Consider the following 115343-nt stretch of genomic DNA (forward strand, 5'->3'; position numbering starts at 1 on the left):
TGGGGTTGAAAAAGGCTTCTGCGTATCGGCTGGACGTATTTCCAATATCACCACGTTTGGCATCTGCAATACGGAATGTATTTTGGGGTAAAATTTCGCAAGTTTTGCGAAGCGATTCCCAACCTTTGGCACCATAACATTCAAAAAAAGCAATGTTCGGTTTGTAAGCAACGCATAAATCTTCAGTAGCAGCGATAATCTCTTTATTAAAGGCAAATATTGGATCTTCTTCTTCCAATAAATGTGTTGGAATCTTGTCAAGATCGGTATCTAGCCCAACACATAAAAAGCTTTTTTTCGCTTTAATCTCTTGCAATAACGTTGCTTTGTTCATACGTATTATTCTGCTGCTAATTTTTGTAGGTACTTCATAAATTCCGGATCGCTATAATCCGCCATGCCTTTGTGCGTAAATACGCGTCGCCCGTCTTTATCCAACACCACCGTCGCAGGAATGGCACCACTCATCCAAGTTTCTGGAATATTTCCTTCGGGGACATAGACAGGCAATTTCAATTTTTGCTTCTGCAAAAACTCCTGCGCAACGGTCATATCGCCTTCTACTTCTACAAGCAAAAACTCAACATCTTGCTGATCGCCCATTTTTTCGATCAACCTTTGAATAGATGGCATCTCAGCCACACAGGGACCGCACCATGTTGCCCAAAAGTTCAAAAACACGACTTTACCTTTCAGATCAGCAGTATTCACCGTATTTCCTTCCGCGTCAACTAACGTCATACTTTCGCCAGCGACGGCTTCCGAGTTATCTTCGTCCGCTTTGACGTCTTTTTGTTCAACCTTCGGTTTGAACAAACCAATTTTCATTAACCCTTGCTGCAAAACCGTTCGGCTTGCCGGCCAAAACATCAAAAGAATAAATATCACCAAGATGGCATAAAGCACCTTGCTACCTAAAGAAAATCGTGGTTTATTGTCCATGGAATCTGGATTTTTAAAGATCAAACTTCTCCAATTGCTTTAGCAAAGTAGCAAAATCTTTCGGATAATCAGCTTCAAACGCGTAGTCTTTGCCCTCTATAGAGAAGGAAACGGCTTTAGAATGCAGTGCAAATCGCTTCATAATGGGTTGCTCTTCCTGACTTTTGGACATGCTGAAACCGCGCTTCTTGATCTGCGATAAATATACAGGCTTCCCTTTGTACATGGCATCACCAACGATCGATGCACGTTGTGTAGCTAAGTGAATACGAATTTGGTGCATACGCCCCGTAATCGGGCGACATTCTACCAATGTATAATGACGAAAATACTTTAAGCTCTTGAAAATCGTTTCAGCGCGTTTACCGTTTGCCCGATCAATGGAAACATTCTTATTACCTTGGTTTAGAATCGGTAAATCAACCAATAAATCATCAAAGGTGTGTGTTCCTTCAATAATGGCATGATATGTTTTCTTTACACGACGACGCTCAAACTCGATGGATACCGCACGATAAGTTTCTGGATTTTTGGCAATCAACAATACGCCGGAGGTATCTTTATCCAACCGATGACATACTTGCGCATCTTCATGGTAACGCTTCGCCAAACGCAAAATATTAATCTCATCCCCTTCCCTTTGATCTAATGAAGAAACAAAAGGTGGTTTGTTGATCACAATAAGGTTATCATCCTCATGTATGATCAAATCTTCAAACTTGGGAAATTTAAAAAGACGTGCGTCGGTTTGTATCATTCGGCAAAAATACAAATAAGCCAAGACTTTTAGATTATCTTGCCAAAATAGCTACTTTTGCTTTAAACAATCAATACATGTCTATCCACAAAGAGATCAAGAAAGTTACGACGGCTACGGTACAAGCAATGAAACAACGGGGCGAGAAAATCAGCATGCTGACGGCATACGATTACTCTATGGCGCGCGTGTTAGACGAAGCCGGTCTGGATATTTTGTTAATCGGAGATTCGGCTGCAAATGTGTTTGCCGGCTATGAAACAACCTTGCCGATTACGTTGGATCAGATGATTTATCATGCAGCATCGGTAGCACGTGGTACGAATCGCGCAATGGTGCTGGCGGATTTGCCATTCGGAACCTATCAAGGTTCCGTGAATGATGCGTATCAAGCAGCAGTTCGCATGATGAAAGAATCCGGTGCGCATGCGTTGAAATTGGAAGGCGGTGTGGAAGTGATCGACAACATTCGTAAAATTGTGCAATCGGGAATTCCTGTTTGTGGTCACTTAGGTTTGACACCTCAATCCATTTATCAATTCGGTGGTTTTGGCTTACGCGCGAAGGAAGAAACGGAGGCAGAAAAATTGAAGTCCGATGCCTTACTATTGCAGGAAGCGGGATGTTTCGCTGTGGTGTTAGAAAAAATTCCGGCGCAATTAGCGAAAGAGGTTTCCGAATCATTGACCATCCCGACAATTGGGATTGGAGCTGGAAATGGCTGCGATGGCCAAGTTTTGGTCGTTAATGATGTTTTGGGATTGACGAAAGGTTTCAAACCAAAATTCCTTCGTCGCTATTTGGATTTATATAGCGAAATCTCGAAAGCAGCATCGGAATATGTAGCTGACGTGAAGTCAGGCGATTACCCGAATGAAAATGAGCAATATTAAACGAATAACGAAATGTTGAAAATCCTGATTATCGGAGCAGTACTTGGCGCACTATTATTCTATAGCTTCCGCCGTTTGAAACAAAGTTTCAGCGTAGATAGCTCGCCTAAACTGAAATCGGGATTTATACAACTTGACGCGGATTCTGGCGATACCAATCGTGCTATTCGATCGACGATGATGACGGTGGCAACTGGACTTATTTTACTCGTCATTACCCTATTATTAGGCATGAAGATTAAGATTCTCTTTATCTTACTTCCCATTGCTTGTTACCTGATCGGTCAGGTTTTTTTACTGGCCAATCACCTCAACGCGCTACGCAAGAATCACGTTTGGTTCAATCCGGAGACATCCACCTTGTGGATGGAACCAATTGGCGAACCAGCTTTCACATTAAACATCTATCAGGATGTAAAAAAAGTGGATTTGGTTATTGCTGTGCAACAAAATCGCAGCGTTTTGTTTGGCTACTACAATCTGCATACGAAGAACGGAAGCATCAAGCTACCATCTTTACTCGCTGAAAACGCGGGGAACAACTTTTTTTTCAATACGTTGCGGGAAGGCTTTGAAATCAAATCTACTCGCTCTCTGTTTCCTTTACTATAGTTGAAATATGATGAACCCTGTGAATACCGCTACTAAACCGATCCCGACATTTCACGCGCTGGGCGAAAAAGCGGTAATCATAGCATTTGGTGAAACCATTGACCCGGCGATCGCGAAACTCATCCGACAACTAAACGATGTTATTCTAGAAAACCCGTTTCCGGGTTTTATCACCGCTGTTCCATCCTACACTAGTTTGTGTATTCATTATGACCCGATCCTTGTCGTTCCAAAAAATGTTCGGTTATCGAAAAGCATTCAACAGCTTGTTGTTGATCAACTTCTCGAAAGATTTAAAAATCTACACAACGATTCGGAAAAAGAACTAGAGCGCGTTCAAATTCCGGTTTGTTACGGCGGAATATTTGGCCCGGACCTAGATTTTGTAGCGAAACATCATGAAATCACGGCAAAAGAAGTGATTGAAGTGCATTGCGCTGCAACATATTTAGTTTACATGATGGGATTTATGCCCGGATTCGCTTATTTGGGCGGAATGGATAAACAATTAACCACGTCACGTAAAGAAACTCCACGTGCAAAAGTTCCAGCTGGCGCCGTGGGAATTGCTGGGGAGCAAACCGGTATTTATCCATTAGAAAGTCCGGGAGGATGGCAACTGATCGGACAAACTCCGCAACGACTTTTTGACCCGAATCAGCCGAATCCAATTTTATTAAAAAGCGGTATGGAAATTCAGTTCGTTGCTATCTCGGAAGAAGAATTTCACGCTTACCAAAACAACGAATATGGCAATTCGCATTCATAAGTCGGGAATGTTTACCACCGCGCAGGATCTCGGTCGCACGCAATTCCTTTCGTCGGGCGTTCCGCAATCTGGCGCAATGGATAGCTATTCGGCACGAATGGCCAATTTAGCATTAAACAATGATGCGGATGCAGCGACGCTGGAGTTTACGTATGGCGGTGCAGAAATTGAAATAACGGAAGACCTATTAATCGCTTACTCAGGCGACGGCGCAAAGTGGAAGTTGGGAAAAGAATCACTTCCAACGAATCGTCCAATCGCTTTAAAAAAAGGAGATCATATAAAGCTCGCTCCGACCAGCTCGGGATCGCGAACCTATTTAGCCACGGCTAGTGGATGGGATGTTCCCGAAGTTATGGGGAGCCGAAGCACGTACCTGTCCGCCAAATTTGGCGGATTGGACGGAAGATTGATCGCGTCCGAAGATCAGTTAAAAGCAAAACAACCAAGCGACTTCCAAAAAAATATGCTCAAGTATTTGCTATCGCAAAAGCGAATCTATACAAATTGGTGTGTGACATCTGGTGCACATTCCGCATCCAACCCACAAACTATTCGCGTGACACGAGGTCCGGAAGCCGGTTGGTTCTGCGATGATGAATGGAGGAAATGGTTAGCCAATCCATTTACCGTGGATCGTCAAAGTAATCGTATGGGTTACACTTTGAAAGGTTCAACGATCAAAAAAAATGACACAAATCAAGAACTGCTATCCTCAGCGGTAAGTTTCGGAACAATACAAATCACCGGAAGCGGTCTGCCGATTTTGTTGATGGCTGATTGCCAAACAACGGGCGGTTATCCGCGTATTGCACAAGTTGCTACAGTAGATTTACCGATTTGTGGTCAAATGAAACCCGGCGATCAATTGATTTTTAAAGAAATCACACTCATCGAAGCGGAAAAACTATATCTTGCTCAGGAATCCGATTTCGTAGCTGTTAAGCGCGCGGTGAACTTAAAATACGAATGGATTTGATACACAATATTGACCTTAATTGCGATTTGGGTGAATCTCCCGGTAATCAATCGAACCCGATTGACGAAGCTTTATTGCATTTAATATCGTCTGCAAATATTGCTTGTGGTTTTCACGCTGGCGACGCTTTACGCATGGAAATAACGGTTGCTGCTGCAAAACAACGTGGCGTAGCTATCGGTGCGCATCCAGGTTTTGAAGATAAAGAAAACTTTGGACGCATTCCTATGCCAATTTCGCCACGCGAAGCCTATCAGCTTGTGCTGTATCAGGTTGGAGCGCTATCTGCTTTTGTAAAAGCAGCTGACGCCAGTTTACATCACGTTAAACTGCACGGCGCTTTGTACAATATGGTGGCACAAGATCGTGCATTATCGGAATCCATTGTTCAAGCAATTTTGGACTTTGATCCAAAGCTAAAACTGTATGCTTTGGCTGGCAGCGTAACTGTTGAAATAGCACAGAAAAATAATTTGTCGGTGGTGCAGGAAGGTTTTGCCGACCGCAGATACAATAGCGATGGCACCTTGGTTTCCAGACAACATCCTGATGCATTGATTACGAACACGGAGGAAGCTGTCCAGCAATCCATCGACATGATCAAACGAAAAACCATTCGAACGATCGACGGAAGTTTTAATTATTGTCAAATCGACACCATTTGTCTGCATGGCGACGGCGCCCATGCACTGGAATTTGCCCAACAACTCCGACAACAATTACTAACAGAAAATATTAACATCTGCGCACCAGAATAATGCAAAAATCGAATTGGGGAGCACTACTTAGTGCCGCATTTTTAATGGCTATATCGGCCATCGGACCAGGTTTCCTGACGCAAACTGCGCTTTTCACTTCGCAGCTTGGCGCTAGCTTTGGTTTTATAATTCTTGCTTCTATTATCGTGGATATCGTTGCGCAGTTAAACATTTGGCGCATCGTGGCCGTTAGCGGTATTCCGGCGCAAGATATTGCCAACAAGGTTATTCCCGGGCTCGGCTATGCGCTCGCGATCATGGTTGCATTTGGCGGAATGGCATTTAATATCGGGAATCTTGCGGGTGCTGGCTTGGGTTTACAGGTATTATTTGATCTAGATGTTTCTTACGGTGCAGCGCTGAGCGCTTTGATTGCCATCGGTATTTTCTTGTATAAAGAAGCTTCCAAAGCGATGGATTTCTTTGTGAAAATCCTCGGTGTGATTATGATCTTTCTGATGTTGTATATCGCTGTACAAAGCAATCCACCATTGGTGGAGGCAGCGCAGCGCACGTTCATGCCGGAGCAATTTAGCTTTACCGCTTTGGTAACGATCATTGGAGGAACCGTTGGTGGATACATCACATTTGCCGGAGCGCACCGATTATTGGATCGCGGAATTAAGGGCGCAGAAAACATTCCGACGATTGATCGTGGAGCGATTAGTGCGATTGGTATTGCTTCGCTCATGCGTATTTTACTATTCGTAGCGGCCTTGGGCGTCGTTAGCGCGGGTTTCGCTATCGATCCTAACAATCCACCAGCTTCCGTATTTCAATGGGCAGGCGGAACGATCGGATACAAGATTTTTGGTTTGGTGATGTGGGCTGCCGCTATCACTTCAGTCATTGGTTCCGCATATACTTCAATCACCTTTATAAAAAGCTTTCATGCGCGTTTTAATCAACATGCCAGCTTATTGACCGTCGGATTTATTTTGCTTTCTTGTCTGCTATATGCGGCGATTGGAAATCCTGTTCAAACATTAGTGATTGCCGGAGCATTAAATGGATTTATTCTGCCGATTGCTTTGTGTATGATGTTGATTGCAGCGCACAAATCGGAGGTTGTCGGAGCTTATCGCCAACCGTACTGGTTGACCGCTTCGGGAACATTAATCGCTTTAGTAATGGCTTATATGGCGATGCAAACGATTCTGGAATTGGCGCAAAAGCTACCTGAATAAAAAAGAAACGCCCTCGATAAAAATTCATCGAGGACGTTAACAATATAGGGTTTAGAATTTTACTTCTTGTACAATACGCTATGCATTTTCTTCAGCGTATTTTCCGGGATTTTGATCACCTTACGATCGTACGTCATCAATCCATTCGTTTCCACTTCAACATCCGTCGTTTGCGTGTAAACAGCTGCAGACAATCCGCGAGGAATCAATTTCGACAAATCCGTCACCGCTTTTTGATAACGATCTGCTAACTCCTCTTTGTTCTTGAAAGAAACATATCCCCAGTTATCTTTTTCTTGCCAAGTATGACCATCTAACGGCAAACCGAAACCGCCAAATTCACCTAACGCTAAAATAAATTTATCGCCAAATAAACGCGGATCAGGCATTGCTGCATCCGGATAATTGTGGATATCAAGAATATGTCCGACGTAGGCAAAGTTTCCGCCGCTGGCACTATTCACCAAACGTGATGGATCATATTTCATCGTCCATTCTGTAATTTCCTTCGTTTTAAATTGTCCCCAAGCTTCATTAAACGGAACCCAGATCACGATACTCGGGAAGTTGTGCAGCTTATCCATAATCGTTTTCCATTCTTTCTTGTGGATCGCTTCTGATTCCGGCGTACGATCTTTATCGTGCTGACCATTCGAAACTTTTCCAGGCTGCATATCCCACGTATTGCCGCCCAAATCTCCGCTCGGCATATCTTGCCAAACCAAAATACCTATGCTATCGCAGTGTCTGTACCAACGTGCTGGCTCTACTTTAATGTGCTTACGAATCATGTTGAAGCCCATTTCTTTGGTTTTAACAACATCGAATTTCAAAGCTTCGTCGGAAGGCGGCGTATGTAATCCATCTGGCCACCAACCTTGATCCAACGGACCATAGTGAAACACAAACTCATCGTTTAAATACATCCGTTGGATGCCTTGTTCGTCGGCTTTCATCGTGATTTTGCGCATCGCGAAATAGCTCTTTGCTTCATCGACCACTTTGCCACCACGAACCACTTTCAACTTCAAATCATACAATTTCGGACTATCCGGATTCCACAAAGAAACATTACTCAATGGTAAGTTGATTGTTCCATCCGCCGATGCTTTTGCTTCTGCGATTTTCTGCTTACCATCAAAAGCTTCTACCAAAAGTTCATCGCCCGATTTCGCTCCCGCGATATTTGCAGACACGGTTAAACTCGATTTATCTACATCCGGCGTTTGTTTTGAATCTACAATGTAGGTCGTCGGAACAGACTCTGCCCAAACGGTTTGCCAGATTCCAGAAACTGGTGTGTACCAAATGCCGTGCGGATTGTTAATTTGCTTTCCTCTCGGTTGCGGCCCATCGCTTGTTGGATCCCAAACACGAATAACCACTTCTTGCTTCTCTCCTTTTTTCAGCGCTGCGCTGATGTCGAAAGAAAATGGATCGAAACCGCCTTCGTGCTGCCCAACATGCTGGCCATTCACGTAGACATCGCATCGCCAATCCACCGCACCGAAGTGCAATAACGTTTTACCTTTCTGCCAACGCGATGGTAAAGAAATTTCATTCTTGTACCATAACGCCTGATCTTTGCTTAAGGATTTGCCTACTCCCGACAAAGCGGATTCCACGGCAAAAGGCACCAAAATATCGCCATCCCAATTGCTTGGAGCTGCTGATGCAGCTTGATCGACGATCGCGTATTTCCAAAGACCATTTAAGTTTTTCCAATTGCCCGTTCGCTCGAGTTGAGGACGTGGATATTCGGGATGCGGATTTTTATAGTCGAGATTCTCTCCCCACGTGGTCATAATCTTGTCGCCGGCAGGCTTCCATTCCTGCGCAGATGCGGAGGAAAGGCCAAGCGCTGCCAAACAAGCTACTATCCGAAGTTTGTTCATTGTACGTTCCAATTTTTAGTTATAGATAGATGATGTTAAACTTTATAAAACTGTTCCCAGCCTTTTGCTGGCGGCGGCCCCGCTAATAACGCGTTCGCAAACTTGTCGTTTGTCACTTCCTTGCGAATCGGATCGAAATCCATCGAATTATTCAAACGCTGCGCAATCACACCCAAACAGAAAACCTGACTCAACGGTCCGGCAATTTCGAATGGAGAACGTGTTTTCTCTTCGCCTTTACAAGCTTTCAAGAAGTTCGCGAAATGATTGGATGGTGATTTTGGAACTTCCGGTAAGCGGCGCTCCATTTCCTGCGCTTTACCTTCCGGAATAATGGATAATGTACTACCATGTGATCCGCCTTTGAAGGTTAATCCTTTTCCGTAGATAACCTTTCCAGGATTTAATTTTGCCGGTTCCAAATCGCCCGTGCTTGGTGGCGGGATATTTGGATCGAGTCCTGATACGCCGTAGCCTTCCGGAATTGGCGGTAAATTATCGATTCCATCGTACCAGTTAATGTCCAGCTTTGGCATATTCTTGCGTTTTGGGAAACTGAATTTCAGCGTAGATGACATCGGGAAAAAGAATGAATTATGACCATCCAGTTTTACAGCCGAAACCTGCGTTGGCAATCCTAGATGCAAGAATTCATGCGCGGTATCTAAAATGTGCGCGCCCCAATCTCCCAAAGCGCCCATTCCGAAATCGAACCAACAACGCCATTGACCATTCACGAAATCTTTATTGTAATCGTGCCCTAAGGTTTGCATTTGCCAAATTTCCCAATCCAACGTGCTTGGAATGGTTTCCGCTTTCGGAAAGCTTTTGATTTTGGTGTCCCAACCGTGCCAGCGGCGCGCTAAGTTCATGTGCGCATCAATGCGGGTGACATCTTTGATAATTCCAGCTTCTTGCCACGCTTTAAATTGAAAGTAGTTGGCTTCGGAATGCCCTTGATTACCCATCTGCGTTACCACATTGCTATGCTTTTTCGCTTTCAAGATCATCAACTCCACTTCATTGAAGGTTTGTGCCATTGGTTTCTCGACGTACACGTGCTTCCCTTGATCGATCGCCAACATGGTGATCGCAAAGTGCGCAAAATCTGGCGTTCCGATTGATACCGCATCAAATTGATCGCCGTATTCATCGAAAAGACGACGAAAATCCGTAAAGCGTTTCGCATTCGGAAACATCTTCAAGATTTCCAGCGTTTGTTTCGCTTCCATATCCACATCGCAAAGCGCGACGACGTTACACAGTCCGGTTTTGTATAATTCTTTAATGATATCCGCTGCGCGGTTGCCAATTCCAACACATGCAAGGTTCACGCGCTCATTCGCCGAAGCCAATTTCACATTCCCCAATACGCTATTCGACAACATAAAAGCACCTCCCGCCATGGCAGTACGCGTTATAAAACTTCGGCGCGATAAATAATGATTCATAGTTTCTTTGTTTTTGGATTGGATGACTACTTAACTTTTTTCACTTTGATGTTTCGGAAAGAAACCTCATCACCATGATCTTGCAATAAGATGTGTCCTTCCGGTGCTTCACCAAAATTCTCCCAACCTTTGTATTTACTGATCGCTACTAAATCTCTAAATTCTTGAGAACCGCGTTTATAGCTAACCATTTTAACGCCATTTAAATAATGAGTAACATTGTTATCAGCATCAACTACCACACGACCGCGATTCCACTCACCAATAGGACGACGTGGACGTTCGTCTTGATTAGAAGTGATTAGATCATATAGCGAAGCTAATTTGCGGTTTCCATCGCGCCCCATTTTTGCATCAGGATGCAGTTTATCATCTAAAACCTGGAATTCCAATCCGATCGCAGAACCGACTGTTTGCTCCTTTAGCGTTACAAAATATTTCACACCGCTATTTGCGCCTGGAGTTAGTTTAAACTCGAATGACAAATCAAATACAGCATATTTATCGCGTGTAATGATATCTCCCCCATTTGTAGATTCACCCCCATCCGACTTTTGCACTTTAATAATACCATCACCTACTTTCCATCCGTGGGATGGGAAGTTTTGATCGCGCACACTACGCCATTGATCTGCAGAATTGCCATCAAACAACAATTTCCAACCCGCTTTCTGTTCAGCAACGCTTAAGTTGTTTGGCTTTAAATTCACCACACTCACATTTTTAGAAAACTTCGTTGGTTTCAGATTTTCTGTTTTGATGCGGACATTCTTAAAATACACTTTCTTTCCGTCCTGATCATCTTCGATACTGTGTACTTGCAATCCAATAAATCCTTTTTGATCCAATGTATCAACAACGTGAGCCACTTCAACACCGTTTACCCAAGTACGCGTTTCATCACCAATTGCTTCAATGCGCAAATGATTGTAAGCATCCTTTTTGTAAGCGGTTTTCGCTTTTTCATTTAAATCAAGCGGATAAAGCCAACCTCTGCGTGCCTCATCATAAATACCTCCAGTCCAAGCACGACCACTCGGATCAACTTCTACCTGACGACCGTAAACACGTCCGCGACCACCGTCTGCACTGGCATCAAGATGACTTCTGGTTTGTACGCCAGAATTCGTTTTTTCGCCTTCTAACTTGATGTCCAATTCCAAGATAAAATCACCATATTCTTGTTCGGTAATTAGGAAAGAATTAGGCGTTCCTTTAGTCATCGTTCCGACAATTTCACCGTCAACTACGTTGTAAGGCGCTTTTCCTCCAACAGCTTTCCAACCTTGAAGCGTTTTGCCGTCGAAAAGATTTTTCCAACCGCCTTTTTGAGCTTGTGCCTGCGGTGCGCTGATTAACAAAACTGCGCCTGCGAGCGTCATTACTTTATACCAGGAATTCACTTGTTTTCCGAATGTTATCGATTTAATCATCTTTAGTATTTACTTTGGTTATTTTTTAATGCTATAATTCTTGTTTATCATACTTTCGGAATGGTATATCCGTTGTGGTATGATGCTGATAAATATTTATTCGCTGATCGGTTTTTAAAACGATGGTTGTCTTTATCCCAATACAATTTTTGTCCGGTACGATAGGCGATATTTCCTAATTGTGCTAAAATGGCAATATGCGCGCCTGCCTGTGCAGGAGCATTTAGAATCGATGGATTATTCTGTGTGATGGCGTCGACAAAGTTGACCATGTGTTTTTCCAGTCCATTATCTACCGATTTCTGTAGGGAAACGGATTGCATGCGATCTCCTTCCGGAATGACTTCCCAGCCACCGCGGTTAAGCACTAATGTGCCGTTATTTCCAATAAATGCCACGCCGTGATCGCGTCCATAAGGACCGCCAGCAATGCCAATAGCATGTTCCCATTGGATATTGAAATCGTCGAATTCGTAAACTGCCGTTAGCGTATCAGGTGTTTCAGATGCACCATCCGGCGCTGCAAACTTTCCTCCTGCAGCCATGACGGAAACCGGATCAGAAACTTGCATTCCGAGCAAAGCGTAATCAAGCATGTGCACGCCCCAGTCTGTCATCAAACCTCCCGCATAATCCCAAAACCAACGAAATTCGAAGTGAAATCGGTTTGGATTGAATGGACGTTTTTTTGCAGGCCCAAGCCATTTCTCGTAATCCACGCCCGCGGGAACAGCTTCGTCAGCTTTCTTCAAAATCGGTGTTTTCCAACCTACATAAGACCAAGCTTTCACTTGTCTGACTTTACCAAGTTTACCGGAATGCACGAATGCAATCGCGTCTTTAAAATGCTGTTGGCTACGTTGCCATTGTCCAACCTGAACAACCTTCTTACTTGTCGTAGCCGCGTCTACCATGATCTCGCATTCGCGAATAGAATTCCCTATCGGTTTTTCTACGTAAACATGCTTCCCTGCTTCCACCGCCTCCACCATTTGCAGACAATGCCAATGATCCGGCGTTCCGATAATTACAGCATCTACATTTTCATCAAGTAACAAATCCTCGTGATTATTATAGGTTTTCACTGAAATGCCTTTCGCTTTCAGTTCTTCAACCCTTTTGTTGAGCACATTTTCATCCACATCGCAGAGAGCTGTACAGGTGACGCGTTTATCTTTTAAGATAGCTTGCAGATTCGCCCATCCCATGCCGTTTATGCCAATAGCGCCCACGCGAACAGCTTGCGAAGAAAAACTTTTGGCAAAAGCTCCCCAGCTTAAACTTGACGCAGCAAACACCGCGGATTGAGCAATAAATTTCTTCCTATTCATTCAATTGATTATTCTTCATAAGCGAAGAACTTATTTTTAAGTTCATGCAGCACGAAAGCTGCAGTTTATAACGGTAGCACTTATAAAATAGCCTTTCTTCCAAGAAAAAAATAGCCTTTCATAGGTACATATAACCAAAACTAAGCTTTTCCGTTAGAAAAAGCTTAGCATATCGAATCAAATTACCCTCAAATTGTATCAGGTAACAAGACGTTTACAAAACGACGTAAATTTTATTCCGAAGCGTGTAAAAATTGGATTTCACTACCTTTAAATTCAGGCTTCTTAATCCCTAAACTATCCGACTGATCCCAATTGAAGGGGACAATCGCCGTTCTTCTCGGACCAACGGCATTGTCGGAGAAGTGCGTATGACAAACGTAATACCATGTATTATTCGCACGAAAAACATCACCATGACCGGTTCCCGCCCAATTGGTTTGTACTCTGCTTAATAAAGCTTCGTTGCCAACCTTCGTCCAAGGCCCGGCAGCTTGATCAGCGACCGCAACACCGACCGCATAATCAGGATTCCGGAAATCATTAGCCGAGTAAAACATATAATATTTTCCGTCTCTTTTAATTACGGTCGGACCTTCCGCTACCGGCCAAGATGCATTATTCGTATTTTCCCAAGGCAAGGTCGCGCTCAAGCACTCTTGCAATGTGTTCGATTTAATAGAACCGTATCCGTCATTTAATTCCGCCACGAAAATGCGATTACCTTCTTGCAGCTTGACATGATAAAGATATTTCTTGCCGTCTTCATCTTGATAGATAAACGGATCAATCTGTTTTCCTTCTTGGATGATTGGCACTTTTTGCTCTTGTGTAAATGGGCCTAATGGAGAATTACTGGTTGCGATCGCAATGTTCTCGTTCGCGGTGTACGCCATATAATACGTAGTTCCTTCTTTCCAAATTTGAGGTGCCCAAAAACCTTTATCGCCAAACACATCATCTTTCACCAAAGCAAAGCCTTCTTTCGCGCCCACCGGGCCTTGCCAGGTTTCTAAATCGGTCGATGCATACACACGAAAGCCATGATCTGGGCGATCGCCGTCCGTTCCGTAAACGTAGTAGGTGCCATTATCCTCGAAAATAGTTGGGTCGGCGAGCAAAATATCTACCGAATCGGCAACTTCGGCAGATTGTGCGGCACTTTTCATTTCCGATTGATCGCTTGCACCGCATGAAATGAGTGCTGGCGAAGATGAAACCATTCCGATTATTGCAAAATAGGTCAACCATTTACGCGGTATTCTTAATTTCTTTATCATAGTTGCGTTTTATATTTCTCCCCCGATAATGTGATTCAAAAAATCAATCCTTCAATTCCACCGTCGGCCCTTCAACCCTTAAGTTTCCAGATTCGTCCAAGGTTATCCGATCGATAAAAGCCAAACGTTGATCGCCTGTTTTGTTGGTTCTGCCGTGATAAACGCACCACGTAGCGCCGTTCCGATCTTTTACCAAACTGTTATGACCAGTACCGGTGACAATTCCGCCATCTTGTGTATTCTTTTGCAGAATTGGATTGTTGGCTGATTTTTCAAATGGTCCTAGCGGATGCGTTGCCGTTGCGTAACCTACTGCGTAATTCTCGCCTCCAAAGTAATTGGCAGAATACATCATGTAATAGGTATCGCCTTCTTTAAATAAATACGAACCTTCGCTCCAGCGGCGATTTACCTCGCCACTCGTTACCGAACGGCTTTCCCATTCTGACTGTTTATCGTCCAAGGAAACAGGAGGTCGCAACAACAACACCGGCTCACCAACAACACGAGAAAAATCTGAAGCTAACTCCACCCCGTAAATCCAGCTCTCCTCAATTTCATCGTACATGCCTTTTTCTTTCGCCCATGTGGAAATTTCGGAATCCACCGCATGTTTATAGCAACACCTCGAATAATACAAATAAATTTTTCCGTTGTCTGCAAAGTAAAGGTTCGCGTCAATAATCGGATATCCCGGATCGAAAATGGGCCCAGACGATCGGTCGATAAATGGTCCTAATGGGCTGTCCGCTTCGGCAACACCAATTCGGTAATTTTCTAACTCATTATTCGGATTATCCTTCCAATGTGAGCTGTAAAACATATAGTATTTGCCTTTGTGCGCATAAACTTCTGGTGCCCAAAAATCCTTAGTTCCCCAAGCGTTTTCCTGATCGTTCGAATACGCCGTCCCTTCCTTCTTCCAATCTTTTAAATCGTTAGAGGAATACACCATAAAGCCATTATCCACACCGCCGGTTCCGTACATATAGTATTTGTCGGAAGCTTTGTCATATAGAACATACGGATCGCCAAATGGGACGTCCAACGGATTTTTAGGTTGATCATTTTCAGCCTCAGCGCGATAGCAGGATACCGATGCAAATGATAGGACAAGCAGAATAAATAAATAGCGAATCATGTATTTATATTGGAGTTAAAATCTAGATTTTGTTTATAATTGCGTAGTTCATTTCGTGTAAACCACGCTACTACCTATTGCAAAATTGTGAAATAATCATGTCAAGAATTTGCCGTTTTAGCTCAAAAAGGTGTAAAATCGTCTCAACGGTTTCGGTAAGATGGCGTGCGCAATATGGTCTTTATTGGATGCTTTTAATCTCCCTACTAAGCTTCCGATCCGTACATGCTCAAATATACTTCAACAATTTTCAGGTTGCTAATGGCTTGTCCAACAACGCGGTGCTTTGTAGCGCGCAGGATCAGGACGGCTTTCTATGGCTTGGAACGCGACATGGCCTTAATCGCTTCGATGGTTATAATTTCAAAACCTATTACGCTAATCCGAACAGCGATTTAGGATTAGGCAGTAACTTCATTCATAGCTTATGCATCGGGGAAAATAAAGAAGTTTGGGTAGGTACAGACCAAGGTTTGTATTGCTTCGATCCATATCGACAAACTTTTTCGATTTTACCGGAAACGAAAAGGAAAGAAATTTTACAAATTCAAAAAGATCGTACCGGTGATATTTGGTTTATTGCCAACAGCGAGTTGTATTGCTTCCGTGTGAAAACAAAAACACTTACTCGTAAGGTAAAATCTGACCACGGAACAATTAACCGATTATGCATTGACAGGCACAATAAGGTTTGGTACGGAATCGGTTCATCTTTGATTTCGCTTCGCGATGGAAAAAAATACAGTTTAGAAGCTGGTGAGGTTTGGAACAATCGTATTGAAAAGCTGTATGTAGACGATCAAAACGATATTTGGATTGGTACTTCGCGTCGGGGATTATTTCGTTATTCATCACAGAATGATCGCATTGAACACTTAGTTGCCAACGAAAACACGAATGCGCCGCTATTCATCCGCGATATTGCCGAAGTAGATCAGCAACAGCTTTGGATGGCTACGGAGCTGGGCTTATTAATTTATGATCGGGCTACCGGGCAGCATCACATCCACGTGCATGAAAAAGACAATCCTTGGAGTCTTTCCGATAATGCATTATACACAATTACGAAAGATCATCAACAAGGTGTTTGGGTAGGTACGTTTTTCGGAGGACTTAATTACTTTCACCAACAGCATAATTTTTTTGAGAAGATATTTCCAAGAAATTCTGTCAACTCCATCAATGGCCATGCGACAAGGGAAATTGTGGAAGACCACTACGGGCAAATTTGGATCGGAACCGAAGATCAGGGCTTAACATCTTGGTCGACCGAAACAAACAAATTCACGAATCTGGGTCTTGCTGACGGGCTATCTCATACAAACATCCACGGGCTCTGTATCGTAGGTGACAGCTTGCTCGTCGGAACCTTTTATAAAGGCATGGATTTGATTGACGTGCGTACGAAACGCGTCGTAAAATCCTATAACCACGCCAATACAGATGGCGCTTTGGGTGATGACTTTGTGTTTTCAATCTGCCGAACTAAATCCGGCGAAATCCTCTTGGCTACACTCCGCGGACTTTATCAATTTTTCCCGGGATCAGATCAATTTCGTCGTATCACCGATGTTCCGAAGCACCATTTTTACACGAATGTATTTGAAGATAAAGAAGGTCAGATTTGGCTGACAACCTGGAGAAATGGCATCATTAGGTACGATAGAAAAAAAGGCAGTTTTGAACAGTACATCCATAACCCGAAAGATAAAAATTCCTTGAATAGCAATCGCGCAAATCGGATTTTTCAAGATGCACAAGGGCAAATTTGGATTGGAACAGAGAGTGGAATAGCGCTTTGGCGAGCATCTTCTAATGATTTTTCGCGAATCACAACGCGCGATGGATTGCCCAGCAATTTGGTTTTGGGATTTGAAGAAGATGCGACCAACAATATATGGATCAGTACTTCGCGCGGGCTAGTTAGAATGAATAGGCAACGCCGAACGGTCGAAACTTTCGATACTGAGGTCGGTATTTTGGATCTGCAATTCAATTACAATTCTTCTTTTAAAGATTCTAAAGGCTTTTTGTATTTCGGCTCGACGAAAGGATTGACACGCTTTAATCCGGAAGTTTGGAGCTCCTTGTATCGAACGAATTTGGTAACGCCAATTTACATCACAGGAATTCAGTCGCATCAGCGAGAATTGCTTATTGGAGGTACGCCAGGAAATCTTACAAGATCGGTCACTTACACTGATCAAATCACATTAGATCACGATGAATCTACCATAAGTATTGATTTTGCGGCGTTGAATTACGTTTCGGCACAGGCAACATCTTATCGCTATCGTCTACTTGGTTTAGATTCTGCTTGGACTTTCCTGCGCAAGAATGGTAAAGCCAACTTCACCAAGATTCCCCCCGGTCGCTATACTTTTCAGGTATTGGCTTGCGACGCAAGTGGAGAGCCGATATCGCAAGAAAAACAACTACAAATCCTTATCCGGCCTCCATTTTACGCAAGCATTCCTGCCTTTTTGATCTATGGATTATTCGCTTTAGGCTTAATTGGTTTGTTCTTCTATTTCTACGATCGGAACGTCAAAGAAAAGAACCGCCGTCGATTACAAACCATCAAATCCCATAAAGAAAGGCAGCTTTACGAAGCGAAAATGGACTTTTTTATGCGCGTCACGCACGAAATAAAAACGCCTTTAACGCTCATCAAAGCTCCGCTTGAAAAGATCAATAACCTGGCACACGAGGAAAAAACGCAACGCTGGCTAAATACGATCCAATTGAACACGGAGAGATTGATCATGCTTACGGAGCAATTGCTAGATTTCAGGAAAGTGGAAAGTGAGGAGGTTTCGCTCCGCTTCAATGCCCAGCAAGTTTCACAATTGATTCGTCTTTGTGTGGAAGAATTCGAACCGATTATCGAGAACAAATCTATTGATTTGCAAATGGATTTGGATGATGCTTTAGAAGCTAAAATTGATGTAGAAGTTATCTATAAAATCGTCAATAACCTGCTCTCCAATGCCTTTAAATATGCGGACAAAGATGTCCGAATAAGGTTGGTAAGAAACGAAACGACGAAGCGATTTGATTTAATGATTAAAAACGATGGAGTAACCGTTTCGGACGACGATGTTGCTAACATTTTTAAGCCTTTCCATCGTTCGAGCGCGCATTATCAAGTAAGCGGAACCGGACTCGGGCTAGCTTTAGCACATTCATTTGCCACCTTGCATAGCGGAAAATTGAAATACAAAACGGACGAGCAAGGCATGAATGTTTTTGTGTTGAGCATACCGCTGTCGACTGAAGAGTAAGCTGAATATCACTATCCATTTACAACAAAAAAAACCTCGCAACCAAATGGTTACGAGGTCTAAACAACACGTAAAATAAACTATATCTTCTTCCGGTTGTCGTCGGAATTGGCATCAATTAATTTGTTATTTGGATCTACCCCAACTTCTATTGGCTTGCTGTCCACCACGATTCGCATATTGTTCAGCGTTTTGTCAATCTTGATGCGTTTTTCGTAAATTGGGTTATCTACATTGTATTTTCCTGATTTCTTGGGCTCTCCGAAAATGGCAATATCTACATAATCTTGCAGCGGTAACGAAGCGGAAGAATCTTGCTTGGCTGGTGTTTTCGAAGCCTTTCCGGTTTTATCATCAAAAATCATTTTCCCTTTAGCATCCGTTCTGTACTTGCGAACTTCGAACGCTAAATCCACTTCATATTTTCCGTCCGCTAACGGTTTCGACTTTGCAGAAATCACACTATTATCATACAACGTGATGGTTTCCATCATGTCGTGAATAGCGTATTGCAAGGAATCAGGCATACGCGCTTTAAGCAAATCCACCAATTCGATCGAATTGGTATACGGCGGATATTGAAACGCAACCTGATCGACGTAGTCGCTCAACACGGCATTGAAGTTTTTCTCACCAAATAAATCACTCAGTGCATACATCACCAATGAACCTTTATTGTAATGGATGTAAGCTTGGTTTTCATTCAACATCAATGGATTTTCTCCAATACGCTCATTCGACCGTCCTTGCAAATATTTGTCTAAAGCTTCTTTTAAGAATTTACGCATTTGGTTACGACCATACGTATGCTCAAGCACTTTTAGCGAACTATACTCGGAAAGTGATTCCGACAGCATCGTAGCACCTTTTACGTTGCCGCCAATCACCTGATGCGCCCACCATTGATGCGCAAACTCATGCGACGCTACACTATATGGGAAATCGATGCCGTTTGGATTATCCTCATCCACTTTAGCTATAAATCCGATTGCTTCCGAAAATGGAACCGTATTGGCAAATGCTTGCGCGAAGGTTCCGTGCGTTTTTGGAAACTCGATAATCCGCATTTGCGTGAATTGGTATGGACTGTAGTTTTCCTGATAATAAGTTAACGATTTCTTCATGGAAGCCATCATGCGATCCAAATTATAAGGATGATCTTTATGATAATAAATTTCCAATTTTACATCATCCAACGAATCGCGCATCACCTCATATCGTGCGGAAATAACCGAATAGAAATTTAGCATTTTGTTGTCCATTTTGTAATGGAAATGACGACGGCCATCTTCACTTGTCCATTCTTTCTGCAGATAACCTGGCGCGATAGCAATTTGGTCAGCAGATGTACTGATCGTGGCCTCAAAATCTATCCAATCCGCGTCATGCGATATATAATTATTCGCTAAACCCGCAGAATCGGTGGGATTCAACATACGATCCTTTGGTTGCAATCCATATTTTTTCCGGATGTTATTATCTGATATTTCCGCATTTGGATCATAAGCAAAACTCGGGAACATTGCACTATTCAAGAATGTGCCGTTCTGCAAAATCGGTGATTTGTCGACCAAAAATGTGTTTGCCTTATTAGCAAATTCGAATTTTACAGCGAGCGTATCTTCCGGTTGCAGTGGATTTTCTAGTGCATAAATCTTCACATTTCCAACGGTATCATTCACCACCAATCGAATAGGTAAAGAGAAGTCTTCCGATACAATATTGTCGTTGTGCGACATAAACAAGGTATCAACCAGCTTGTTCGTACGATTGACATATTTCATATCCAATGAAGCTTTGTAACCACGTTCCTTAGGATAGATATCCATATTAAGTTTTACATCAATTAAGCGTGGCGTCGGCATGTCCGCATAATGCTTGTATTTCTTTTCATGCTCTACGGCAAGTCGCTCTTGATCGTTCGAAGAGTAGTAAGGTTGGGCAATATTATTGTGGTAATAAATAGCGTATCCTAAGCATAAGAAGGCTATTAAGAATACCGTCGTAGGAATAAGTAATGATGCTCGCGCTCGTAAATTGATAGTTTTGAACCGATCTTTGAGGCTCCCCATCAGACCACGACGCCACAGCAGTAACGTTAATCCAGACAAAACAAAACCGAACAGCAACCAATACAAACGATAATAATGGTGATTTCTCAACGAACCATACCCATTCATATCCGAGTAACTGTAACCACCTCCGCTATTAAAAATATAGATCGATTGCTCCACACCAATTTTAGATAAGTACGGAATCCCAACATACAGAAAGATACAAACGATAAAACCGACAAAGTAGTTTTTGAAAAACGAATGGATGAATAACGCAAAGAAGATAAAAACCACATATTTTGGCAAATCTAGAACGAACAGCTCCAGCAAATAATGGCCGATTTCGAACTTGTAATACTGCTGAAAGATCTGGTAGCCAACGCCAGTCAACATACTGATCAGCAAGATTAAGCCAACCATTTGGATCATTGCGAAAACTCGAGACAGATACAATGTCCAATTTGGAACTGCGGTAGCATCGACCATAAAGTCCATTTTAGCCATTCGTGCTCGTTGCGTAAGAATACCAGCAAAAAGAAAAATGAGAATAACAATTAGGAAGCCATAAATAGCACCAATAGTTTCCAGCAGTTGCCATGTAACCGGATAGGTTTCTGTTCCCATAATCTCGCTCATTATTGAAGTTACGCTGAGCACCAATAATGCTGCAATGATCATAATAATAGCGAACGTCCAATTCCGCACAATTGCCTTAAACTCATAAAACGATAAGCGCCAAGCTACTGCCAACCGACTTAAGAAGCCGTAAGCCAATGTAACTTTAGGTAAATTGATCTGCATAACTACGCCGAAATTCTCCTTAACTAAGCGCTTACCATCTTTGCGTTTTCCTAATTGATGACCAAGATGTGAGAAGCTAAATGTGTAATAAACGATGCTTCCAATCAATAAGCTAACGCCTAACCAAATCAAACGGTTATATAAAAACACATCATTCAAAGGCATCATTCTTGTATTTTGTTCATCCACGCTCCAATATTTCGTGTAATACGATATGGGCTCGAAACCGAATGGATCAAGCATAGCCATTAAGTATTCGTTTTCGATGTCATTGGACATGGTATTGAATGCCGCCTGAAAAATAAATAGCATCAAGACAAACACGAAGCCAGCATAAATATTCCGTGAATAATTGACGACCGCAAAAACCATTAATCCGAACAACAACATATTCGGAACGATAATGATAAAAAACGCCTGCAGATAAGCAAACGCATTATTCGGGCCTATCAATTCTGGATTTACGTTTGGCATCCATTGCGCAACAATAAATGCTAACATACAGCAAAGCGGAATCAGCATTGTGATGGCAAAACTTCCAAAAAACTTTCCGAACAGATAGCTAGGTTTAGTCAATGGATACGAAAACAATACCTGATGAAATTGATATTGATAGTCTCGATACACCGCAGCTCCTACAATGGTCGGCAGTAAAAAATAGATTAGTGTCGAAAAGCTATTCAAATATCCGGCTATATTGGTTGGCGAGTTTACGAAAGTCGGACGTGATGTAGTACTTGTCGCTGCATCGAATGCTCCCATTGCGGATAGCGAAAGAAACAAAGCAAGTCCGAAAAACACTGCGCAATACACATAAAACACCGGATTCTTAAGCCAGCGCTTTATTTCAAATAAAAATATCGTGCTAAACATGCTAAGCGTCTTTTTTCAATGAAACAAAATATACATCTTCCAAAATCGGTTCCACAGAAGCGAATTCTACGCCCGGAAATTCTTCTTTATAAACGCGAATATTTAAGGAGTTATCACGGTTGTAGTTGGATGAAATAACGTTGAATTTCTTATTGTAATCATCGAATGTATCACGCGAGATCGTTGCCTTCCATACTTTTCCGCGCAACATCTCTTCTCCACCTTGTGAAGTACCTCGATAAAGCACTTTTCCGCCATTCACAATCGCTAACTCATGGCACAACTCGCGCACGTCGTCCACGATGTGAGTAGAAAAAATAACGGTATGGTTAGTACCAATCTCCCGGAGCACATTTAAAAAACGACTACGCTCTGCCGGATCAAGACCAGCCGTTGGCTCGTCGACAATAATCAATTTTGGATCGTTTAATAATAATTGAGCGATTCCAAATCGCTGTTTCATACCACCAGAATACCCGCTGACGTTTTTATTCTTTACTTGATATAAGTTAGTAATTTCTAAAACACGACCTACAATGTCCTTTCTTTCCTTGCTACTACTCACTCCTTTTAATTGTGCGAAATAATCGAGCAAATCCTCGGCCGACATGCCAGGATAAACTCCAAATTCCTGCGGTAGATATCCCAGTTGACGACGTAAATCCATCGGATTTTTTAGCACATCAATATCTCCGAAAGTAATTGTACCGGAATCCGGCTGTTGTAGCGTAGCGATGGTTCGCATTAACGTTGATTTTCCTGCGCCATTTGGTCCCAGCAGTCCAAACATCCCCGGTTTAATCGTTAAGTCGATCCCGTCCAGCGCCTTCACGCCATTTCCATATGTTTTAGTAAGATTATGTAATAATAGGTCCATGATATCAATTTTATGTTATTAGTATGTGGGAAGGTAATTTTGTTACAAAAAAGGGAAGAACTTTTGAAAGTTCTTCCCTTTTATACTAGACATGATGATGTAATATTATTTTTTGTAGTATTTCATCGCTTCTGGAACTAAGGATTCCAATTGGCTGATCCGTCGAGCATCGCTCGGGTGTGTACTTAGGAATTCAGGTTGAGACTGACCAGATTTTGCGTTTGCCATTCTGCTCCAAAAATTCACAGCTTCATTCGGATCGTATCCCGCTAAAGCCATGATAATGATCCCTGCTTTATCGGCAGCCAACTCATCATTACGTGAGAACTTCAGCATTCCTAAGTTACCGCCAATACCGTACAAGCTATTGAACACGCCAATACTTTTATTTCTACTAATTTGCGCTGCTCCACCAACTACAGCTCCGCCTAATTGCAAAGCCATCTGGTTGGAAGCTTGTGCTACCGAGTGTTCCTCAATCGCATGCGCAATTTCGTGTCCCATGACCGTTGCCAAACCAGCTTCATTTGCAGTAATCGGCAAAATACCGGTGTACACAGCTACTTTTCCTCCTGGCATACACCATGCGTTTACATCAGGACTTTCAACCAAATTAAATTCCCAGTTGAAGTTATATTTATCAGCAATACCACGCTCTGTTAAAAACTTTTGCGTTGCAAGAGCAATTTTGTTACCTACATTTTTAACCATTGTCGCTTGTGAGGTACCAGTTACCACCTTCGAACTATTGGTTCCTAAAAATTCTTTATAAGCAACTGCCGCTTGTTGATTAATCGTTTCAGAATCAACCAACCGTAGATATCTACGCCCTGTAATGGCTGAAGTAGCACATCCGACTAAAACCGCCGACGCTAATACGATAGGTACGTATTTAAATAATTTTTTCATGAGATAATACTGTGTTTAGCGAAATAAACACAAATGCTATGCCTAAAATCAGCTAGACTTCTTCTTGAATAGATAAATTTTCGATTCGTGCCCCTTCAACAACCGCTCGATATTCTTCTGATGCGTAACCAGGATTAGCGCGCAAATAGCGATTCCATATAGCAGAATAGACGGAACAGAAGTTTTGAAAATAAAAGCAATACTAAACGGAAAAGTAAATCCGGCCAAAATGGAACTTAGTGAAACGTAATGCGTAATCAAAAGCACCGTGATAAATACGGAAACGCACATCAGCGCCGCGGGGAGATGAATCGCTAATACCATTCCGAACAGCGTTGCAACACCTTTACCGCCACGGAATCCCGCAAAAACCGGAAATAAATGGCCAATAACAGCAATAACCCCTAATGCCAACTGAAAATTCACGAATGTAGTTGCATTGGCTGTCCCGATAACGGATGTGTCTAACAAATAAGGCAAGTTTGTTGCTGTCCAACCCTTCAAAATGTCCACGAACATGACGATTGATCCTGCCTTAGCACCCAAGACACGAAATGTATTTGTTGCTCCAGCATTTCCGCTCCCGAATTCCCGAACGTCCACTTTATAAAATGCCTGACCAAACCAAACGGCTGTCGGCACCGAACCAAATAGATAAGCTAAAATAACAATGCCAGACAGATAGACTGAAACCATGCGTAAAATTTACTAAATTAATTTGGCTTTAAGACTTAAATCCAAACTTTTCACGGAGTGTGTTAAGGCACCCACTGAAATATAATTGACACCAGTTAGTGCATAACTGCGTATTGTATCCATCGTTATTCCTCCGGAAGATTCCGTAATCAATTGCCTGTTGATTCGATGAACTGCCTGTTTGGTAAGTTCTGGCGTAAAATTATCCAACATTACGCGATCTACCTTTGATGAAAATTGAAGAACTTCTTCCAGTTCATCTAAAGAACGAACTTCCACCTCGATTTGAATATCAAGACCTTGTTTTTCACGGTAATCAAAGGCATTCTGCAAAGCAGCTTCAATACCGCCCGCGTAATCCACATGATTATCTTTAATCAAAATCATGTCGTACAAGCCAAAACGATGATTCACACCACCACCTATACGAACAGCCTCTTTTTCCAAAAAGCGAATGCCCGGCGTGGTTTTTCGCGTATCTAAAACTTTCGTTTCTGTACCTTCCAGCAATTTTACGTACGCACTCGTACGCGTTGCTATTCCTGACATACGTTGCATCACGTTCAACAATAACCGTTCGACCTTAAGAATGCTGTGTATGGATCCGCGCATATAAAGTACGATATCTCCGACTTTCACTGCATCGCCATCAGTCAAGAACGTTTCGACTTCCACGCTATTGTCGACCATCTCTATAATAGCCGAACCAATTTCTACTCCCGCCAAAATGCCGTCTTCTTTAACGAGCAATTTAGCTTCTCCGGGTCTCGATATTGGCAACGTAGATAAAGTAGTATGATCTCCGGACCCCACATCCTCCGACATCGCCAACTCCACAAACTGATGCAGTTGTTCCCGAAAATTCCTATCCATATGATCGTGATAATTTAAGCGAAGATGAAAAAAAAATGGCTGATTTGGAAGCTCTCAACGTAAAAATGTTGCGTTATTCTATCCGTAATTCGGAAATTACCATGCTATTGTTGACTTCGGCAAAACGTACGAAAACCCGAAACGATCGCGAGTTTGTATTGAATTCGTAAATGATATAGTTTTGGCTACCATCTTTATTTACGCCTTGCACCTGCTTAACGTCAACGGCTTTATAAGTTCGAAAGAAATCCTGCAAAACCATTTCGGCTTGAAATTTTGAATAGTACGCCACATTGTCTTTCAACGTAATAGACACATTTTCCCCGAAATATGCAGCAATCTTTTTCGCTTGTCCGTCCTTAATCGCTTGCAAAATATCTTTCTGAATATCCAAACTTACTTCGAGCTGACCGAAAAATAGCAGGGGTAAAATAAAGCAAGAATGGATAAACGCGGTAATCATGTCGTAAGTAAATAATGCTTCCACTTTTAACAAGAATAATGCCAAGCAGAATAATGCACTAATTACGTTAGCTTGGCACAATTTAGTTCAATATCGAGTATATTTGTGGTAATGAGCATGAACACAAAAAAGGTAGCACTTTTAATCTTAGATGGATTAGGCTACGGTAAAAATGATGAATCAAATGCTGTTTTGGCTTCAAAAACACCATTCTTAGATCAGCTTTTTGCAACATACCCGCACTCCAAATTAGAGGCATCTGGTGAAGCCGTGGGTCTTCCTGCCGGACAAATGGGAAACTCAGAGGTTGGCCATATGAACTTAGGTGCAGGACGCGTTGTATATCAAGAGCTAGGACGTATCAATAATGCTGTAAAGGCGGGAGATTTCAACACCGATCCGATTATCCAAAACGCTTTCGAAACCGCAAAAGTGAATGGTAAAAAGGTTCATTTTATCGGCTTACTTTCAGACGGCGGTGTACACGCACACATTAACCATCTGCAAGGCCTTTGCGATGCGGCTAAATATGCAGGTTTAACAAATGAACAAGTTTTCATCCACGCATTTACAGATGGTAGAGATACGGATCCAAATGGTGGTGTAGCATATATAGAACAATTGCAAAACCATTTGACACATTCTGTCGGAACGATAGCTTCCGCAATCGGACGCTATTATGCCATGGATCGCGATAATCGTTGGGAACGTGTGAAGAAAGCGTATGATGTACTCGTACACGGAACAGGAACCGCTACGAAAAACTTGGTAGCATCTATTCAGGAATCTTATGCCAATGGAATTACAGATGAATTTATCGAGCCATTGGTTGTAACAAACGAAGCCGGTTTGCCGGTAGCTACTATGCAGGCTGGAGATATTGTGATTTGTTTTAACTTTCGCACAGATCGTGGTCGCGAAATTACTATTGCTCTAACACAAGAAGAGTTCCCAGAATACGACATGAAGCCATTGCCGTTGCATTATGTTACGTTGACATCCTATGACGATACGTTCAAAGGAATTAACGTCGTGTTCAAAAAGGATAATTTAACAAACACCTTGGGACAGATTCTTTCTGCAGAAGGAAAGACGCAAGTGCGCATTGCAGAAACAGAAAAGTACCCTCACGTCACTTTTTTCTTTTCAGGCGGACAAGAGGAGGCTTTCGCCAACGAAAGTCGTTTATTGGTTCCATCTCCAAAAGTTGCTACCTACGACCTACAGCCGGAAATGAGTGCCTATGGAATTGTGGATGCTATTACAAAAGATATTGAAGTAAATCAGCCGGATTTCATTTGTTTGAATTTTGCCAATCCGGATATGGTTGGACACACTGGCGTTTTTGATGCCGTGGTAAAGGCTGTCGAAACCGTAGATACTTGCACGCAGAAAGTGGTCGAAAAAGGTTTGGCTAATGGATACTCATTTATCATTTTAGCGGATCATGGTAATTCCGAATTTATGCTAAATGAAGATGGATCGGTAAACACCGCACATACTACAAACTTGGTTCCTTGTATATTGATTGATAGCGATTACAAAACCGTTCACGAGGGTAAACTTGGTGATGTAGCCCCAACAGTTTTGCGCTTGTTGAATTTGCCTATTCCTGCAGAAATGACGGGAAATGTGTTGGTATAATATGTATAGAATGTTTTCTGAACGAATCGTTTTGTTCCTTAGTGTAATTGTTTCGCTGCTTTCTGTCAGTTGCGAAAATCACACAGCTGAAGAATCCACCCAAGTGGAAACGGGCTATTTCCCAATCCATACCTTTTTTCAGCGAGAAGTGGACAGCTTGCAGCGAAGCGCTACTAAAGTAGAAAAAACAGTGGGTGAGCGTGATGAAAGCGAAACAAAGACGGTTACTGTTGGCGATTGGAACACGGAGATGGGTGCATTTCTCGCAGTTGATTTGTCAAAGCCGGCATATATAAATATGTTCGATGTGGATAGCGCAGCGAATAAAATTACCTATAATGCCAAATCAAAAGATTTAGACATCCAATCGCTTTCTATTTCATTTAATGAACATGGAGAAATCGAACAAGTGGAGATCACGAAACAGGAAGACAATATGCTTTATCAGAACGAAGAGAAGTTGCTTTACATTCGCGGAAAGGAATATTCCATGAACAAACAACAGCAGATTCTCCTTTTAGGCAGCAGCCAATACCAAATCGTTGGACGGTTGGTCGCAAACTAAAGAAATCGACAATTCATTGATATGGAAAAGGACTTCTGCGAGATGCAGAAGTCCTTTTCCGATTATTAGGCATACGTTAATAACGAAATGACATTTGTACTAAAACGATCTAATCGGCCGCTAGCCTGCAAAAACTCCAGGTTGATCAAGAAACAAAATCCAGCTACCTCTCCCCCAACCTTTTCGATGAGTTTTGAAGCTGCCACGACGGTACCCCCAGTTGCTAAAAGGTCATCGTGAATAAGCACGCGCGCGCCACTTGGAATGGCATCTTCGTGTATTTCTATGGTTGCTTGTCCGTATTCCAACTTGTAAGATTCGGAAACCGTTTTATGGGGCAATTTACCTTGTTTACGGATCGGAATAAACGGCTTATTCATATAATTGGCCAACATTAAGCCAAATAAAAAGCCTCGGCTTTCTATTCCGGCAATTACATCAAATTCTACATTTGCTAATCGCTTCGCAAACTCTTCGACCACTTGCTGGCAAATCTCTGGATGTTGCAAAATCGGTGTGATATCTTTAAATACGATTCCGGGCTGCGGAAAATCGGGCACGTCGCGCACTAGCGTTTTTAATTCTTGTTCGAGCATGTATTATTGAAAATCTAAATAGGGTTCAATTTTACTAAAAAAATCGCTATTCAACGTAACAATCTTCCGCATATCGTTGATAGTTCGGAAATCACCATGCTGATTTCGGTAATTGACAATATGTTGTGCTTGCTTTTTACCAATGTACGGATGTTTTTGTAGCTCCTTCGTGTACAACTTGTTTACACTTAACTTCTTTATTCTCGTAATATCCCAGTTAAGCTGATTCTCCCAGGAATTGACTAACATAGGATCTAAACCATAAACTTCCTGAAGTTGTTGAACGTCGTGAAACCCACCCAACGCGTCGCGAAAGCGAACAATCCGTGTAGCCAATACAGAACCTATTCCTTTCAACCTTTTCCATTCGGTGGTATCGGCACTGTTGACATCAATTCGAATGGATTGGCTTTTCCCGGTAATCAAAGATTTTGATTGGCGATCTCTCCTGTCGTAATTGTAATTATTCGATTGGTATTCAGGTTGCGATTTGATTGAGAAACTACGATCCGATGATCCAGTATTTGAGATTTCAATAAATGGTTCCATCCGTGCATAAAGCGCATCATCAATAACATACATTTTCCGAACATCATCTTTTCTTTTGAACGTTCCGCCGTTCTTCTGATATCGCCGTAGCACCGCAATCTGCTTCTCCGAAAGTCCCCAAGCTGCCCATCCATCATCCGATAAAGTATTTGGATCAAAATTAGACGCTGGATCGGCTTTTACTTTTCGAACAGACCTTTCGGAATTTCCCTGTACGGTTTTCTCCGCCGTTGGAAAAGTGACTAATTCATACGATTCAGGTTCGGTCCTTCGCAAAGAAAAATATAACGCAGGCGCAATAGCGAACAAAAACAAGATAATTGTTAACGTCAGGAAACCGTCACGTTCTCTTCGGCTCATTTTGAAAAATTGCTGGAATTGATCCATATACGTAAGTTTGGTTTACGCCTGACGATGTAGGACGAATAATTAGTTCCCTAAATTTGCGATAATTTTTTAAATTAGACAACACATGCATATAGTAAAAGCTCCACTTCTACTTCGAACATTTTACCCGGAAGCAACTTGGCACCGATCCAGAAAAGAAAAGAACATTTACCTTACTTTTGACGACGGACCAATTCCGGAGGTAACTCCATGGATATTGGATGTTTTGAAAGAACTTGATGTGAAAGCTACATTTTTTTGCGTTGGTGAAAACGTAGTGAGAAATCCGGAAATCTATGCGCGAATAATTACCGATGGGCATGCTGTTGGCAATCATACCATGCAACATCTGAAGGGTTGGGATACTCCCCAAGACCATTACCTTAAAAATGTCGCGCAATGCCAAGAGTTGGTACAAGCTAAGTTATTCCGCCCACCCTATGGGCGAGCAACCAAGGCGCAGTTGAAAGCTTTGAAGTCAGATTATGAGATCGTGATGTGGGATGTGCTTACTGGAGACTATGATCCAAAGATCAGTGAGCAGCAATGTTTGAAGAATGCTATCAAGTACACGAAAAATGGGAGCATCATCGTTTTCCACGATAACATCAAATCTTTCAAGAATGTGCAGTATGCATTGCCAAAAATGATTGAGCAACTTACTAAAAAAGGTTACGAATTTGCTCTGCTGTAAAAATGGTTTGATAGCGATTACAGGCTAATCATAATCAGAAAAGTCGAATCTAAACTCATCCACAGTACTTAAACTAAAATATCCCAATGCGTTATTAGATATATTGGAAGTTGGATTCGCAGGAGCTGCCGAACCAGGATTCGTTGTTTGAATATCATTCCAATACTTGAACACCGAAGCGGTAATCGAATGCCTTCTAACAACCATGGTTGATGTATTTGTTACGTCATCATCAGCACTTCCAATCTGATGAACCACGTTTAATCCGTCGTTGAATTTATCACTATAAGCTTGCGAAAACTTCATGGGTTTTCCATCAATAGCGATGTTGTATTTGTAATAGTTGGCTACATTGGCCGGATCCTTAAAACGTAGCGTAGCGAAGTAGAACGTTTCATTAAAGATATTTTCGCGCAAGACTCCAACAGAATCTACGGGCACGCGACGGGGCATTGTTTCTGTAGACTCATAAATCTGATCGCCAACCGCGACGCGTAAGCTGTATCTGGAGCCCTCGCGCAATCGCAAAGTACGATTCACGTAAGCATTCGCCGATGCGCTGTATTCGAAGCTATGTATCGCCCCATTAGCAGCGACTAAACGCACTTCAGCATCGTCAACAGGGTCATTGGGGCGGCTATCATTAAATGGAATGGTTCGCGTTACCATAATTCGATGTTCGGTGGATCGATCTTGCAAATCCGCTTCTATCACGATCCGGGGATCGGAATCATTTAGGTTAATATCAATAAGATCTTCGCACGAACTCAGCAAAGCTGCAAAAATGATAAACAGATTGATAATATAAAATCGCTTCATGACATTAAAACTTAAAATTCCATGTTACGGATGGGATAGCGCCGAATAAGGCAATTCTGTAAGCTTCTGTAACGTTTGGATTTACTTCGCTTTCGCGAAAATCAATGATGTAGGCGTTTTTTCGGTTGTACGCATTATACACTCCAAATGCCCAACTTGAACTAAAACGTCTTTTCTCTGGAGTAGGTTCGTACACCAACGATAAATCCAAACGGTGATAATCTGGCATTCGGTAACCATTTCTTTCGGTATAATAGAACATCGTTGACCCGTCGAGCTGGTACTTTCCGGAGGGAAAGGTAATGGCATTTCCAGTGTTGTAAACGAAAGTAGCTCCAGCTGTCCAACGTTTTGAAAGTTCATACATCGCAACAACCGAAACATCGTGTGTACGATCTTGCCGTGCATTAAACCAGTCGCCATCGTTTATCTGATCAAATCGGCGCTCACTTTTCGCCAGCGTATAACTGATCCAGCCATTCAAACGCCCTCTCGTTTTTCGCAAAAGCCATTCAACACCGTAAGATCGGCCAACCCCAAACAATAACTCACCCTCTAATTGATTATTCGCTTGCAAATCCGCTCCATTTCGAAAATCAATTTGGTTTTGCATGTCCTTATAATAGATTTCCGTGGAGAATTCGTACGCGCTATTTGCAAAGTTTCGAAAATACCCAAGCGAAACTTGATCGGCTATTTGTGGTTTGATGTTCGCACTACTTACTACGAATTGATCTGTTGGCAAACTCGATGTCGTATTCGTCAATTGATGAAGATGCTGCACGATGCGATTATAGCTAGCTTTAACACTACTGTTATTGTTCAGCAAATAATTCATGGACAATCTTGGCTCCAAATTCAAATAATTTTTCACCAATTCATTGCCATATTGTGTTTCATTAGTCACTTCGCCGTCGCGATCAAAATCATAGAATGTTCCTGGACCAAGCACTGCGAAATTGGTTAGACGAAGTCCGTAAATCATTGAAAAGCGATCGGAAACTTTCCATTCATCCGATGCGTAAACAGCAGCCTCCAACCCTTGGCGCGTATCGACAGCAATAGAATTTATGGATGTGCCTGGTGCCGCATCCAACGACGCTGGACTGATTCTTTGATTCAATACATTCAAGCCGAAACGAATAGAATGGTTATTTAACCCATAATAGGTAAAATCTTGTTTTAGATTCCAGTTTTTAATTTGGGAAGCAATGCCAAAATCATTTTCGTTGGAATTTACCCTCACGTTATACGTAAAGTCACTATAAATCAGGGAAGTGTTACTAAACAACTTTTCGTTGAGAATGCTATTCCAACGTAAGGTCGCTGTAGCATTTCCCCAATCAAAACTAAACAAATCCGAATAGCCGAGATTATCTTTCCCGAAATAACCCGAAAGATAAATCGTATTTTTATCGTTGATCTTGTAGTTCATTTTCGCGTTTAGGTCGTAGAAATACAGCTTACTTTTACGTGCATTTTCATCGTTTGAAAGCTTTAGGAACATATCTGCGTACGTTCTTCTGCCACTGATCATAAACGAGCTTTTATCCTTCACAATCGGACCATCTATTTTAATGCGCGAAGCGATCAATCCCAATCCACCTTCAACACCAAATTCCTTTTGGTTCCCATCCAACATATTGATGTCCAAAACAGATGATATTCTTCCTCCGTATTGCGCTGGAATTCCGCCCTTAAATAAGTTTACATCTTTTATAGCGTCGGAATTGAACGTGGAGAAAAACCCCAATAAATGAGAAGCGTTGTAAACCGTCGCTTCGTCCAACAAAATGAGGTTTTGATCGCCACCTCCTCCGCGCACATAGAAGTTGGATGACCCTTCATTTCCAGTGGATACGCCAGGCAGTAATTGCAATGTTTTTAACACATCGGGCTCTCCAAAAATCACAGGTACTTTCTTAATTTCTTCTGGAGTGAATTTCACTGCGCCCATTTGTGGGCTCCGTACTTGATTCGGACGAGAAGAGGCGGAGACGACGATTTCTTCGATCTCTTTGTCATTTCGCGACAATTCAAATGTACGCTGTACGCTAGCAGATAATTCTACGGTAGTGGATGTCTTCTCGTAGCCAACGAAAGAAACTTCAACCTGATGCGTTCCGGCAGGAAGTTGTACCGAGAAAAATCCGTAGCTGTTCGTACTAGCGGAAACGCGCGCTTCCGGCACATTTACCAAGGCGCCGATCATGGTTTCGCCTGAGCGAGCATCTTTGACAAACCCGCTTAATGTGACGCGATTTTGTGCAACCGCTATATTCCAGTAGCATGAGGACATGCACAAGAAAATAAATATCCGAAATATCATTTAAAAAAAATTATTCGTGGTTTTCTACCCCACGAAACGCCTCTTCGAAGAAAGCGAATTGATAGTTTAGTGATTTGCTTGCGTATTCCCAGTTGTGTTGTCCTGGCATCAAATGATAATGGTGTGCAATGTTCAGATAAGTCAACTTTTCATGCAACTTATTATTCACATCGTAGAAAAAGTCATTACGGCCGCAATCGATGAATATCTTCAATGATTTTGAATCGATTAAATGCAAAAGATTTATCACCGTGTGCTTTTCCCATTTATCGTGGTTCTCAGCAATTTTACCTAACCTCTTCGCCATCCCCCAGTTGTCGGGAAAAGGACGAATATCTACTCCACCAGCCGTGCTTCCTACCACGCCAAAAATATCCTGATGACGAATTGCTAAGTAAAGCGCGCCGTGCCCTCCCATACTAAATCCAGAAATTGCGCGATAATGTGGAGCATCATAAACAGGGTAATTTGCGTTAATATGATCTACCAATTCTTTTGAAACAAATGTTTCGTACTGAAATTTCGAATCACTTTCCGTATCCCAATACCAAGAATCAAATCCACCGTCAGGGCAAACTACTAAAAATTGATATCGATCTACTAATCGTTCAAGATCATTTACTTGTTTCAAATAGCTGGCATGATTTCCTCCATGTCCATGCAGCAGGTAAAGTGTTGGAAATTTAGCTTTCGAAGCGTTTGATGGACTTACAATAACTGTTTTAATGTCTTTTTGCATCTTTTCACTAAACACGGTGATGGTGTCGACTTGCGCAGCGAAAAGATTACCGTAGCCTAAGAGGATTACAAAAAGGAAGTATCGCAGTTTCATTTATTAAGAAATTGATAGCGATAAAGATACGACTCCAAACCCAATGGACGCTCACTAATTGTATAAAAAGTTTCGCCATCTACGGAAAAGGTTATTGCTTCCCCTTGTGGTTCGGGTTTGTACGGAATCTCTTCATACGCTTTCTTTAGCGATGCGACAAGAGAGTTGGTTGCGCGCTTCCAATAATAGATATTCGTTAAGTTCTTTACCAAAATATGATGACCATCGGCCGAAATATCCGCTGCCGTAATGAATGTTAACGGCAGTTTCGTTTCAAACTTCAACATCAAGGGTTTATCTGTATTATTCGATGCAAAATTTGCGTTTGCCAAAATATTCGTGGTGTAAACCTGCGCTTGGAAATCTCTTTTTGAAACCAAGATCAATTGCTTGGTCAACGGATCAACAAAAAATGCTTCCGCGTCACGCGCGCCATCTGGGTAAATAGCAGAAATGGAAACTATATCAACGATATCGCGTTCGGATTTTCCAGCTTTCCATGTTGGTTCCGGAAAAATGTGAAATTTGATGTGCTTTCGCTTCGCGCGATTATCGCCGATATCGCCAACGATGAGATAATGTTTGCCATCTTTTTCGAACCACGCAATTTCTTCAAAATCCACCGCTGAAACACCTTGAAGATTGTAGGTACAAAGTAATTTAGCTGTAGAATCTATCAAGTAAATTTTTGCGTCATCGCCGCTATCGTTGTGTACCCAAAAGCAGTTCTTATTTACTCTCGAAGCGACCATTCCGGACAATTCCTGCAAGGCAGGACTTTTGATTTTTCCAGTCGCCACTCGCTCGAACTGCTCCAATGAACCTTGAGCGAATGCCGATTGTGGGCAAATAGCAAAAACAAAGTAAACGCAATGAAGCGCTATCCAAAATAATCTCATGCGATAGATAAGCAATATTATAAAAACAGAAAAAAATGACTAGTTGGCGGCGAAAGCTGCAATCAGTTGTGCGCGAAAGGAACTATCCTTTTCTGTAATTTCGAATGATTTACGATACGTATCCAACACCGCAAAAACTTCCGCTTCAGCTCCAGTTTCGTTTTCTAAAAACAATTTAAAGCTAAAGGTGGATTGCTTTTTCGTCGATAGATCGATTGCCTCGTTGTTGGATGAGAATACCAAAGGCGCGACTACCTCATTCGTCATTTTCCCGGTATCTTTCAAATCAAATAATGTTTGCAACGCTTGTACAAAATTATCGGAAGCAGGACCGATTGAGGAGAAACGTATAGCGCCCGGAACAAAACCATTTTCTTGGTCAGGCTCTCCAGTGGAAGTTACCCCAGCCGGAATTTTTTTAAGCACTTCAATTTTCAATCCAACTGTATCATTATCAAACAAGGATTTTGCGATGTAGACCACGGTTGAATCGGTATTTTCTTCACTCAAAATATTCAAGAAAAATTTGAATTTTGTCGCTTTTGGATCATTGACGAATGGCCGACTGTCTAATACTTCCAAATTTGGAGAATCAGCGGTAGAGGCATCTTTTTGTTGCGGAGATTGGCAACTCGTCCAAAGTCCCAGCATAGCAAGCATTCCTAAAAGAGCATATTTATTTTTCATGGTCTGTAGTTTTTATAATAGTACAACAAATCTGCAAAAATTTAGTTTTTAACGGAACATTCGAGCATTACTTGTTTTTAAATTAACAATAGAAAATTTTGCTTACAGCAACGCTTCGTATAAAACTTCTACTGGATGATAAGCTCTCCTTGCTGCACCATCCTTGATCTGATGACGGCAAGAAGTTCCGGCAGCAACAATGCAGGTTTCGCTATCTGATTGCCGCACCGCAGGTAACAACACCAATTCGGCGATCCGCATAGAAACATCGAAATGCTCCTTTTCGTACCCAAAGGATCCGGCCATTCCACAGCATCCCGAAGGAATGAGTTCGGTTTTATAATTTTGCGGAAGCGAGAGTACATTGATAGTATGTTGCATCAGCTGAAAAGCTTTTTGATAACAATGGCCATGTATTTTTAAATGCTTCGCTTCTGATGTGAATGCCGTTTTGCTGACCCGACCCGCTCGCACTTCCCGATCTAAAAACTCTTCGAAAGTGAGCGATGCACTCGCCAAATGTTCGGCAGCGGATTTCCAATCCTCATCCGTCAAATCCAAATATTCATCGCGCAACGTTAATATAGCAGAAGGTTCGATGCCTACAATTGGCACTTCTGAGCTAACCAAAGCCGACAATTTTTCTACGTTATATTTTGCCAAAGCTTTTGCTTTTTTTACAAATCCTTTCGACAAATAGGTTCTTCCGCTTTCCGCGTGATCAGGAATAATGACCTCATATCCCAATCTTTCTAATAGCAAAACCGCTTTGATACCGATTTCGGCATCATTATAATTGGTAAATTCATCGCAAAAAAGATAAACGCGGCGCGCGGTGCTTGGTTTTGCATTTCTTTTTTCAGTACGCGATTTATACCAACTTCGCCACGTTTTATTCGCAACCGTTGGCAAAGATCGATCCGCAGCAAAACCTAACAATTGCTTGATGGGTTTTGCGGTCCATTCGGTTTGTACAACGAAATTGTAAATGGACGAAGCTAGTGAAGCAAGTTGTTGCGATTTGGTGAAATTTGCTATGATTTTAGATCGATTAGGCGCGCCAAATTGATCGTAGTATTGTTGCGTGAATTCGGCCTTCATCTTCGCCATATCCACTTGCGACGGACATTCTGACTTACAGGCTTTGCAGCTCAAACATAAATCCATCACCTCCTTAATCTCTTGGTGCGCAAATCGATTCTTTTGTGTAGATGATGTTAAGAATTGGCGCAAAATATTCGCGCGAGCGCGCGTTGTATCCTTTTCGTCGCGCGTAGCCATAAACGACGGGCACATCGTTCCGCCGGTTAATTCTGTTTTTCTACAATCCCCCGATCCCGAACATTTTTCGGTCAGCCGAAGAATACTTTCTTGCTTAGTGAAATCGAAGTACGTTTGCACCGGATTATTCGCTTCGCTTATTTCGTACCGCAGCGAACTGTCCATTGGCGGTGTATCTACTATTTTTCCGCGATTGAAGATGCTGGAAGGATCAAAAATCTGCTTCACTTGTACCAACAGATTGTACACGTCCTGCCCCAAAACTTTTCCAATAAATTCTCCCCGGAGACGGCCATCGCCGTGTTCTCCACTCAACGAACCATTGTATTTCAACAACAAATCGCTGGTTTTCTCTAATATGCGACGAAATTGCTTTCTACCGTTATCGGACTTTAGATTAATGAACGGTTCGATATGCAATTCACCAGCGCCAGCATGCGCATAATAGGACGCGCGAACGTCTTCTTCGGCCAGCAACTGTTGAATATCGCTTACGTACGCTGGCAAATCTTCTGGCGCTACGGCGCAATCTTCGATTAAGTTCACCGGCTGCGCATCCCCCGGCAAATTTCGTATCAAACCCAGACCAGCTTTGCGTACATCCCATACCAAATTACTTTCCGCTCCCATCACCAAAGGAAAAGCATAACCCAAACCGCGCGCTTGCAAATCCAATTTTAGTGCATCCGCCTTCGCGATAACCGCATCGACATGATCAGCACGAAATTCTACTATTAGCAATGCTTCCGGATCGCCGGAAATAAAAAATCGATTACGCTGATAGGTTGGATGGCCAACCGTAAAATCCAAAATATATTTATCAATCAGTTCCGACGCGTCAGGCTGATGCTGCAAAGCAATAACGTTACCGTGCATGCAAGAAATCATGTCTGAAAAGTGAACGCATAGCACGCCAACTTCTTTAGCCGGCAGTGGCATTAGTTTCAGCTTCGCTTCTAACATAATTCCCAGCGTACCCTCCGATCCCGCAAGCAGTTCGCATAGATTGAATGGCTTATTGTTGTCCGCCAAAATATCTAATGCATAGCCCGTATTCCTTCTCGTGATAGAACGCTTCGGATATCCGACTTCAATGGCGGTGCGGTTTTCCTTATTGGTTAGCAGATCGTTCAATTGTCTGTAAATGGCTCCTTCTCTTCCCGTATCTCGAAACTTTCGTAGAAGACCCTCATTAGATAATGCTTTAAAGTTCGCCGTTTTTCCGTCGTCCAAAATCACCGAAGCCTCCAATAAATTCTGCCGTGTATCGCCCCAAACAATGGAATGCAATCCAGAAGAATTATTCCCAATCATGCCGCCGATCATCGCACGACTGGCCGTTGAGGTTTCAGGACCAAACATCCAACCAAACGATTTCAAATAAGCATTTAAGTCATCACGAATAACACCCGGCTCAACGCGTACCCAACCTTCTTCGGCGTTTAGTTCTAAAATTCGATTAAATGATAGCGACATATCCAACACGATGCCCGCTCCTACCACCTGTCCTGCCAAAGATGTTCCAGCGGTTCGTGGAATCAACGTTGTGTTATGCTGTTTCGCGAAAGCAATTAGATTTTGAATATCTTCTAAACAATTGGGCATCGCAACCGCCAAAGGCAATTCTTGATAAACGGACGCATCGGTTGCATACGCCATGCGCATCGTTTGATGCGATACGCTGCTATCATCGTAATAGAATTCGCCGTTCAAACGACTTGCTAGCTGGGTTAAATATTGCTTCAAAATGTAATTATAACGCTTATTTGATACATAATCTCCATCACAAATGTACCAAAATCAGCAACATATACTCGATCTGTATATTATTCGGTAATTACACTTAATTCTAATCTAAAATTCATACCGAAGTAATTATTATGAATTTAATTCATTTTTAATAACAAAACTTAGAATATAATTCTTTTAAATACTACCTTTGCCGCACCATGGATAAAGTAGAGTACAATTTGGATCAGGTGGATTTGCAAATTTTGCGGATAATGCAACAAAATGCGCGAACCAACAACGCTGATGTAGCACGCGAATTGGGCATGGCACCCTCTGCAATTTTGGAGCGTGTAAAGAAATTGGAACAGAAAAATGTTTTGCTGGAATACAACGCACGCGTTAATCCAGAAGCATTGGACCAGAAGATGTTATCGTTCATTTTCATCAAATCGCATGATAACATTGGCGACCAGCGCATCGGACTTTTGCTTGCCGAAATTCCTGAAGTACTTGAAGTGCACGACATTGCTGGCGACGATGGTTATCTGATCAAAGTAAGAACCAGCGATTCTGGCGGGTTAGTTGATCTGATGCGAAATACTTTGAGTCAGATCGATGGCATCGTTTCCACGCGCACCACCATTGTTTTAGAAACCGTAAAGGAAGATCATAAGTTGGTCATCCCATAATTCATTTTTTAGTCGTATTTATTATGGTTAAACAAGTTAAATCACCGGTAGCATTTATTGTATTTGCATACCTCGTTGTATATATCGTTTGGGGATCTACGTTCTTTTTTATTGAAAAAGCGCTCCATGCCTTCCCGCCGTTCGTTATCGGATCCATTCGCTTTCTTGTTGCGGGTTCGCTGCTCATGGGATATTGCTGGTTAAAAGGTTATCGTTTATTCGAAAAAAATGCTGTCAAGCAAGCAGCATTTGTTGGATTTCTACTGCTATTTCTCGATATGGCAGCCATTATATGGTCCGAGCAATTTGTCTCCAGCGGAATTGTATCGATCATCGCGGCGGCAACAGTAATTTGGTTTATTGTCCTAGATAAACCTCGATGGAAAGAGAATTTTTCCAGACCAACCACCGTTATCGGTTTAATAATGGGCTTCTGTGGTGTGTTTATGCTATTTGCCGAACAAATTTTTGCTGATAACGGTGATGAGCACGACCAATCTATGATCTTAATTGCAATGATCGTAATGACGTTAGGAACAATCGCATGGACAATAGGTTCGTTGTACACGAAATACGGACGGAAGTCGGTTGCAGAAAATGCGGAAGCAGAAGAAACACCAAAAGATCTAAATGTAATGGTGAAAACAGCATGGCAGATGTTGACTGCTGGCGTCGCCTTTACTATAGTTGGTGCCACGAATGGTGATTATGCCGGATTCGATTTCACATCGGTATCATTAGAGTATTGGGGAGCTATTTTGTATTTGATCACGATGGGATCAATCTTAGCGTTCAGCTGCTATATTTGGCTGTTGCAAGTTCGCCCGGCCACCGAAGTAAGTACGCACGCGTATGTCAATCCAATTGTTGCGTTATTGCTCGCTCATTTTTTTACGGATCACGTGGTTACGAGTTTACAAATCTTCGGTTTGGTCGTGGTATTGAGCAGCGTGTTGTTAATGAACTGGACCATGTATTCAGAAAGTAAGTTGGTTCATAATTTCAAACGCAAACGCCGCATCAAAAAACTCCGTGATATGGCTCCCAAAGCCAGTATTCCGAGAATTGTGGAGATTGCGGAATTCGCAGAAGACAATAAAAAGCAAAAAGCAGAAAAAATTTAATTTTTCGCTGCAACATTCATAGAACACTTGGCGTCTTGTTGTTAGAAAGTCAGGAATAGATCGCTTAACGAGAACACTCACCGATCGCGCAAATTTTTACCGGTAAATCTGTCGCGCTAACCGAGTTTAGTTCAGTACTGATCGAAAGAGCATTCGGCCAGAAGCATCTTCCTCCTACTTTTGGATAAACAATAAAACATATAAAGCCAAGATAATATGAAAAAGATATTCGTTACCCTGACCGCAGCATTCCTTATTTGTATGACAATGAGTTCCTTTGCTGCCACTGCATCCAATCCTTTAAAGAGCTACAATTCTTCGAAAATCGTTGCTACTTATGTAGAAATGATTACCGTTGGAAGTTCCGAATGGAGTCAGCATTTATTAGCAAAAGATTTTGAATACGTAAACGATGTAAATCGTACAAAAAGTAACCGCACGGAATACTTAAAGTTCTTAAAATCGAACAAAGGTGTCAAGTTCGACTGCGTAACCAAGCATGAAATTTTAGACGAAACAGGTAATTCCTGTATCGCAAAAGCAACGATGAATTTTGGGCATTTCACCCGAGTTGATTACATCACCTTATGTAAAATGGATGAAGGATGGCAAGTGAGCAAGGTGGTTACCACATACCCGTAGAAACTGGGTATTTTGTTTCAGTGTGTTTAAGCCTACATCCCGATGTAGGCTTTTTTGTTACATCAAATCTTTAAACGAATGAGCCATATCTTGGTCTATTATTTGATTAAAAATTAATTATGAAAAAATTTCTATTCACTGTAATACTAATCGCCATTGCTGGAATAGCTGCTTGGGTGATTTGGAAAAGATTCTCAAACGAAAACACGGTTGATTCTCGACATCAAATTCTTGTTGAACGCATTGAAGCCATGGGTAAACTGGAATTGGTGAAGTATAGATTAAGCGACGTTGTTGAACATAAAAACATAAGCATGTATTTGCCGGATGCGTCGGTTTTACTTATTGTAAAAGCGGATGCCGTCGGTTGCGTCGATTTGAGCAGACTGACATCGGATGATGTGGAAGTTTTGGAGGATTCTGTCACGATCCGATTACCGCAACCGGAAATTTGTTATGTACGGATTGACCACGATAATTCTCGCGTTTACGATACGAAAATGGCTTTCTTCCGCGAAGCACAATTGGTTGATGCAGCATATAAAGCAGCTGAGGTACAAATCAGGAAAGAGGTGAAGCAATCCGACATCTTGGAGCAAACGAAAGCAAATGCGACCAACGTATTTCGTCCGCTATTGGAAGGACTGGGTTATAAAAAGATCAATCTGAGCTTTGAATAGGGTTGAAATGTTAACAAAGTGTTAATCACTCCGATGTGCACAACAAATGGAAAATGCCAGCGTTATAAGGGTATAATTTCATAATTTAGGTTAATAATTGGTTTGGTAAACTCCTGAAACTCCCCGTTTCAGGAGTTTTTTTATTAAATCATTTTAACTTCTTTTAAGGAACTATGTTTTTAAAATTCTAAACCTTGAAATTTTTCAGGAAATCTGTTATTCAGATCAAACTTCAAGTTGGAAATCAAAAAATTATCATCGCGAATTCTTCCATCTATATCAACTAATATATAACGAGGTATACCGTTGAATCGAAAAAGCTCTCTCAATGCTAGATATTCATCCGCAGTGATTCGTAGTGAGTTTCTCATAAAGTTTCGCTTGCTATAACTTTCGAAGAAAGCTACATCTGGCGTACCGCTTTCATCTGTTATAAAAACAAAATCGATATTCGGATTATCTTTTAAACTTTGTCGTACAGCCAGCGAACTTTCAATTCCTGTCCGACAAGGCCCGCACCATTGTGCCCAAAAATCAACAATCAAAATTTTACCCGTATAAGGTTTTATTAGCTTTCTGAATAGTTCTGCGGCGGGAGTATTCGGCAGATCATAACCGTTCCTTTTTAATTGGCGAGTGGCACTTATACGCTCAACCTCCTGAGCAATGATAGGCAAATCTGTCGAACGCAACGCAATATCGGTAAACTTGTTAAAAATGCTATCATTAACCGCATAATGTTTTGCAACATTACTGACCTCACGAAGTAACATCAAATGGTAACTAAGCGGCAACTTTTTGCTTGGATATGTCCTCCTGAAGCGATCAGCAGATTGTTGGTCGTCGAGAATTATTTTACCATAAAACGTACGAAGATAAATCGGAGAAAACTCCATGCGATTTAGTAAAAGGTCGAATCCGCTGCCTACTAATAAGGTATGATCATTTAAGTTTATTCGATTAACAAAATTATAGTAGGTCGTGTCAATAGGCATTTTCAAAATAGCATTTGTGGTATCTTGCTGACTATAGTAATCTCTACCCTTCACGTAATTGAATACATATTCCGCAAATTCGACGTCAATTGCATTTCTAAGCAACGTCTTAACATCAAGAGACAATTTCCTATCAGCAAGGTATACTTCGAGATTTCTTAAAGACCTATCCCATTCATTTAGCGCACGTTCTTTGAAAACTTCTGGAGTTAACGTTTTTCTAAACTCTTTAAGAGAATGCGATTCCGGAGCAATCATTTTGTAACCCCAAAGTTCTTCGTTAATTGACTGAAGCGAGCCAGTATATTTTGTGTGTTGAGCCTTGAAGTCCTGATCATATCTGCGACTATTCTCCAGAAAGTCATCCCAGTCCAAAGCAATTCCAAGCGTATTGCCAGGTTCCAAATAGAAAGGAATCCGCAGATTATTAATCTCCATATAATTCGTGGTGGGATGGAATATTTCCATCTTGGCCTTAAAACTTCCATCAGGAAAAATTTGTATGGTACTTGGAACACTTTCACTGGTCATACTATTCCAATTATAGATCATGCCGCTGCTGAATCCCGCCCTTGTATCATAACCTTTTATATATCCCACTATAAAGGCGCTATCCCGCTCAAAAAAAGTTTTGCGATCTATTCCTTTAGCTTTATTTGATTTTGACAAAGCCATTTCTTTCTCCATCCATCTCCCTACCTCCGCTGAGACTTTATTTGACTTTTGATTTGATGATGAATTTAACAAAGAGATACCATACAAAATAGTACCATTCGAATCTGCATAATTCAATGCTTTCGCTTGCTTGGGTAGCGCTGAAAAATACAAACGAAAAGTAGTATCTCCCGACGAAGGAATAATGAATCGTTCACCCAAATCGCCTTTTTGCAAAGAATCTAATTTACACTTCTCCATCGTTTCGGCATCTTCCAAAAATACATCCTTGCCAAATGCAAACCATTCTCCGGGTGTGTGGGATATTCTTATCTCAGCTATCGTATGGATGGGGGATCTTTCTATCTTCTCGATATGCAATATTTTTGTCCTTCTAAATTCGACAGTAGGATTTTTGACTATTTGCGCATGAACATGCAACGAGCAGATGGAAGCGAAAATAATGGAAGCTATAAATTTCATAATAACTGGTAAATATTCTGCAATATACAAGCTTTTACGAATGAGCTTTGTTAAAAAACTTTAAATAGAAATTGAATATTTAATTTGGTTTAGTGGACATCGATATTCTTAGTTTGTTTTGAATAAGGTTACGGCAGTAGATATTTCAATCTAATCAGAAAGAAGAACATTATTCCCGTAAAAAGGATTAAGATGATATCAGGTAGAATAAACGGCTAAATCAACAGTTTCTTTTTAGCCTTAATTAAGCAACATAATAAAAGAATTTACACCGACGCCGATTTCGCTTGCTCATACAAATCCAACACAAAAGCAAGCTGCTCTTCCTGTGATAACTGGGAGTTATCCAACACGATTGCATCTTCGGCTTGGCGCAATGGGCTTTCTTCACGTGTGCTATCGATATGATCTCGGTGCGCCAAGTTTTCGACAACTTCTTCCATCGTCAGCTGTTCGCCTTTTGCAGCCAACTCGGCAAATCGACGTTCCGCACGGATATATGGATCTGCCGTCATGAAGATTTTAAGATTTGCTTTCGGAAAAACGGTTGTACCAATATCTCTGCCGTCCATCACGATATTCCGCTTAGCACCCAACTTTTGCTGTTGCGCAACCATCGCTTCGCGAACCTGCTTTATGGCACTTACTTCGCTTACTTGCGACGATATCTCCATCGTACGAATGGCGTCGGACACATCTTGGCCGTTTAGCAGAATTTCTGTTTTATTGGGATTAGGCACAAAGTCGATATGGATATTCTCCATCGCTTCGTTAATAGCTGGCAAATCATCCAATGCAATATCATGCTGCATGAAATATAATGTCACCGCACGATACATCGCACCGCTATCCACAAATACAAAATGCAACTTTTTAGCTAATGCTTTGGCAACCGTGCTTTTGCCACAAGACGAAAAACCGTCAATAGCGATCACAAAATTTTGCTTCGCCATTAACTTAATCCTCCTATCATAACGCCCGGCTTGCCAATTAATGGTGCCTTAATAAGATTTTCATCAACAATACTTTCCGGGAGGAAAATGTATTTCTTATCGAACATCACGCCGTTTTCGTAATAGCTTACCCAATATTCATTGGTTAAGCCGAAAACTGCGGTGTCAATCGCTTCAATTTTTACAGCAGATTGTGCTGATATATCTCCTAAAGAATGACGTAAAGTCGTTGTTTTCACTTCCCGTCCATCCTTCAAACCATAACCTTTCGAAGAAACCAAAACGTTTTGCAAATCAACGTTCTTCTCATTGATCAAGTATACGTTCCAAACCTTCGCTTCAGGCGATTCGCTCTCTAAAACCACAGCTACATCAACGCCCTCAACTATGTTATCAGGAAGATCTTTTTTCATCGTTACGATTATTTCTTTTTCGTGGTCTTTGCTTTCGTTGTTTTCGCCTTGGTAGCTTTTGTTGCTGTCGTTTTGGCTCCAGCAGCTTTCTTCGGTTTTGGAGCTGTTTCTGCCCATTTTAGCACATCTGCGTAGGTTATCTTCTCCACCTCTGTACCTTTCGGTATTTTGATATTTTGTTTACCTAAGCGAATAAAAGGTCCCCAACGGCCATTTTCGATTTGTGCTTCCTCATTTTCTTCAAAAACACGAATTACTTTATCACGATCTTTCTGACGTTTCTCTTCAATAATCGTGATCGCTTGTTCTTCGCTTACATCCAACGGATCCAATCCTTTTGGCAAAGAATAGAATGCGCTGTTGTGGCGAATATATGGTCCGAATCGACCAATCGCTACCGACATTTCCTTATCCTCAAACAAACCAACTTTCTTAGGCAGTTTGAATAACTCCAATGCATCTTCCAACGTGATTGTTTCGATCATCTGCCCTTTGCGTAAAGAAGCAAAACGTGGCTTCTCTTCATCATCCTGTGCACCGATTTGCACTAAAGGACCGAATTTACCTACGCGAACGCTGATTGGTTTTCCGGAAACTGGATCAACACCCAACTCACGTTCACTGTTTGCGCGATCGGCGTTTTCTAAGGTATCCTGAACTTCTTCGTGGAATGGTCCGTAGAAATCCTGTAACATATCCGTCCACTCCTTCGCACCATGTGCGATTTCATCGAATTCCTTTTCGACTTTAGCCGTAAAATGATAATCGACAATACCTTTAAAGTGTTGAAGAAGAAAATCGTTTACCAACATACCTATATCGGTCGGAAACATCTTATTGCGTTCCGCTCCAGTCATTTCCGTTTTCTTTTCTTCAATGACAGCACCGTTTTGCACCTTCAGCACATCATAATGGCGTTCGCGACCTTCGCGTTCTTCCTTCACGACATAACCACGATTTTGAATCGTAGAAATTGTCGGTGCGTATGTGGAAGGACGGCCTATACCAAGCTCTTCCAGTTTCTTAACTAAAGAAGCTTCCGTGAATCGAGCAGGCGGACGCGAAAATCGCTCTGTTGCAGTAAGATCATTCAGCTGCAACACTTGTCCTTTCGCCAAAGGCGGAAGCAACGCATTATCGCCTTCGTTATCTAAAATACCTTCATGCTCATCATCCGTAGATTCCATGTATACCTTTAGGAAACCATCAAACTGCATGATTTCACCGTTAGCTACAAATTCTTCAGCACGCGTGGAAATATGAATTTTAGCAGTCGTTTTCTCAAACTCGGCCTCACTCATTTGCGAAGCGATAGCACGCTTCCAAATCAATTCATATAAACGCTTTTCGGAGGAATCTACATCCACTGAATGATGCGAAAAGTAGGTCGGACGAATCGCCTCGTGTGCTTCTTGAGCACCGGCAGATTTCGTTCTATATTGTCTTTGTTTGTGGTATTTATCGCCATAAGCATTAACGATTTCTGCACGAGCTGCTTCAATCGCCGTATCCGATAAATTTACGGAATCAGTACGCATATAGGTAATATGTCCGGCTTCATACAATCGCTGCGCCACTTGCATCGTTCGTGCCACGGAAAATCCTAATTTCCTACTTGCTTCCTGCTGTAAGGTTGAAGTAGTAAAAGGTGCAGCCGGATTTCTTTTCGAAGGTTTCTTTTCTAAGGAACTGATTTCGAAGGATGCGCCTAAACAAGCTTCTAGAAAATCGTGCGCTTCTTGCTTTTTGTCGAAACGTTGCGGAAGTTCTGCTTTGAAAAGCTCCTTACCTTTTCCCGTAGCGAAAATGGCTGTTATTTTGAATGAAGCCGTTGCCTCAAATTTATTGATCTCGCGCTCGCGCTCTACAATCAAACGAACTGCGACCGATTGCACGCGGCCAGCTGATAATGATGGCTTCACTTTTCGCCAAAGTACGGGCGATAATTCGAAACCTACCAAACGATCTAAAACACGACGTGCTTGTTGTGCATTCACTAAGTTGTAGTCAATTTGACGTGGCGCTTCGATGGCTCTTAAAATAGCAGGCTTCGTAATTTCGTGGAAAACGATACGTTTTGTTTTATCTTCTTTCAGACCTAAAGTTTCGAAAAGATGCCACGAAATAGCTTCTCCCTCACGGTCCTCATCGGACGCTAACCAAACCGTTTCTGCCTGCTTCGCTAGTTTCTTTAACTCGCTGACTACTGCTTTTTTATCCGAAGGAACTTCATAGCGTTGTTGAAATTTATTGGCGGTATCGATAGCATCGTCGGTCTTCACCAAGTCGCGAATGTGTCCGTAACTCGATTTAACCAAAAAATCCTTTCCTAAATAACCCTCAATCGTCTTGGCCTTCGCAGGGGACTCTACTATCAATAAATTTTTCGCCATCAATGCTGCTTTAGATTCTTGCAAAGAAAGCGATTTCAGAACGTATTGCCAATATATTAAGGCGATTTTCTTGTAAAACTTACCTTTTAGGCGCCTATTTTGTTAATAATATAATGGCTTTAAGGCCATTTATGCAAGAAACGAAACTTGCTACGATGACACGTACATTCTTAACCAAATTAAAATCAAAAAATGTTAAGTCGTTTAATTTAAAGTCGCTGAAATCGAGCAAGATGTCTACTATGAGAGAAAATTTTGAGGTATTAATAAATATTTAACATGAGGATTTCCAAACTTTTTCTAGATTTGCTCCGTATGGAAATGCGATTGGTTCGACTAATGATATGGATAAGCTTTTGGCTATTCTCCGCATCAGCGGCATTGGCCAATGCGCCTATCGAAAAAACCGATATTCATTCCGGAACGTACCTACGTACTTTCGAGCGTAGAATTGACGAATCCAGCATAAATCCGCCGAACCATAATGCCTTCGCCAATCCATTTCTTCGCGCGAGCGTTGATACACATCATGCCTTCCAAGAAGCGATCGAAAGCATCAATGAAATTTCTGTTAGCAAATCAGGAAAAAAGCTTTTTGCCTCCAGCAGGCAAGTTGTCGAACATCACAGCTATCTGCCACGTGCATGTACTTTAGTACTGGATAAAAAATCCGATCCAGACTCCTACCAATATATTCCGCAAAATCAGCGGCATATCCTTTATCTAAATTTCCGAATTTAGTATTTCCTTTTCTCTTTATTGTTCTCGAAAGCTTAGATCATACTTTTTGATCTTCTACGGTTCACGTTTGTAACATGATGTCACGCGCTTAACTATTATATAAAGCGTGCATCTCCACGAACCCTCCTTTCGAGCTATTTTCAAAATGCTTATTTCACATTATTAACGATTCATATTTATATGAAATTGAACTTCCTATTAGTGGGCGTCTTAACATTGGTGGCGACTACTTCCTGTCATTCCGACAAACATCACGCTGAAGAAAAAGGTCATTTTCTAGCTACCTCTCCATTGGTGCAAGACACCACGATTACCAAACAGTATGTCAGTCAAATTCGATCGATTCGGCATATTGAAATTCGTTCGCAAGAACGCGGATATTTAGAAAAAATATTTGTTGACGAAGGACAGTTTGTCCACAAAGGGCAGCTGCTTTTCCAAATCATGCCGAATGTTTACAATGCAGAATTCCACAAAACGGAAGCTGAATTGGAAGCATCTCGTATTGAAGTGCTAAACGCTCAAACCCTATTTGATAAAAACGTCGTTTCACCAAACGAATTGGCATTAGCCAAAGCCAAATACAAACGTGCCGAAGCCGATATGGAATTAGCGAAAGCGCATCTGCAGTTTACACGAATAACAGCTCCTTACGATGGATATGTCGATCATTTAAATCTTCGATTGGGAAGTTTAGTGGACGAAGGCGATTTGTTAACCAGCTTGTCCGACAATAGCCAAATGTGGGTGTATTTCAATGTGCCGGAAGCAGAATATTTGAATTACATGAATAATGCCGATGAACACAATTTGAACGAAGTCAAGTTGTTTCTAGCTAACCAGCAAGTCTTCGATCAATCCGGAAAAGTCGAAACCATCGAAGCTGATTTCAACAATGAAACCGGAAATATTGCTTTCCGTGCTACGTTCCCAAACAAGAAAAACGTATTGAGAAACGGCCAAACGGGAACCATTTTAATGGCTGTACCAATGGAGCATGCCGTCATCATCCCACAGAAAGCAAGTTTCGAGATTATGGATAAAAAATACGTGTACGTCATCGATGCGCATAATCACGTCAAGCTAACGCCTATCACCGTAAAAGCAGAAATGCCCGATCTATTCATTATTAATTCCGGCTTAAAAGGACAAGAGAAAATTTTATTAGAAGGTATTCGTAAGGTGCAAGACGGCGATGAAGTGGAAGTGAAATACGAATCTCCTCGCATGGCGTTTAGCAAACTAAGCTTAGCCAGCGAATAATTAGGTCATTACCTTTTAAACGTGTAAAAAAGATGTTTGAAAAATTCATAAAACGGCCGGTGCTCGCCATCGTGCTTTCTATTGTAATCGTGTTTCTGGGCTTACTGGCCATCGGAACATTACCTATTTCACAATTTCCGGATATTGCGCCTCCGGTGGTTGTTGTCAATATTGCTTATCCGGGAGCAAGCGCAAACGTACTGACGGAATCTGTTTTGATCCCGATGGAAAAATCCATCAACGGTACACCGGGCATGAAATACATGACATCCGACGCAACAAGCGCGGGCGAAGCTACAATCATGGTGTATTTCGATTTGGGAACCGATCCGAGCCAAGCCATGGTCAACGTAAAAACCCGCATCGAACAAGTGACCAATCGTTTGCCGGAATTGGTACAACGCGAAGGTTTGGTGGTAAGTTATACTTCACCAAATATGTTGATGTACGTAAACGTGTACAGTAAGGATCCGAATGCGGATCAGAAATTCTTGTACAACTTCGCAAATGTCAATGTTATTCCGGAAATCGCGCGCTTGAACGGCGTAGGTAGTGCCAAAATATTGGGGAGCCGGATATATGCGATGCGTGTTTGGTTGAATCCGGATCGCATGCGCGCGTACAATATCTCGACCGATGAAGTGATGGAAGCGATGAGCCAACAAAGTATCATCGGAACGCCCGGTCGCCTCGGACAAAGTACCGGTAAACGTTCGCAATCGTTGGAATACGTTTTAACCTACAAAGGTCGATACAACAAAACCGAACAATACGAAAATATTATCATTCGTTCGAATCCCGAAGGCGAAAGCTTGAAACTGAAAGACATCGGAACGGTGGAATTAGGGAGCGAATTCTACGATATTTATTCCAATTTAGATGGCCTTCCCTCCGCTTCCATTACGTTGAAACAAAATTATGGTAGCAATGCAAATGAAGTTATCAAAGAAGTAAAAAGCAAACTAGAAGAGATTAAAGCATCTTCTTTTCCTCCAGGAATGGACTACAAAATTACGTACGATGTTTCCAACTTCCTGAATGCTTCTATTGACAAAGTTGTGCACACACTGGGCGAAGCATTTGTACTCGTTGCGCTGGTGGTCTTTCTATTTTTAGGAGATTGGCGATCGACATTGATTCCCATCATCGCGGTTCCGGTTTCCTTAGTTGGCGCTTTTGTATTTATGCAAGCATTCGGACTCACGATTAACCTAATCACGCTCTTTGCTTTGGTTTTGGCGATTGGTGTGGTGGTGGATGATGCAATTGTAGTGGTGGAAGCCGTGCATGCGAAGATGCATGAAAAACATTTAAGACCTTATCCCGCGGTTGTGGAAGTCATAAAAGAAATCAGCGGAGCTGTCATTGCTATCACCTTATTAATGACTGCGGTATTTGTTCCGGTTGCCTTTATGACCGGACCGGTCGGCGTATTCTTTCGGCAGTTTGCTATTACGATGGCCTGTGCAATCGTGATTTCCGGATTTGTCGCTTTAACGTTGACGCCCGTTTTATGCGCCATGCTGTTGAAACCACATGCTGGCAAAAAGGCAAAGTTAAATCCTGTCGAAAAATTCCTGGCCATTTTCAACAAAAAATTCGATCGACTAAACGTGCGTTATGCTTTATTTCTGAAACGTATTGTCAACCGTCGCTTGGTCACCTTTTTAATGTTAGCCGCATTTTCGGTCGGCATATTTGGCATTTCTTCTACCTTACCTTCCGGATTTATTCCAAACGAAGATCAAGGGATGATTTATGCCATCGTGCAAACGCCTCCCGGATCGACCTTGGAACGCACGAATGATTTGGCTCGCCAGCTTCAAAAAGCAGCGGAGCACGTAGACGGCGTTGCTTCCGTGACGGCTCTAGCCGGATATGAAATCTTGACGGAAGGCCGTGGATCGAATGCCGGAACTTGTTTAATCGAGTTGAAAGATTGGTCGGAACGCAAACATAGCGTTCCGGAAATCATCGAACAACTGGAAGAAGAAACTAAAAATATTTCTGGTGCGACGATCGAGTTCTTCGGCCCGCCGGCAGTTCCTGGATACGGCGCAGCAGGCGGCTTCTCCTTGCGCTTATTGGACAAAACCAACTCCGACGATTATAAGGAACTGGAAAAAGTGAATGATGAATTCATGGCTGCCTTGAGCAAACGGAAAGAACTAACCGGACTGTTTACCTTCTTCTCTGCCAATTATCCGCAATATGAATTGGAAATCGACAATGAAGCTGCCATGCAAAAAGGTGTCAACATCGAAAATGCGATGAACAACCTGTCGATTTTGATTGGTAGTACGTATGAGCAAGGTTTTATCCGATTCGGGACATTCTATAAGGTGTATGTGCAAGCGTCGCCAGAATATCGCGCATTGCCAGATGATATTATGAAGCTGTATGTAAAAAATGATCGCGACGAGATGGTGCCTTATTCTGCATTTATGACCATGCGAAAAACGCATGGATTGAATGAGATCACGCGATACAATATGTATCCTTCTTCGGCAATCAAGGGGGAACCAGCTGCGGGATACAGTACGGGCGAAGCCATTGCAGCAATACAAGAAGTGGCCGCGCAAACGTTGCCTCGTGGTTATGATATTGGTTGGGAAGGATTGACGAAAGATGAGGCCGCGCGCGGACATGAAGCAATTTACATCTTCCTTGTTGTGCTGGGTTTTGTGTATTTGGTATTAGCCGCGCAATATGAAAGTTTTATCATTCCGCTTTCGGTAATTCTATCCTTACCTGCCGGGATATTCGGCACATTTCTATTGCTGAAAATGCTTGGTTTGGCGAACGACGTTTACGCGCAAGTTGGACTGGTTATGCTGGTCGGGTTGCTCGGTAAGAATGCGGTGCTGATTGTAGAATTTGCAATGCAGAAACATGCCGAAGGATTGAGCATTTACCGCGCAGCGGTAATGGGTGCGCGCGTACGTTTCAGACCAATTCTGATGACATCCTTTGCATTCATCGCCGGTATGATTCCGATGGTGATGGCGCACGGACCGGGCGCGATTGGTAACCAAACAATCGGTGCTGCCGCCGCAGGCGGAATGCTTTTAGGAACTATTTTCGGTGTTATCATCGTTCCGGGATTATATTTCATTTTTGGGACGATTGCTAACAAGCGAAAACTGATCAAAGACGAGGAAGAAATGCCATTGCTTGAAAAAATTGAAAACTAATGAAAAGATCACTTTTAACATATACCCTATTCGCTGCAACTGCTTTGATATACAGTTGCGGCGTACCAAAAATAGTGGAGAAGAAAGCATCGACCGATGCACTTCCAACGAAATACGATGATTTGGGTTCGGAAGTAAATGTTGCCGATATGAATTGGAAGCAATATTTCAAAGATCCTTATTTGGAAAAACTGATCGACACCGCACTTCTGCATAATCAGGAGCTGAACATCATGCTGCAGGAAATGGCTATTTCCGGAAATGAAGTGATGGCTAGAAAAGGGGAATATATGCCCTTTGTTGGAGTTCGCGGTGGTGCAGGCGTGGAAAAGCGAAGCGAAAATACGCCTTTGGGAGCCTTGGAGCGCGATGTAGAAATCAGAAACGGCAAAGAAAATCCAGAACCAATGCCAGATTTCGGTGCTGCATTATTCGCTAACTGGGAATTGGATATTTGGAACAAACTCCACAATGCCACGAAAGCTGCACAGCTCCGCTTTTTATCGTCGGTAGAAGGTAAGAATTTTATGGTTACCAATTTGGTGGCCGAAATTGCGCATTCGTACTATGAATTACTGGCACTAGATCAACAGCGCGCCATTTTGCAACAAAATATCAAGCTACAGGAAAGTGCTTTGGAAACAGCCAAGGTGCAAAAAATGGCGACGCGCGTCACAGAGTTGGCGGTAAAAAAATTCGAAGCGGAATTATTGAAAACGCAAAGTTTACAATTCGACATCGATCAGCAACGCGTGGAAACAGAAAACAAACTAAACTATTTAGTCGGTCGATTTCCACAGCACATTGACCGCAGCGAAGCTGACTTTGATGTTGAAAAATTGGCTGCACTGGATGCAGGATTGCCTGCACATTTGTTAAACAATCGTCCGGATGTACGCCAAGCCGAATTGGCGATGGCAGCCGCCGATCTGGATATAAAAGTGGCAAAAGCACGCTTCTATCCTTCGTTGGGTATTTCGGCTAGCATCGGATATCAAGCGTTCAATCCTGCCTATCTATTGAAAACGCCACAATCTTTGGTGTATTCACTTGCTGGAGATTTAGCCGCTCCGCTGATTAACAAAAAAGCGATTCAGGCAGATTATTTGACAGCAAATGCCAAACAGATTCAATCGGTTTACGAATACGAACAAACGGTTTTGAATGCTTATGTAGAAGTTGCAAATCAGCTATCAAAATACCAAAACACGGCTTCAGGAACGCAATACAAAACGCGACAAGTTTCGGCGCTGAATGAATCCATTCGTATTGCGAACGATCTTTTCAATTCTGCACACGCAGATTACATGGAGGTTTTGACCACGCAACGCGATGTGTTGGAGTCTAAATTCGAACTCATCGAATCTCAAAAATCGCAATACAATGCCATGGTCGATTTATACCGATCCCTTGGCGGCGGATGGCACTAAAAGAAAACGGGCTAATCGATCATCATCAATTAGCCCGTTTCTATTATTTCTTTTATCCTAAAGATTGCTTACCAATAAATCCAGCAGGAAAAACACCATAAAAACGACGGAAGCAATTCCATTTGTAGTCATGAAGGCGCGATTGACGCGACTCAAATCTGTGGGACTAACGATGCGATGCTGGTAAACCAATAGCGCACCGTAAAAAGCCAAACCCAAATAATACGGCCAGCTTACCGGAAGATAAAACAACGGCAACAGCACAAACACGAAAGAAAGCACATGCAATCCTTCAGAAATACGCAAAGCCATCGCTCCACCAAACCTTGCCGGAATGGAATGCAAACCGTGTTCCCGATCAAACGATTCATCCTGCAACGCATAAATAATATCAAAACCACTTACCCAAGTCAACACCGCCAATCCGTAAAAAATAGGAACAATGTGGAATTCTCCAGCTACAGCTAAATATGCGCCAACGGGGGCTAAACCTAATCCTAAACCCAACACCAAATGGCAAAGCGGCGAAATGCGTTTCATGTAGGAATAAAACAAAATCACGAACAATGCAACGGGCGCAAGATATAAGCAGAGCGGATTGATAAAATAGGTAGCTACAACAAATATAACGCAATTGATAACGGTAAAGGTCAAAGCTTCCTTCGGCGAAACTCTTCCTGCCGGAATATCTCGTACGACAGTACGATTATTCAGCGCATCAATATCGCGATCCAAATAACGGTTGAAGGCCATCGCGGCATTTCGAGCTGTTACCATGCAGAGTAACATCAATCCGAAAATGATCCATTCAAAGTGAAACAAACCCATCGTACTCGCTAGAAAGAACCCAATAATGGCAAAAGGTAATGCGAAAATACTGTGTGCAAATAGCACCAACGACATATATTTCTTCATCGTTATTCTGGAAGCACAAAGTTTTCGTTGATTTCCGCGATGGCGGTCAATAGTTCATCGCAGCCTAATTTCGTTTCCGACGAAGTTAAAAAGTGCGGAGGAATTTCCTCAAACCATTGCTTCAAAGCGCGTCGAAATTTAGCAATATGCTGATCAGCTTTCACAGCAGAATGCTTATCGGCTTTGGTAAACACCAACATAAATGGCAATCCGTTTTCACCCAGCCAATACACGAAATCTAAATCGATTTTTTGTGGTTCATGGCGACTATCGATCAGCACGAAAACACATTGCAATGTTTCTCTACGTGTCAAATATGCGCGGATAAACTTCTCCCATTCTGCGCGATTTTTCTTAGAAGTTTGTGCAAAGCCATAGCCCGGCAAATCCACCAAATACCATTGATCGTTGATCACGAAATGATTGATAAGTTGCGTTTTTCCTGGCTTTTGCGATGTTTTCGCCAGCGCTTTTCTGCCAGTCATGGCATTAATTAACGAAGATTTACCAACATTGGATCGACCAATAAATGCGTATTCCGGTTTATCGGGCGCGGGCAACTTATCGACTTGGGTATTGCTACAGACAAATTCTGCGGTTTTAATCAACATATGCAAAGGTAGCATTTCTTGCTGAAAACATAATTTTTGGTTAATTTAAGGCCGTAAAAACCAATCCTCCATGTTAGATATTCGCAATATTGTGAAACAGTACGCCAACCATCGCGCGTTGGACGACGTTTCTCTCTTCGTCCCGCACGGGCAAATATTTGGTCTTTTAGGGCCAAATGGTGCAGGAAAAACTTCCCTGATCCGCATTATCAATCAGATTACCGCACCAGATTCTGGTGAGATTTACTTCGATGGCGAATTGTTGCAACCGAAACATATTAGTCAGATTGGTTACCTACCGGAAGAACGCGGTTTGTATAAAAAAATGGAAATCGGTGAGCAGATGATTTATTTAGCTCAACTGAAAGGCCTTTCCAAAGAAGATGCAAAAAAGAAAATCAAATATTGGTTCGAAAAGTTGCAAATCGAAAGCTGGTGGAACAAAAAAGTGGAAGACCTAAGTAAAGGTATGCAGCAGAAAGTGCAATTCGTTGCAACTGTTTTACATGAGCCACAACTCATTATTTTGGATGAACCATTTTCTGGATTTGATCCGGTGAACGCTCAGATTATCCAAGACGAAATTTTGGAATTGAACAAGCGGGGTGCAACGATTATTTACTCCACGCACCGCATGGAATCGGTTGAACAATTGTGTGATCATATTGCGCTAATCAACAAATCGCGCAAAATTCTGGATGGCCCGGTTAAAACTATCAAAGCAGCGCACAAATCGCAAACGTATCGTTTGAGTTACCTACCGAAAAGTACAAACGCCGAATTGCTAAACAGCAATGAACTGTTTACAGTTCTAGAAAGCAAAAAAGATGAGGACGAGCTACACGCAAAAATTCAAATTTCAGCATCTTACGATCTTAACGATGTGCTATCGTTTTTGATTCCGCAGATCCACGTCAAACAGATTTTAGAAATTGTGCCTTCCATGAACGACATTTTCATCGATCAGGTCACTAATAAAAACAACGCTTAAGCCAGCTATCACCATGAACAAAATATCTTTAATCATTCAGCGTGAATATTTTTCTCGTGTTAAAAAGAAGTCCTTCTTGCTGGTTACATTTCTAGCGCCAATTTTATTAATTGGTATGTACGTCGGTATATTTTTCATTATGAAGAAAAGCATGGACGACGCGCATGCTACGGTTTTCGTATTGGACAATCAAGGCGGCATTAGCGAGCAGCTGGAAAGCGACAAAAATGTCACGTACAGCAAATCCAATGTAGAATTGCAAAAGCAAATTGAAGAAATAAAAGGCGAGAAAGACAACGTCAACATCCTGATTATTCCCGAAAACTTTTACGAAACCAAACAAATCGAATTGCTTTCTTCCGGAAAGCCAAACATGGCGACACAAAGCGTGGTAGAAAAACATATTACCACGATTTTGCAAGCGCATCAATACGAAGAATTAGGCATTGATGCGAAGGTAATCCGCGATTTGGACTCCCAAGTTCGTGTACACACGAAGGAATTGACAGACACCGGTGATGCGAAAGATAGTAACAGCGCTATAGCCTTGGGAATTTCCATCGCGTTGGCTTTTATTATTTATTTCTCGTTGTTCCTGTATGGCACACAAGTAATGCGCGGCATTATCGAAGAAAAATCTAATCGTATTGTGGAAGTGATTATTTCATCGGTAAAACCGTTTCAATTGATGATGGGTAAAATCGTCGGAATCGGCTTGGTTGGATTAACGCAATTCTTATTGTGGGTGGTACTGACGGCGGGCTTACTTTCTGCTGCATCCTTTGCGATGGGAAGTTCCGCAAAAGAAATCAGTGCATCCGCATCGCCAAATATAGAGCAAATGGAAAAAGCACAAGAAAGCGGAGGTTTCAATTTAGATGCCGCGTTGGCATCCATCGATTTTCCTGAATTGCTGATCTGTTTCTTCTTTTTCTTTATTGGAGGATATCTTTTGTATAGTGCGCTTTTTGCGGCGGTAGGTTCTGCGGTAGATAATGAAACGGAAACGAATCAATTTATCTTTCCGATAACGATGCCTTTGTTATTCACATACGCGCTTTCTGTTGGTGTTATTCCAGCGAATCCGCACGGGACGGTGGCGACATGGCTCAGCTTCATTCCGCTCACTTCACCGATCGCTATGTTGGTTCGCGTGCCATACGGCGTACCGATGTGGCAAATCGTTACTTCCTTCCTATTGTTAGCAGCAGGATTTCTATTGACGACGTGGGTCGCAGCACGGATTTATCGCGTCGGGATTTTGATGTACGGCAAAAAAGCGAGCTTCAAGGAACTAATTAAATGGTTCAGTTATAAACGTTAATTAGTGTATAATTTATAAAGAAAAATGGCCTTAACATCCGCAGAGATGTTAAGGCCATTTTCATAGCTGAGGATTTTACTTTGTCTTAGAAAATCAAAATCAACAACAAAATAATGATGATGATCGCACCTACAGAAAGGTAAACACCACCACCTAAAGCTTTCGCTTCTTTTTTCAATTCTTTCAATTCTTTTTTCGCGGCTTTACGCTCTGCTCTCGTCATGCTGCTGCGATCCATTGATTTTAATTCGTTGACACGAGCCTCAATTTCTGCAATACGTAGTTCCGCTGCTGGATCGGCAACTGCTTCCGTTTTAGTAGCTGGCTCGTTAGCCAAAACAGGTTGAACAAAAGTGATCGCGCAAAAAAGTGCGATGAATGAAAAATAAAATTTCGCTTTCATAGAATTTAATTTAGTTGATTTAATCATATTGTGTTTCTCACTATAAACTCCATTTTAAGCGAATTGTTTAGCCGAAAGGCAAATTTTGAAAACAAAAAAAGAGGATGCAATTGCATCCTCTGATAAGTACATAATTAACGCCTTTAGCGTCAAGTCGTTTTACAATTTATCGTTTGAGTTTACCGCATTCAATTCTTCGAAAGCTTGTTTCAAACGCGTAACGAATGCATCCTCGCCTTTACGTAACCAAACGCGTGGATCGTAGTATTTTTTGTTTGGAGAATCAGATCCCTCTGGGTTACCGATTTGCGCTTGCAAATAATCATGGTTTTTCGCTTCATATCCGCGAACGCCATCCCAGAATGCCCACTGCATATCCGTATCAATATTCATTTTGATCGCACCGTAAGACAAAGCTTCTGTGATTTCCTCTGGAGAAGAACCAGAACCACCGTGGAATACAAAATTAACCGGTTTCTGTGCTTCTAAAGCAAATTTTTCGCGGATGTATTCTTGTGAATTATGCAAGATAACTGGTTGCAATTTTACGTTACCCGGTTTATATACACCGTGAACGTTTCCAAATGCAGCAGCAACAGTAAATTTATCGGAAATCTTAGATAACTCTTCGTAAGCGTAAGCTACCTCTTCCGGTTGCGTATATAATTTAGAACTATCCACATCTGTATTATCCACACCATCTTCTTCACCGCCAGTTACACCAAGCTCGATTTCGATGGTCATACCTAGTGGTTTCATACGAGCTAAATACTTCGCAGAAATTTCGATATTTTCTTCCAAAGATTCTTCAGAAAGATCCAACATGTGCGACGAGAACAACGGTTTACCATGTTGCGCAAAGAATTTCTCACCAGCATCCAACAATCCGTCGATCCAAGGAAGTAATTTTTTTGCAGCGTGATCCGTATGCAAAATAACAGCTACTCCGTAATGCTCTGCCAATAAATGTACGTGCTGAGCAGCAGAAACTGCACCCAAAACGCAAGCTTTCAGATCATCGTTGTTTGCGGATTTTCCGGCATAGAATTGTGCACCACCGTTAGACAATTGGATAATTACAGGTGAATTTACAGCTTTCGCTGTTTCCATTACTGCATTCAATGAGTTTGTACCAATAATATTAACTGCAGGCAAAGCAAATTTGTGCTCTTTTGCTTTTTCGAATAATTCTTGTACCTGATCTCCTGTCAATACACCTTTAAAATCTTTTAGGCTCATATGTGTGTTGAGATAAATAATTAAAAAAACTTTTGTGACTAAAGATAAGCAAAATACGGGAACTTGAAAAAACATAGTGTAATTAGTACACTATAAATTTACCTTTTTATAGGCTCGCGTCGCCCTTTGGATATACTGAAAATCCCGTATCTTTGTAATTAGATGAAGGTAAACGAACTTTTAAAACGCGCGCTACATTTTGAGTTTCTTTCTCAGGAAGAAGGCGTATTTCTATATCACAACGCGGCAACGGCTGATTTAGCCTATGTGGCGAATGAACTTAGAAAGATACAAGTACCACACGGCAAAGTGACGTGGCAGATTGACCGCAATGTCAACACCACCAACGTATGTATTGCAAATTGTAAGTTTTGTAACTTTTTCCGACGCCCTGGGCACGACGACAGCTACATCACCGACATCGAAACGTATAAGCAAAAGATTGAGGAAACCTTCAAATTCGGTGGCGACCAATTGTTGCTACAAGGAGGACATCATCCCGATTTAGGTTTATCCTTCTACACCGATCTTTACAAACAGCTGAAAGAATTATATCCCAATCTTCGTTTGCACTCTTTAGGTCCACCGGAAATTGCGCATATCGCGAAATTGGAAAACCTACCCCACATCGACGTACTTCGTGCATTAAAGGAATCTGGATTAGATTCATTGCCAGGCGCTGGGGCAGAAATCTTAAACGATCGAGTTCGCCGATTAATTTCTAAGGGAAAATGTGCTGGACAAGAATGGTTAGATGTAATGCGTGCTGCGCACAAAATAAATCTTCCTACATCGGCAACGATGATGTTCGGTCACATTGAAACCATCGAGGAACGCTTTGAGCATTTAGTATGGATTCGGGAAGTTCAAGCTGAAAAACCGGTAGATCATTACGGTTTCATCGCATTTATTCCGTGGCCGTTTCAAGATGATGGCACCTTATTAAAGCGTTTGCGCGGTATCACGAACAATGTAACAGGCGACGAATACATCCGTATGATTGCTCTGAGTAGAATCATGCTTCCGAACGTCAAAAACATTCAAGCTTCTTGGTTAACTGTTGGTAAACGTACCGCGCAATTGTGTTTACATGCTGGGGCAAACGATTTTGGCTCAATCATGATCGAGGAAAATGTAGTATCCGCTGCTGGTGCGCCGCATCGTTTCACTTCGGCTTCTATACAGGAAGCAATCCAGGAAGCAGGATTTGAACCGCAACTTCGCAATCAGATTTACGACTTCCGCAAGATGCCGGAAAACATGGAAATACAGGTTATCGATTATTAACTTCTACCATTTTGAACGAGATAATTAGACACATCGAAGCGATCTTATTTGCTTCGTCCGAGCCGGTGCGCGCTTCGGAAATTATGCAATGGCTGAAAACAGCGCTCGCTATAGATATTACGAAAAAGGAAACACAGGATTTTATCCAGAAAATTCAAGAGAAATACGCCGATGAAGATTTCGTTATGCAGCTGATAAAAGTGAATAACGGATATCAATTCGTCACCAAAGAATCGTACCACGAAACCTTGCAGCATGTTTTCGCACAGCGCGAAAAGAAGAAGATCAGTCAAAGCGCCTTAGAAACATTAGCGATTATCGCTTACCGACAGCCTGTTACAAAACTAGATGTCGAACAGATTCGCGGTGTGGATAGTGATTATACTATCCGAAAATTACTAGAAAAGCGCCTGATTAAAATAACCGGGAAGGCGGCAACGATCGGAAAACCGCTGCTATATGGCACCAGCGATGAGTTCATGAAATATTTCGGACTCAACAAAGTCAGCGATTTGCCAACATTGAAAGATATGTCCACTACGGAAAATAGCATTGGTGACAATAACGAATAGAAAGAAAGGTTACAACATATTGATTTACAAATAATTAAATTTAATAAAAAAGTAGCAGATTCTAATTTTCTTATATATTTTTACAAAAAAATAAGAGATAATTGACTAATGGAAAACGTGATGCAAACGCTGGAAAAAGGACTTTTGGAAGATGAAAAAATCGTTAATTTCAACGGTCCTGAGGATGACGAAGATAGTTTTGATGACGACTTCGAAATCGATGAGATGGATTCTATCGGGGATTTTAATGACGACTTTGACGATGATGACTTTTAGTATTTACAGTAAGTAGTACCATGTACACACAAAAAAGACAGGCTCTAAAGACCTGTCTTTTTTGTTATCTGCTTAACTTCACTATTTTTTGTGCAACTGTTCGTACAAATCGATCACTTTCTTTTGTAAATCAATAACTTCGAGCTCGCGTGTTTGAAGACGATCGCCCAATTCTTTCATCTCTTGTTGCACGCCTTTATTCTCTTCGGAATCCGAATCGGATAACAATAATACTAAGCTCAATTCAAATAAGTTTGCAATTTGGTTTAGTCGAGATAGATTCACGTCTGTAATTCCTGTTTCGATTTTAGAAAAAGCCGGAATTGATATATCCAGTCTTTTTGCCACATCCTCCTGACTCCAGCCTCGCTGATGTCTTAAAAGTCTGATTTTTTTTCCTAATGTATTCATAGATAAATTTTATTGCTTACTAATTACATATTATAAGGCCAATTTAACTAAAAAAAGCAAAAAGAAATAAAAAATAATAAAATTCTACGATTCTTTTAAAAACTTATCCGCAAAACTCGCCATATTGACACCACTATGCGTATTTGAACTCATAAACAGCAGGTTATGGCCATTCGACTGAAACGATTCTAGAAATTGTTCGAGTTCTTTTACATCAGTCATCACATGCAAAGACGGGTGATCAAATGCTTTGGAGAGCGTTTTTTCCAGTGCATCTTTCGGAATGTTATTTTCCTTATAAGTATTTAAATTAACAAATGCTACGGCGTGATCTGATTCTTGCATGGAATGTTCATATTGCATCAAAATATTATTTTCCATAGAATCATAAGGACTTAACTCTATAAATGTTACCAATGCTTGATTCGGAAATTGCTCTTTAATTGCGTGAATGCTCGACCGTAAACGAGCGGGTGTATGTGCAAAATCCTGATAAACTACGCTGCCATTTCGACTAGCTACAAACTCCAAATAGCGGATAGAACTCTTAAAACTTTGTATAGCTTGATAAAATTCTGCTCGCTTAATACCCAACCATTCGCAGACCGTATACGCACCAACAATGTTGGCCAAATTATGTTTACCAAAAACTTTTAATGGATAATCATGTCCACAAACGGTTACGGAAGTAATGCCTTTATTAATACTATAATCCGGAAGTTTATAGCCGTGCCGATTTATTTTCAAATCCTTAGTATCCTCTAGAATCTGATGCAAACTGGTGTTATCTTTATTATAAATCAGTGTTCCTTTCGGCGTAATACTTTCGATGAACTTCCTGAATTGCTCAAAATAGTCTTCGCTGGATATCTGAGTCTTAAAACTATCCCATTCGATACCGGTAATCAAAGCAATATTGGGATGATATAAATGAAACTTAGATCTATTATCTAAAGTCGATGCATAATATTCATCTCCTTCTATAATAATCAATGGGCTCGTGCTTGTCAACTTCACTAAAGAATCAAATCCTTCCAACTGAGCGCCAACCAAATAATCGAACTCTACATTCATCTCTCGCAATACATGCATGACCATACTGGTAACCGTTGTCTTACCATAGGTTCCGGCAATTACGACGCGTGTTTTTTCAACACTTTGTTCGTAAACGAATTCCGGATAAGAATAAATCTTAATTCCCAATTCGCGTGCTTTCAACAATTCAGGATTGTCTTCTACGGCATGTTTACCTAATAGAATAGCATCGAGCTCTTCGGTGATCTTTTCAGGGTACCAGCCTAAGGCTTTGGGAAAGAGATGTGCTTTCTCCAAACGCGATTTTGATGGTTCCACAATCTGATCATCCGAGCCACTAACTTGATGCCCTTGCTCCGCCAAATTAATGGCCAAGTTGTGCATGATGCTTCCACCTATCGCTATAAAATGTATGCGCATATCTTTCTTATCCTATACAGCTTCGCTTTTCAGAAACTTAGCTGCACACCAACGATCCAAAACGTGGTGATTACTGAATACCAAACCGTTAGATTGTGCTTTTTGTTTTATAATATCTAGATCTTCGCCCTCGTAAAATCCCGACAAATATAAACAGCCATTTCCTGATAATACTTGCGAATAAGCTTCTAAATGATCAACTAAAATATTTCGGCTGATGTTTGCTAAGATAATATCGAACGACTTTCCGTCGATTTTATCGATTGATCCAAGTTCAGTTTCTACATTTTTAACGTCATTCAATAGCACGTTCTCCTTCACACTTTCGACGCAAATTTCATCGTAATCGACTGCCAATATGGTTTTCGCACCACACTTCGAAGCTGCTATCGCGAGAATACCCGTGCCACATCCCATATCCAAAACTTCTTTCTCTGCAAAATCATTCTGCAAAACATACGACAACATCATCGCTGTCGTTTGGTGATGACCGGTACCGAAAGACATCTTCGGATCGATGATAATTTCGTATTCGTATTGCGGTTGAGGAGCATGAAAAGTAGCTCGCACATGCAGGCGATTATCTACTGTAATGGGTTGAAAATTACTTTCCCAAAGTACATTCCAATTCTGCTCTTCTACTTCCTGCACATCATATTCGATGTCGTATCCTTCGGTTTCCTGAACAAGAACCGTTTCCAAAGCTGGAATATCCAAATTAGCCGAAGGAATATAGGCTACGAATCCGTTATCGTTATCCTCAAACGTATCGTAACCTATATCGCCTAATGCAGCGATCAGCAAATCTTTTTGCCAAGCTTCTATCGTAGCAGACGAAAAAGCAACTGATGTGTATTTCATATAATTAAGAATTGAATACCTTAACGATATCCAAGAAATCGCGTGATTTAAGAGACGCGCCGCCAATTAATCCGCCATCGATGTCTTCTTGAGAAAACAAGTTTTGTGCGTTGGATGGATTACAGCTACCTCCGTAAAGAATAGTCGTATCGTCAGCTACTTGCTCGCCATATTTCTCAGCAACCGTTTTACGGATGAAAGCGTGTACTTCTTGCGCTTGCTCAGGTGATGCTGTTAAACCTGTGCCAATCGCCCAAACGGGTTCGTAGGCCAATACAACGCGTTTGAACTCGCTTTCCGACAAGTGGAATAAACCACCTTCTAATTGCGTTTTGATCACATCGAAGAAACGGCCCGATTCGCGCTCTTCCTTGGTTTCGCCGATACAGAAAATCGGTGCAAGACCATTTTTTAAAGCTGCATTTGTTTTTTCCGCTAAAAGCGCGTCAGTTTCTTTGAAAATCGCGCGACGCTCTGAATGACCTAAGATCACATATTCAGCACCGACAGATTTTACTTGAGCGCCAGAAATCTCGCCTGTGAAAGCGCCAGCTTCCGCTTCGTGAATATTTTGCGCGCCAATGTGTACATTTTTAACGCCCGAAGAAAGTTTTGCAATGCTGGAAAGGTGGATAGCCGGGCTACAAACCACAACTTCCTGTTCGCCTACAACCTCATCTTTCGCCATGTTAACGATTTCCGAAAATAAGCTCACTCCTTGCTCATAAGTCAAATTCATTTTCCAGTTTCCTGCAACAATATTCTTACGCATAATTTTTATTTTGTTATGTAATGTAAATATTCTGTTCTCAAAGCAGCTGTATGCTGATGTATATGCTCAAATATACGGTAATCGTCTGCATTCGAGGTATTAATTTTTCCACCGAAACGGCGTTTCAGCATAGCTACAAACTTCTTCAAATCATAAGACTCTCTTTTGTGATCTGTAAACCAAAGAAAATCAGGCACAAATTTCGGAATAAATTCGGATATAGCCAATTGAGCGCCCACGCCAACAACAGCTCCTGTTGTGAATTTGGTATGAATGGCCACCATGGCTTGGTCGCCCATTATCAGCCCACATTTCAACAATCCCGTATCTCGTTGTTTAGCTTGTGCATAATCGTAAACCTTGACAGTTTGCCAATCATTACGAAGATTTGAATTGGATGTTCCAGCTCCCAAATTGCAGCCTTCGCCAATTACCGCACAACCTAAATAACCTTCGTGACCTTTTGCAGAATTCCCCCAAATCACCGTATTGTTTATTTCGCCGCAGACGGTGGAACCAGGACCAATCGTAACATTTGGATACAGCTTCGCTCCTGTTTTAATGCGTGCATTATCACAAATAGCCGCCGGTCCTTTTATGAAAATGCCCTCTTCCAAGGTTACGTTCTTGCCGATATATATGGAGCCAGATTTCGTATTTAAAGTAACACCTCGTATAACTGCTTCTTCTGCCAAGAAAACATCTTCCCCTGAGATAACATTGCTACCATCTGGAACTATATAGGAAGAATGTATAGTTTTTATAGCCGATAGATCCTTTTCAATCTCCGAAGCATTCTGCAAGAAAACATCTTCTGGAAAACGGATAAAATTCAATTCGCCTTCAAAATCAATTTGTTGCAAATCGTTGATCTGGGATTCAGCAAAAGCGGAAATACTGCCTATTTTACAAGCGATCCATTCGTTCTGCCACATCAATACCTGATCTTTTAGCAAGGTCGACAAAATCGCATACAATGCATCACTTGGCAACACATTTCCGCGAACTATAATTCCTTCTTCGTTTTGAATTTCATCACCTCCAAACTTACTTCGCAAATAATCTACCGTTATGCAGCGGACCTTAGCAACACCGAACCTTAACGCCCATTTCTCGCGAATAGTATGAATACCAACACGCAAATCTGAAACGGGCCGCGTCGCTACAAGCGGAAGCAAATGATCGCGCCATGGCGAATTATCAAATAGAAAGATAGAATCAATCATATAATAAAGATACAAAACCCATAAAAAAAGTCCCAACTGAAAAGTTGGGACCACTATTTTTATAAATTTCGTAAAATCGAAAATTACTTTTTGTTGTAACGGCTACGGAATTTATCGATACGACCTGCAGTATCTACCAATTTCATTTTACCAGTGTAAAAAGGGTGAGAAGTGTGTGAAATCTCTAATTTCACCAATGGATACTCATTACCATCTTCCCAAGTGGTCGTTTCTTTTGTATCTACACAAGATTTTGTAAGGAAAGCGTAGTCGTTAGACATATCTTTAAAAACAACTAATCTGTAGTTTGATGGGTGCAAATCTTTTTTCATTTTATATTATGATTACTTATATACTTGATAATTGAGGTGCAAAGTTAATGTATTAAACAAATATATTCAAATATTTTCCACTTAATTTTATCGCACGCACTTTTCAATCTTCGCGCTAGAACAGATCAGCTATTTTAGCGCATTTTTACCCTGTAAATTTCCTAGATTTGCAGGTGATAACTTATACAAATAAAAGAAAAAAGTATGGCACTTTCTGCACAGGAGCAACAGCGCAGGCAAAACTTACAGGGAATTATCGATTTGGGGATTGATCCCTACCCTGCTGAGGAGTTTGACGTCAATGTAACAGCAGCCGATATTCTAGAAAATTACGATCGAGATAAATTATTCTACAAAGACATTCGTTTTGCAGGCCGAATTATGAGCCGCCGAATCATGGGGAGTGCGTCTTTCGTGGAGCTTCAAGATTCTACCGGACGTATACAAGCTTATGTAAAGCGCGACGATATTTGTCCGGAGGATGATAAGACCTTATATAATACCGTATTTAAAAAACTATTAGACATCGGCGATATCGTCGGTATTCAAGGTTATGTATTCACCACGCAAACTGGTGAAATCAGTATCCATGTCCAAGAATTGAAAGTGCTTACAAAAGCGCTTCGACCGCTGCCAATTGTGAAAGAGGCAGACGGCAAAGTGTATGATGCATTTACTGATCCCGAACAACGCTACCGTATGCGTTATGTGGATCTGATCGTCAACGCACAAAACAAAGATATCTTCGTAAAACGCACCAAATTATTTAGTGCGATGCGTAATTTCTTTAACGATGCAGGCTACATGGAAGTAGAAACCCCGGTTTTGCAATCTATTCCTGGCGGCGCAGCAGCGCGTCCATTCGTAACGCATCATAATGCATTGGACATCCCATTGTACTTACGTATTGCGAATGAATTATATCTGAAGCGTTTGATCGTTGGTGGGTTTGATGGTGTGTATGAGTTCTCGAAAAACTTCCGTAACGAAGGAATGGATCGCACACACAACCCAGAGTTTACCGCGATGGAAATCTATGTAGCTTATAAAGACTACAATTGGATGATGGATTTTACGGAAAAATTGCTGGAACATTGTGCAACAGCGGTGAACGGCACATCGAAAGCTACTTTCGGTGAGCACCAAATCGATTTTAAAGCGCCGTATGCTCGCGTTACCATGACGGACGCAATCAAGCAATTTACCGGCTTTGACATTTCCGGAAAATCCGAACAGGAGATCCGCGAAGCCGCTCGTGGTATGGGAATCGAAGTAAACGATACCATGGGTAAAGGGAAGTTGATCGACGAAATCTTTGGCGAAAAATGTGAAGGCAACTTTATTCAACCTACATTTATTACGGACTACCCAATCGAAATGTCGCCATTAACGAAAAAGCATCGCGACAACCCGGAATTGACAGAGCGTTTTGAACTCATGGTTTGTGGGAAAGAAATCGCTAATGCATACTCGGAATTAAACGATCCGATTGATCAACGCGCTCGTTTCGAAGATCAGCTTACGCTGTCTGAAAAAGGAGATGATGAAGCAATGTTCATCGATCAGGATTTCTTACGCGCCTTAGAATATGGCATGCCTCCTACTTCCGGATTAGGCATCGGAATGGATCGATTGATTATGTTCTTAACAAACAACGCCTCGATTCAAGAAGTATTATTCTTCCCACAAATGCGTCCCGAAAAAATAGCAAAGGTTTCTTCCGAAGAAGAATTCGCTAATCTTGGCATTCCTGCTGGATGGGTTCCGGTGTTGCAAAAAATGGGATTTGAAACCGTGGATTCGCTTAAAGATGCTAACCCAAACAAAGTATTCAATGATTTGGGCGGCATGCGTAAAAAATTGAAATTGGATCTACCCATGCCTTCGAAAGAAGAAGTTTTAGCATGGTTTGAAGCAGCGAAATAATCATCGCTCATAAAACAAAAAGGGAGAACCGTGCGGTTCTCCCTTTTTTTATGCTTCTACCTTTTGATCGGTAGGCGACGCCGAGCGCCCTTCTGTTCGTTTTCCCGGTCGACTTCTTCCGTACGACCCAATAATAATTTTTCCTCTTTTTGTTTTCTTATCACCTTTACCCATAGTTTTTAGTTTTAATGAACATTAAGATTTAAACTTCAAGTAAGCAATGTATTAATTTATAATGAACTGACCAAATGATAAAAAGACCCTCGGATCTTTTTCTGAAAGAGTAAAAACGCAATAATCACAACCAAACCATCTATAAAACAAGAAAATCCCGCTTTCTTAAAAAAGCAGGATTTCTTAAATATGTAGGAAATGAATTAACCTCTACTATTGTAGTTAGGTGCTTCTTTCGTAATTTGAATATTATGTGGATGGGATTCTCTCAAACCAGCTCCCGTGATCTTCACAAACTGCGCTTCTTGTAATTTTTCAATACTAGCAGCACCGCAATAACCCATGGATGCACGTAAACCGCCAATATATTGATAAACAACTTCTGCCAATGTTCCTTTATAAGGAACGCGCCCAACGATACCTTCAGGAACTAATTTTTTAATATCCTCTTCTACATCTTGGAAGTAACGATCTTTAGAACCTTTTTCCATCGCTTCTACAGATCCCATTCCGCGGTAAGATTTAAATTTCCGTCCTTCGTAGATGATGGTTTCACCAGGGGCTTCTTCCACGCCCGCAAACAAGGAACCAGCCATAATGGTATTTGCTCCAGCAGCAATCGCTTTCGCGATATCACCCGTTTGCTTAATACCACCGTCAGCGATCAAAGGAACACCTGTGCCTTTCAATGCTTTTGCAACCTCGTAAACGGCATATAATTGAGGAACACCAACGCCTGCGATAATACGAGTTGTACAGATCGAACCTGGACCGATACCAACTTTAACCGCATCCGCTCCGGCATCCGCCAAATCCTTCGCCGCTTGCCCTGTTGCAATATTTCCAACAATGACCTGCAACTCCGGATATTTCGCTTTTACTTCTTTCAATTTATTGATGACGCCCAGAGAATGTCCGTGAGCCGTATCAATCGTCACAACATCTACGCCTGCATCAACCAATGCGTCAACGCGATCTAATGTATCATGAGTAACACCAACAGCAGCACCAACTAACAAACGACCGTGCCCGTCTTTAGCTGCGTTCGGGTAATGTCTGTATTTTTGAATGTCTTTAAAAGTAATTAAACCTTTCAAAACACCGTTCTTGTCAACTACAGGCAGCTTTTCAATTTTGTAATCGTGTAAAATTTCTTCTGCCTTAATCAAATCCGTTCCTTCCGGCGCCGTAACCAAATTGGCTTTTGTCATCAATTCAGCAATAGGACGTTGCATATCCTTTTGGAAACGCAAATCTCTGTTCGTGACAATACCTTGTAATTTATTATCACTATCTACCACCGGAATTCCCCCAATTTTGTGGTCGCGCATAATCTGGAAGGCATCTCCTACCGTAGCGGATGTATTTAAAGTAACTGGATCTTGGATCATTCCACTTTCCGAACGCTTTACTTTACGCACTTCCGCAGCTTGCTCTTCAATCGTCATGTTCTTATGCAACATACCAACACCTCCGGCCTGCGCAATAGCAATGGCTAAATCCGCTCCGGTTACGGTATCCATAGCAGCAGATACCAAAGGTATATTAATCTTGATTTTACGAGTAAGATACGTACTTGTATCTACGTCACGAGGCAAAATTTCCGAATAGGCTGGTATTAACAGCACGTCATCGTAAGTAAGTCCTTCAGCTACAAATTTGTGTGGGTCTAATTGCATGGGCAAACATCTAAGGGGTTTTCTATTTGCCGGACAAAACTACCAATAATTTTTGAATCTGAATAATAAAAAATCTCATTTAACAAAAATTAACTAAATCAGAACGAAGTAACCTGTCTTTGGCAAGGTTTTTGCACAAATGCGGAAATATCTATTTTAAAAAGTTTAGTTAATAATTCAGTAAAACACTATGAAAAAAGTACTACTTACTTTGTGTGCTGCAGTTGCTTTAGCATTCGGCGCACAAGAGGCAAAAGCACAAACTCCTTATACAACTGCACTTGGTTTAGGAATTGATTTAGGAGATGGAACTACATTTGTTGGTCCTCAGATCAAACATAGCTTTGGCGGACATAATGCAGGTAATGCTCAAGTTTTGTTCGGTGATAGCTGGACCGTTTTAGGTGTTGATTACTCGTATAATAAGCCAATCCAAGGCGCGAATGGCTTAACTTGGTATTTAGGTGTTGGTCCTCAAGTAATGTTCGGATACGAAAGATCTTTTTTCGCTATTCGTCCGGCAGCGGGTTTAGAATTTAAAGTCCCTCAAGCTCCTTTAGCAATGCACTTCGACTGGAAACCTTGGTGGAACTTGACAAACAACTCAAGCTTCGAACCAGCTCGTTTTTCAATCGGATTAAAATTCACTTTGAACTAAGCTAACGCAGCATTTTCAATATTTGAAACGATCCTTTTGCTTTGCAAAAGGATCGTTTCGTTTGTAAGCTATTTTGAGAGCACAAACTTAACCGTCAATTGTTTGTTATAATAGTTTTCTTTTTTCCTTTTTTTTATACCTTTGCAAATCTTGAATATTTTTATTATTAAACTGAAAATACAACAAATCTTAATTATAACGACTGATAGAAATGCAGAGTAAAGGGCTGATTAAATTTTTGGTTGTAGTGGTATCATTAGCATGCCTCTACTCCCTATCTTTCACTTTTGTGACCCGGAAGGTGGAAAGTGATGCCGCAGAATACGCGAAGGGCGATATGCTCAAAGAAAAAGCGTACTTAGATTCTGTTGCAGGACAAGTGGTGTACAATCTGGGAATCGCGAAATATACCTATCGCGAAGCAAAAGCACGTGAAATTGCTCTTGGATTGGATTTAAAGGGTGGAATGAACGTAACTATGGAAATCTCATTGGATGAGTTGATCCGTAATTTAGCGAACAATCCGAAAGATGAAAACTTCAACAAATCCTTAGCAAGCGCTGTTGCAAAAAGCAGAACAACAAACACGTCGTTAATTGACTTATTTGTTGATGAATACAAAGCAACTAAGGCAGGTACGCCAATCGCCTCTTTCTTTGCTACGAAAGATAACTCGGCATCGGTTAGTGCAAACAGTTCAGAAGGTCAAATCCGTACTTTCTTGAAGCGCGAAGCTGATAACGCAATCGAGAACTCATATAAAGTTTTGCGCACGCGTATTGATAAATTCGGTGTAGCTTCTCCAAACATCCAAATTCAACAAGGTACAAACCGTATTTTGGTTGAACTTCCTGGTATTAAGGATGAAGAGCGTGTACGTAAATTGCTTCAAGGTTCTGCGAAACTGGAGTTCTATGATACGCATAGCAACTTCGACGTTTATCCCATGTTGGAAAACATAGATAAATCTTTAGCGGCTACATTGAAAAGTGAAAAAGGAACAACTCCTGCAAGCACAAAAGATACAACAGCAGCTGATACGAGTGCTTCTGATGAAAACCTATTGGCAAACTTAGGTGCTAAACCTGCCGATTCTGATTCATCGGCTGCAACCGCTCAACTGGCTTCACAAAATCCATTATTTGCGATCTTAAACCCTTCTGTTGGACAAGACCAAAACGGTCAACCGGCTCTTGCTCCTGGTGCAGCAGTTGGTTACGCGAACTTGAAAGATACTGCACGTGTTAACCAATACTTATCACGTCCGGAAGTTCGTTCGATTATCCCTGCGAACTTGAAGTTCATGTGGGCAGTGAAACCAGAGTCTCGCACGCAAGACTTCTTGACGCTTTACGCGATTAAACTAGCGAACACAGAAACTGGTGCAGTAATGACTGGTGATGTGATCACAGATGCAAGCGAAAACTTCGACGAACACAACAAGCCAATCGTTAATATGTCGATGAACGCCGAAGGCGCTCGTCAATGGCGACGGGTTACAGCTCAAGCTGCGCAAAGCAAATCATCCATCGCGATTATTTTGGACGGAGTGGTGTATTCTGCGCCTGGCGTTGACAAAGAAATTGCTGGCGGAAATTCGATGATCTCTGGTAGTTTTACCATCGATGACACCAAAGATTTAGCAAACGTATTAAAAGCAGGTCGTCTACCAACGAGTGCTAAAATTGTTGAAGAAGCGATTGTTGGTCCATCTTTGGGTCAAGCGGCTATTGATGCAGGTGTAAATTCTGCCGTAATCGGTTTTGTTGTCGTGATGATCTTTATGGTTGCTTACTATAGCAACGCAGGTATCGCTGCAAACATCGCGGTAGTATTTAACGTATTTTTCCTATTAGGAATTCTTGCATCGTTGAATGCCGTGCTAACGCTTCCTGGTATTGCCGGTATCGTATTGACGATGGGTACGGCGGTAGATGCGAACGTTTTGATCTACGAACGTATGCGTGAAGAATTGGGCTTGGGTAAATCGATGCGTCAAGCTATTGCGGATGGTTACAAACACGCCATGCCTTCAATTCTCGATTCACAAATTACGACGTTATTAGTAGGTGTGATCTTGTTCTTCACAGGTAGCGGACCGATTCAAGGTTTCGCAACAACGTTGATGATCGGTATTATCACTTCCCTATTCACAGCGATTTTCATTTCTCGTTTGATTTTCGAATACTTGTTAGACAGAAACAAAAAGATTTCGATCTCTTTCCCTTGGTCTGCAAACACGTTGAAGAACGCAAACTTCGGATTTGTAGCTAAACGTAAAACTTACTATGCAATCTCTGCGATCGTATCTGTGTTGTGTATTATCTCGATCTTCACGAAAGGCTTTTCTTTAGGTGTAGATTTCCAAGGTGGTCGTACTTACACCGTACGTTACGATCAGAATGTAAACTTAGAAGAGGTACGTGCTAATCTCGATGGCGTTTTTGGTACAACTACAGAAGTGAAAACATTCGGTAGCGACAACCAAATTAAAGTAACAACTACATATCACATTGAAGAAACTAGCGACGAAGCAGATGCTGAAGTATTAGCGAAGCTAAACGAAGGTTTAACGAAAGTGGATGGTGGTAACAAATACGAGATTCTTTCTCAACAGAAAGTTGGTCCTTCTATTGCAAGCGATATTCGCGACCGCGCAATCTACGCAGCTATCTTCTCGATCTTAATTATTGCAGCGTACATTCTAGTGCGTTTCCGCAGATGGCAATATTCTGCTGCTGCTGCTATTTCGACAACGCATGATGGTATCGTATTGTTGGGTATCTTCTCTGCTTTAGATGGATTGGTACCATTCTCATTGGATATCGATCAGCACTTCGTAGCGGCAATCCTTACGGTATTAGCTTATTCGGTAAATGATACCGTAGTTGTATTCGACCGTTTGAGAGAGTACTTAACGAAACCATTTGGTAAAAACGAAAACCTAGGCGGAACAGTGAATCGTGCCATCAACTCTACGTTGAGTCGTACAATCATCACTTCGTTAACGTTGATCTTCGTTTTAGCAGTATTGTTCATCTTCGGTGGTGAGGTTATTCGTGGATTCTCGTTCGCTATATTGATTGGTATCATCGTAGCGACGTATTCTTCAATCTTCATTGCTGCACCAACGATGTACGATCTAATGCCAGAAAATGAAGCAGTAAAAGAATCTGCTCCAAAAGTAAATGAGGTAAAAACGGTGACTCCTTAGTAGTTCACTTAAAAAGAACAGCCGAAAGGGATTGCTTACAACTGCGTGAGCAATCCCTTTTTTTCGTTTATATGCGAACCAAGGGTTAAGAATCGTTAAATGGATTGACAGCTGCTTCGACAAGTTGTATATTTGACTATTCATAATTTTAGGTTAATAATTGGTTAGTTAAGCATTCCCATTCTCCCCGTTTGGGAATGCTTTTTTTATGTCCTTATCAACCGATGATACATCAGCATCTCCACGATATAACCTGCTTAATTCGCTATTTTTCCGTAGCTTTGACCTTCATTTATTTGATTGTTTATGAACAATAAATTTTCAGTTTTAGGATTGGCTTTAGCGTTAAGCCTAACCGCATGTAATAACAGCGAATCCAATAAATCCGAAAGCGCATCGGAACAAACGCACGAAGGTCATGATCATGCTTTGCATAACACATCTTCCAATGCACAAACACAAACGCCTCCTGCACAACCTGCCGAGCAAGATCCAGCAGCAACGATTCCTACTTTCAAATTCTTTAAAGTGAAATCAGGCTTCGGTTTCGAGAATGCGGATATTCCATCCGGAAAGAATACGGTATTTATCCTATTTGATCCTTCCTGTGGACATTGTCAACAAGAAACACAGGCATTAGCGAAGAACTACGAAAAGTTGAAAGATATCAACTTACTTTACATTTCTATGAACGATCCATCACTGATGTCGAACTTCTTATCGTCTTTTGGAAAAGAATTAGATGGCAAGCCAAACGTAGAAATGTTGTACGATCGTAATCAAGATTTTATCCGTAATTTTCATATCCCGAGCATGTTTCCTGCGAACTATGTTTATGGTCCTGATGGCAAATTAAAGTCCTATTGGGTGGGCGAAAAGCCAATTGCAGATATCTTGGCCGCATTCGCACAATAAACTATCCATGAGAATTGCAATTAATGGCTTTGGACGCATTGGCCGTCATACATTGCGCAATCTCTTACAACGTAATATCGACGGTGTAGAAATTGTTGCGATCAACGATTTGGCAAATGCGGAAACGTTGGCTCACCTTTTCAAATACGATTCGGTTCACGGCCCCGCTCCTATGCAGGTTCGTCACGAACAAAACGTATTGTTTGTTGACGACAAGCAAATTCAAATCATCAATGAGAAAGAGCCTGCTAAGCTACCTTGGTCAATTTTAGGAATTGATGTAGTCGTTGAATCGACTGGTTTTTTTACGTCAGCAGTTTCTGCATCCCAACATTTATCGTCAGGCGCCAAGCAAGTAATTATTTCCGCACCGTCCGCTGATAAAGAAATCCCAACCTTAGTTTTAGGAATCAATGACGATATCTTTGATTGGAACGCGCCGATCTTTTCCAACGCATCCTGCACCACGAATAATGTAGCACCGCTGGTAAAAATATTGGATGATAATTGGTCGATTCAAGACGGATATATCACTACGGTGCATTCGATGACTGGCGATCAGAATTTGCACGATGCACCGCATCGTGATTTACGTCGCGCGCGTGCAGCTTCAAGCTCCATCATTCCTACTTCCACAGGTGCTGCAAAAGCAATTACCAATGTGTTTCCACATTTGGACGGAAAATTAGGCGGAGCTGGAATTCGCGTTCCCGTGTTAAACGGTTCGTTAACAGATTTCACATGTACATTAGCAGCAAAAACAACCGTGGAAGAGATCAACCAAAAGTTTAGGGAAGCAGCCGAAGGTTCGTTGAAAAACGTTTTGTATTATACGGAAGATCCTATTGTATCTGTTGATATCATCAATAATCCCCACTCCTGCGTTTTTGATGCGCAACTAACTTCCATCGTGGGTGGATTAGTAAAAGTGGTGGGTTGGTACGATAACGAATACGGTTATTCCAATCGATTGGTAGATATTATCGAACGTTTAAATAAACTATAAGAAGCTCCTTTAAATCGTTTACAATCGCCCTTCAACGCCTAATCCAAACAGCGCGAAATCATACTTTACTGGATCCTGCGAATCCAGTAATCGCAAATGCTCGGTAAGCTCCAAAGCCATATTCCAATTCACCTGCTTCCCGCTGATCAATCCCAATTGCTTGCCTACGCGTTCAACGTGAACGTCGCATGGACAAATCAAATCAGCAGGACGAATTTTCGACCAAATTCCAAAATCGACGCCGTGATCATCTTTCCTAACCATCCAGCGTAAAAACATATTTAAGCGTTTGCAACTGGATTTCTGAATGGGCGAGCTGATGTGTTTACGCGTACGTTCGGGATAATCCAAAAGCGAAAAGAAATACGACTTGAAATAATTCAGTGCTTGCTCTACTGAAACAGCCTCTTGATCATCCTGTCCCCAAACAAAAGCCATTTCCAAAGAATCGTGGCGACTGTAATGGTAACGTAGGAAAGCGACAAAATAGAGCAAATCGGTATCGTTGAACGTTCGATGCTTGAAGCCAAGCAATTGCTTTAAATCCTGTTCAGCATGATGTTGGATAAATTGGAAAGGTTCTCCATCCATTCGAGCGATCAACTCAGTACATTTATTAATAATCGTCTTACGTTGCCCCCAAGCCAAAACAGCGGCAAACAATCCCATGATTTCCACATCTTGCTGTTTCGTAAAACGATGTGGAATAACAATCGGATCGGAGTCAATAAACGCAGGGCGATTATATTCGGCGACCTTTTGATCCAAAAAAGCTTTTAAATCAAAATTTGCCATATTGTATTTATCCTACAATCTGTTTCCAGATAGCGTCTTTCAATGCTTGGATATTTTTACCGGTAACAGAAGAAATAAAAAGATGAGGAATTCCGGCTGGAACTTCCGCTTTCATCTGTTCCTCCAGCTCTTCATCCAACATATCAGACTTGGTAATAGCCAATAAGCGTGGCTTGTCGATCAATTCCGGATTGTAGGCCGTTAATTCACGTAATAAGATTTCGTATTCCTCGGCAATGGTTCTGTCCGTATCGGCAGGCACCATAAATAGCAGCACGGAGTTACGTTCAATATGTCGAAGAAAACGGTATCCCAAACCTTTCCCCTCCGACGCGCCTTCGATGATTCCGGGAATATCGGCCATCACAAAAGATTTACTATCTCGGTAGGAAACGATTCCCAAATTCGGCACAATCGTCGTAAATGGATAATCGGCAATCTCCGGCTTCGCCGCAGAAACGACAGATAACAAAGTCGACTTGCCCGCATTTGGGAAACCTACCAAACCAACGTCTGCCAGCACCTTCAACTCCAAGATCATCCACTCTTCTTTTCCCGGCATGCCCGGTTGAGAATAGCGCGGTGTTTGCTGTGTTGGCGTTTTAAAATGCCAATTTCCCAAACCACCTTTACCACCCGGAGTTAAAATTTTGGTTTCACCATCTTCGGTAATTTCGAAAATAACCTCGCCAGTTTCGGCATTCTTCGCGATCGTTCCAAGTGGAACTTCCAGAATTTCATCTTTACCCGTAGCGCCAGAGCGCAAAGCACTTCCACCGCGCTCGCCATCGGCAGCGATGATGTGCTTACGATATTTTAAGTGCAACAAAGTCCAGTGGTTGACCGAACCTTTTAAAATGATATGGCCACCACGACCTCCATCTCCCCCATCGGGACCTCCCTTAGCGGTAAACTTGTCTCTATGTAAATGCGCCGAACCGGCACCACCTTTACCCGAACGACAACATACCTTTACATAATCAACAAAATTGGAGCCCTGTGCCATATTATTATTCTTCTAATCGTATTAAACCGCCTTTTTAGCGTCGATCACCTCGGATAATGAAGCGAAAATAGTTTCTATTTCGCCGATTCCGTCGATCTTATTCAATTTACCTTGCGATTCGTAGTAAGGTAAAACGTGAATGGTTTTATTGAAGTATTCTTCAATGCGTTTTTTCAATTTGTCTGCAGCATCATCGGCACGACCTGAAATTTCTTGTCTTTTAGCAATACGTTGCGTCAATTCAATTTCGCTTACGTCTAATGCTAAAACGGCTGTTATCGGCTGTCCAGTTGCTTCTAAAAACTGATCCAATGCTTCCGCTTGCGCTACTGTGCGTGGAAAACCATCGAAAATAAATCCTTTAGCATTTTTATTAGCTTCAATTTCTTGCTCCAACATAGCGATCGTAATCGAATCCGGCACCAAATTACCATCGGCTATTATTTGGCTAACCTGCTTACCCAATTCCGTTTGGTTTTTGATATGGCCACGAAACATATCACCGGTAGAAATGTGATGAAGCTCGTATTTATCAATTAACTTTTCCGATTGAGTGCCCTTTCCCGCACCGGGAGGACCGAAAATTACAAGGTTTAACATAACTAATTGTTATTTTGTTTATTGCAAAATAAAAGCCTAATCCGTGGATAGAATTAGGCTTCGATGTTAACTAAGTGCGCTCAAAGGGAGTCGAACCCCTAACCTCCTGATCCGTAGTCAGGTGCTCTATCCAGTTAAGCTATGAGCGCCGCTACCAAAACAGCCTCAGTAATGCCCGTGTGTTTTGGTGTTGCAAATATAGTAAATCGGTTTATTTAAACAAATATTTTTCACCAAAAAGCTTGAACAAGACATCCTAACTGCTATTCTTTTAATTATCTATCAGGTAATTAACGAAGTGAAAAAAGATCGTCTACACCCAAAAGCTTTCGGCTCGTAAAACCTTCGCCATAGGTTGCTTGAATACTTCGACCAAATTCCCGGGCTCTACCTTCTGTATATAAGATAAAATCAGGCGTGGAGATATAGGTTTGCGGCTCATCGCTATCCGGATCCGTATTGAATTGTGTCGTGTAAGCTAAAATCGACTGTTTCTTAATCTCCCAAAATGGCGTAATATCGATAATGATATCCGGTTGGATATACTTATCTTGTATCAACTGCAAATGCAAGCGTGGACGAAAAGCCTCTTGTAGCTCACCATTCGACTCCGTTTCTACGCGACGTAATCCCGCGAGGAACAGCGAATCGTTTACCAACTTGCTCGCACGACCATGATCGGGGTGCCGATCATCAAGCGCGTTAGTGATAATCAACTCTGGCTGATATTTCCGAATACATTGTATAACCACACGCTGACTAGCTTCATTATTCTCAAAAAACCCATCCTTCAACTCTAAATTTTCACGTATCGCAACACCTAAAATTTTAGCAGCGGCTTCTGCTTCCGAAGCGCGCGTTTCAGCGGTACCACGTGTACCCAATTCCCCGCGCGTCAAATCTACTATTCCAACCTGCTTTCCTTCAGAAACGTACTTCGCAATCACTCCACCCGCTCCAAGCTCCGCATCGTCAGGATGCACAGTGATTACCATCAAATCCAACTTCATATCGTATCTTCTTTATCAAATGCATGATAAAGATAATGTTTAAACGTATATTATAAGTTATAATGAAGTCAAAAAAAATCTAGAAATAGGAAAATTGTAGCTTTTTGAAAATTATCGCTTCCCGGCCATTGGTCTAGCTTGTTCGTATTCACGAATAATTGTTTCTATTGCGTAGTCCTCTTCGGGGTTGTATGTACTTTTAAGATTATGGCCAAAAACACGTGCTACACCTTGATAAAGAAATGCAGTAACGCCACCTTTCATTTCTTTCACCAATTCATAACTTGTGTTTCCGGTTTGCCGCTCAATCAACTTGATCAAAATCTTCCCTTGGGAAATGGATAGATTCTTCACTTCCGAACTGATCTTATATTTGATCTCTGCCTCGCATTCTTTAACTAGTTGCTTTTGGGATTTTCGATCCATCGCGTGCGCCAAATCTCTATCCAATTGCGCATATCGTTTTTGCGCATAAATAGCATAAGGGAGTACACGCAAAACGTTGCGCTTCAAACGCAAATAATCCATCCGCTCCTCTTCATTCTTCCAAGGGCGCACACCAACGACAACAACTTCGGGAATTAAAAAGGTAGGAACGATTTCACCATTATCTAATCTAGCTTTATTGTAAGAGTCGACAGTCAAAGGCTGGCCAGCACCATATTGTGGCAACACCAACTGCTGACTTCGCCCCACTAAGGGCAACAAAACAAGCATGAAGACCGCACAGACCAAAACTCTCATACTGGAACTTAATCGCAATTCAATTTTAAATATAGGTAAAATTTCCTTAAATTTATTTCTATCAAAAATCATGCTAATTTAACACACCCGCTTGAACTAGTAAAGATAAAAGAATTTGAAACAGCTCACAACTTTTGAGGGATGATATGGAAGAATATGTGATTGATATTGAGGCGGAAAACAAAGAGATACGAAAAAGATATCGCGCATTGTTACGAGCATGTAAACCTACGCTACAACGTGGGGACAAACAGGAAATACGTAAGGCGTTTGACCTCTCTTTGGAAAGCCACAAGGATATGCGCCGCAAATCTGGAGAACCTTACATATATCATCCGATTGCAGTAGCACAAATCGCCGCAGAGGAAATCGGCTTGGGTACCACATCTATCGTATGTGCTTTGCTACACGATGTGGTGGAAGATACGAGCATGACCATCGCCGATATTGAGCAACAATTCGGCAAAAAAGTAGCCCGTATCATCGATGGACTAACGAAAATATCTGGAATTTTCGACACGAATAGTTCGATTCAAGCCGAGAATTTTCGAAAAATGCTGCTTACGTTAGCGGATGATGTTCGGGTGATCTTGATTAAGCTAGCTGATCGATTGCATAATATGCGCACCATGGAATTTATGGCGCGCCATAAGCAGTTGAAAATTGCTTCCGAAACCAGCTATTTATACGCTCCCCTCGCACATCGTTTAGGATTGTATGCGATAAAATCCGAATTGGAGGATTTATCCATGAAATACACGGATCCCGATACCTACAAATTTATCGCGCGAAAGCTCAACGAAAAAAAAGCAGAACGCGAAAAATTCATCGCGAGCTTTATCTCTCCCGTCAAAGAAATACTGGCGGGCGAAGGCATCAAAGCCGATGTTTTTGGTCGTCCAAAATCTATCCATTCCATTTGGAATAAGATGCGTAAGAAATCTATCCCATTTGAGGAAGTGTATGATCTTTTCGCCATTCGCGTCATCATCGATACGGTGGATGAAAAAGAAAAGACAGAATGTTGGAAGGTTTATTCCATCGTAACGGATTTATATAGACCTAATCCCGATCGACTTCGTGACTGGATTTCATCCCCTAAAGGTAATGGCTACGAATCTTTGCACACCACATTGATGGGCCCGCGCGGACAATGGGTTGAAGTGCAGATCCGCACAAAACGTATGAACGAGATTGCGGAAAAGGGTTTCGCAGCACATTGGAAGTACAAAGAATCCAACTCAGATAGCGGATTGGATCAATGGATCCAGAAGGTTCGTGACATCTTAAGCACTTCTGAATCGGACGCCATTGATTTTGTCGACGATTTCAAAATGAATTTGTTTTCGGACGAAATTTTCATTTTTACGCCGAAAGGAACGTTAGTACAATTGCCACACAATGCAACCGCATTGGATTTCGCTTTTGAAATTCACTCCGACATTGGTGCAACCTGCATTGGTGCGAAAGTGAATCATAAATTGGTCCCGTTAGCACATCCGTTGCACAATGGGGATCAAGTGGAAATCATTACCTCCAACAAACAAACGCCGAAGGAAGATTGGTTAAATATTGTTGTTACAGCCAAAGCACGTTCTAAAATAAAATCATCCTTAAAGGAAGAAAAGCGACGTGTTGCTGAAGATGGGAAAGAGATTTTAGAGCGTAAACTAAAATCGCTGAAGATTACATACAATACAGACAACATCAATAAGATTTCGAACTTCTTTAAGTTCGCTAGTTCGCAAGATTTGTTTTTTGCGGTAGCGAAAGGCACGATCGATATCAAAAACCTACGTGAATACGCTGCTTCGGAGAAATCGGAAGATCAGAATCACAACCATTTTCAAGCGCACGTATCCGGATTGGTCGACAAGATCAACAAAAAAGATTTGGACACGATTCTGATTGGCGATGATTTACAACAGGTAGATTATACGTTGGCACCATGTTGTAATCCGATTCCGGGTGATGATATTTTTGGCTTTTTGACGGTAAATGAAGGGATAAAAATCCATAGAACGAGTTGCCCGAATGCTTCCCGACTAATGGCTAACTATGGCTACCGTATCCTGAAAGCGCAATGGTCATCTTCTCAACGCAATGTATCTTTCCTTACCGGATTACGCATCGTCGGGATCGATGATGTGGGATTGGTCAATAAAATCACAACGGTTATTTCTCGCAATTTTAACGTGAATATCCGTTCGCTATCGATCTCCAGCAACGAGGGAATTTTCGAAGGCAACATTATGGTTTTTGTTAATGATATTGAACAGCTGGATAACCTGATTAGCAATGTAATGCGCATCCCTGGAATCACCAGCGTGTCACGTTACGAGGCAGAAACGCGAAACTAAGTCTTACTATAGTATATACCAGCAAAATTTGGTAATTTTGCATACAAGAATACGAGGATTGTATGAAGCAAGGTGAAAGCTACGAAACAGTAAAAAAAATATTTGAGGCCTATCTAGAAAACAAAAACCTGCGGAAAACGCCGGAACGTTATGCTATTCTAGAAGAAATCTACTCGCGAACGGATCATTTCGATGTGGAGTCGTTGTACATTCACATGAAAAACAAAAAGTACCGCGTAAGTCGTGCTACCGTTTATAACACATTAGAATTATTGGTTTCTTGCGATTTGGTAACAAAACATCAATTTGGAAGAAACATGGCGCAGTTTGAGAAGTCTTATGGCTACAAACAGCACGACCACGTAATCTGTATTGAATGCAATAAGGTTGTAGAATTTTGTGATCCGCGCATCCATCAAATCCAAAGTATGATGGGTGAGTTATTGAAATTCGAAATCAAACACCATTCTTTGAATCTCTACGGTGTGTGCGAAGATTGTCAAAAGAAAGAAAAATCAGGAAGCGTTAAACAAGCCGTCGTTTCTGAAAACTAATACCGACAGGCTTTTTTGACATAAGTTTCACTTTATTAGATAACAATAGTACTTTTGTTCGGAATAATTGAACACTTCATTTATTCCGAACTTTTTGTTTTTACGAATAGCTGCGTAAATAATTATTTAATCATAATATACAGTTCTATATGCAAGTTGATGTCCTTTTGGGCTTACAATGGGGTGACGAAGGTAAAGGAAAAATCGTCGATGTTTTTTGCCCGAAATACGATTTAATTGCCCGTTTCCAAGGTGGTCCAAATGCTGGTCATACTTTAGAGTTTGACAATAAGAAGTTTGTCTTGAACACCATTCCTTCCGGAATTTTCAATGAGGAAACGCTTAACCTAATCGGTAACGGCGTGGTAATCGATCCAATAATCTTGAAACGTGAATTGGACAACTTGAAACAAGCTGGGTTCGATCCGGTTGCAAAAGGAAAATTGGTACTTGCTCGTAAAGCACATTTAATTTTGCCAACACACCAATTGTTAGATGCCGCTTCGGAGTCAAACATGGGAACTGGCAAAATCGGGTCTACGTTGAAAGGTATCGGACCAACTTACATGGACAAAACAGGCAGAAATGGTCTTCGCGTTGGCGATACCACCTTGCCGGATTTTGCTGATCGTTATGAAAAGTTAAAACAAAAACACCTGTCTATGCTCGCGCATTACGGCGAAATTCCTGATTTCGCGGATCGTGAGAAAGCGTTTTTGGATGCCATTGAATTCTTAAAAACCATTCCACATGTAGATTCGGAACATTTAGTGAATCAATATTTGAAAGATGGAAAACGCGTTTTAGCGGAAGGTGCACAAGGAACTTTATTGGATGTTGACTTCGGGTCATATCCATTTGTGACTTCATCGAACACTACTACAGCTGGCGCCTGCACAGGTTTAGGCATTGCTCCTAACCGCATCGGTTCTGTTTTCGGTATTTTCAAAGCTTACGCAACGCGCGTTGGTGGCGGACCATTCCCAACCGAATTGGACAATGAAGTAGGCGAACGCCTTCGTCAATTGGGTCATGAATTTGGTGCAACGACAGGAAGATCAAGACGTACAGGATGGATTGACATTCCAGCGTTGAAATATGCGATTATGATCAATGGCGTTACCGAATTGATTATGATGAAAGCGGACGTTTTGGATAGCTTCGATAAAATTTATGCATGTACACACTACAAACATAATGGTGAAGTAATTGACTACATGCCGTACGAAATCATTACCAACGAAGCGGAGCCGGTTTATGAGGAAATTGAAGGATGGAATCAAGATTTGACTGGAATTCGTCAACCGAATGAAATCCCGGCAGCGCTTGCTAACTACATCGCTTATTTAGAAAAAGCATTGGAAGTGCCGATCAAATACCTTTCAGTAGGACCAGATCGCGTACAAACCATCGAATTATAAGGCAAAGGAATTACATGCACGCGGCGACGTTTGCGATTGAGTCGGAGGATTTTTTAGCGAAAGCATTATGGTGGGCGGATCAATTCGAAACGGCTTGCTTACTTCATTCTAACTCATTTGACGATCCCTACGCGACATTAAACAGTCTTTTGGCGGTTGGTATTCGTCACGAATTCATAGCTAACGGCGATAATACCTTTTCGGAAATACAAGCATTTCAAACCAAGCATCCTCAGGAATGGATGTTTGGTTTTTTTGGTTACGACCTGAAGAAAGAAACAGAGAATCTACCGACGAATCTTCCCGATCATCTGGCATTTCCAGATGCCTATTTTTTTATTCCCGAAACAATACTAACCTTTGAACAAGGTAAATTGACCATACAAAGTGTTCAAAAACCTGATGACATTTTCGAAAGCATTGTCAAAGCAAATCCTGATTTTTCATCCGTCAAGTTAGATCGACCATTTCAGAAACGTATGACAAAAGCAGGGTATATGCAAGCTTTTGAAGCACTAAAGGAACATATTCGCCGTGGCGACATCTATGAAGTCAATCTGTGCCAAGAATTCTTTCAGGAAGAATGCAACATCCACCCGTTGAGTGCTTATTGGGAATTGAATCGGGTTTCTCCTATGCCCTTCTCTACTTTTTTCAAAATGCACCAACATTATATTCTTTCGGCTTCGCCGGAAAGATTCGTCGCGAGGCGCGGAGATATTTTACTGTCTCAACCTATAAAAGGCACCGCGAAGCGCGGACAGAACATGGAGGAAGACCAACAGATCATTCGTAGCTTGCAAAACGATCCAAAAGAGCAAGCCGAAAATGTGATGATTGTAGATTTGGTACGCAACGATTTAACAAGAAGTGCGAAACCCGGTAGCGTAGCTGCAGAGCGTAAACCACAAGTACACACCTTTCCGCAAGTGCACCAGCTTATTTCTACGATCACTTGCGAGATCGATCCGGAAATTCCTGCGCTAGATGCGATAAAAAATGTATTTCCTCCCGGATCAATGACGGGTGCCCCAAAAGTAAGTGCGATGAAGCTTTGCGATCGGTATGAAGCATCAAAGCGCGGGGTATATTCTGGCGCTGTCGGCTACTTTTCACCGAATGGCGACTTTGATTTCAATGTCGTTATCCGAACGCTTTTATATAACAAAAAATCAGGTTATTTATCTTTCCACACGGGCGGCGCTATTACGATCGATGCTATTGCGGAGAGAGAATACGAAGAGTGTCTCGTGAAAGCCCAAGGAATTTTAAACGCGCTGGGTACCGAAATTGAGTAATTAGGTAACGTAAAGCATGGAGAATTTTCGAACAATTACTACCGCAAATTCACGAACTTGTAAAATTAATACGACAAATTTGAATTTTGCTTCGCTAACGATCTAAATTTATTCGCTCATCTTGAGCATAAAAAATGGAGTTGGGGTATCAGCATTATAATTTCTTTTATTACCAATCCGAAAGCGTAGTAATGCAGATATTTCATTCATAATGCGGGGTTTTCAAATAAAACTTTCAAAGACTTGAAAAGGAACGAAAATTTTAGAATAGCTTAAGTGCTACAAACTCCTAGTACAAGAACTGACAAATCACTACAAATGGACATGTTGGAATGATTTTTGCTCTACGAAAACCACATTAAACCTTTTCTAATTCCCTCATTCTGAATAGGTATTATCACGCCGTAATGATACTTCTTACGGTATTTTTTTGTATTTTTGCAAACATTTCATAGAGGAAGGCATTTTATATAGTAGATGAGACAGCTCAAAATTACACAATCCATTACCAACCGTGAGTCACAGTCGTTAGACAAGTATCTTCACGAAATTGGTAAAGTAGACTTAATTACTGCGGAAGAAGAAGTGATTCTAGCGCAACGCATCCGTGAGGGTGATCAGGTTGCTCTAGAGAAACTTACGAAAACGAATCTACGGTTTGTCGTCTCCGTCGCAAAACAATATCAGAATCAAGGCCTAACATTAGGTGACTTGATCAACGAAGGCAATTTAGGCTTAATTAAAGCGGCGAAGAGATTTGATGAAACCAAAGGATTTAAATTTATTTCTTACGCAGTTTGGTGGATTCGTCAGTCTATCCTACAAGCTATTGCAGAGCAGTCCCGAATTGTCCGTTTGCCATTGAACCAAGTAGGTTCATTGAGCAAAATCAGTAAAGCGTTTTCCAAATTAGAACAGGAGTACGAGCGTGAGCCTTCTCCAGAAGAATTGGCAGACATTCTAGAAACTACCGTAGACAAGGTATCTGATACGTTAAGTAATTCAGGTAGACATGTTTCGATGGATGCACCATTCGTTCAAGGGGAAGAGAACACCTTATTGGATGTATTGGAAAACAAAGATCCTGATACGGACAGCAGTTTAATTGATGAATCACTTTCTGAGGAGATCAAACGCTCATTGGCAACATTAACAGAAAGAGAACGCGAAATTATCGTGTTGTTTTTCGGTTTAGGTTCAAATCACCAGTTGTCTTTGGAAGAGATTGGTGAAAAATTCAGTTTGACTCGCGAGCGTGTTAGACAGATCAAAGACAAGGCACTGCAACGCTTACGTCATACGTCACGTAGTAGGATTTTAAAGTCTTATTTAGGCTAATCCCCAAAAAATATTATTGTTCAATCAAGTGAAATGCGTAGCCGAAAGCTACGCATTTTTTTATGCGCTTAGAAAAAGCTGTACCTTTACGTTGATGATCGAGCTTTACACAGATGGCGCCTCCAGCGGCAATCCCGGACCTGGCGGATACGGAACTATTTTACGAACTATTTATCGCGGAGAAAACGAAGCATTACATGGCAAGTTGATCGAAAAGGAATATTCTGGTGGGTTTCGAAAAACCACTAATAATCGCATGGAACTACTTGCCGTTATCGTTGGCCTAGAAGCGTTGAAATCAATCAACCAGCAAGTGACCATCTATTCGGATTCCAAGTATGTAATTGACGCTATCGATAAAAAATGGGTTTACGGATGGATTCAAAAAGGTTTTCAGGGCAAAAAAAATAAAGACTTGTGGCTGCGTTTAATGCAGTTATATAAATTGCATCAAGTGCGATTAGTTTGGGTAAAAGGACATGCCGGACATCCGCTGAACGAGCGATGCGATCGCTTGGCTGTCGCAGCTTCTAAAAATAAGCCAGAATGGAAAATTGACCATATTTTTGAAGCGGAATCATCGGTATCTTAATGTAAAGTGAACTAACTTATTAAAACAAACTAACAGCTGGAAAATGGAAAAGCCTCGCTCTTTCGAACGAAGCTTTCCACATTTGAAACATATAACCAATCACTATTCTACACTACTCGCTACCACACTATTGGTTGCAGTTGTACTATTATAGACAAATAAACGTGGCTGAATGTTTAATATAAACACAGTTAAAAGATGTTAACATCTTTAAAAAGGAAAATCCCGACAATTTCTTGTCGGGATTTGTACCCAGAGCCGGGATCGAACCGGCATGGATTGCTCCACTGGTGTTTGAGACCAGCGCGTCTACCAATTCCGCCATCTGGGCATCTTATGGCTACTTCGTTTGTTTGAAGTGATGCAAATATAGATACTCTGATCGGATTTGCAAAAAGAAATTAACACGTAATAGCAAATAGACTGATTTATAGCGCAATATTTTTTACTTTATTTCACTTCGAAGAGTTGCAAGATCGAAAACCATAAGAAAAGCTCGAAAATTAGCGGTTGAGCACGTCTGCCATTCTTCGCAAACCTTCCTCAAGCGTTGCTTTTGGACAAGCTACGTTGATTCGGATATAATCTTCGCCATCCGCCACGAATACTTCGCCACCCTCAATGAGCACACCCGCTTCCTTAGCAAAATAAGTAGTCCATCTCGGTTCATTACCTCGTTTCGACAAATAAGGAGAAAGATCTACCCATGCCAAATAGGTCGCTTCCGGAATTCGATATTTTGCCAAAGGCAAATGCTCGTTGAGATACGATTTTAAAAACTGTAAGTTCAAATCCAAATAGGCATTTAACTGTTGCAACCACTCTGCTCCGTGTTCGTAAGCAGCTTGCGTTCCCACGACGCTTAATGGCGAATGGTAATCGTTGAATTTCTTCTTCCAAAGTTGACGTGTTTCTACATCACGAATCATAATATGCGACAACATATTGCCAGCTAAATTGAAACTTTTGCTGGCCGCAGTACAGGTAATTATTCGATTGTAATCTGGCAATACAGTCGCCATCGGAATATGTCTTTCCCTTGCCCTTAACAAATCACAATGTACCTCATCTGAAATTAACCACACATTATTTTCGATACAGATATTGCCTAATTGCTCCAACTCCTCGCGTTTCCAAACACGACCGGTTGGGTTATGTGGGTGACAGAAGATAAATACCCGAACTTTGTTTTCTGGATTTTCGATTTTCGCTTTCATATCAGCAAAATCCATTTCGTAATATCCATCGGTAACACGAAGTGGACTGAAGATCACCCGACGATCGTTCTTAATACCCGCTCTATAAAATGGGGCGTAGGAAGGCGTACAAATCAGCAAAGATTCTTCTTCCGTTGTTAACAATGGAATTAAACGATACAAGGCTTCTACAATTCCAGGAGCAGTAACTAGCTCATCGGTATCTATTTGCCATTGATACCACTTCTCAAACCATCTTTTTAGGACATTCAAATAGTCCTTATCGTAAACCTGCGTGTATCCGAGAATTTTTTTATCCAGCCTTGCTCGAACGGCATCTAAAACAGGTGGCGGACTGGAAAATTCCATATCCGCCACCCACATGCGAATAAATTCTTCATCGCTATAAGGAAGCTGTAAATCTTCTTCTAATGGAAATAGATGCGAACGCCAGCCTTCGTAATTGAAGCTATTGGTAGCTCTTCGATCAATGATTTCATCGAAATTGTATATCATCGGTGCTTAATGATTAAATATTTGTCATATATACAAATATGTCGAAAACACCTATAAATTCCTACGCTGATTTAGCTGTTTGCTGCTAATTCTGTTTTTACCGTTTCGCTTAGCGGTGTTGTTGGATGGCCGATCAATTGTGACAACGTTTTATCGTCACTATAAAGATCTCCGCGCGATGCAGCCACATCCCAACTTGCAATCATCGGAGCAAATGCGTCTGGCACACCAAATTTAATCAACGTTTCGCTGTACTCCTGTTCAGATAAGTTATGGTAAGGAATATTTTTCCCACTTTGTTTAGAAACCTCACTTGCCAAGTCTGCTAATGTGTACGCTTGATCGCCCGCTAACTCATACGTTTTACCTTCATGGCCTTCTCCAGTTAAAATGGCAACGGCAGCATCCGCGAAATCAGCTCGTGAAGCTGATGCAATTTTTCCTTCAGCAGCACTACCGATATAAGCCCCAGCCGCAAGTGAACCTGTGATTGATCCCGTATAGTTTTCTGTATACCAACCGTTGCGTAAAATCGTAAATTCCAATTCAGAATCCTTAATTAGATTTTCGGTTGCTAAATGTTCTTCCGCTAAATTCAAAGTCGACTCATCAGCGCGCAAAAGACTGGTGTAAGCCACGAATTTCACACCAGCAACTTTCGCCGCATCGATTACCGATTGATGTTGGGCAGTACGCTTTCCAATTTCATTCGCAGAAATCAACAAAAGTCGATCGATACCTTCCAGTGCAGCCGCCAATCCTGTCGGCTGGTTGTAATCAAAAGCGCGAACTTCTACCCCCAAACTTTGGGCTTTCTCCGTATTTCTGACTAAAGCAATAATATCTTTAGCACCAATTTGCTCTTTTAATTTCTCTACTACTAAACGACCTAGTTGTCCAGTAGCTCCTGTAATTGCTATTTTCATGATTGTATGTTTGTTTATATGTAATAACTATTGTTACATTAAAAGATAAAAAAATTAGACGTTTAGTCGATCTACAAAATTTTGCAACGTTTGTTTGTTTAGTGAAGTCAAAACAGCACGGTCGGTATCTTCGTATAAACTGTCCAAACATGAATTGATTACCTTTCCTACCGGACATTTATCGTTGGTTTTTGTATTTCGTTTACCCAAAATTTCTGAATTTCGGACACTTTCATACACATCACCTAAACGAATCTCTACACTCGGCATTTTAAGGCGAGAGCCGCCTTCCTTCCCCTTACGACTAACCACCCAGCCATTCTCTTGCAAAACACCCAACTCCCGACGCACCATAACCGGATTCACATTAATACTTCCAGCAATCCACTCCGAACTCAACCACTCGCCTTCATTTTTTGAAAGCAAGGAAAGAATATGCATAGCGGTAGCGAATCTTGTGTTGTTCATATCAATACAAATGTAGCATAGTTTTTAATAGTAACAAAAGATGATACAGATAAAAATAGTCTCTAAGTAGAAACTGACACTCACGTAACAAACGAGTAAGTTAATTAAGAATCGAAAAGTTGCTTTTCAAAGGCTTTTCGAGGAGCTCCGCGAAGCAAAACTTCTCCGCAATACTGATAGCCAACCTTTTCAAAGGTGCGCAACATAGCCTGATTATCGAAATTAGTATCTGCTTTTACACTATAAATACCTTTTGCTTTCGCGAAATCTTCAATGTGCAACAACAGTTGTTGCGCCAAACCTTGTCCAGCGTATTTACCAGATATTGCAACGCGATGAAACACAACGAAAGAACCATTTGTCAACCATTGACCATCAATATGATCGTACGCCGGCTCGTCATCGACAAATAAAGCGCAATAACCGATAATAATTTCACCGTCAACTAAAACGTACCCGGCTCCTTTTACAATATCCTTTTCTATAACAGCTGGATTTGGATAACCATCTTGCCACTGATCGCTTCCATCCGCTTTTCGGCGTTCGATCGCCTGTTTTATTATTTCCCAAATAGCAGTAGCGTCCGCCTGTTCAGCTTGTCGAAAAAGAAAATCCTTGCTCATCAATTGTATTAAAAATAGGTGAAGTGTTGACAAGTTAGCACAAAATTCTTAAAATAGAATACTGAAAATGGCATCGTAAAGCAAGAATATGATACAGAACGAAACACATAAATTGAGTTGGAAGCTTACTCACTTTGATGAATTGACTACAAAGGAACTTTATGAGATTTTGCGATACCGCGCGGAAGTTTTCGTCGTTGAACAAAACTGTGTTTATCAGGATCTAGATAATAAAGACTTACATTGTTTTCATCTGATCGGAAGAAAAAGTGCGGACGCACCATTGGCAGCATATACGCGCATCGTTCCTCCCGGCATCTCCTTCAAAGAACCATCCATCGGTCGTGTACTTACTGCTCCAGCATTCCGCGGATCTTCTTATGGCAAACAGCTCATGCAAGAAAGCATTCGCATCGTGACATCGAAATATCCGAATCAGGGCGTTCGAATCGGTGCACAAACCTATCTTGATCGATTTTATCGCAATCTAGGATTTGAACCAACAGGATCCGTTTATGACGAAGATGGAATCGAGCATGTGGAAATGGTCTTGACATAATTAAAGAAACATAAGTGCACGCCATCTGTTATATGTTCTAACATAGATACAGAAGGCTTAAAATAGGCGTAAAAAAGGGTAATATTAAGCCGATTTATTATGGCATTTAGTTGCCTTAAATCTTTTATTATTACTAAATTTGCGTCATTCTATAGATCATTTTATTTTTAAATGGATAAGTTAACTTATTTGAGTAACGCAGATACCAGCTATATTGAAAACCTTTATCAAACGTATAAAGCGGACCCTAGCTCGGTAGATTTTGGATGGCAGAAGTTTTTTGAAGGTTTCGAATTCGGGCAAACTGCCGACGGTAGCGACAGCGGAAACTTCGACCAAGTATCTGACCACGCAATCAAGGAAATCAACGTTTTGAACATGATCCACGGCTATCGCGATCGTGGTCATTTGTTTACTGATACCAATCCAGTACGCGAACGTCGCAAGTACTATCCGGGCAAAGAGTTGGAAACTTTTGGCCTGTCGGATGCCGATATGGATACGGTTTTCAACGCCGGTGTAGAGATCGGTTTAGGCCCGGTAAAATTGCGCGAAATCCGTCAACTAATTGAAGATACCTACTGCCGTTCTATCGGTGTAGAATTCAGATATATTCGTAATCCGGAAAAAGTAAAATGGTTGCAAGATAGAATGGAAGCGGAACGTAACAAGCCGAACTATTCCAGCGATCAAAAGAAAAGAATTCTTCAGAAAATAAATAAAGCTGTTGTTTTTGAGAGTTTCTTAGGAACAAAATTCTTAGGCCAAAAGCGTTTCTCCTTAGAAGGTGCAGAAAGCTTAATTCCGGCTTTGGATTCCGTTATCGAAAAAGGTGCCGATATCGGTATTCAAGAGTTTATGATTGGTATGGCTCACCGCGGTCGTTTGAACGTGTTGGCCAACATCATGGGCAAATCCTACAAATCGATCTTTTCAGAGTTTGAAGGTAAAATGTACGCGGATGAAGATCCAGAGATGGCATTCGGCGGTGACGTGAAATACCACTTAGGCTTCTCATCCGACATCAAAACCGATAGCGGAAAAGATGTCCATTTAAGTTTGGCACCTAACCCTTCGCATTTGGAAACAGTAGATCCAATCGTTGAAGGTATCGTTCGTTCGAAAATCGACATGAAATATGATGGCGATTCTTCGAAAATTGCTCCAATCCTAATTCATGGTGATGCTGCCGTGGCTGGGCAAGGCGTTGTTTACGAAGTAACGCAAATGTCGAAATTGGATGGCTACAAAACAGGCGGAACCATTCATATCGTAATCAATAATCAAGTAGGATTTACTACGAACTATAAAGATGCGCGCTCGGGAACATATTGTACCGATGTTGCAAAAATCTCTTCGTCTCCAGTTTTCCATGTGAATGGTGATGATGCAGAAGCGGTAGTTTACGCGATCAACCTAGCGGTAGAATACCGTCAAAAATACAAAACCGATGTTTACATCGATTTGCTATGCTACCGTCGTTATGGCCACAACGAAGCGGACGAACCGAAGTTCACGCAGCCTTTATTGTATAAGGCTATCGAGAAACATGCTAATCCAAAAGAACTTTACGCGAAGAAATTGGTCGATGAAGGAAGCATTGACGATAGCTACGCTAAGGAAGTAGAAAAAGAATTCAAAACATACCTACAATCCCAACTAAACGACGCTAAAAAAATCGAGAATATCGAGGATGAAGCGCCAATGTTTGGTGGTGCTTGGAAAGGATTGCGTCCAGCACGCAAAGCAGATTTGGATGTCAATATTACCACGCGAATCTCGGCAGAAGATTTCAAAGCTTTAGCAAAACAAATTACTGATTTGCCGAAAGAGAAAAAATTCTTCCGCAAGATTTCCAAGTTGTTCGAAGATCGTAGCAAAATGATCGAGAAAGATTCGTACGACTGGGCGATGGGTGAATTGATGGCGTATGCAAGTTTACTATCAGAAGGAAAACGCGTTCGTATTTCAGGTCAAGATGTGCAACGTGGTACGTTCTCCCACCGTCATGCTGTATTAACTTTGGAAGATTCCGAGGAGAAATATGTGCCTTTAGCGCAAGTGGATGGTGGCGATCGTTTCAACATCTACAACTCGTTGTTGTCTGAATATGCTGTTTTAGGTTTCGAATATGGTTATGCTTTGGCGAATCCGAATGCATTAACAGTTTGGGAAGCACAGTTTGGAGATTTCTACAATGGCGCTCAAATCATTATCGACCAATATTTAGCGAGTGCGGAGAGTAAGTGGAGACGTTCCAATGGAATGGTATTGATGTTGCCACACGGCATGGAAGGTCAAGGTCCAGAACACTCTTCAGCGCGTATTGAGCGTTTCTTGGAGCTTTGCGCGCACGGAAACATGATTTTAGCAAACTGTACTTCTCCGGCAAACTATTTCCACTTATTAAGACGTCAGTTGGTGCGCGATTTCCGCAAGCCTTTGGTGGTATTTACACCGAAAAGTTTGTTGCGCCATCCGAAAGTAACTTCCAATTTAGCGGATTTCACGGATAAAGATTTCCAACCCGTGTTGGACGATAATTATGTGAAAGCAGGGAATGTAAAACGTGTGCTTTTCTGTTCAGGTAAAGTATATTTCGATCTGTTGGAAAAACAACAAGCCGACAAACGTACTGACGTGGCGATCGTTCGTATTGAGCAATTATACCCTGCTCCTATCGAGCAATTGGCAGAGATTCGTACGAAATACAAAAAAGCAACAGAATTCGTTTGGGTTCAAGAGGAAAACGAAAACATGGGTGCTTGGCCGTACTACTGTCGCAAGTTCCGTAAGTCGGAGGTAGAGTTCACGGATGTAATTTCTAGAACGGAGAATGCAAGTCCAGCGACGGGTTACATGAAAAAACATACGGTTCAACAAGAAGAAATTGTTAATAAATCATTTGCATAAAACAAGCAACACAACAATATGAGCTTAGAGATAAAAGTTCCAACCGTAGGCGAATCGATTACTGAGGTCGTTTTGGCACAGTGGTTAAAAGAAGATGGCGACTACGTAGAAATGGATGAGAACATTGCAGAGTTGGAATCCGACAAAGCAACGTTTGAATTACCGGCTGAACAAGCTGGTATTTTACGCATCATCGCACAAGAAGGCGATACTTTAGAGATCGGTGCAGTAGTTTGTACAATCGAAGAAGGTGACGGTCCTGCGGCTGGCGATAGCGAAAAGAAAGAAGAGAAAAAAGAAGAAACCAAAGCAGCGGAGCCAAGTAAAGCTTCTACGGAAGACGAAAGCGAAGATTCTTACGCTGCCGGAACTGCATCGCCTGCTGCAGCTAAAATATTACGCGAAAAAGGCATTGATGCATCATCAATTAAAGGCACGGGCAAAGACGGCCGTATCACGAAAGAAGATGCTGAAAAAGCACAAGCAAAACCAAAAGCGGAAAGCAAGCCAGCTGCTTCAGCTCCTGCTAAATCAACCAGCGCACCTGTAAGTACTCCGGGAGAACGCAACGAAAGACGTGAGCGCATGAGTTCTTTGCGTAAAACAGTTGCTCGCCGTTTGGTATCCGTGAAAAACGAAACTGCTATGTTGACTACGTTTAACGAAGTAAATATGCAGCCTATCATGGATTTGCGTGCTAAATATAAAGATGCATTTAAGGAGAAACATGGTGTTGGTTTAGGTTTCATGTCATTCTTTACGAAAGCAGTAACTACTGCGATGAAGGAATGGCCTGCTGTAAATGCACGCATTGAGGAAAACGAAATCGTTTATTCGGACTTCGTGGATGTTTCGATCGCGGTTTCCGGACCAAAAGGTTTGGTTGTTCCAATCATTCGCAATGCGGAATCAATGAGCTTACAGCAAATTGAAAAATCCGTTATTGAGTTAGCAGTTAAAGCGCGCGAAAACAAATTGACAATCGACGAAATGACTGGAGGTACTTTCACAATTACTAATGGTGGTGTTTTCGGTTCAATGATGTCTACTCCAATCATCAACGCACCTCAATCTGCTATTTTGGGTATGCACAATATTGTTCAACGTCCGATCGCAGAAAACGGTCAAGTAGTTATCCGCCCAATGATGTACATTGCATTATCTTACGATCACCGTATCATTGACGGTCGTGAGTCAGTTAGCTTCTTGGTTCGTGTAAAACAATTATTAGAAGATCCAGCTCGTTTACTTTTGGAAGTATAATCAGCGTTTCTTTGATATAAAAAAGGCCGAAATCTATATGGATTTCGGCCTTTTCGTTTAGTTCGGATGTCACTACTTATTGCAAAACGTCTAAACTGTTTTTAATAATCTCCAATGCTTCGTTTAATTGCGCTTCCGTGATTACCAACGGTGGAGCAAAACGAATCTTATCACCATGCGTTGGCTTAGCCAACAAACCACTTTCCAGTAATTTGTAGCACAATCGATCTGCAGCATATTCATCCGTATGCTTCACGACGATTGCATTTAGCAATCCTTTTCCACGAACTTCCGCTATGTGTGGATGTTGCCACGATCCGATGGTTTCTCTAAATATTTTACCCAATCGATCTGCATGATCGCTCAAATTTTCATCCTTCAAAACTTGTAAAGCTGCCATCGCCGTGGCCGCTGCAAGTGGACTTCCGCCGAATGTTGAACCATGCTCTCCCGGCTTTATACAAAGCATTACATCATCATTTGCTAACACAGCCGAAATTGGCATCATGCCACCACTCAACGCTTTTCCCAGAATCAATACATCAGGTTTGACTTCTTCGTGATCACAAGCTAACATTTTTCCAGTGCGTGCCAATCCCGTTTGAATTTCGTCGGCAATAAATAAAACGTTTGCTTTGCGACAAATCTGCGCCGCCTCTCGAAGGTATCCTTCCGTCGGAACCACAACGCCCGCCTCTCCTTGGATAGGTTCTACTAAAAACGCCACTACATTTGGATCCGCAACCGAAGTTCTCAACGCCTCCAAATCATTGTACGGAATGGAGATATACCCATCCATATAAGGTCCGAAACCGCTTTTCGCAGAAGGATCTGTACTGAAGGAAATCACATTCAGCGTGCGGCCGTGAAAGTTTTCCGCCGCCGTAATCACCTTTGCCTGGCCGTCGGGAACGCCTTTAACATCATAGCCCCACCTTCTAGCTAATTTGATTGCCGTTTCTACAGCTTCTACCCCGCCATTCATCGGTAAAACTTTATCAAATCCAAACATACTGGTAATAAACGCGGTATATTCTACAAACTTTTCCGAATGAAATGCTCTTGAAGTAAGTGTAAGTTGTCTAGCCTGATCAATAAATGCATTGACAATCTTAGGATGGCAGTGACCTTGATTGACCGCCGAGTACCCAGATAGAAAATCGAAATAACGTCGATCATTTACATCCCAAACAAAAACACCTTCGCCGCGACTCAACACCACCGGCAACGGATGATAATTGTGTGCACCAAATTGTTGTTCTTTTTCGATATGAGCTTGCGTCAATTCGTCGATAGTTACAGGAAAATTCATCATAACATCTTATTGTGTTAGTGTGTAACGAATATAACCAATTCCGTTTGATATATAAATCCGGAAATTGTATACATTTGATCCGTTAATCACGTTAGTGTACTTATGGATAGTAAATCGCCTATCAATCGCCTAAGCGCAGCCGGCTTGCTCATCAGCATCGGCATTATTTTTGGAGATATCGGAACATCTCCACTCTACGTTTTCAAAGCCATCTTTCATCAAGAAATTATTGAGGAAAACCTTGTGCTAGGTAGTTTATCCTGTATTTTTTGGACATTGACTTTGCAAACCACCGTGAAATATGTGATGATCACATTACGCGCCGATAACAATGGCGAAGGAGGAATTCTTTCACTGTATTCCCTCGTCAAACGGAAAGCAAAATGGCTTATCGTTCCAGCCATAATTGGCGCTTCTACCCTACTGGCTGATGGAATGATTACACCGGCAATAACAATATCGTCCGCGGTGGAGGGATTGTCGCTGATGAATGACAACATACCAACGGTGCCTATCGTTGTTATTATCATTTCCTTTCTATTCTTGATTCAACGTTTTGGCACATCTGTGGTGGGCCGGGTATTTGGTCCGGTAATGCTAATTTGGTTTTTGGTCATCGGCACATTGGGATTATTTCATTTGGACGAAGCACCGCGCGTGCTATATGCTTTGAATCCTTGGTACGCGGTGCAAACGATTATGACACATCCGCATTCCCTATTTATTATAGGTGCGATCTTTTTATGTACGACAGGTGCCGAAGCACTTTATTCCGATATGGGACACTGTGGTAAGTCTAATATCAGGATTAGCTGGGTCTTCGTAAAAGCGATGTTGTTGCTGAACTATTTAGGTCAAGGTGCGTGGCTACTTACGCATCAGGGAGATAGACTGGGCGAACTCAATCCATTCTATGGCATCATGCCCGCATGGTTCGTCGTTCCAGGAATTACGATTGCGACGATTGCTGCCATTGTGGCTAGCCAAGCTATGATTTCCGGATCGTACACGCTAATCTCTGAAGCCGTACGGTTAAATATTTGGCCAAAGGTTTCTATCCGATATCCAAGCGATCATAAGGGACAACTTTACGTACCCTCAATCAATTTGATTCTTTTTGTCGGATGTATGTTGATTATTGCGGTATTTCGCAAATCTAGTAATATGGAAGCCGCGTATGGTTTGGCGATTAATATGACATTTATTACCACTACCGTTTTGATGTGTTTTTATATGTGGAGAAAACGCGTATCCAAAATTTGGATTGCTATTTTCGCCGTGATTTACTTGGTGATCGAATTCGCATTTTTAGCTGGAAACTTAGTAAAGTTCACGCATGGCGGATGGTTGACATTAGTATTGGCCGCAGCTATCTTCTTTATTATGTACGCCTGGTATATGGCTCGGAAAATTAAAAATGCCTACGTGCGGTTTGTCGATATCAGAAAATACTACAACATTCTTTCTGATCTTAGTGAGGATGCAACCATACAGCCTTTTGCTTCGCAATTGGTGTATTTGACAAGCGCGAACAGTATACACGAAATAGAATATAAAATCATCTACTCCATCATCAATAAAAAACCGAAACGTGCCGATGTGTACTGGTTAGTGCATGTCGACGTCATGGATACACCGCATTCTCGCGATTATACGGTAGAGCAATTGATTCCAGGTAAATTGATTCGTATTGATTTTAAATTGGGATTTCGTGAAGAACAAAAAATCAGTTTGTTATTTCGGAAAGTTGTGGAAGATATGGTAGCAAAGGGCGAAATCGACATTACTAGTAGGTACGAAACGTTACGTAAACATAAGATTTCGGGAGATTTTAACTTTGTCGTTCTTGAAAAAGTATTCTCGAAGTCCTCGGCCTTAGCTTGGGGAAACCGAATTATAATGGAGGTTTATAAATTATTAAAACACTTTAGTTTAAGCGAAGAAAAGAGCTTCGGATTGGATAGTAGCTTCGTTACAGTAGAGCGGGTTCCGCTCAATATCCCAGATACTAAAGAAGTAAAGTTAAACCGTTTAAAATAGTGGCGATCACTAAAAACAAAAAAGAGGCTTACGCCTCTTTTTTGTTTTTATCCCTCTCGTATGTACTCATATGCCGTTCCTTCTTGGCAGGATAGATATCATCTATCTTAATCAGAATTCCCGTTTCCTCGACTTCTCCAAACTCGTCGTTTAATGCGGTACCGAATGTCATCATCGTAGGTGACAAATTCATGTAAGTATTGATTAATGGTGGAATATTTTCACCCAAAGACCTGATTTGCGTATTCAATACTTTATATCCGTCTTTGTAATCCAATCCATCAAAAATGCCTCTATACTGCGAAATATCTGTTTTATACCCTAAAAAAAGATGATCAGCAGGCTTCGCTAGGTGCTCCTTGTCCGGAAAATAGCAAGCCATAAAGTACATCAACAAATCCCGAGCAACCTCATTATAATGCGGATACATCGTCACTTTTCCAAATAAATACTTGATTTCAGGATGCATAACAACTACAGCGCCCAATCCGTCCCATAAATTATCTAAAGAAAACAGCCCTTTGCGATTATCTATAGAAGGTTGATAATTCGGTTGTACCCAAGATCGTCCTAGCTCTATGGTATTTGGAAGATATTCTTTAATAAACTTGTCAGAGATATCAAAATAATGCGCAGTAGAAAGATGTACTTTGCCTTCAGCATCCACCGCCTGATCGCAACGAATTAAACGGTAGCCCGCGATAATCTCGTTATCGTCAGGATTCCAGGCGATCAATTGATCATAGTTGTGTTCACAGGTATCATTTTCATCAATATCCAACGGCAAGCCCGTTCCGCCTCCTGCTCCTCGGAAAGTAAGCTCACGCAAACGACCGATCTCTCGCATGATGTTCGGCGCCCTATGATAATTGACCAAATAAATTTCGTTATTCCCATTATTAGTATAACGCAAAAATGCTTCGTCGGTCAACTCCGCTTTAATTAAATCTCTATCTACTGGTGCAATAATGTCTTGCATACACTAATTAATTCTATTTTTTGCTAAGAGCCATATCATATACTACACGGCGCACCTCTGCAGCCCAAGCTCGTTCATTTTTGGATGCATCAAAACTGGTATAAGGAATACGTTTTCCGATACAAATTTTTACGCGTTGATTTCTCTGAGAAAACATTTCGTCCGGAAGGTAAAGCATTTCCAAGTTTGCCTTAATACCTACCTTCTGCCGTAATCGCGCGAGATTATAAAAGAAGTTAGAATTTTTGCCGTCAATGTAAACCGGAACAATATCCTTTTTATATTTTTTTGCTTTCGTGACAAAGCTCTTTTTCCATTCTAAATCCTGAATCTTGCCATCTATTTTTCTCGAAACCAATCCAGCCGGAAAAACCAATAAAGCTTGATCGGATGCATACGCATTTTCAATCGCTGCGATACCATTTTTACTTTGATTACCGATCTTATTCACTGGTACGAATAGCGGCTCAAGGTTGCGAATATTTAGAAGAATATCGTTGACTAAAAACTTAACGTCTTTTCGATATCGTCCAATGGCTTGCATAAAAGCTACACCATCCAAACCACCCAATGGATGATTGGAGGCAAAAATAACACTATCGGTAAGCGGAACATTCTCCGCACCTTCCAATACCACTTCTACACCCAACTCCTTTAGCAATGAATCTACAAAATCCAATCCAAAATCGTCCTGATAACGCTGCATGATATAATTGATATCATCTTCGTGAATAATACGACGCAGGTAACTGATGATAGGTTTGGGGATCCAACGGGCTAGCTTAGGGCTTTTTTTATGAATTACGTTCCGTACCTCAATAAATTTTTCTTGCTCTAACGACTCCATAAAGTGCTTTATACCCTACCTCTTTTGTCGTAAAAATACATAATTTATAGCACGTATAATAAGAAGCATGTAAAAAACTGACCTTAAAACCGCAATTAATGGGCATGATCCACTGAATCTTATTAACTTAGCCTTTGATAGAAGCGTGTACAACAATACTGTGACGAAGATAAAAATATGTATATAGGCGAAATAATTTCCAATTTGTATGCAGAAGTGAGTCCACAAGATACGGTTGCCCAAGTGCTAAATCGAATCAATGAGTTTCACTTTCATGGACTTCCTATTGTGCAACAAGATAGTTTCTTAGGTTTGGTGCGTGAGGAGGATTTGCTGGCTGAGGAAGACGATTCTACACGAATCGCTGATTTGAAACACACCGCTCCATTCGTATATCTTTACGACTACCAACATATTTTCGACGGGCTGCAAATAATGAGCGTGCATGATCATGATATTCTTCCAGTCGTGAGCAAGGAACATAAGTACATTGGTATCGTTACCCAAAAAGATATTCTAAAAGCATTAAATCAAACCCTAGCCAACAACGAATCCGGAGCAATCATCATACTGGAAATGGACGCAAAGGATTATGCATTATCGCATGTTGCGCACATTATCGAATCGGAAAACACCAAAATATTAAGCATCGCCTCGCGCCAAGTACCCGATTCTAACCGCATGGAAATGACGATCAAAGTCAATAAAAATAACATTGCAGCCGTGGTTGCATCACTTTGGCGCTTTGATTATGTGGTAAAAGCGACATTTAACGATGGTAGTGATAAAAACGATATTCAAGATCGATATAATCTCTTAATGAACTATCTCGACCTTTAATCAACATTATTTTCGATCTTTGCATCAACAAAGAGCATTTCCGACATGAAAACAACCATAGCCATCTATGGACGCGAATTTAATCCTTCTGTCAATACGTACGTAGAGGCGCTTTTCCGCTATCTCGAATCAAAAAACATTTCGGTATATGTTTACGAAGAATTTTACGGATTTCTTCGCGAACAATCGTATTGCCCCGAACATTTCAAGACGTTCAAGACTTTGTCGGATGTTTCAGCGCATATCGATTTTATGTTGGGATTAGGTGGCGATGGCACCATGTTGTCGGCGGTATCATTAATCCGAGATTCCGGAATTCCTATCGTGGGAATCAACTTCGGCCGTTTAGGTTTCCTAGCCAATATCGCTAAACATGATATTGAAGAAGCCTTGGAAGAAATCTTACGTGGCGATTATACGGTGCAATCACGCTGTGTGCTGTCCGTTTCCAGCCCTGAAGATGAATTGTTTGGCAATGAAAATTTTGCATTAAACGATATCACGGTATTTAAATACGATACCTCCGCCATGATTACGGTACAGACGAAGCTGGATCAGCAATTGTTAAATGATTATTGGGCAGATGGATTGATTATCGCGACACCCACAGGTTCCACGGCATATTCTTTAAGTTGCGGTGGACCGATCATTATGCCAGGAAGCGGGAATTTTGTTATCACGCCCGTATCTCCGCACAACTTAAACGTTCGTCCGATTGTAATATCTGCTGATATGGAATTGGATCTTAAAATTGATAGTCGTACCGAAAAGTATATTTTAAGCTGCGATTCCAGAAGTTTGACGCTCCCCTCCAGCACGACATTGAAAATTAAAAAAGCCGATTTCGAAGTGAATCTTATTCGTTTAAAGAAAGATCAATATTTCAGCATTTTGCGTGAAAAGCTTTTGTGGGGACTAGACGTACGCAACTATTAAGAACTGCCTAGAAGAGCCATTGTAAACATCTCGGCAGAACAACCATTTTAACAATCGCTTGCAAATAGTCTTCAGCGAAAAAGCCTATATTTACAGTCAAAATATAGCTTCACGATCTAGGAAGATTTAGGCAAAAGCACTTCACAAGTAAAACATGGATTTCAAAGACAAGATAAAGAAAGAAACATTACCTCAACATATTGCAATCATTATGGATGGCAACGGGCGTTGGGCGAGAGAACAAGGAGAAGATCGTGTTTTTGGCCATCAGAATGGTGTTAATTCTGTTCGCGAAACGTTGGAAGGCTGTGTCGAAATCGGCGTTCCCTTCGTGACCTTATATGCCTTTTCTACCGAAAATTGGAATCGACCTAAAGAAGAGGTGCAAGCATTGATGGAAATCTTGGTTCACTCTTTATCAAATGAAGTAGAAACATTCCGCAAAAATCGTGTGAAATTACATGCTATTGGAAATATTGAAGATTTACCCGAGCATTGCCAAAAAACTTTACAAGAAACGATTGATAAAACGGATGACAATTCGGTGTGCACATTGACTTTGGCTTTGAGCTATGGAGCGCGTGCGGAGATCGTCAACGCGACCAAAAGGATTACGGAATTAGTAAAAAGCGGCGAAATTTCGTCAACAGATATCGACGACAATTTGTTTGCTTCAAAATTATATACGAGTGGTTTGCCTGATCCCGATTTGATGATTCGCACCAGCGGAGAACAACGAATCAGCAACTTCATGCTTTGGCAAATGGCGTATACAGAATTAGTATTTCTTCCAATCATGTGGCCAGAGTTTACGCGCAAGCATTTGTATGAGTGCATATATAACTACCAAAATCGGGAAAGAAGATTCGGGAAGACTAGCGAACAATTGTAAGTTTTCCGTACTTTTGCCCCTTCTCCGCGATTTAACATTTCTTAAATCTCGCTGAGGGTCTTTTAACATAAATTAACAAGGGATTGGTGTACTTTAGCACCGTCAATAATTAGTAAATGAAGCACATATTCGTTAAACTCGCCTTTATAATAACCTCGCTTTTCGTTTTTTATTCTGCGCAAGCTCAAGTACCCGGAAACCGACCGATTAACGTAAACGATCCGAACGAAATATCCTATCTAAACCAAAAAAACTATACTATCGGTGGCGTAGATGTTACTGGTGTAGAATATTTAGATAAAGATGTTTTAATCACGATTTCCAAATTGAACGTTGGGCAGTATATCGAGGTTCCTAGTGAGCAAACTGCTAGTGTGATTAAAGATTTAATGAATCAAAATCTTTTTGAAGAGGTGCAGTTATATGCTACACGTATTGAAGGGGAAACGATATTCTTTGAAATCCGCGTCGTTGAAAGACCGCGTTTGGCAGGCATAGAAGTGAAAGGTTTGAAGAAAAGTCAAGCCGAAGAAGTGCGTAAACGATTAAATGCAAGCTCAGGAAAAATCGTCAACGAAAACCTGCTTCGTACTACACGATCCACTATTGAAAAATACCTTAGAGAGAAGTCTTATCTATATCCAGACATTAAGATAACTACGACACCAGATTCTACCCAAGCAAATTACCAAACGGTAACTGCTGAGGTAGATAGAAATCGTAAAATCAAAGTTCGTAAAGTAAACTTTACAGGATCAGAAGCCTTTTCCAATCGTCAACTTCGAAAATTTCTGAAAGGGGTAAAACCAAGAGCTTGGTACCGCATATTCGGTCCGGGACGATTCAAGGAAGATAAATACGAAGAAGCGAAAGAGAATTTAATCGCCAAGATGCAAGACAGAGGTTACCGCGATGCGGAAATCCTTAAAGATAGCATTTGGCGATACGATGATAATGAGATTGCGATCGACTTCGACTTGTATGAAGGACCGAAATATTATGTCGGTAACATCACTTGGACAGGTAACTCGAAATATCAAGATTCGATCTTAAACTTGATTTTAGGGATCAACAAAGGCGATGTTTATAGTGAAGAGAAACTAAATGCGCGCCTGCAAGGTCCGACTCGCGCAAGTGATGATATTGCCGCATTGTACCAAAACGACGGTTATTTGACTTTCCAAGTAGAGCCTATCATCAAAAAGATCGATAAAGATACGGTGGATTTAGAGATCCAAATGTTCGAAGGAAAGCAGTACACTATCAATAACGTTATTCTAAAAGGTAACGACGTAACGAATGACCGCGTTGTGCTACGTTCGATCTTCCTTAAACCCGGCATGAAATATTCACGCGAAGCGCTCGTTAGTAGTATTCGAGAGATTTCGCAGTTGGGTATGTTCGATGAACAGAAGATTACACCAAATCCGGCGAAGAATTTAAATATGGAAGAAGGAACTACTGATTTGGAGTTCACTGTTGCTGAAAAAGCATCCGACCAGGTGGAATTATCCGGTGGTTACGGTGCTGGGCAAGTGATTGGTACGCTAGGTTTGAATTTCAATAACTTCTCTACCAAAAATTTCTTCAAAAAAGATTCCTGGAAACCGCTTCCTCGCGGTGATGGCCAACGTTTAAGTATTCGTGGTCAAACATCCGGCAGAAGATATCAATCTTACAACTTCTCATTCTCCGAGCCTTGGTTAGGTGGTAAAAAACCCATTTACTTTGGTTTAAACGCTTATGTTTCCAACATGCGTGAGATGTTCTTCGGACGAGACGGACAATGGACAGAGCGTGAAAACGCACCTTTCATTAATATGCATGGTGTTACAGCAACCCTAGGTCGTCGGTTGAATTGGCCAGATCGCTATTTCCAAGTGAATAGTTCCCTATCGTTCCAACGTTACGTATTAAATAATTACCAAGGATTGTTCTTGTTTGCGGACGGCGATTCTTACAATATCAACTTTACTCAGGAAATCAGTCGCAACACAGTTGATGCACCGATTTATCCCACTTCAGGATCAAACATTCGTTTGAGCGTGCAATTAACGCCTCCATATTCATTGTGGAATAATATTGATTATAAAACAGCTCCAGCAAATGAAGTGTATAAATTCGTAGAATACCACAAATGGAAATTCGATTCGCAATGGTACACCACGATTGCAGGCAAATTGGTATTAAAATCACAAGCGCAATTTGGTTATTTAGGTATGTATGGTGGCGATGCGCCAATCTCTCCTTTCGAGCGTTTCGTGTTAGGTGGTGACGGTATGCAAGGTTTCGACTTCTTGCAAGGTACAGAGATCATTGCCATGCGTGGTTACGCGAATGGTACGGTTATTCCAGAATCAACTGGAAATGGTACCGCTGCTCAAAACATCGCCGTACGTTCGGGATCGCCGCTCTACGCACGTTATCAACTGGAATTACGTCACCCAATTATGTTGAATGAACAAGCTACCGTATTTGCTTTAGCATTCGCGGAAGCGGGTAATACATGGAATAGTTTCCAAGAATTTAATCCTTTCAAAGTTCGTCGTACAGTTGGTATCGGTGCACGTATCTTCTTACCAATCTTTGGTATGTTAGGTATCGATTATGGTCACGCATTTGATCCGATTCCGGGAATGGCTGAGAGCCGCTGGAGACAGAATTTCACGTTTAGTATCATCCAGAATATGGGTGGTTTCTAAAAACTTTAAAAACACATATATGCAAAGGCTGCCAGGAAAGGTAGCCTTTGTTGTTTAAAACGATTGAGATCGCATTCGAGATAAGTTGATCGACGGGAAAAAACTTAGTTGTAATCAGTTAAATTTAAGTTAAAAGTAACCTTAGGTTTGTTTTGAGGATGATTATTTTTTGTTTATTTGTATAAATAGTGAACTATCTGCACGTGGAAATAAACTTTTTTACGTTTGGATTGTCAGACAAAATAAAACAATCGAAAACTAAAACATATGTCGATGAAAAAGATACTGATGATTATGGGCTCACTTGGGCTGATGTGCACAGCAGGACTTGCGCAACAAAAATTGGCTTACATCAATTCGGAATATGTTTTGAAACATATTCCAGAATATTCCGCCGCACAGAAACAGTTGGATGATCTTTCTACAAAATGGCAGGAAGAAGTTGACGGAAAATATGCGGAAATTGAACGTTTATATAAGGCGTATCAAAATGATCAAACGTTACTGAATGATGATATGCGCAGACGTCGTGAAGACGAGATTGTGAACAAAGAACGTGAAGTAAAGGAACTTCAACGCCAACGTTTCGGTTTCGAAGGAGAACTGTTTAAGCAACGCACAAAATTGGTTCAACCGATCCAAGATCGCTTAACTAAAGCGATTAACGATTTAGCTGCCGCGGAAAGTTTAGATCTTATTTTAGATAAAGGATCTGAAACTTCTTTCTTATTTGCAAACCCTTCTTTAGACAAAAGCAATACGCTGATTACAAAGTTGGGTTTCAAACCTGATCCGAAATTAGCAGATTAATATATTTTTAGTATAATTGCGCAAACTAATAAGATTAACAAATAAACAAACAACTTATAGTCGTATAAGATTAACATGAAAAGAATGAAGAATGTATGGAAAGGTGTTGTTGTAGCAGCGGGGTTATTGGTCGCTACACAGGTGAGTAATGCACAGCAGAAAATCGGGCATATCAATTCGCAAGAATTGATGCAAGCAACGCCTGAGTTCAAAAATGCGCAAACACAAATACAAACCTTGAGAGAAACGAAAGATAAGGAATATCAAGGGATGGTGGAGTTGTATCAAAAGAAACAAACAGAAGCCAACGAAAAAGCAATGAACCGTAGCGAGGCAAACAAGGCTACTTTAGACACGGAAATTCAAGGTTTGGTAGCCGAAATGCGTCAAATGGAGGAGCGTATCCAAACGACAGGAAACCAAGCACAAGAGGAATTGCAAAAAAAATATCAGGAGTTAATGAGTCCTATCGAAACTAAAGTGATGACAGCAATCAACGCGGTAGCAAAGGATAAAGGATATGCTTATATCTTAGATTTGGCTAGCGGTAGTTTATTGTACTTCGAAGGCGGTGAAGACCTAACTGCTGCGGTAAAAACTAAATTGGGTATTTAGTAAACCCTGAAAACCGATTTTAAAGAGCCGTAACGTGAATGCGTTACGGCTCTTTTTCGTTTTTTACCTATTAATCAATTTTTATTATTTCTAAATAGTTTATTATGCATGCATAGTAATATAGGATTTAATATATTTGTGAATACTGATTATAAAACGATGATAGCTCAATTTCTATTTGCGATATTATTAGTTGCGGCGGGAGTGATCTTTTTCAAGAATGCGTCAAAGATTTATCGAAATATTCGATTAGGTAAGTCAGTAGATCGCTTTGACTCGCCTTCGGAACGTTTAAAAACAATGCTATTGGTCGCGTTTGGACAAAAGAAGATGTTCAAACGTCCGATTCCTGCATTGCTGCATTTATTAGTTTATTTGGGTTTCGTCATCATCAACATCGAAATGTTGGAGATTGTAATAGATGGTGTAGCAGGAACCCATCGTATTTTTGCATTTCTCGGAGGTTTCTATGATTTTCTAATAGCGAGTTTTGAAGTTCTAGCGTTCTTAGTCTTGGCCTCTTGTGCGATCTTCCTCGTCCGCAGAAATATCTTACGTTTAAAACGTTTAAATCAAAAGGAATTAGACAATTGGCCACGTACAGATGCTAACCTTATTTTGGCAGCTGAAATCTTATTAATGGCTGCATTTCTTTTTATGAATGCAGCAGATTTCAAATTACAACAATTAGGCGCACCACATTACACCGCGGCAGGAAGTTTTCCAATCAGTCAATATTTAACGACAATGCTTCCTGAAAATATCGACACGTTGATGATGATGGAAAGATTCTTTTGGTGGTTTCATATCATCGGTGTTCTTGCTTTTCTAAACTATTTGCCTGTTTCTAAACATTTGCATATCCTCTTGGCATTCCCCAACACCTATTTTAGCAATCTAAAAAAGAAAGGTCAGTTCGAGAATATGAGCAGCGTAACGGCGGAAGTGCGCGCGATGCTGGATCCATCGTTACCTCCACCGGACGCCGAAGTAAGTCGATTTGGCGTGAAGGATGTACACGATTTGACTTGGAAAAACTTGCTGGATGCATACACATGTACAGAGTGCGGACGTTGTACCGCGTCTTGTCCAGCGAACGCGACCGGAAAATTGCTTTCTCCACGCAAAATAATGATGGATACACGCGATAGATTGAGTGACGTAGGTAAGAATATAGACGCGAACAAAGGTACTTTCGTGGATGATGGAAAGTCGTTGATCGACAACCACATTACTCGTGAGGAAATTTGGGCTTGTACCACATGTAACGCTTGCGTAGAAGCCTGCCCTGTCAACATCGATCCTTTACAAATTATCATGGGACTTCGCCAATATGCTATTATGGAAGAATCGAAAGGTCCGGCGAGCATCAATAATATGTTGGGCAACTTAGAAAACAACGGTGCACCTTGGAAATACGCGCAAGCAGATCGCGCAAATTGGACGAACTCGTAACTAAACATCTCATGGAAAATCAATTTCATATTCCTACTGCAGCAGAATTATTGGCTAAAGGCGAATCGCCCGATTTACTTTTCTGGGTAGGTTGCGCCGGAAGTTTCGATGAGCGCGCACAACGTATCACAAAAGATATTTGTAAAATCCTTCACCACGTAGGTATTAAATATGCCATTCTAGGAACGGAAGAAAGCTGTACGGGTGATCCTGCAAAGAGAGCCGGCAACGAATTTCTTTTTCAAATGCAGGCAATGATGAACATTCAGGTGCTGGATGGTTACGAAATTAAAAAAATCGTTACTGCATGTCCGCATTGTTTCAACACGATAAAAAATGAATACCCGGAGTTGGGTGGAAATTATGAAGTTATTCATCACACGCAACTTATCCAATCGTTGATCGATGAAGGAAAGCTGAAGCCAAACGACGGACATGCTTTCAAAGGGAAAAAAATTACTTATCACGACCCATGTTATTTAGGAAGAGCCAATGAGGTTTACGAAGCGCCACGGAAAGTATTGGAAACGCTGGATACAGATCTTGTTGAGCTGAAACGCTGTAAAAGCAATGGATTATGTTGTGGTGCTGGCGGCGCACAAATGTTCAAAGAGCCTGAGCCGGGCAAGAAGGATGTCAACATAGAGCGTATTGAAGATGTCATTGAATCCAAAGCAGATATCGTTGCTGCCGCATGTCCATTCTGCATGACCATGCTGCGCGATGGTGTAAAAATCAAAGAAAAGGAAGATAGCATACAAGTTTTAGACATCGCAGAAGTCACTGTAAAGGCGAATAATATATAGCGTACACGTTACTAGAAAAAAAGCGCATCAGGTCGGATTGATTATTGAAATTATCGCGTAGTTTTGTACAGCAATTTATTTCAGATCAATCCGGCTGTGAACAATCGATATACGCCTTCCCCCCTCCCCGATTTACGTGAAACGCACGCAATACGGATCATCATTACGCTAATAATTGTACTATTCACCCTAGTTTCAGCAAATGCACAGGAACGGGATGACAGAGCTACTATCGTAAATTTCAAAGGCATTCAATTTATGAGTCCGGACAGTTTGTTTTACACCAACTTTCGATTCCGGATGCAAAATAGGTTAAAGTACACCAACATCTTAGACAACGAACGAAACAACGAATGGGAAGCACGTGTTCGTCGTTTACGTCTACGTATGGATGGATATATTTACACACCACGCATATCATACAGTGTGCAGTTAGCTTTTACTCGTGGCGATCAGGATTTTGATGATACCGGGGTTCCAAACATAGTACGAGATGCTGTCGTTTTTTATAACGTTTCTGAAGATTTTTATATTTCATTCGGACAAAACAAATTGCCGGGTAACCGCCAACGTGTAAACTCTTCTGGGCAATTGCAATTTGCAGAGCGGTCGTTAGTCAACGCAGCATTTAATATAGATCGAGATTTCAACCTTACTATGCACCTCAATAAATATGTCGGTAGCATGCCTGTGCACGCTAAATTTGCTGTATCTACGGGAGAAGGACGTGTTGCTGTTACTACGGATGATGGACTAGCTTACACGGGTCGTTTAGAGTTTTTACCATTAGGCGATTTTACCAACGATGGGGACTACTCCGAGGGCGATTTAGAGCGGGAAGAAACGCCAAAGATTTCTATTGCGGCAGGTTATAGTTACAATGATCGAACTACGCGATCAGGCGGGCAAATTGGAAAAAGCGTAACCAATCCACTTACCTTAAAAACGGCTTATGCTGATTTTATGTTCAAATATGCGGGATGGGCATATATGGCAGAATACATGCAACGTGATGTAGATAATCCATTTACTTTCTTGGTAAGTGACCCTACGATAGCTGTACATGCATATAAAGGCTGGGGAGTTAACCAGCAGCTCTCCTATTTACTCAATCATGGTTACGAAATTGCTAGCCGTTATACTTATCTAAAGCCGAACAAGCAGTTGTTATCTGTCGAAAGACAAACAGAAGTGATGGAGTTAGGGTTAACGAAATATTTCAAGGCACATCGCCTAAAATTCCAAGCTAATGCATCCTATTTATTCCGCGATGGCGTTTTAAATAACTCCAATAAAAAAGGCACCTGGGGAGGTACCTTTCAAGTGGAGTTAGGTATCTAACATTCAAGTTGTTGTTCCGTCGAATTCGCTTTTTCCATCGTTGGAATAGCTAGTTTTAGTTTACGTAAATCGTCCGAAGCTGGGGATTCAAACACTTCTAGATCGAAGAATTTAATCGCTGCGAATAGGTGATCAAAAATATCGGCCATAGCATCCTCATAAAATCCCCATCCGGTCCCATCCGTAAACATATATAGCTCGAGTGGCAGCCCAATTTCTGTTGGAGCCAGCTGACGAACCATAATGGTGGAGTTTTTTTGGATCAACGGGTGCGCTTTCGCATATTCGGAAAGATAAGCTCTAAAAAGTCCAACATTTGTCATCCGACGTCCGTTTACCAATACGTCTCCATTATCTGATAAAAACTCAGCATTGTAATTATCTATTTCTTCTTGACGCTGATCTATAAAATCATGTAGCAAACGGATCTTTCTAAATTCAGCAATTTCATGGTGTTCGACATAACGGATAGACGATATTTTGATATTTACGGCACGTTTAATTCGGCGACCTCCAGATTGTTGCATTCCGCGATAATTCGTAAAAGATTCAGTAAGCAAAGTGTGCGTCGGGATAGTAACGACCGTACGATCGAAATTTCGGATACGTATGTTATTTAAATTGATTTGTAATACGTCGCCATCCGCATTGTATTTTTTCATTTCGATCCAATCTCCTACGCGTACAGAATCGTTCGCAGAAACCTGAATACTGGCTACAAAACCCAAAATGGTATCCTTAAACACCAACATTAATATGGCTGATGCAGCGCCCATAGAGATTAAGAAATCGCTTGGCGATTTACCCGTCAACACCGTAAATAAGATAGTTCCGCCAATGAAATACAATACAATTTGCACGACCTGCAAATAGCTGTCTAATGGCTTATCTACAAAACCCGGTTTGTGTTCCAACATATCGCGACCCGTTTTGAACATCGCATTGATAAAACGCAATGTTACAAATGCGATCAACAGGTTTAGCGTAGCTTCCAAAAAGGACATCGTTTCTGGAAATCCCTTAAAAACTAATGGTAAAAATGCTTGGGTAATCATAAGCAAGATTAGCAAACTTAAATTCGAAAAGAATTTGTTGGCAATAAGTCGCTCATTTAAGTTCTTTTTGGATCGACTCATGACTGAGGAAAACACTTTGATAATTATGTTCCGAACGATGTAGTCGACCAATACTAAAACAATTCCCGTAGCAAGCAGTAAAGCCGCTGTCGTAAGAATGTGGGTAAGTTGAGCATTGAATTGCAGCTGAGCGAGCTGTTGATAGGTCGTGTTGTAGATTTGTGTGTTGACATGTTCATCAACCAAAAATTTCTCCATGGGATCTCTCATCCTACAAAAGTAGGAATACATCTTTGGAACACATAAAAAACCCCGTACTGATTCGAAAACGAATGCTGTACGGGGTTTTTACTATTATGAGATGATTAGATTTCTAATCCATTCCGACTTCTTCCGAACTTTCCTTTGCCGGCGCTTTGTCAATCAAATCCATAAACTGATCCAGTTTAGGTGTTATGATGATTTGTGTACGACGGTTGCGTGCTTTTCCTTGCGCTGTATTATTATCAGCGATTGGGTTATATTCACCACGACCACCGGCAGTTAAGCGCTTCGGATCAACACCATAAGTTTGCTGTAAGGCTTGAACCACAGAAGATGCTCTCAACGCACTTAAATCCCAATTGTTACGAATATTTTTCTGCGTAATCGGATCTGGGTCGGTATTACCTTCGATCAAGACATCGTAATCACGGTAATCCTGAATGATTTTTGCAATTTTACTCAAAGTCGCTCCTGCTTTGTCCGAAATCTCATAGCTGCCAGAGCGATAAAGCATATTATCCGCTAGAGAAATATATACGACACCTTTCAATACCTGCACATCCACATCCTGCATTTCTTCGCGACTCAATGAGCGTGTTATGCGATTTGTAAGCACCATATTAAGTGAATCGCTTTTGTTTTTGGTATTAACTAAGTGTTGGATATAGCGATTGGATGCGTTAATCTCGTCAACCAATTTCGAAATATTGACATTTCCTTGCGTATTTTGGCTGATACTGTTATCCAACGTACCTTGCAATCTTGCAAGTGCTTCTTTCAACGAAGCGTTGTTGCGTCTTTCCGATTCCAGTTGATCTTCCAAACTTTTCACGCGCGAACGCGATTCAGCCAACTCTACTTGGCTTTGTTGAAAACGTTCTCCTAAACTGCGATGCTCGGCCTCCAAGGCTCGATGTACCTTTTTGCTAACGCCACAAGCGCTGAAAAGCATCGTACCGATGACTACAAGCGCAAATGACCAAATCGTATATTTTTTCATCATTTAAATTATTTGTAACACTAAGTTATATACTTAGATCGTGCCAAAATCTCAAAAAATCTTAAAATTTA

At 41.4% G+C, this 115343-nt stretch carries 100 protein-coding genes and 2 tRNA genes (1 of these 102 cut by a window edge); 47 read left to right on the forward strand and 55 right to left on the reverse strand.

Annotation, left to right across the window (positions count from 1 at the left end):
* The 3 genes in view from pyrF to ACFSQ3_RS12150 are tightly spaced (at most 13 nt apart) and all read right to left on the reverse strand, a layout consistent with a single transcriptional unit that may run on beyond the window.
* A protein-coding gene (gene pyrF / locus ACFSQ3_RS12140; protein ID WP_380869817.1) for an orotidine-5'-phosphate decarboxylase crosses the window boundary here: on the reverse strand, positions 1-334 show its beginning. The gene continues 503 nt to the left of window position 1, outside the view; the window shows 334 of its 837 coding nt (coding positions 1-334); it begins with the start codon at positions 332-334; its stop codon lies off the left edge, out of view.
* Between the two features lie 5 nt (positions 335-339).
* Positions 340-942, reverse strand: a complete 603-nt coding sequence (locus ACFSQ3_RS12145) for a TlpA family protein disulfide reductase (RefSeq protein WP_380869818.1) — start codon at positions 940-942, stop codon at positions 340-342.
* Between the two features lie 13 nt (positions 943-955).
* Positions 956-1699 carry an RluA family pseudouridine synthase gene (locus ACFSQ3_RS12150; protein WP_380869819.1) on the reverse strand — a complete coding sequence of 248 codons (744 nt, stop codon included), beginning with the start codon at positions 1697-1699 and terminating at the stop codon, positions 956-958.
* A 77-nt stretch (positions 1700-1776) separates the two neighbouring features.
* Between ACFSQ3_RS12150 and panB the strand changes: the two genes are divergently transcribed.
* From panB to ACFSQ3_RS12180, 6 genes are read left to right on the forward strand one after another with little or no spacing between them, the layout of a single operon-like run.
* A complete protein-coding gene (panB, locus tag ACFSQ3_RS12155; protein ID WP_380869820.1) occupies positions 1777-2592 on the forward strand; it encodes a 3-methyl-2-oxobutanoate hydroxymethyltransferase in 816 nt (271 codons plus the stop codon).
* A 12-nt stretch (positions 2593-2604) separates the two neighbouring features.
* Positions 2605-3204: a hypothetical protein gene (locus tag ACFSQ3_RS12160; RefSeq protein WP_380869821.1), complete on the forward strand. Its 600-nt coding sequence runs from the start codon at positions 2605-2607 to the stop codon at positions 3202-3204.
* 7 nt (positions 3205-3211) lie between these two features.
* Entirely contained in the window at positions 3212-3973 is a 762-nt protein-coding gene (gene pxpB, locus ACFSQ3_RS12165) for a 5-oxoprolinase subunit PxpB (protein ID WP_380869822.1), read from the forward strand.
* Positions 3954-4952, forward strand: a complete 999-nt coding sequence (locus ACFSQ3_RS12170; protein ID WP_380869823.1) for a 5-oxoprolinase subunit C family protein — start codon at positions 3954-3956, stop codon at positions 4950-4952. Before pxpB ends, ACFSQ3_RS12170 begins: the two co-directional genes overlap by 20 nt.
* On the forward strand, positions 4943-5710 hold the full coding sequence (locus ACFSQ3_RS12175) for a 5-oxoprolinase subunit PxpA (protein ID WP_380869824.1): 768 nt from the start codon (positions 4943-4945) through the stop codon (positions 5708-5710). The genes ACFSQ3_RS12170 and ACFSQ3_RS12175 overlap by 10 nt, the downstream gene beginning before the upstream one ends.
* Entirely contained in the window at positions 5710-6897 is a 1188-nt protein-coding gene (locus tag ACFSQ3_RS12180; RefSeq protein WP_380869825.1) for an NRAMP family divalent metal transporter, read from the forward strand. Before ACFSQ3_RS12175 ends, ACFSQ3_RS12180 begins: the two co-directional genes overlap by 1 nt.
* Positions 6898-6956: 59 nt before the next feature.
* Here the strand turns inward: ACFSQ3_RS12180 and ACFSQ3_RS12185 are convergent, their stop codons facing one another.
* From ACFSQ3_RS12185 to ACFSQ3_RS12210, 6 genes are all read right to left on the reverse strand, one after another.
* Positions 6957-8792, reverse strand: coding sequence for a glycoside hydrolase family 2 protein (locus ACFSQ3_RS12185; RefSeq protein ID WP_380869826.1), 1836 nt, complete (start codon positions 8790-8792; stop codon positions 6957-6959).
* Between the two features lie 35 nt (positions 8793-8827).
* Positions 8828-10243, reverse strand: a complete 1416-nt coding sequence (locus tag ACFSQ3_RS12190; RefSeq protein ID WP_380869827.1) for a Gfo/Idh/MocA family oxidoreductase — start codon at positions 10241-10243, stop codon at positions 8828-8830.
* Between the two features lie 26 nt (positions 10244-10269).
* Entirely contained in the window at positions 10270-11676 is a 1407-nt protein-coding gene (locus tag ACFSQ3_RS12195; RefSeq protein WP_380869828.1) for a 3-keto-disaccharide hydrolase, read from the reverse strand.
* A 47-nt stretch (positions 11677-11723) separates the two neighbouring features.
* A complete protein-coding gene (locus tag ACFSQ3_RS12200) occupies positions 11724-13007 on the reverse strand; it encodes a Gfo/Idh/MocA family protein (protein WP_380869829.1) in 1284 nt (427 codons plus the stop codon).
* Between the two features lie 233 nt (positions 13008-13240).
* Positions 13241-14287, reverse strand: coding sequence for a glycoside hydrolase family 43 protein (locus ACFSQ3_RS12205; protein ID WP_380869830.1), 1047 nt, complete (start codon positions 14285-14287; stop codon positions 13241-13243).
* 43 nt (positions 14288-14330) lie between these two features.
* A complete protein-coding gene (locus ACFSQ3_RS12210) occupies positions 14331-15428 on the reverse strand; it encodes a glycoside hydrolase family 43 protein (protein ID WP_380869831.1) in 1098 nt (365 codons plus the stop codon).
* Positions 15429-15526: 98 nt separating this feature from the next.
* Here ACFSQ3_RS12210 and ACFSQ3_RS12215 point away from each other — a divergent pair, with 98 nt between their 5' ends.
* On the forward strand, positions 15527-18712 hold the full coding sequence (locus ACFSQ3_RS12215) for a ligand-binding sensor domain-containing protein (RefSeq protein ID WP_380869832.1): 3186 nt from the start codon (positions 15527-15529) through the stop codon (positions 18710-18712).
* A gap of 80 nt (positions 18713-18792) precedes the next feature.
* Here ACFSQ3_RS12215 and ACFSQ3_RS12220 read toward each other — a convergent pair whose 3' ends face one another.
* The 6 genes from ACFSQ3_RS12220 to ACFSQ3_RS12245 all read right to left on the reverse strand — a co-directional run bounded on the left by ACFSQ3_RS12220 (position 18793) and on the right by ACFSQ3_RS12245 (position 26303).
* A complete protein-coding gene (locus ACFSQ3_RS12220) occupies positions 18793-22440 on the reverse strand; it encodes an ABC transporter permease/M1 family aminopeptidase (protein ID WP_380869833.1) in 3648 nt (1215 codons plus the stop codon).
* Between the two features lies 1 nt (position 22441).
* Positions 22442-23317: an ABC transporter ATP-binding protein gene (locus ACFSQ3_RS12225; RefSeq protein WP_380869834.1), complete on the reverse strand. Its 876-nt coding sequence runs from the start codon at positions 23315-23317 to the stop codon at positions 22442-22444.
* A 105-nt stretch (positions 23318-23422) separates the two neighbouring features.
* Entirely contained in the window at positions 23423-24226 is an 804-nt protein-coding gene (locus tag ACFSQ3_RS12230) for a M48 family metallopeptidase (RefSeq protein WP_380869835.1), read from the reverse strand.
* 48 nt (positions 24227-24274) lie between these two features.
* Positions 24275-24922 carry a glycerol-3-phosphate 1-O-acyltransferase PlsY gene (gene plsY / locus ACFSQ3_RS12235; RefSeq protein WP_380869836.1) on the reverse strand — a complete coding sequence of 216 codons (648 nt, stop codon included), beginning with the start codon at positions 24920-24922 and terminating at the stop codon, positions 24275-24277.
* Between the two features lie 12 nt (positions 24923-24934).
* Positions 24935-25795: a carboxylating nicotinate-nucleotide diphosphorylase gene (nadC, locus tag ACFSQ3_RS12240; protein WP_380869837.1), complete on the reverse strand. Its 861-nt coding sequence runs from the start codon at positions 25793-25795 to the stop codon at positions 24935-24937.
* A gap of 73 nt (positions 25796-25868) precedes the next feature.
* Positions 25869-26303, reverse strand: a complete 435-nt coding sequence (locus tag ACFSQ3_RS12245) for a DUF4783 domain-containing protein (protein WP_380869838.1) — start codon at positions 26301-26303, stop codon at positions 25869-25871.
* A gap of 72 nt (positions 26304-26375) precedes the next feature.
* On the opposite strand from ACFSQ3_RS12245, the gene gpmI reads away from it, so the two are divergent.
* Both gpmI and ACFSQ3_RS12255 read left to right on the forward strand, forming a co-directional pair.
* On the forward strand, positions 26376-27902 hold the full coding sequence (gene gpmI / locus ACFSQ3_RS12250; RefSeq protein WP_380869839.1) for a 2,3-bisphosphoglycerate-independent phosphoglycerate mutase: 1527 nt from the start codon (positions 26376-26378) through the stop codon (positions 27900-27902).
* 1 nt (position 27903) lies between these two features.
* Positions 27904-28467, forward strand: a complete 564-nt coding sequence (locus ACFSQ3_RS12255; RefSeq protein WP_380869840.1) for a hypothetical protein — start codon at positions 27904-27906, stop codon at positions 28465-28467.
* Positions 28468-28532: 65 nt separating this feature from the next.
* On the opposite strand, the gene ACFSQ3_RS12260 is transcribed toward ACFSQ3_RS12255, so the two are convergent.
* On the reverse strand, positions 28533-29063 hold the full coding sequence (locus ACFSQ3_RS12260; protein WP_380869841.1) for an adenine phosphoribosyltransferase: 531 nt from the start codon (positions 29061-29063) through the stop codon (positions 28533-28535).
* Positions 29064-29066: 3 nt separating this feature from the next.
* Positions 29067-29999 (reverse strand): ComEA family DNA-binding protein, encoded by a 933-nt coding sequence (locus ACFSQ3_RS12265; RefSeq protein WP_380869842.1) that lies wholly within the window; start codon positions 29997-29999, stop codon positions 29067-29069.
* An 85-nt stretch (positions 30000-30084) separates the two neighbouring features.
* Here ACFSQ3_RS12265 and ACFSQ3_RS12270 point away from each other — a divergent pair, with 85 nt between their 5' ends.
* Entirely contained in the window at positions 30085-30693 is a 609-nt protein-coding gene (locus ACFSQ3_RS12270; protein WP_380869843.1) for a polysaccharide deacetylase family protein, read from the forward strand.
* 24 nt (positions 30694-30717) lie between these two features.
* Here the strand turns inward: ACFSQ3_RS12270 and ACFSQ3_RS12275 are convergent, their stop codons facing one another.
* The 6 genes from ACFSQ3_RS12275 to ACFSQ3_RS12300 all read right to left on the reverse strand — a co-directional run bounded on the left by ACFSQ3_RS12275 (position 30718) and on the right by ACFSQ3_RS12300 (position 39286).
* Positions 30718-31512: a DUF4249 domain-containing protein gene (locus ACFSQ3_RS12275; RefSeq protein WP_380869844.1), complete on the reverse strand. Its 795-nt coding sequence runs from the start codon at positions 31510-31512 to the stop codon at positions 30718-30720.
* 4 nt (positions 31513-31516) lie between these two features.
* Positions 31517-33811: a TonB-dependent receptor gene (locus ACFSQ3_RS12280; protein WP_380869845.1), complete on the reverse strand. Its 2295-nt coding sequence runs from the start codon at positions 33809-33811 to the stop codon at positions 31517-31519.
* A gap of 40 nt (positions 33812-33851) precedes the next feature.
* Positions 33852-34673 carry an alpha/beta hydrolase gene (locus ACFSQ3_RS12285; RefSeq protein ID WP_380869846.1) on the reverse strand — a complete coding sequence of 274 codons (822 nt, stop codon included), beginning with the start codon at positions 34671-34673 and terminating at the stop codon, positions 33852-33854.
* Positions 34670-35572, reverse strand: coding sequence for a hypothetical protein (locus tag ACFSQ3_RS12290; protein ID WP_380869847.1), 903 nt, complete (start codon positions 35570-35572; stop codon positions 34670-34672). The genes ACFSQ3_RS12285 and ACFSQ3_RS12290 overlap by 4 nt, the downstream gene beginning before the upstream one ends.
* A 39-nt stretch (positions 35573-35611) precedes the next feature.
* Positions 35612-36259 (reverse strand): hypothetical protein, encoded by a 648-nt coding sequence (locus tag ACFSQ3_RS12295; protein WP_380869848.1) that lies wholly within the window; start codon positions 36257-36259, stop codon positions 35612-35614.
* Between the two features lie 102 nt (positions 36260-36361).
* Positions 36362-39286 (reverse strand): FAD-binding and (Fe-S)-binding domain-containing protein, encoded by a 2925-nt coding sequence (locus ACFSQ3_RS12300; protein WP_380869849.1) that lies wholly within the window; start codon positions 39284-39286, stop codon positions 36362-36364.
* A gap of 203 nt (positions 39287-39489) precedes the next feature.
* On the opposite strand from ACFSQ3_RS12300, the gene ACFSQ3_RS12305 reads away from it, so the two are divergent.
* The 4 genes from ACFSQ3_RS12305 (at position 39490) to ACFSQ3_RS12320 (ending at position 42406) form a co-directional block, all read left to right on the forward strand.
* The gene (locus ACFSQ3_RS12305) at positions 39490-39960 is read left to right on the forward strand and encodes an Lrp/AsnC family transcriptional regulator (protein WP_380869850.1); all 471 of its coding nucleotides are present in this window, start codon (positions 39490-39492) and stop codon (positions 39958-39960) included.
* 23 nt (positions 39961-39983) lie between these two features.
* Positions 39984-41084 carry an EamA family transporter gene (locus ACFSQ3_RS12310; protein WP_380869851.1) on the forward strand — a complete coding sequence of 367 codons (1101 nt, stop codon included), beginning with the start codon at positions 39984-39986 and terminating at the stop codon, positions 41082-41084.
* A gap of 216 nt (positions 41085-41300) precedes the next feature.
* Positions 41301-41726 carry a nuclear transport factor 2 family protein gene (locus tag ACFSQ3_RS12315; protein ID WP_380869852.1) on the forward strand — a complete coding sequence of 142 codons (426 nt, stop codon included), beginning with the start codon at positions 41301-41303 and terminating at the stop codon, positions 41724-41726.
* Positions 41727-41845: 119 nt separating this feature from the next.
* Positions 41846-42406, forward strand: a complete 561-nt coding sequence (locus ACFSQ3_RS12320) for a DUF4230 domain-containing protein (protein ID WP_380869853.1) — start codon at positions 41846-41848, stop codon at positions 42404-42406.
* A 179-nt stretch (positions 42407-42585) separates the two neighbouring features.
* Here the strand turns inward: ACFSQ3_RS12320 and ACFSQ3_RS12325 are convergent, their stop codons facing one another.
* The 4 genes from ACFSQ3_RS12325 to topA all read right to left on the reverse strand — a co-directional run bounded on the left by ACFSQ3_RS12325 (position 42586) and on the right by topA (position 48297).
* Complete coding sequence (locus ACFSQ3_RS12325; protein ID WP_380869854.1) at positions 42586-44568, reverse strand: thioredoxin-like domain-containing protein; 1983 nt, start codon at positions 44566-44568, stop codon at positions 42586-42588.
* 236 nt (positions 44569-44804) lie between these two features.
* Positions 44805-45491: a (d)CMP kinase gene (cmk, locus tag ACFSQ3_RS12330; protein ID WP_380869855.1), complete on the reverse strand. Its 687-nt coding sequence runs from the start codon at positions 45489-45491 to the stop codon at positions 44805-44807.
* Entirely contained in the window at positions 45491-45904 is a 414-nt protein-coding gene (locus tag ACFSQ3_RS12335; RefSeq protein WP_380869856.1) for a hypothetical protein, read from the reverse strand. Before ACFSQ3_RS12335 ends, cmk begins: the two co-directional genes overlap by 1 nt.
* A gap of 8 nt (positions 45905-45912) precedes the next feature.
* Entirely contained in the window at positions 45913-48297 is a 2385-nt protein-coding gene (gene topA, locus ACFSQ3_RS12340; RefSeq protein ID WP_380869857.1) for a type I DNA topoisomerase, read from the reverse strand.
* A gap of 279 nt (positions 48298-48576) precedes the next feature.
* On the opposite strand from topA, the gene ACFSQ3_RS12345 reads away from it, so the two are divergent.
* The 4 genes from ACFSQ3_RS12345 to ACFSQ3_RS12360 all read left to right on the forward strand — a co-directional run bounded on the left by ACFSQ3_RS12345 (position 48577) and on the right by ACFSQ3_RS12360 (position 54925).
* A complete protein-coding gene (locus ACFSQ3_RS12345; protein WP_380869858.1) occupies positions 48577-49038 on the forward strand; it encodes a hypothetical protein in 462 nt (153 codons plus the stop codon).
* Between the two features lie 180 nt (positions 49039-49218).
* Positions 49219-50301, forward strand: coding sequence for an efflux RND transporter periplasmic adaptor subunit (locus ACFSQ3_RS12350; protein ID WP_380869859.1), 1083 nt, complete (start codon positions 49219-49221; stop codon positions 50299-50301).
* Positions 50302-50333: 32 nt separating this feature from the next.
* Positions 50334-53495 (forward strand): efflux RND transporter permease subunit, encoded by a 3162-nt coding sequence (locus ACFSQ3_RS12355; protein ID WP_380869860.1) that lies wholly within the window; start codon positions 50334-50336, stop codon positions 53493-53495.
* A complete protein-coding gene (locus ACFSQ3_RS12360; protein WP_380869861.1) occupies positions 53495-54925 on the forward strand; it encodes a TolC family protein in 1431 nt (476 codons plus the stop codon). The genes ACFSQ3_RS12355 and ACFSQ3_RS12360 overlap by 1 nt, the downstream gene beginning before the upstream one ends.
* A 57-nt stretch (positions 54926-54982) precedes the next feature.
* On the opposite strand, the gene ACFSQ3_RS12365 is transcribed toward ACFSQ3_RS12360, so the two are convergent.
* Together ACFSQ3_RS12365 and yihA are read right to left on the reverse strand one after the other, a co-directional pair.
* Complete coding sequence (locus tag ACFSQ3_RS12365) at positions 54983-55840, reverse strand: UbiA-like polyprenyltransferase (RefSeq protein WP_380869862.1); 858 nt, start codon at positions 55838-55840, stop codon at positions 54983-54985.
* Positions 55841-55842: 2 nt separating this feature from the next.
* Positions 55843-56451 (reverse strand): ribosome biogenesis GTP-binding protein YihA/YsxC, encoded by a 609-nt coding sequence (yihA, locus tag ACFSQ3_RS12370; protein WP_380869863.1) that lies wholly within the window; start codon positions 56449-56451, stop codon positions 55843-55845.
* A gap of 70 nt (positions 56452-56521) precedes the next feature.
* Here yihA and ACFSQ3_RS12375 point away from each other — a divergent pair, with 70 nt between their 5' ends.
* Together ACFSQ3_RS12375 and ACFSQ3_RS12380 are read left to right on the forward strand one after the other, a co-directional pair.
* Positions 56522-57442, forward strand: a complete 921-nt coding sequence (locus ACFSQ3_RS12375; RefSeq protein WP_380869864.1) for an ABC transporter ATP-binding protein — start codon at positions 56522-56524, stop codon at positions 57440-57442.
* A 13-nt stretch (positions 57443-57455) separates the two neighbouring features.
* The gene (locus tag ACFSQ3_RS12380) at positions 57456-58766 is read left to right on the forward strand and encodes an ABC transporter permease (RefSeq protein WP_380869865.1); all 1311 of its coding nucleotides are present in this window, start codon (positions 57456-57458) and stop codon (positions 58764-58766) included.
* 85 nt (positions 58767-58851) lie between these two features.
* Here the strand turns inward: ACFSQ3_RS12380 and ACFSQ3_RS12385 are convergent, their stop codons facing one another.
* Positions 58852-59169 carry a hypothetical protein gene (locus ACFSQ3_RS12385; RefSeq protein WP_380869866.1) on the reverse strand — a complete coding sequence of 106 codons (318 nt, stop codon included), beginning with the start codon at positions 59167-59169 and terminating at the stop codon, positions 58852-58854.
* A gap of 159 nt (positions 59170-59328) precedes the next feature.
* Positions 59329-60408, reverse strand: a complete 1080-nt coding sequence (gene fbaA, locus ACFSQ3_RS12390; protein ID WP_380869867.1) for a class II fructose-bisphosphate aldolase — start codon at positions 60406-60408, stop codon at positions 59329-59331.
* A 162-nt stretch (positions 60409-60570) separates the two neighbouring features.
* Between fbaA and ACFSQ3_RS12395 the strand changes: the two genes are divergently transcribed.
* The 3 genes from ACFSQ3_RS12395 to ACFSQ3_RS12405 all read left to right on the forward strand — a co-directional run bounded on the left by ACFSQ3_RS12395 (position 60571) and on the right by ACFSQ3_RS12405 (position 62543).
* The gene (locus ACFSQ3_RS12395; protein ID WP_380869868.1) at positions 60571-61695 is read left to right on the forward strand and encodes a CofH family radical SAM protein; all 1125 of its coding nucleotides are present in this window, start codon (positions 60571-60573) and stop codon (positions 61693-61695) included.
* Positions 61696-61706: 11 nt separating this feature from the next.
* Positions 61707-62267, forward strand: a complete 561-nt coding sequence (gene scpB / locus ACFSQ3_RS12400) for an SMC-Scp complex subunit ScpB (RefSeq protein ID WP_380869869.1) — start codon at positions 61707-61709, stop codon at positions 62265-62267.
* A 108-nt stretch (positions 62268-62375) separates the two neighbouring features.
* Entirely contained in the window at positions 62376-62543 is a 168-nt protein-coding gene (locus ACFSQ3_RS12405; RefSeq protein ID WP_380869870.1) for a hypothetical protein, read from the forward strand.
* Between the two features lie 81 nt (positions 62544-62624).
* Here ACFSQ3_RS12405 and ACFSQ3_RS12410 read toward each other — a convergent pair whose 3' ends face one another.
* The 6 genes from ACFSQ3_RS12410 to ACFSQ3_RS12435 all read right to left on the reverse strand — a co-directional run bounded on the left by ACFSQ3_RS12410 (position 62625) and on the right by ACFSQ3_RS12435 (position 67600).
* Positions 62625-62954, reverse strand: a complete 330-nt coding sequence (locus tag ACFSQ3_RS12410; RefSeq protein WP_380869871.1) for a helix-turn-helix domain-containing protein — start codon at positions 62952-62954, stop codon at positions 62625-62627.
* An 84-nt stretch (positions 62955-63038) separates the two neighbouring features.
* Entirely contained in the window at positions 63039-64409 is a 1371-nt protein-coding gene (locus ACFSQ3_RS12415) for a Mur ligase family protein (RefSeq protein ID WP_380869872.1), read from the reverse strand.
* A 12-nt stretch (positions 64410-64421) separates the two neighbouring features.
* Positions 64422-65270 carry a 50S ribosomal protein L11 methyltransferase gene (gene prmA, locus ACFSQ3_RS12420; protein ID WP_380869873.1) on the reverse strand — a complete coding sequence of 283 codons (849 nt, stop codon included), beginning with the start codon at positions 65268-65270 and terminating at the stop codon, positions 64422-64424.
* Between the two features lie 4 nt (positions 65271-65274).
* Positions 65275-66042 carry a triose-phosphate isomerase gene (gene tpiA / locus ACFSQ3_RS12425; protein ID WP_380869874.1) on the reverse strand — a complete coding sequence of 256 codons (768 nt, stop codon included), beginning with the start codon at positions 66040-66042 and terminating at the stop codon, positions 65275-65277.
* Between the two features lie 5 nt (positions 66043-66047).
* Positions 66048-67268 (reverse strand): putative sugar nucleotidyl transferase, encoded by a 1221-nt coding sequence (locus ACFSQ3_RS12430; RefSeq protein WP_380869875.1) that lies wholly within the window; start codon positions 67266-67268, stop codon positions 66048-66050.
* 83 nt (positions 67269-67351) lie between these two features.
* The gene (locus tag ACFSQ3_RS12435; protein WP_066753631.1) at positions 67352-67600 is read right to left on the reverse strand and encodes a type B 50S ribosomal protein L31; all 249 of its coding nucleotides are present in this window, start codon (positions 67598-67600) and stop codon (positions 67352-67354) included.
* Positions 67601-67804: 204 nt separating this feature from the next.
* Here ACFSQ3_RS12435 and lysS point away from each other — a divergent pair, with 204 nt between their 5' ends.
* Positions 67805-69526 (forward strand): lysine--tRNA ligase, encoded by a 1722-nt coding sequence (gene lysS / locus ACFSQ3_RS12440; RefSeq protein WP_380869876.1) that lies wholly within the window; start codon positions 67805-67807, stop codon positions 69524-69526.
* A 48-nt stretch (positions 69527-69574) separates the two neighbouring features.
* Here the strand turns inward: lysS and ACFSQ3_RS12445 are convergent, their stop codons facing one another.
* Both ACFSQ3_RS12445 and guaB read right to left on the reverse strand, forming a co-directional pair.
* Positions 69575-69700: a 30S ribosomal protein THX gene (locus tag ACFSQ3_RS12445; protein WP_380869877.1), complete on the reverse strand. Its 126-nt coding sequence runs from the start codon at positions 69698-69700 to the stop codon at positions 69575-69577.
* 203 nt (positions 69701-69903) lie between these two features.
* The gene (gene guaB / locus ACFSQ3_RS12450) at positions 69904-71379 is read right to left on the reverse strand and encodes an IMP dehydrogenase (RefSeq protein ID WP_380869878.1); all 1476 of its coding nucleotides are present in this window, start codon (positions 71377-71379) and stop codon (positions 69904-69906) included.
* Between the two features lie 190 nt (positions 71380-71569).
* On the opposite strand from guaB, the gene ACFSQ3_RS12455 reads away from it, so the two are divergent.
* The 4 genes from ACFSQ3_RS12455 to gap all read left to right on the forward strand — a co-directional run bounded on the left by ACFSQ3_RS12455 (position 71570) and on the right by gap (position 77172).
* Entirely contained in the window at positions 71570-72037 is a 468-nt protein-coding gene (locus ACFSQ3_RS12455; protein ID WP_380869879.1) for a hypothetical protein, read from the forward strand.
* 211 nt (positions 72038-72248) lie between these two features.
* Entirely contained in the window at positions 72249-75251 is a 3003-nt protein-coding gene (secDF, locus tag ACFSQ3_RS12460; RefSeq protein WP_380869880.1) for a protein translocase subunit SecDF, read from the forward strand.
* 306 nt (positions 75252-75557) lie between these two features.
* The gene (locus ACFSQ3_RS12465; protein ID WP_380869881.1) at positions 75558-76166 is read left to right on the forward strand and encodes a redoxin domain-containing protein; all 609 of its coding nucleotides are present in this window, start codon (positions 75558-75560) and stop codon (positions 76164-76166) included.
* A gap of 7 nt (positions 76167-76173) precedes the next feature.
* On the forward strand, positions 76174-77172 hold the full coding sequence (gap, locus tag ACFSQ3_RS12470) for a type I glyceraldehyde-3-phosphate dehydrogenase (RefSeq protein ID WP_380869882.1): 999 nt from the start codon (positions 76174-76176) through the stop codon (positions 77170-77172).
* Positions 77173-77190: 18 nt separating this feature from the next.
* On the opposite strand, the gene ACFSQ3_RS12475 is transcribed toward gap, so the two are convergent.
* From ACFSQ3_RS12475 to ACFSQ3_RS12500, 6 genes are all read right to left on the reverse strand, one after another.
* Positions 77191-77967, reverse strand: a complete 777-nt coding sequence (locus ACFSQ3_RS12475) for a TIGR02757 family protein (protein WP_380869883.1) — start codon at positions 77965-77967, stop codon at positions 77191-77193.
* A 7-nt stretch (positions 77968-77974) separates the two neighbouring features.
* The gene (obgE, locus tag ACFSQ3_RS12480) at positions 77975-78973 is read right to left on the reverse strand and encodes a GTPase ObgE (RefSeq protein WP_380869884.1); all 999 of its coding nucleotides are present in this window, start codon (positions 78971-78973) and stop codon (positions 77975-77977) included.
* A 21-nt stretch (positions 78974-78994) separates the two neighbouring features.
* On the reverse strand, positions 78995-79573 hold the full coding sequence (locus ACFSQ3_RS12485; protein WP_380869885.1) for an adenylate kinase: 579 nt from the start codon (positions 79571-79573) through the stop codon (positions 78995-78997).
* Positions 79574-79648: 75 nt separating this feature from the next.
* Positions 79649-79722, reverse strand: a tRNA-Arg gene (locus ACFSQ3_RS12490).
* A 141-nt stretch (positions 79723-79863) separates the two neighbouring features.
* A complete protein-coding gene (gene bshB1, locus ACFSQ3_RS12495) occupies positions 79864-80583 on the reverse strand; it encodes a bacillithiol biosynthesis deacetylase BshB1 (RefSeq protein WP_380869886.1) in 720 nt (239 codons plus the stop codon).
* 111 nt (positions 80584-80694) lie between these two features.
* Positions 80695-81327, reverse strand: a complete 633-nt coding sequence (locus tag ACFSQ3_RS12500; protein WP_380869887.1) for a DUF4294 domain-containing protein — start codon at positions 81325-81327, stop codon at positions 80695-80697.
* A 146-nt stretch (positions 81328-81473) separates the two neighbouring features.
* Here ACFSQ3_RS12500 and ACFSQ3_RS12505 point away from each other — a divergent pair, with 146 nt between their 5' ends.
* The 6 genes from ACFSQ3_RS12505 to ACFSQ3_RS12530 all read left to right on the forward strand — a co-directional run bounded on the left by ACFSQ3_RS12505 (position 81474) and on the right by ACFSQ3_RS12530 (position 88890).
* Positions 81474-83687 carry a RelA/SpoT family protein gene (locus ACFSQ3_RS12505; RefSeq protein WP_380869888.1) on the forward strand — a complete coding sequence of 738 codons (2214 nt, stop codon included), beginning with the start codon at positions 81474-81476 and terminating at the stop codon, positions 83685-83687.
* Positions 83688-83749: 62 nt separating this feature from the next.
* On the forward strand, positions 83750-84241 hold the full coding sequence (locus tag ACFSQ3_RS12510) for a Fur family transcriptional regulator (RefSeq protein ID WP_380869889.1): 492 nt from the start codon (positions 83750-83752) through the stop codon (positions 84239-84241).
* Between the two features lie 149 nt (positions 84242-84390).
* A complete protein-coding gene (locus tag ACFSQ3_RS12515; protein ID WP_380869890.1) occupies positions 84391-85662 on the forward strand; it encodes an adenylosuccinate synthase in 1272 nt (423 codons plus the stop codon).
* A gap of 14 nt (positions 85663-85676) precedes the next feature.
* Entirely contained in the window at positions 85677-86960 is a 1284-nt protein-coding gene (locus ACFSQ3_RS12520; RefSeq protein WP_380869891.1) for an anthranilate synthase component I family protein, read from the forward strand.
* Positions 86961-87437: 477 nt separating this feature from the next.
* Positions 87438-88298, forward strand: coding sequence for a sigma-70 family RNA polymerase sigma factor (locus tag ACFSQ3_RS12525; RefSeq protein WP_066753499.1), 861 nt, complete (start codon positions 87438-87440; stop codon positions 88296-88298).
* Between the two features lie 94 nt (positions 88299-88392).
* Positions 88393-88890 carry a ribonuclease H family protein gene (locus tag ACFSQ3_RS12530; protein ID WP_380869892.1) on the forward strand — a complete coding sequence of 166 codons (498 nt, stop codon included), beginning with the start codon at positions 88393-88395 and terminating at the stop codon, positions 88888-88890.
* Between the two features lie 249 nt (positions 88891-89139).
* Here ACFSQ3_RS12530 and ACFSQ3_RS12535 read toward each other — a convergent pair.
* The 5 genes from ACFSQ3_RS12535 to ACFSQ3_RS12555 all read right to left on the reverse strand — a co-directional run bounded on the left by ACFSQ3_RS12535 (position 89140) and on the right by ACFSQ3_RS12555 (position 92619).
* Positions 89140-89221, reverse strand: a tRNA-Leu gene (locus ACFSQ3_RS12535).
* A gap of 172 nt (positions 89222-89393) precedes the next feature.
* On the reverse strand, positions 89394-90602 hold the full coding sequence (locus ACFSQ3_RS12540; protein ID WP_380869893.1) for a MalY/PatB family protein: 1209 nt from the start codon (positions 90600-90602) through the stop codon (positions 89394-89396).
* Positions 90603-90673: 71 nt separating this feature from the next.
* A complete protein-coding gene (locus tag ACFSQ3_RS12545) occupies positions 90674-91528 on the reverse strand; it encodes an SDR family oxidoreductase (protein WP_380869894.1) in 855 nt (284 codons plus the stop codon).
* 54 nt (positions 91529-91582) lie between these two features.
* Positions 91583-91996 carry an Rrf2 family transcriptional regulator gene (locus tag ACFSQ3_RS12550; protein ID WP_380869895.1) on the reverse strand — a complete coding sequence of 138 codons (414 nt, stop codon included), beginning with the start codon at positions 91994-91996 and terminating at the stop codon, positions 91583-91585.
* Between the two features lie 104 nt (positions 91997-92100).
* On the reverse strand, positions 92101-92619 hold the full coding sequence (locus ACFSQ3_RS12555) for a GNAT family N-acetyltransferase (protein ID WP_380869896.1): 519 nt from the start codon (positions 92617-92619) through the stop codon (positions 92101-92103).
* Between the two features lie 88 nt (positions 92620-92707).
* Here ACFSQ3_RS12555 and ACFSQ3_RS12560 point away from each other — a divergent pair, with 88 nt between their 5' ends.
* From ACFSQ3_RS12560 to odhB, 3 genes are all read left to right on the forward strand, one after another.
* On the forward strand, positions 92708-93178 hold the full coding sequence (locus ACFSQ3_RS12560; RefSeq protein WP_380869897.1) for a GNAT family N-acetyltransferase: 471 nt from the start codon (positions 92708-92710) through the stop codon (positions 93176-93178).
* 171 nt (positions 93179-93349) lie between these two features.
* Positions 93350-96091, forward strand: coding sequence for a 2-oxoglutarate dehydrogenase E1 component (locus ACFSQ3_RS12565; RefSeq protein WP_380869898.1), 2742 nt, complete (start codon positions 93350-93352; stop codon positions 96089-96091).
* A gap of 18 nt (positions 96092-96109) precedes the next feature.
* Positions 96110-97354: a 2-oxoglutarate dehydrogenase complex dihydrolipoyllysine-residue succinyltransferase gene (odhB, locus tag ACFSQ3_RS12570; RefSeq protein ID WP_380869899.1), complete on the forward strand. Its 1245-nt coding sequence runs from the start codon at positions 96110-96112 to the stop codon at positions 97352-97354.
* 76 nt (positions 97355-97430) lie between these two features.
* Here odhB and rocD read toward each other — a convergent pair whose 3' ends face one another.
* The gene (gene rocD / locus ACFSQ3_RS12575) at positions 97431-98669 is read right to left on the reverse strand and encodes an ornithine--oxo-acid transaminase (protein ID WP_380869900.1); all 1239 of its coding nucleotides are present in this window, start codon (positions 98667-98669) and stop codon (positions 97431-97433) included.
* A gap of 102 nt (positions 98670-98771) precedes the next feature.
* Between rocD and ACFSQ3_RS12580 the strand changes: the two genes are divergently transcribed.
* A complete protein-coding gene (locus ACFSQ3_RS12580) occupies positions 98772-100709 on the forward strand; it encodes a KUP/HAK/KT family potassium transporter (RefSeq protein ID WP_380869901.1) in 1938 nt (645 codons plus the stop codon).
* A gap of 28 nt (positions 100710-100737) precedes the next feature.
* On the opposite strand, the gene ACFSQ3_RS12585 is transcribed toward ACFSQ3_RS12580, so the two are convergent.
* On the reverse strand, positions 100738-101688 hold the full coding sequence (locus ACFSQ3_RS12585) for a GNAT family N-acetyltransferase (protein WP_380869902.1): 951 nt from the start codon (positions 101686-101688) through the stop codon (positions 100738-100740).
* Between the two features lie 13 nt (positions 101689-101701).
* Positions 101702-102535 carry a 1-acyl-sn-glycerol-3-phosphate acyltransferase gene (locus tag ACFSQ3_RS12590; RefSeq protein ID WP_380869903.1) on the reverse strand — a complete coding sequence of 278 codons (834 nt, stop codon included), beginning with the start codon at positions 102533-102535 and terminating at the stop codon, positions 101702-101704.
* 177 nt (positions 102536-102712) lie between these two features.
* Here ACFSQ3_RS12590 and ACFSQ3_RS12595 point away from each other — a divergent pair, with 177 nt between their 5' ends.
* The 9 genes from ACFSQ3_RS12595 (at position 102713) to ACFSQ3_RS12635 (ending at position 112932) form a co-directional block, all read left to right on the forward strand.
* Complete coding sequence (locus ACFSQ3_RS12595; RefSeq protein WP_380869904.1) at positions 102713-103375, forward strand: CBS domain-containing protein; 663 nt, start codon at positions 102713-102715, stop codon at positions 103373-103375.
* 45 nt (positions 103376-103420) lie between these two features.
* Positions 103421-104311 (forward strand): NAD kinase, encoded by an 891-nt coding sequence (locus tag ACFSQ3_RS12600; RefSeq protein ID WP_380869905.1) that lies wholly within the window; start codon positions 103421-103423, stop codon positions 104309-104311.
* A 154-nt stretch (positions 104312-104465) separates the two neighbouring features.
* Entirely contained in the window at positions 104466-105203 is a 738-nt protein-coding gene (locus ACFSQ3_RS12605) for an isoprenyl transferase (protein ID WP_380869906.1), read from the forward strand.
* A gap of 116 nt (positions 105204-105319) precedes the next feature.
* Entirely contained in the window at positions 105320-107905 is a 2586-nt protein-coding gene (gene bamA / locus ACFSQ3_RS12610; RefSeq protein ID WP_380869907.1) for an outer membrane protein assembly factor BamA, read from the forward strand.
* Between the two features lie 273 nt (positions 107906-108178).
* Complete coding sequence (locus ACFSQ3_RS12615; protein WP_380869908.1) at positions 108179-108715, forward strand: OmpH family outer membrane protein; 537 nt, start codon at positions 108179-108181, stop codon at positions 108713-108715.
* A 75-nt stretch (positions 108716-108790) separates the two neighbouring features.
* On the forward strand, positions 108791-109330 hold the full coding sequence (locus tag ACFSQ3_RS12620) for an OmpH family outer membrane protein (RefSeq protein WP_380869909.1): 540 nt from the start codon (positions 108791-108793) through the stop codon (positions 109328-109330).
* Between the two features lie 159 nt (positions 109331-109489).
* Positions 109490-110785 carry a 4Fe-4S dicluster domain-containing protein gene (locus tag ACFSQ3_RS12625; protein WP_380869910.1) on the forward strand — a complete coding sequence of 432 codons (1296 nt, stop codon included), beginning with the start codon at positions 109490-109492 and terminating at the stop codon, positions 110783-110785.
* An 11-nt stretch (positions 110786-110796) separates the two neighbouring features.
* Complete coding sequence (locus ACFSQ3_RS12630) at positions 110797-111591, forward strand: (Fe-S)-binding protein (protein ID WP_380869911.1); 795 nt, start codon at positions 110797-110799, stop codon at positions 111589-111591.
* Positions 111592-111654: 63 nt separating this feature from the next.
* Complete coding sequence (locus tag ACFSQ3_RS12635) at positions 111655-112932, forward strand: porin (protein ID WP_380869912.1); 1278 nt, start codon at positions 111655-111657, stop codon at positions 112930-112932.
* On the opposite strand, the gene ACFSQ3_RS12640 is transcribed toward ACFSQ3_RS12635, so the two are convergent.
* Positions 112929-114278 (reverse strand): mechanosensitive ion channel family protein, encoded by a 1350-nt coding sequence (locus ACFSQ3_RS12640; RefSeq protein ID WP_380869913.1) that lies wholly within the window; start codon positions 114276-114278, stop codon positions 112929-112931. The two genes, ACFSQ3_RS12635 and ACFSQ3_RS12640, sit on opposite strands and share 4 nt — an antisense overlap.
* Before the next feature lie 103 nt (positions 114279-114381).
* The gene (locus ACFSQ3_RS12645) at positions 114382-115272 is read right to left on the reverse strand and encodes an OmpA family protein (RefSeq protein WP_380870037.1); all 891 of its coding nucleotides are present in this window, start codon (positions 115270-115272) and stop codon (positions 114382-114384) included.
* Positions 115273-115343 lie beyond the last annotated feature (71 nt).

The sequence above is a fragment of the Sphingobacterium corticis genome (genome assembly GCF_042684745.1).
Taxonomy (GTDB): domain Bacteria; phylum Bacteroidota; class Bacteroidia; order Sphingobacteriales; family Sphingobacteriaceae; genus Sphingobacterium; species Sphingobacterium corticis.

Coding starts and splice junctions, on each gene's coding strand:
- ACFSQ3_RS12185 (WP_380869826.1), bottom strand. CDS start 8,792: ATGAACAAACTTCGGATAGTAGCTTGTTTGGCAGCGCTTGGCCTTTCC.
- ACFSQ3_RS12530 (WP_380869892.1), top strand. CDS start 88,393: ATGATCGAGCTTTACACAGATGGCGCCTCCAGCGGCAATCCCGGACCT.
- ACFSQ3_RS12320 (WP_380869853.1), top strand. CDS start 41,846: ATGAAAAAATTTCTATTCACTGTAATACTAATCGCCATTGCTGGAATA.
- ACFSQ3_RS12500 (WP_380869887.1), bottom strand. CDS start 81,327: ATGAGAGTTTTGGTCTGTGCGGTCTTCATGCTTGTTTTGTTGCCCTTA.
- ACFSQ3_RS12485 (WP_380869885.1), bottom strand. CDS start 79,573: ATGTTAAACCTTGTAATTTTCGGTCCTCCCGGTGCGGGAAAGGGCACT.
- ACFSQ3_RS12380 (WP_380869865.1), top strand. CDS start 57,456: ATGAACAAAATATCTTTAATCATTCAGCGTGAATATTTTTCTCGTGTT.
- nadC (WP_380869837.1), bottom strand. CDS start 25,795: ATGGATAGGAATTTTCGGGAACAACTGCATCAGTTTGTGGAGTTGGCG.
- ACFSQ3_RS12435 (WP_066753631.1), bottom strand. CDS start 67,600: ATGAAAAAAGATTTGCACCCATCAAACTACAGATTAGTTGTTTTTAAA.
- ACFSQ3_RS12625 (WP_380869910.1), top strand. CDS start 109,490: ATGATAGCTCAATTTCTATTTGCGATATTATTAGTTGCGGCGGGAGTG.
- ACFSQ3_RS12515 (WP_380869890.1), top strand. CDS start 84,391: ATGCAAGTTGATGTCCTTTTGGGCTTACAATGGGGTGACGAAGGTAAA.
- ACFSQ3_RS12260 (WP_380869841.1), bottom strand. CDS start 29,063: ATGCTCGAACAAGAATTAAAAACGCTAGTGCGCGACGTGCCCGATTTT.
- ACFSQ3_RS12200 (WP_380869829.1), bottom strand. CDS start 13,007: ATGAATAGGAAGAAATTTATTGCTCAATCCGCGGTGTTTGCTGCGTCA.
- ACFSQ3_RS12620 (WP_380869909.1), top strand. CDS start 108,791: ATGAAAAGAATGAAGAATGTATGGAAAGGTGTTGTTGTAGCAGCGGGG.
- ACFSQ3_RS12590 (WP_380869903.1), bottom strand. CDS start 102,535: ATGGAGTCGTTAGAGCAAGAAAAATTTATTGAGGTACGGAACGTAATT.
- ACFSQ3_RS12215 (WP_380869832.1), top strand. CDS start 15,527: ATGTCAAGAATTTGCCGTTTTAGCTCAAAAAGGTGTAAAATCGTCTCA.
- fbaA (WP_380869867.1), bottom strand. CDS start 60,408: ATGAGCCTAAAAGATTTTAAAGGTGTATTGACAGGAGATCAGGTACAA.
- ACFSQ3_RS12595 (WP_380869904.1), top strand. CDS start 102,713: ATGTATATAGGCGAAATAATTTCCAATTTGTATGCAGAAGTGAGTCCA.
- rocD (WP_380869900.1), bottom strand. CDS start 98,669: ATGATGAATTTTCCTGTAACTATCGACGAATTGACGCAAGCTCATATC.
- ACFSQ3_RS12560 (WP_380869897.1), top strand. CDS start 92,708: ATGATACAGAACGAAACACATAAATTGAGTTGGAAGCTTACTCACTTT.
- prmA (WP_380869873.1), bottom strand. CDS start 65,270: ATGAAATACACATCAGTTGCTTTTTCGTCTGCTACGATAGAAGCTTGG.
- ACFSQ3_RS12305 (WP_380869850.1), top strand. CDS start 39,490: ATGGATAAAGTAGAGTACAATTTGGATCAGGTGGATTTGCAAATTTTG.
- ACFSQ3_RS12600 (WP_380869905.1), top strand. CDS start 103,421: ATGAAAACAACCATAGCCATCTATGGACGCGAATTTAATCCTTCTGTC.
- ACFSQ3_RS12505 (WP_380869888.1), top strand. CDS start 81,474: ATGGAAGAATATGTGATTGATATTGAGGCGGAAAACAAAGAGATACGA.
- tpiA (WP_380869874.1), bottom strand. CDS start 66,042: ATGCGTAAGAATATTGTTGCAGGAAACTGGAAAATGAATTTGACTTAT.
- ACFSQ3_RS12210 (WP_380869831.1), bottom strand. CDS start 15,428: ATGATTCGCTATTTATTTATTCTGCTTGTCCTATCATTTGCATCGGTA.
- ACFSQ3_RS12405 (WP_380869870.1), top strand. CDS start 62,376: ATGGAAAACGTGATGCAAACGCTGGAAAAAGGACTTTTGGAAGATGAA.
- ACFSQ3_RS12525 (WP_066753499.1), top strand. CDS start 87,438: ATGAGACAGCTCAAAATTACACAATCCATTACCAACCGTGAGTCACAG.
- ACFSQ3_RS12295 (WP_380869848.1), bottom strand. CDS start 36,259: ATGAAAAATAAATATGCTCTTTTAGGAATGCTTGCTATGCTGGGACTT.
- secDF (WP_380869880.1), top strand. CDS start 72,249: ATGCAGAGTAAAGGGCTGATTAAATTTTTGGTTGTAGTGGTATCATTA.
- ACFSQ3_RS12350 (WP_380869859.1), top strand. CDS start 49,219: ATGAAATTGAACTTCCTATTAGTGGGCGTCTTAACATTGGTGGCGACT.
- ACFSQ3_RS12280 (WP_380869845.1), bottom strand. CDS start 33,811: ATGTCCTCATGCTACTGGAATATAGCGGTTGCACAAAATCGCGTCACA.
- ACFSQ3_RS12645 (WP_380870037.1), bottom strand. CDS start 115,272: ATGAAAAAATATACGATTTGGTCATTTGCGCTTGTAGTCATCGGTACG.
- ACFSQ3_RS12580 (WP_380869901.1), top strand. CDS start 98,772: ATGGATAGTAAATCGCCTATCAATCGCCTAAGCGCAGCCGGCTTGCTC.
- ACFSQ3_RS12315 (WP_380869852.1), top strand. CDS start 41,301: ATGAAAAAGATATTCGTTACCCTGACCGCAGCATTCCTTATTTGTATG.
- cmk (WP_380869855.1), bottom strand. CDS start 45,491: ATGGCGAAGCAAAATTTTGTGATCGCTATTGACGGTTTTTCGTCTTGT.
- odhB (WP_380869899.1), top strand. CDS start 96,110: ATGAGCTTAGAGATAAAAGTTCCAACCGTAGGCGAATCGATTACTGAG.
- ACFSQ3_RS12585 (WP_380869902.1), bottom strand. CDS start 101,688: ATGCAAGACATTATTGCACCAGTAGATAGAGATTTAATTAAAGCGGAG.
- ACFSQ3_RS12225 (WP_380869834.1), bottom strand. CDS start 23,317: ATGGACCTATTATTACATAATCTTACTAAAACATATGGAAATGGCGTG.
- ACFSQ3_RS12180 (WP_380869825.1), top strand. CDS start 5,710: ATGCAAAAATCGAATTGGGGAGCACTACTTAGTGCCGCATTTTTAATG.
- panB (WP_380869820.1), top strand. CDS start 1,777: ATGTCTATCCACAAAGAGATCAAGAAAGTTACGACGGCTACGGTACAA.
- ACFSQ3_RS12615 (WP_380869908.1), top strand. CDS start 108,179: ATGAAAAAGATACTGATGATTATGGGCTCACTTGGGCTGATGTGCACA.
- ACFSQ3_RS12415 (WP_380869872.1), bottom strand. CDS start 64,409: ATGCGCATACATTTTATAGCGATAGGTGGAAGCATCATGCACAACTTG.
- ACFSQ3_RS12355 (WP_380869860.1), top strand. CDS start 50,334: ATGTTTGAAAAATTCATAAAACGGCCGGTGCTCGCCATCGTGCTTTCT.
- ACFSQ3_RS12230 (WP_380869835.1), bottom strand. CDS start 24,226: ATGAAAAAATTATTTAAATACGTACCTATCGTATTAGCGTCGGCGGTT.
- ACFSQ3_RS12430 (WP_380869875.1), bottom strand. CDS start 67,268: ATGATTGATTCTATCTTTCTATTTGATAATTCGCCATGGCGCGATCAT.
- ACFSQ3_RS12270 (WP_380869843.1), top strand. CDS start 30,085: ATGCATATAGTAAAAGCTCCACTTCTACTTCGAACATTTTACCCGGAA.
- ACFSQ3_RS12545 (WP_380869894.1), bottom strand. CDS start 91,528: ATGAAAATAGCAATTACAGGAGCTACTGGACAACTAGGTCGTTTAGTA.
- ACFSQ3_RS12640 (WP_380869913.1), bottom strand. CDS start 114,278: ATGAGAGATCCCATGGAGAAATTTTTGGTTGATGAACATGTCAACACA.
- ACFSQ3_RS12360 (WP_380869861.1), top strand. CDS start 53,495: ATGAAAAGATCACTTTTAACATATACCCTATTCGCTGCAACTGCTTTG.
- ACFSQ3_RS12465 (WP_380869881.1), top strand. CDS start 75,558: ATGAACAATAAATTTTCAGTTTTAGGATTGGCTTTAGCGTTAAGCCTA.
- ACFSQ3_RS12160 (WP_380869821.1), top strand. CDS start 2,605: ATGTTGAAAATCCTGATTATCGGAGCAGTACTTGGCGCACTATTATTC.
- obgE (WP_380869884.1), bottom strand. CDS start 78,973: ATGGCACAGGGCTCCAATTTTGTTGATTATGTAAAGGTATGTTGTCGT.
- ACFSQ3_RS12255 (WP_380869840.1), top strand. CDS start 27,904: ATGTATAGAATGTTTTCTGAACGAATCGTTTTGTTCCTTAGTGTAATT.
- ACFSQ3_RS12150 (WP_380869819.1), bottom strand. CDS start 1,699: ATGATACAAACCGACGCACGTCTTTTTAAATTTCCCAAGTTTGAAGAT.
- gpmI (WP_380869839.1), top strand. CDS start 26,376: ATGAACACAAAAAAGGTAGCACTTTTAATCTTAGATGGATTAGGCTAC.
- ACFSQ3_RS12375 (WP_380869864.1), top strand. CDS start 56,522: ATGTTAGATATTCGCAATATTGTGAAACAGTACGCCAACCATCGCGCG.
- ACFSQ3_RS12190 (WP_380869827.1), bottom strand. CDS start 10,243: ATGAATCATTATTTATCGCGCCGAAGTTTTATAACGCGTACTGCCATG.
- ACFSQ3_RS12205 (WP_380869830.1), bottom strand. CDS start 14,287: ATGATAAAGAAATTAAGAATACCGCGTAAATGGTTGACCTATTTTGCA.
- lysS (WP_380869876.1), top strand. CDS start 67,805: ATGGCACTTTCTGCACAGGAGCAACAGCGCAGGCAAAACTTACAGGGA.
- ACFSQ3_RS12265 (WP_380869842.1), bottom strand. CDS start 29,999: ATGGATCAATTCCAGCAATTTTTCAAAATGAGCCGAAGAGAACGTGAC.
- ACFSQ3_RS12410 (WP_380869871.1), bottom strand. CDS start 62,954: ATGAATACATTAGGAAAAAAAATCAGACTTTTAAGACATCAGCGAGGC.
- ACFSQ3_RS12555 (WP_380869896.1), bottom strand. CDS start 92,619: ATGAGCAAGGATTTTCTTTTTCGACAAGCTGAACAGGCGGACGCTACT.
- ACFSQ3_RS12550 (WP_380869895.1), bottom strand. CDS start 91,996: ATGAACAACACAAGATTCGCTACCGCTATGCATATTCTTTCCTTGCTT.
- ACFSQ3_RS12285 (WP_380869846.1), bottom strand. CDS start 34,673: ATGAAACTGCGATACTTCCTTTTTGTAATCCTCTTAGGCTACGGTAAT.
- ACFSQ3_RS12475 (WP_380869883.1), bottom strand. CDS start 77,967: ATGGCAAATTTTGATTTAAAAGCTTTTTTGGATCAAAAGGTCGCCGAA.
- ACFSQ3_RS12605 (WP_380869906.1), top strand. CDS start 104,466: ATGGATTTCAAAGACAAGATAAAGAAAGAAACATTACCTCAACATATT.
- ACFSQ3_RS12175 (WP_380869824.1), top strand. CDS start 4,943: ATGGATTTGATACACAATATTGACCTTAATTGCGATTTGGGTGAATCT.
- ACFSQ3_RS12310 (WP_380869851.1), top strand. CDS start 39,984: ATGGTTAAACAAGTTAAATCACCGGTAGCATTTATTGTATTTGCATAC.
- topA (WP_380869857.1), bottom strand. CDS start 48,297: ATGGCGAAAAATTTATTGATAGTAGAGTCCCCTGCGAAGGCCAAGACG.
- ACFSQ3_RS12365 (WP_380869862.1), bottom strand. CDS start 55,840: ATGAAGAAATATATGTCGTTGGTGCTATTTGCACACAGTATTTTCGCA.
- ACFSQ3_RS12195 (WP_380869828.1), bottom strand. CDS start 11,676: ATGATTAAATCGATAACATTCGGAAAACAAGTGAATTCCTGGTATAAA.
- ACFSQ3_RS12345 (WP_380869858.1), top strand. CDS start 48,577: ATGAGGATTTCCAAACTTTTTCTAGATTTGCTCCGTATGGAAATGCGA.
- ACFSQ3_RS12395 (WP_380869868.1), top strand. CDS start 60,571: ATGAAGGTAAACGAACTTTTAAAACGCGCGCTACATTTTGAGTTTCTT.
- ACFSQ3_RS12385 (WP_380869866.1), bottom strand. CDS start 59,169: ATGAAAGCGAAATTTTATTTTTCATTCATCGCACTTTTTTGCGCGATC.
- ACFSQ3_RS12145 (WP_380869818.1), bottom strand. CDS start 942: ATGGACAATAAACCACGATTTTCTTTAGGTAGCAAGGTGCTTTATGCC.
- guaB (WP_380869878.1), bottom strand. CDS start 71,379: ATGCAATTAGACCCACACAAATTTGTAGCTGAAGGACTTACTTACGAT.
- gap (WP_380869882.1), top strand. CDS start 76,174: ATGAGAATTGCAATTAATGGCTTTGGACGCATTGGCCGTCATACATTG.
- ACFSQ3_RS12540 (WP_380869893.1), bottom strand. CDS start 90,602: ATGATATACAATTTCGATGAAATCATTGATCGAAGAGCTACCAATAGC.
- ACFSQ3_RS12510 (WP_380869889.1), top strand. CDS start 83,750: ATGAAGCAAGGTGAAAGCTACGAAACAGTAAAAAAAATATTTGAGGCC.
- ACFSQ3_RS12455 (WP_380869879.1), top strand. CDS start 71,570: ATGAAAAAAGTACTACTTACTTTGTGTGCTGCAGTTGCTTTAGCATTC.
- plsY (WP_380869836.1), bottom strand. CDS start 24,922: ATGGTTTCAGTCTATCTGTCTGGCATTGTTATTTTAGCTTATCTATTT.
- bshB1 (WP_380869886.1), bottom strand. CDS start 80,583: ATGAAGTTGGATTTGATGGTAATCACTGTGCATCCTGACGATGCGGAG.
- bamA (WP_380869907.1), top strand. CDS start 105,320: ATGAAGCACATATTCGTTAAACTCGCCTTTATAATAACCTCGCTTTTC.
- pxpB (WP_380869822.1), top strand. CDS start 3,212: ATGATGAACCCTGTGAATACCGCTACTAAACCGATCCCGACATTTCAC.
- ACFSQ3_RS12335 (WP_380869856.1), bottom strand. CDS start 45,904: ATGAAAAAAGATCTTCCTGATAACATAGTTGAGGGCGTTGATGTAGCT.
- ACFSQ3_RS12290 (WP_380869847.1), bottom strand. CDS start 35,572: ATGAGATTATTTTGGATAGCGCTTCATTGCGTTTACTTTGTTTTTGCT.
- ACFSQ3_RS12565 (WP_380869898.1), top strand. CDS start 93,350: ATGGATAAGTTAACTTATTTGAGTAACGCAGATACCAGCTATATTGAA.
- ACFSQ3_RS12520 (WP_380869891.1), top strand. CDS start 85,677: ATGCACGCGGCGACGTTTGCGATTGAGTCGGAGGATTTTTTAGCGAAA.
- ACFSQ3_RS12445 (WP_380869877.1), bottom strand. CDS start 69,700: ATGGGTAAAGGTGATAAGAAAACAAAAAGAGGAAAAATTATTATTGGG.
- yihA (WP_380869863.1), bottom strand. CDS start 56,451: ATGTTGATTAAAACCGCAGAATTTGTCTGTAGCAATACCCAAGTCGAT.
- ACFSQ3_RS12220 (WP_380869833.1), bottom strand. CDS start 22,440: ATGTTTAGCACGATATTTTTATTTGAAATAAAGCGCTGGCTTAAGAAT.
- ACFSQ3_RS12630 (WP_380869911.1), top strand. CDS start 110,797: ATGGAAAATCAATTTCATATTCCTACTGCAGCAGAATTATTGGCTAAA.
- ACFSQ3_RS12170 (WP_380869823.1), top strand. CDS start 3,954: ATGGCAATTCGCATTCATAAGTCGGGAATGTTTACCACCGCGCAGGAT.
- ACFSQ3_RS12275 (WP_380869844.1), bottom strand. CDS start 31,512: ATGAAGCGATTTTATATTATCAATCTGTTTATCATTTTTGCAGCTTTG.